The 115,343-nt window shown below is 58.2% G+C and carries 104 protein-coding genes and 2 pseudogenes (1 of these 106 running past the window's edge); 55 read left to right on the forward strand and 51 right to left on the reverse strand.

What is annotated here, in order from left to right; translation table 11 throughout:
* Positions 1-853: 853 nt before the first annotated feature.
* Positions 854-1,462 carry a hypothetical protein gene (locus B9Z42_RS11340; RefSeq protein WP_100133517.1) on the reverse strand — a complete coding sequence of 203 codons (609 nt, stop codon included), beginning with the start codon at positions 1,460-1,462 and terminating at the stop codon, positions 854-856.
* Between the two features lie 319 nt (positions 1,463-1,781).
* Complete coding sequence (locus B9Z42_RS16135) at positions 1,782-2,309, reverse strand: opacity family porin (protein WP_143474080.1); 528 nt, start codon at positions 2,307-2,309, stop codon at positions 1,782-1,784.
* A gap of 93 nt (positions 2,310-2,402) precedes the next feature.
* Between B9Z42_RS16135 and B9Z42_RS11345 the strand changes: the two genes are divergently transcribed.
* From B9Z42_RS11345 to B9Z42_RS11355, 3 genes and pseudogenes are all read left to right on the forward strand, one after another.
* Positions 2,403-2,666 carry a helix-turn-helix transcriptional regulator gene (locus tag B9Z42_RS11345; protein ID WP_100133518.1) on the forward strand — a complete coding sequence of 88 codons (264 nt, stop codon included), beginning with the start codon at positions 2,403-2,405 and terminating at the stop codon, positions 2,664-2,666.
* Positions 2,667-2,855: 189 nt separating this feature from the next.
* Positions 2,856-3,047: pseudogene (locus B9Z42_RS11350) on the forward strand (cyclic pyranopterin monophosphate synthase MoaC); the annotation flags it as partial.
* 50 nt (positions 3,048-3,097) lie between these two features.
* Positions 3,098-3,856, forward strand: a complete 759-nt coding sequence (locus tag B9Z42_RS11355; RefSeq protein WP_100133519.1) for a glycosyltransferase family 2 protein — start codon at positions 3,098-3,100, stop codon at positions 3,854-3,856.
* A 28-nt stretch (positions 3,857-3,884) separates the two neighbouring features.
* Here B9Z42_RS11355 and B9Z42_RS11360 read toward each other — a convergent pair whose 3' ends face one another.
* The 5 genes from B9Z42_RS11360 to sucC form a co-directional block, all read right to left on the reverse strand.
* Positions 3,885-5,639, reverse strand: coding sequence for a PglL family O-oligosaccharyltransferase (locus tag B9Z42_RS11360; protein ID WP_158235946.1), 1,755 nt, complete (start codon positions 5,637-5,639; stop codon positions 3,885-3,887).
* Positions 5,640-5,711: 72 nt separating this feature from the next.
* Positions 5,712-6,221, reverse strand: coding sequence for a pilin (locus B9Z42_RS11365; protein ID WP_100133521.1), 510 nt, complete (start codon positions 6,219-6,221; stop codon positions 5,712-5,714).
* A gap of 168 nt (positions 6,222-6,389) precedes the next feature.
* Complete coding sequence (locus B9Z42_RS11370) at positions 6,390-7,091, reverse strand: TerC family protein (RefSeq protein WP_100133522.1); 702 nt, start codon at positions 7,089-7,091, stop codon at positions 6,390-6,392.
* A 122-nt stretch (positions 7,092-7,213) separates the two neighbouring features.
* The gene (gene sucD, locus B9Z42_RS11375) at positions 7,214-8,110 is read right to left on the reverse strand and encodes a succinate--CoA ligase subunit alpha (RefSeq protein WP_100133523.1); all 897 of its coding nucleotides are present in this window, start codon (positions 8,108-8,110) and stop codon (positions 7,214-7,216) included.
* Between the two features lie 13 nt (positions 8,111-8,123).
* Positions 8,124-9,284 carry an ADP-forming succinate--CoA ligase subunit beta gene (gene sucC / locus B9Z42_RS11380; protein WP_100133524.1) on the reverse strand — a complete coding sequence of 387 codons (1,161 nt, stop codon included), beginning with the start codon at positions 9,282-9,284 and terminating at the stop codon, positions 8,124-8,126.
* Between the two features lie 139 nt (positions 9,285-9,423).
* Here sucC and argC point away from each other — a divergent pair, with 139 nt between their 5' ends.
* Positions 9,424-10,341, forward strand: a complete 918-nt coding sequence (gene argC / locus B9Z42_RS11385) for an N-acetyl-gamma-glutamyl-phosphate reductase (RefSeq protein WP_100133525.1) — start codon at positions 9,424-9,426, stop codon at positions 10,339-10,341.
* A gap of 64 nt (positions 10,342-10,405) precedes the next feature.
* On the opposite strand, the gene recX is transcribed toward argC, so the two are convergent.
* Positions 10,406-10,840: a recombination regulator RecX gene (recX, locus tag B9Z42_RS11390; protein WP_369806872.1), complete on the reverse strand. Its 435-nt coding sequence runs from the start codon at positions 10,838-10,840 to the stop codon at positions 10,406-10,408.
* Positions 10,841-10,932: 92 nt separating this feature from the next.
* Positions 10,933-12,054, reverse strand: a complete 1,122-nt coding sequence (gene recA / locus B9Z42_RS11395) for a recombinase RecA (RefSeq protein WP_100133526.1) — start codon at positions 12,052-12,054, stop codon at positions 10,933-10,935.
* Positions 12,055-12,194: 140 nt separating this feature from the next.
* Between recA and B9Z42_RS11400 the strand changes: the two genes are divergently transcribed.
* Genes B9Z42_RS11400 through B9Z42_RS11410 form a run of 3 tightly spaced genes read left to right on the forward strand, consistent with a single transcriptional unit; the run spans position 12,195 to position 14,890 of the window.
* Positions 12,195-12,704 carry a MarR family winged helix-turn-helix transcriptional regulator gene (locus B9Z42_RS11400; RefSeq protein ID WP_100133527.1) on the forward strand — a complete coding sequence of 170 codons (510 nt, stop codon included), beginning with the start codon at positions 12,195-12,197 and terminating at the stop codon, positions 12,702-12,704.
* A 36-nt stretch (positions 12,705-12,740) separates the two neighbouring features.
* Entirely contained in the window at positions 12,741-13,415 is a 675-nt protein-coding gene (locus B9Z42_RS11405; RefSeq protein ID WP_100133528.1) for a response regulator transcription factor, read from the forward strand.
* Positions 13,416-13,450: 35 nt separating this feature from the next.
* Entirely contained in the window at positions 13,451-14,890 is a 1,440-nt protein-coding gene (locus B9Z42_RS11410) for a sensor histidine kinase (protein WP_100133674.1), read from the forward strand.
* Here B9Z42_RS11410 and B9Z42_RS11415 read toward each other — a convergent pair.
* Both B9Z42_RS11415 and B9Z42_RS11420 read right to left on the reverse strand, forming a co-directional pair.
* Positions 14,887-15,543 carry a glutathione S-transferase family protein gene (locus tag B9Z42_RS11415; RefSeq protein ID WP_100133529.1) on the reverse strand — a complete coding sequence of 219 codons (657 nt, stop codon included), beginning with the start codon at positions 15,541-15,543 and terminating at the stop codon, positions 14,887-14,889. The genes B9Z42_RS11410 and B9Z42_RS11415 overlap by 4 nt on opposite strands.
* Entirely contained in the window at positions 15,540-16,688 is a 1,149-nt protein-coding gene (locus B9Z42_RS11420) for an ABC transporter ATP-binding protein (RefSeq protein ID WP_100133675.1), read from the reverse strand. Before B9Z42_RS11420 ends, B9Z42_RS11415 begins: the two co-directional genes overlap by 4 nt.
* Positions 16,689-16,736: 48 nt before the next feature.
* Here B9Z42_RS11420 and B9Z42_RS11425 point away from each other — a divergent pair, with 48 nt between their 5' ends.
* The 10 genes from B9Z42_RS11425 (at position 16,737) to ahpF (ending at position 27,225) form a co-directional block, all read left to right on the forward strand.
* Positions 16,737-18,380, forward strand: coding sequence for an iron ABC transporter permease (locus tag B9Z42_RS11425; RefSeq protein WP_100133530.1), 1,644 nt, complete (start codon positions 16,737-16,739; stop codon positions 18,378-18,380).
* A 111-nt stretch (positions 18,381-18,491) separates the two neighbouring features.
* On the forward strand, positions 18,492-19,562 hold the full coding sequence (locus B9Z42_RS11430; protein WP_100133531.1) for an extracellular solute-binding protein: 1,071 nt from the start codon (positions 18,492-18,494) through the stop codon (positions 19,560-19,562).
* A gap of 186 nt (positions 19,563-19,748) precedes the next feature.
* Entirely contained in the window at positions 19,749-22,013 is a 2,265-nt protein-coding gene (locus tag B9Z42_RS11435) for a TonB-dependent siderophore receptor (RefSeq protein WP_100133532.1), read from the forward strand.
* An 18-nt stretch (positions 22,014-22,031) separates the two neighbouring features.
* Positions 22,032-22,712 (forward strand): Fe2+-dependent dioxygenase, encoded by a 681-nt coding sequence (locus B9Z42_RS11440; RefSeq protein WP_100133533.1) that lies wholly within the window; start codon positions 22,032-22,034, stop codon positions 22,710-22,712.
* Entirely contained in the window at positions 22,712-23,431 is a 720-nt protein-coding gene (locus B9Z42_RS11445) for an energy transducer TonB (RefSeq protein WP_233203623.1), read from the forward strand. Before B9Z42_RS11440 ends, B9Z42_RS11445 begins: the two co-directional genes overlap by 1 nt.
* Before the next feature lie 15 nt (positions 23,432-23,446).
* A complete protein-coding gene (locus B9Z42_RS11450; protein ID WP_100133534.1) occupies positions 23,447-24,157 on the forward strand; it encodes a MotA/TolQ/ExbB proton channel family protein in 711 nt (236 codons plus the stop codon).
* 2 nt (positions 24,158-24,159) lie between these two features.
* Positions 24,160-24,567, forward strand: a complete 408-nt coding sequence (locus tag B9Z42_RS11455) for a biopolymer transporter ExbD (RefSeq protein WP_100133535.1) — start codon at positions 24,160-24,162, stop codon at positions 24,565-24,567.
* 18 nt (positions 24,568-24,585) lie between these two features.
* On the forward strand, positions 24,586-24,792 hold the full coding sequence (hemP, locus tag B9Z42_RS11460; protein WP_100133536.1) for a hemin uptake protein HemP: 207 nt from the start codon (positions 24,586-24,588) through the stop codon (positions 24,790-24,792).
* Positions 24,793-24,936: 144 nt separating this feature from the next.
* Positions 24,937-25,500, forward strand: coding sequence for an alkyl hydroperoxide reductase subunit C (ahpC, locus tag B9Z42_RS11465; RefSeq protein ID WP_100133537.1), 564 nt, complete (start codon positions 24,937-24,939; stop codon positions 25,498-25,500).
* 159 nt (positions 25,501-25,659) lie between these two features.
* A complete protein-coding gene (gene ahpF, locus B9Z42_RS11470) occupies positions 25,660-27,225 on the forward strand; it encodes an alkyl hydroperoxide reductase subunit F (RefSeq protein ID WP_100133538.1) in 1,566 nt (521 codons plus the stop codon).
* 50 nt (positions 27,226-27,275) lie between these two features.
* Here ahpF and B9Z42_RS11475 read toward each other — a convergent pair whose 3' ends face one another.
* The 6 genes from B9Z42_RS11475 to B9Z42_RS11500 form a co-directional block, all read right to left on the reverse strand.
* Positions 27,276-27,866 (reverse strand): DUF3501 family protein, encoded by a 591-nt coding sequence (locus tag B9Z42_RS11475; protein ID WP_100133539.1) that lies wholly within the window; start codon positions 27,864-27,866, stop codon positions 27,276-27,278.
* Positions 27,867-27,882: 16 nt separating this feature from the next.
* Positions 27,883-29,232: a (Fe-S)-binding protein gene (locus B9Z42_RS11480; protein ID WP_100133540.1), complete on the reverse strand. Its 1,350-nt coding sequence runs from the start codon at positions 29,230-29,232 to the stop codon at positions 27,883-27,885.
* Positions 29,233-29,320: 88 nt separating this feature from the next.
* Positions 29,321-29,743: a rubrerythrin family protein gene (locus B9Z42_RS11485; protein WP_100133541.1), complete on the reverse strand. Its 423-nt coding sequence runs from the start codon at positions 29,741-29,743 to the stop codon at positions 29,321-29,323.
* Positions 29,744-29,950: 207 nt separating this feature from the next.
* Complete coding sequence (locus B9Z42_RS11490) at positions 29,951-30,145, reverse strand: hypothetical protein (RefSeq protein WP_100133542.1); 195 nt, start codon at positions 30,143-30,145, stop codon at positions 29,951-29,953.
* Between the two features lie 28 nt (positions 30,146-30,173).
* Positions 30,174-31,028 carry a biotin--[acetyl-CoA-carboxylase] ligase gene (locus tag B9Z42_RS11495; protein ID WP_100133543.1) on the reverse strand — a complete coding sequence of 285 codons (855 nt, stop codon included), beginning with the start codon at positions 31,026-31,028 and terminating at the stop codon, positions 30,174-30,176.
* A 58-nt stretch (positions 31,029-31,086) separates the two neighbouring features.
* Positions 31,087-31,620, reverse strand: coding sequence for an SET domain-containing protein (locus tag B9Z42_RS11500; RefSeq protein WP_100133544.1), 534 nt, complete (start codon positions 31,618-31,620; stop codon positions 31,087-31,089).
* A gap of 114 nt (positions 31,621-31,734) precedes the next feature.
* Between B9Z42_RS11500 and B9Z42_RS11505 the strand changes: the two genes are divergently transcribed.
* Genes B9Z42_RS11505 through B9Z42_RS11525 form a run of 5 tightly spaced genes read left to right on the forward strand, consistent with a single transcriptional unit; the run spans position 31,735 to position 39,062 of the window.
* On the forward strand, positions 31,735-34,713 hold the full coding sequence (locus tag B9Z42_RS11505) for a DNA topoisomerase III (RefSeq protein WP_100133545.1): 2,979 nt from the start codon (positions 31,735-31,737) through the stop codon (positions 34,711-34,713).
* A 40-nt stretch (positions 34,714-34,753) separates the two neighbouring features.
* On the forward strand, positions 34,754-36,025 hold the full coding sequence (locus tag B9Z42_RS11510) for a homoserine O-acetyltransferase (RefSeq protein WP_100133546.1): 1,272 nt from the start codon (positions 34,754-34,756) through the stop codon (positions 36,023-36,025).
* Entirely contained in the window at positions 36,022-36,606 is a 585-nt protein-coding gene (metW, locus tag B9Z42_RS11515; protein WP_100133547.1) for a methionine biosynthesis protein MetW, read from the forward strand. The genes B9Z42_RS11510 and metW overlap by 4 nt, the downstream gene beginning before the upstream one ends.
* A gap of 25 nt (positions 36,607-36,631) precedes the next feature.
* Positions 36,632-37,606, forward strand: coding sequence for a tripartite tricarboxylate transporter substrate binding protein (locus tag B9Z42_RS11520; RefSeq protein WP_100133548.1), 975 nt, complete (start codon positions 36,632-36,634; stop codon positions 37,604-37,606).
* 7 nt (positions 37,607-37,613) lie between these two features.
* Entirely contained in the window at positions 37,614-39,062 is a 1,449-nt protein-coding gene (locus B9Z42_RS11525) for a M20 family metallopeptidase (protein WP_100133549.1), read from the forward strand.
* A gap of 19 nt (positions 39,063-39,081) precedes the next feature.
* On the opposite strand, the gene B9Z42_RS11530 is transcribed toward B9Z42_RS11525, so the two are convergent.
* The 3 genes from B9Z42_RS11530 to B9Z42_RS11540 are packed head-to-tail and all read right to left on the reverse strand — an operon-like array spanning position 39,082 to position 41,751.
* Positions 39,082-39,702 carry a LysE family translocator gene (locus B9Z42_RS11530; protein WP_100133550.1) on the reverse strand — a complete coding sequence of 207 codons (621 nt, stop codon included), beginning with the start codon at positions 39,700-39,702 and terminating at the stop codon, positions 39,082-39,084.
* Between the two features lie 19 nt (positions 39,703-39,721).
* Entirely contained in the window at positions 39,722-40,585 is an 864-nt protein-coding gene (locus B9Z42_RS11535) for a 16S rRNA (uracil(1498)-N(3))-methyltransferase (protein WP_100133551.1), read from the reverse strand.
* 2 nt (positions 40,586-40,587) lie between these two features.
* Complete coding sequence (locus tag B9Z42_RS11540; protein ID WP_100133552.1) at positions 40,588-41,751, reverse strand: aminoglycoside phosphotransferase family protein; 1,164 nt, start codon at positions 41,749-41,751, stop codon at positions 40,588-40,590.
* A gap of 94 nt (positions 41,752-41,845) precedes the next feature.
* Between B9Z42_RS11540 and B9Z42_RS11545 the strand changes: the two genes are divergently transcribed.
* From B9Z42_RS11545 to rsmA, 3 genes are read left to right on the forward strand one after another with little or no spacing between them, the layout of a single operon-like run.
* Entirely contained in the window at positions 41,846-44,314 is a 2,469-nt protein-coding gene (locus B9Z42_RS11545) for an LPS-assembly protein LptD (RefSeq protein ID WP_100133553.1), read from the forward strand.
* A gap of 7 nt (positions 44,315-44,321) precedes the next feature.
* Positions 44,322-45,662, forward strand: a complete 1,341-nt coding sequence (locus B9Z42_RS11550) for a peptidylprolyl isomerase (protein WP_100133677.1) — start codon at positions 44,322-44,324, stop codon at positions 45,660-45,662.
* A 22-nt stretch (positions 45,663-45,684) separates the two neighbouring features.
* Positions 45,685-46,443, forward strand: coding sequence for a 16S rRNA (adenine(1518)-N(6)/adenine(1519)-N(6))-dimethyltransferase RsmA (gene rsmA / locus B9Z42_RS11555; RefSeq protein ID WP_100133678.1), 759 nt, complete (start codon positions 45,685-45,687; stop codon positions 46,441-46,443).
* Between the two features lie 253 nt (positions 46,444-46,696).
* Here the strand turns inward: rsmA and B9Z42_RS11560 are convergent.
* The 5 genes and pseudogenes from B9Z42_RS11560 to B9Z42_RS11580 form a co-directional block, all read right to left on the reverse strand.
* Positions 46,697-47,086, reverse strand: a pseudogene (locus B9Z42_RS11560) (barstar family protein); the annotation flags it as partial.
* Positions 47,087-47,268: 182 nt separating this feature from the next.
* Positions 47,269-49,578 (reverse strand): NADP-dependent malic enzyme, encoded by a 2,310-nt coding sequence (locus tag B9Z42_RS11565; protein ID WP_100133555.1) that lies wholly within the window; start codon positions 49,576-49,578, stop codon positions 47,269-47,271.
* Between the two features lie 175 nt (positions 49,579-49,753).
* A complete protein-coding gene (locus B9Z42_RS11570) occupies positions 49,754-49,933 on the reverse strand; it encodes a rubredoxin (RefSeq protein ID WP_100133556.1) in 180 nt (59 codons plus the stop codon).
* A gap of 86 nt (positions 49,934-50,019) precedes the next feature.
* Positions 50,020-51,414, reverse strand: coding sequence for an aminopeptidase P N-terminal domain-containing protein (locus tag B9Z42_RS11575; RefSeq protein WP_100133557.1), 1,395 nt, complete (start codon positions 51,412-51,414; stop codon positions 50,020-50,022).
* Positions 51,415-51,427: 13 nt separating this feature from the next.
* Positions 51,428-52,225, reverse strand: coding sequence for a nucleotidyltransferase family protein (locus B9Z42_RS11580; RefSeq protein WP_255408005.1), 798 nt, complete (start codon positions 52,223-52,225; stop codon positions 51,428-51,430).
* Positions 52,226-52,436: 211 nt separating this feature from the next.
* Between B9Z42_RS11580 and tkt the strand changes: the two genes are divergently transcribed.
* Together tkt and gap are read left to right on the forward strand one after the other, a co-directional pair.
* The gene (tkt, locus tag B9Z42_RS11585) at positions 52,437-54,536 is read left to right on the forward strand and encodes a transketolase (protein WP_100133559.1); all 2,100 of its coding nucleotides are present in this window, start codon (positions 52,437-52,439) and stop codon (positions 54,534-54,536) included.
* A 35-nt stretch (positions 54,537-54,571) separates the two neighbouring features.
* Positions 54,572-55,570 carry a type I glyceraldehyde-3-phosphate dehydrogenase gene (gene gap / locus B9Z42_RS11590; protein ID WP_100133560.1) on the forward strand — a complete coding sequence of 333 codons (999 nt, stop codon included), beginning with the start codon at positions 54,572-54,574 and terminating at the stop codon, positions 55,568-55,570.
* Positions 55,571-55,647: 77 nt separating this feature from the next.
* On the opposite strand, the gene B9Z42_RS11595 is transcribed toward gap, so the two are convergent.
* On the reverse strand, positions 55,648-56,205 hold the full coding sequence (locus tag B9Z42_RS11595; RefSeq protein WP_100133679.1) for a TMEM165/GDT1 family protein: 558 nt from the start codon (positions 56,203-56,205) through the stop codon (positions 55,648-55,650).
* A 142-nt stretch (positions 56,206-56,347) separates the two neighbouring features.
* Here B9Z42_RS11595 and B9Z42_RS11600 point away from each other — a divergent pair, with 142 nt between their 5' ends.
* Positions 56,348-57,010, forward strand: a complete 663-nt coding sequence (locus tag B9Z42_RS11600; RefSeq protein ID WP_100133561.1) for an RraA family protein — start codon at positions 56,348-56,350, stop codon at positions 57,008-57,010.
* Between the two features lies 1 nt (position 57,011).
* Positions 57,012-57,986 carry a tripartite tricarboxylate transporter substrate binding protein gene (locus tag B9Z42_RS11605; protein ID WP_100133562.1) on the forward strand — a complete coding sequence of 325 codons (975 nt, stop codon included), beginning with the start codon at positions 57,012-57,014 and terminating at the stop codon, positions 57,984-57,986.
* A 55-nt stretch (positions 57,987-58,041) separates the two neighbouring features.
* On the opposite strand, the gene B9Z42_RS11610 is transcribed toward B9Z42_RS11605, so the two are convergent.
* The 3 genes from B9Z42_RS11610 to B9Z42_RS11620 are packed head-to-tail and all read right to left on the reverse strand — an operon-like array spanning position 58,042 to position 61,913.
* Positions 58,042-58,503 (reverse strand): MgtC/SapB family protein, encoded by a 462-nt coding sequence (locus B9Z42_RS11610; protein ID WP_233203625.1) that lies wholly within the window; start codon positions 58,501-58,503, stop codon positions 58,042-58,044.
* A gap of 19 nt (positions 58,504-58,522) precedes the next feature.
* Positions 58,523-60,676: a 3-hydroxyacyl-CoA dehydrogenase NAD-binding domain-containing protein gene (locus B9Z42_RS11615; protein WP_100133681.1), complete on the reverse strand. Its 2,154-nt coding sequence runs from the start codon at positions 60,674-60,676 to the stop codon at positions 58,523-58,525.
* A gap of 31 nt (positions 60,677-60,707) precedes the next feature.
* Positions 60,708-61,913: an acetyl-CoA C-acetyltransferase gene (locus tag B9Z42_RS11620; RefSeq protein WP_100133563.1), complete on the reverse strand. Its 1,206-nt coding sequence runs from the start codon at positions 61,911-61,913 to the stop codon at positions 60,708-60,710.
* A gap of 120 nt (positions 61,914-62,033) precedes the next feature.
* Here B9Z42_RS11620 and B9Z42_RS11625 point away from each other — a divergent pair, with 120 nt between their 5' ends.
* The 9 genes from B9Z42_RS11625 to B9Z42_RS11665 all read left to right on the forward strand — a co-directional run bounded on the left by B9Z42_RS11625 (position 62,034) and on the right by B9Z42_RS11665 (position 72,859).
* Positions 62,034-63,218, forward strand: a complete 1,185-nt coding sequence (locus B9Z42_RS11625; protein ID WP_100133564.1) for an acyl-CoA dehydrogenase family protein — start codon at positions 62,034-62,036, stop codon at positions 63,216-63,218.
* A gap of 143 nt (positions 63,219-63,361) precedes the next feature.
* Complete coding sequence (locus B9Z42_RS11630) at positions 63,362-64,069, forward strand: TetR/AcrR family transcriptional regulator (protein ID WP_100133682.1); 708 nt, start codon at positions 63,362-63,364, stop codon at positions 64,067-64,069.
* The gene (locus tag B9Z42_RS11635) at positions 64,066-64,959 is read left to right on the forward strand and encodes an SDR family oxidoreductase (protein ID WP_100133565.1); all 894 of its coding nucleotides are present in this window, start codon (positions 64,066-64,068) and stop codon (positions 64,957-64,959) included. The genes B9Z42_RS11630 and B9Z42_RS11635 overlap by 4 nt, the downstream gene beginning before the upstream one ends.
* Positions 64,956-66,566, forward strand: coding sequence for an acyl-CoA carboxylase subunit beta (locus B9Z42_RS11640; protein ID WP_100133566.1), 1,611 nt, complete (start codon positions 64,956-64,958; stop codon positions 66,564-66,566). Before B9Z42_RS11635 ends, B9Z42_RS11640 begins: the two co-directional genes overlap by 4 nt.
* Positions 66,508-67,716, forward strand: coding sequence for a DNA alkylation repair protein (locus B9Z42_RS11645; protein WP_158235947.1), 1,209 nt, complete (start codon positions 66,508-66,510; stop codon positions 67,714-67,716). Before B9Z42_RS11640 ends, B9Z42_RS11645 begins: the two co-directional genes overlap by 59 nt.
* A gap of 22 nt (positions 67,717-67,738) precedes the next feature.
* A complete protein-coding gene (locus B9Z42_RS11650) occupies positions 67,739-68,929 on the forward strand; it encodes an acyl-CoA dehydrogenase family protein (protein WP_100133568.1) in 1,191 nt (396 codons plus the stop codon).
* On the forward strand, positions 68,926-69,732 hold the full coding sequence (locus B9Z42_RS11655; RefSeq protein WP_100133569.1) for an enoyl-CoA hydratase/isomerase family protein: 807 nt from the start codon (positions 68,926-68,928) through the stop codon (positions 69,730-69,732). Before B9Z42_RS11650 ends, B9Z42_RS11655 begins: the two co-directional genes overlap by 4 nt.
* A complete protein-coding gene (locus B9Z42_RS11660) occupies positions 69,729-71,705 on the forward strand; it encodes a biotin carboxylase N-terminal domain-containing protein (protein ID WP_100133570.1) in 1,977 nt (658 codons plus the stop codon). Before B9Z42_RS11655 ends, B9Z42_RS11660 begins: the two co-directional genes overlap by 4 nt.
* Complete coding sequence (locus B9Z42_RS11665) at positions 71,702-72,859, forward strand: acyl-CoA dehydrogenase family protein (RefSeq protein ID WP_100133571.1); 1,158 nt, start codon at positions 71,702-71,704, stop codon at positions 72,857-72,859. Before B9Z42_RS11660 ends, B9Z42_RS11665 begins: the two co-directional genes overlap by 4 nt.
* On the opposite strand, the gene B9Z42_RS11670 is transcribed toward B9Z42_RS11665, so the two are convergent.
* The 7 genes from B9Z42_RS11670 to B9Z42_RS11700 are packed head-to-tail and all read right to left on the reverse strand — an operon-like array spanning position 72,860 to position 80,800.
* Positions 72,860-74,116, reverse strand: a complete 1,257-nt coding sequence (locus tag B9Z42_RS11670) for an MFS transporter (protein ID WP_100133683.1) — start codon at positions 74,114-74,116, stop codon at positions 72,860-72,862. It lies immediately after the preceding gene.
* Positions 74,117-74,140: 24 nt separating this feature from the next.
* Positions 74,141-75,307 (reverse strand): ABC transporter substrate-binding protein, encoded by a 1,167-nt coding sequence (locus B9Z42_RS11675; RefSeq protein ID WP_100133572.1) that lies wholly within the window; start codon positions 75,305-75,307, stop codon positions 74,141-74,143.
* Between the two features lie 36 nt (positions 75,308-75,343).
* Positions 75,344-77,200, reverse strand: coding sequence for a long-chain fatty acid--CoA ligase (locus tag B9Z42_RS11680; RefSeq protein WP_100133573.1), 1,857 nt, complete (start codon positions 77,198-77,200; stop codon positions 75,344-75,346).
* Positions 77,201-77,203: 3 nt separating this feature from the next.
* Positions 77,204-78,016, reverse strand: a complete 813-nt coding sequence (locus B9Z42_RS11685; protein WP_100133574.1) for an ABC transporter ATP-binding protein — start codon at positions 78,014-78,016, stop codon at positions 77,204-77,206.
* A complete protein-coding gene (locus tag B9Z42_RS11690) occupies positions 78,013-78,843 on the reverse strand; it encodes an ABC transporter ATP-binding protein (protein ID WP_100133575.1) in 831 nt (276 codons plus the stop codon). Before B9Z42_RS11690 ends, B9Z42_RS11685 begins: the two co-directional genes overlap by 4 nt.
* Positions 78,840-79,916: a branched-chain amino acid ABC transporter permease gene (locus B9Z42_RS11695; RefSeq protein ID WP_100133576.1), complete on the reverse strand. Its 1,077-nt coding sequence runs from the start codon at positions 79,914-79,916 to the stop codon at positions 78,840-78,842. Before B9Z42_RS11695 ends, B9Z42_RS11690 begins: the two co-directional genes overlap by 4 nt.
* A gap of 8 nt (positions 79,917-79,924) precedes the next feature.
* On the reverse strand, positions 79,925-80,800 hold the full coding sequence (locus B9Z42_RS11700; protein WP_100133684.1) for a branched-chain amino acid ABC transporter permease: 876 nt from the start codon (positions 80,798-80,800) through the stop codon (positions 79,925-79,927).
* A 168-nt stretch (positions 80,801-80,968) separates the two neighbouring features.
* Between B9Z42_RS11700 and B9Z42_RS11705 the strand changes: the two genes are divergently transcribed.
* From B9Z42_RS11705 to B9Z42_RS11720, 4 genes are all read left to right on the forward strand, one after another.
* Positions 80,969-82,360, forward strand: coding sequence for an acyclic terpene utilization AtuA family protein (locus B9Z42_RS11705; protein ID WP_100133577.1), 1,392 nt, complete (start codon positions 80,969-80,971; stop codon positions 82,358-82,360).
* Entirely contained in the window at positions 82,357-82,740 is a 384-nt protein-coding gene (locus tag B9Z42_RS11710; RefSeq protein WP_100133578.1) for a hypothetical protein, read from the forward strand. The genes B9Z42_RS11705 and B9Z42_RS11710 overlap by 4 nt, the downstream gene beginning before the upstream one ends.
* A 171-nt stretch (positions 82,741-82,911) precedes the next feature.
* Complete coding sequence (locus tag B9Z42_RS11715) at positions 82,912-84,114, forward strand: ammonium transporter (protein ID WP_100133579.1); 1,203 nt, start codon at positions 82,912-82,914, stop codon at positions 84,112-84,114.
* Positions 84,115-84,307: 193 nt separating this feature from the next.
* A complete protein-coding gene (locus B9Z42_RS11720) occupies positions 84,308-84,763 on the forward strand; it encodes an RNA-binding protein (RefSeq protein ID WP_100133580.1) in 456 nt (151 codons plus the stop codon).
* A gap of 61 nt (positions 84,764-84,824) precedes the next feature.
* Here the strand turns inward: B9Z42_RS11720 and lptC are convergent, their stop codons facing one another.
* The 9 genes from lptC to B9Z42_RS16280 all read right to left on the reverse strand — a co-directional run bounded on the left by lptC (position 84,825) and on the right by B9Z42_RS16280 (position 91,334).
* Positions 84,825-85,490, reverse strand: a complete 666-nt coding sequence (lptC, locus tag B9Z42_RS11725; RefSeq protein WP_233203626.1) for an LPS export ABC transporter periplasmic protein LptC — start codon at positions 85,488-85,490, stop codon at positions 84,825-84,827.
* Entirely contained in the window at positions 85,487-86,032 is a 546-nt protein-coding gene (locus B9Z42_RS11730; protein WP_100133581.1) for an HAD family hydrolase, read from the reverse strand. Before B9Z42_RS11730 ends, lptC begins: the two co-directional genes overlap by 4 nt.
* Entirely contained in the window at positions 86,032-87,036 is a 1,005-nt protein-coding gene (locus tag B9Z42_RS11735; RefSeq protein WP_100133582.1) for an SIS domain-containing protein, read from the reverse strand. The genes B9Z42_RS11730 and B9Z42_RS11735 overlap by 1 nt, the downstream gene beginning before the upstream one ends.
* Before the next feature lie 28 nt (positions 87,037-87,064).
* Positions 87,065-88,489, reverse strand: a complete 1,425-nt coding sequence (gene mnmE / locus B9Z42_RS11740) for a tRNA uridine-5-carboxymethylaminomethyl(34) synthesis GTPase MnmE (protein WP_100133583.1) — start codon at positions 88,487-88,489, stop codon at positions 87,065-87,067.
* Between the two features lie 87 nt (positions 88,490-88,576).
* Positions 88,577-90,289 (reverse strand): membrane protein insertase YidC, encoded by a 1,713-nt coding sequence (gene yidC / locus B9Z42_RS11745; RefSeq protein WP_100133584.1) that lies wholly within the window; start codon positions 90,287-90,289, stop codon positions 88,577-88,579.
* Positions 90,286-90,558, reverse strand: coding sequence for a membrane protein insertion efficiency factor YidD (gene yidD / locus B9Z42_RS11750; RefSeq protein WP_100133585.1), 273 nt, complete (start codon positions 90,556-90,558; stop codon positions 90,286-90,288). Before yidD ends, yidC begins: the two co-directional genes overlap by 4 nt.
* Positions 90,555-90,965 (reverse strand): ribonuclease P protein component, encoded by a 411-nt coding sequence (gene rnpA, locus B9Z42_RS11755; RefSeq protein WP_100133586.1) that lies wholly within the window; start codon positions 90,963-90,965, stop codon positions 90,555-90,557. The genes yidD and rnpA overlap by 4 nt, the downstream gene beginning before the upstream one ends.
* Positions 90,966-90,993: 28 nt before the next feature.
* Positions 90,994-91,128: a 50S ribosomal protein L34 gene (gene rpmH / locus B9Z42_RS11760; protein WP_005798102.1), complete on the reverse strand. Its 135-nt coding sequence runs from the start codon at positions 91,126-91,128 to the stop codon at positions 90,994-90,996.
* 50 nt (positions 91,129-91,178) lie between these two features.
* Complete coding sequence (locus B9Z42_RS16280; protein WP_158235948.1) at positions 91,179-91,334, reverse strand: hypothetical protein; 156 nt, start codon at positions 91,332-91,334, stop codon at positions 91,179-91,181.
* Here B9Z42_RS16280 and dnaA point away from each other — a divergent pair.
* From dnaA to gyrB, 3 genes are all read left to right on the forward strand, one after another.
* Positions 91,333-92,745 (forward strand): chromosomal replication initiator protein DnaA, encoded by a 1,413-nt coding sequence (dnaA, locus tag B9Z42_RS11765; RefSeq protein WP_100133587.1) that lies wholly within the window; start codon positions 91,333-91,335, stop codon positions 92,743-92,745. The genes B9Z42_RS16280 and dnaA overlap by 2 nt on opposite strands.
* A gap of 235 nt (positions 92,746-92,980) precedes the next feature.
* Positions 92,981-94,087 (forward strand): DNA polymerase III subunit beta, encoded by a 1,107-nt coding sequence (gene dnaN, locus B9Z42_RS11770; RefSeq protein WP_100133588.1) that lies wholly within the window; start codon positions 92,981-92,983, stop codon positions 94,085-94,087.
* A gap of 67 nt (positions 94,088-94,154) precedes the next feature.
* Positions 94,155-96,719, forward strand: coding sequence for a DNA topoisomerase (ATP-hydrolyzing) subunit B (gyrB, locus tag B9Z42_RS11775; protein WP_100133589.1), 2,565 nt, complete (start codon positions 94,155-94,157; stop codon positions 96,717-96,719).
* Here gyrB and B9Z42_RS11780 read toward each other — a convergent pair.
* From B9Z42_RS11780 to B9Z42_RS11790, 3 genes are all read right to left on the reverse strand, one after another.
* Positions 96,716-97,201: a Spy/CpxP family protein refolding chaperone gene (locus B9Z42_RS11780; RefSeq protein WP_100133590.1), complete on the reverse strand. Its 486-nt coding sequence runs from the start codon at positions 97,199-97,201 to the stop codon at positions 96,716-96,718. The genes gyrB and B9Z42_RS11780 overlap by 4 nt on opposite strands.
* Before the next feature lie 124 nt (positions 97,202-97,325).
* Positions 97,326-98,189, reverse strand: a complete 864-nt coding sequence (locus B9Z42_RS11785; protein ID WP_100133591.1) for a pirin family protein — start codon at positions 98,187-98,189, stop codon at positions 97,326-97,328.
* Complete coding sequence (locus B9Z42_RS11790) at positions 98,186-98,380, reverse strand: heavy-metal-associated domain-containing protein (protein ID WP_100133592.1); 195 nt, start codon at positions 98,378-98,380, stop codon at positions 98,186-98,188. Before B9Z42_RS11790 ends, B9Z42_RS11785 begins: the two co-directional genes overlap by 4 nt.
* A gap of 33 nt (positions 98,381-98,413) precedes the next feature.
* On the opposite strand from B9Z42_RS11790, the gene B9Z42_RS11795 reads away from it, so the two are divergent.
* Positions 98,414-100,699 (forward strand): cation-translocating P-type ATPase, encoded by a 2,286-nt coding sequence (locus B9Z42_RS11795; RefSeq protein ID WP_233203627.1) that lies wholly within the window; start codon positions 98,414-98,416, stop codon positions 100,697-100,699.
* Between the two features lie 53 nt (positions 100,700-100,752).
* Here B9Z42_RS11795 and B9Z42_RS11800 read toward each other — a convergent pair whose 3' ends face one another.
* Genes B9Z42_RS11800 through B9Z42_RS11810 form a run of 3 tightly spaced genes read right to left on the reverse strand, consistent with a single transcriptional unit; the run spans position 100,753 to position 106,451 of the window.
* Positions 100,753-103,833 (reverse strand): efflux RND transporter permease subunit, encoded by a 3,081-nt coding sequence (locus B9Z42_RS11800; protein WP_100133594.1) that lies wholly within the window; start codon positions 103,831-103,833, stop codon positions 100,753-100,755.
* Positions 103,830-105,092, reverse strand: a complete 1,263-nt coding sequence (locus B9Z42_RS11805; RefSeq protein ID WP_233203628.1) for an efflux RND transporter periplasmic adaptor subunit — start codon at positions 105,090-105,092, stop codon at positions 103,830-103,832. Before B9Z42_RS11805 ends, B9Z42_RS11800 begins: the two co-directional genes overlap by 4 nt.
* A gap of 9 nt (positions 105,093-105,101) precedes the next feature.
* Positions 105,102-106,451: a TolC family protein gene (locus B9Z42_RS11810; RefSeq protein ID WP_233203629.1), complete on the reverse strand. Its 1,350-nt coding sequence runs from the start codon at positions 106,449-106,451 to the stop codon at positions 105,102-105,104.
* A gap of 84 nt (positions 106,452-106,535) precedes the next feature.
* Between B9Z42_RS11810 and B9Z42_RS11815 the strand changes: the two genes are divergently transcribed.
* From B9Z42_RS11815 to B9Z42_RS11855, 9 genes are all read left to right on the forward strand, one after another.
* A complete protein-coding gene (locus B9Z42_RS11815) occupies positions 106,536-107,234 on the forward strand; it encodes a response regulator transcription factor (RefSeq protein ID WP_100133595.1) in 699 nt (232 codons plus the stop codon).
* Positions 107,221-108,630: a sensor histidine kinase gene (locus tag B9Z42_RS11820; protein ID WP_233203630.1), complete on the forward strand. Its 1,410-nt coding sequence runs from the start codon at positions 107,221-107,223 to the stop codon at positions 108,628-108,630. Before B9Z42_RS11815 ends, B9Z42_RS11820 begins: the two co-directional genes overlap by 14 nt.
* Before the next feature lie 61 nt (positions 108,631-108,691).
* Positions 108,692-110,749, forward strand: a complete 2,058-nt coding sequence (gene mnmG / locus B9Z42_RS11825) for a tRNA uridine-5-carboxymethylaminomethyl(34) synthesis enzyme MnmG (RefSeq protein ID WP_100133597.1) — start codon at positions 108,692-108,694, stop codon at positions 110,747-110,749.
* Between the two features lies 1 nt (position 110,750).
* Positions 110,751-111,416: a 16S rRNA (guanine(527)-N(7))-methyltransferase RsmG gene (gene rsmG, locus B9Z42_RS11830; protein ID WP_100133598.1), complete on the forward strand. Its 666-nt coding sequence runs from the start codon at positions 110,751-110,753 to the stop codon at positions 111,414-111,416.
* A gap of 30 nt (positions 111,417-111,446) precedes the next feature.
* The gene (locus B9Z42_RS11835) at positions 111,447-112,061 is read left to right on the forward strand and encodes a LysE family transporter (RefSeq protein ID WP_100133599.1); all 615 of its coding nucleotides are present in this window, start codon (positions 111,447-111,449) and stop codon (positions 112,059-112,061) included.
* A gap of 24 nt (positions 112,062-112,085) precedes the next feature.
* Entirely contained in the window at positions 112,086-112,883 is a 798-nt protein-coding gene (locus tag B9Z42_RS11840; RefSeq protein ID WP_100133600.1) for a ParA family protein, read from the forward strand.
* Between the two features lie 28 nt (positions 112,884-112,911).
* Complete coding sequence (locus tag B9Z42_RS11845) at positions 112,912-113,460, forward strand: alpha/beta hydrolase (protein ID WP_199172052.1); 549 nt, start codon at positions 112,912-112,914, stop codon at positions 113,458-113,460.
* Positions 113,450-114,367, forward strand: a complete 918-nt coding sequence (locus tag B9Z42_RS11850; RefSeq protein ID WP_100133602.1) for a ParB/RepB/Spo0J family partition protein — start codon at positions 113,450-113,452, stop codon at positions 114,365-114,367. Before B9Z42_RS11845 ends, B9Z42_RS11850 begins: the two co-directional genes overlap by 11 nt.
* 48 nt (positions 114,368-114,415) lie before the next feature.
* Positions 114,416-115,343, forward strand: partial view of a hybrid sensor histidine kinase/response regulator gene (locus B9Z42_RS11855; protein WP_158235949.1) — the 5' portion only. 800 nt of this gene lie beyond the right edge of the window; only the first 928 of its 1,728 coding nucleotides appear in the window; it begins with the start codon at positions 114,416-114,418; the stop codon falls past the right edge of the window.

The following is a 115,343-nucleotide window of genomic DNA, read 5'->3' on the forward strand; positions in this document are numbered from 1 at the left end:
CGCCAAGAAGTGGACGATGCCGGTGCAAAACTGGAAGCCCGTGCTGAACCGATTTACGATCCAGTTTGAGGGAAGGATGCCGACGAATTAACACTCGCTCCGTTTACACAAAATTCGGGACACCCTCCAAACCTATGAACTTATGCATCATCCCTGCAGACACGAGAGCTCTTCTTGATGAATTTCTAAAAGGTGCGTAAGCCGTAGGTTTTCGACTCTGGTTAATACATCTATTACTTATAAGACAACCCTCTGGAAACCCGCATGGTTAGTGGGTTTGTTGCTTTTACCTCCAAAAATTAACCCCATATTTGGAGTAAACTTTTAAATATTGCTGTTAAGTTGTTTATTTCAGTCCATTAGATTAATAGGTTTAAAAAATAAACCAACAGACCAAGCAGGCTAATACGTATAAGCGACCGCAGGACTAACTTCAGCAGAACTTATGAAAATTTACACAAACAAACAAGAAGGCAAAGAGATTGGTAAAGACGTACATGCTGACCGTTGTAAACATAGCTATCTAAAGAGTTGTGCCTCTGTCTTACTTGCCTAAAGGCCCTTCAGCCAGACCACATTTATGTGCATTATGCTGACAGATTAAGACTTAATTTATTGATGGATAGTGCTTATAACCATCGTAAAAACCAGCGTCGAAAACACCACAGAACGCTTCAACATAGGTTTTGTTGCCAAGACCACCAGTAACAATCGATGTGCTCTATGGGCCGTTTAAAGCGTCAGGAAGGTAATCGCTAGCGGCATCTCAATGCCATAAGACGTTTCAACATCCTTTTAGCTGTTTTGACTTTCACAGCCAATTACGCATGACCCAACTTACCTACTCGGAAGATTAAAAATACCTTAGCACGAAATTCTTTTCTAAATCAGGGAAAAACGTAGTTCTGTATTCTGATATTAATTTCTTGTATGTGTCTTTCATTGCTGCATCAGTTGCTGCCGAGCCTTTTACTGTTACCTTTTCATCTACTACATATGAATTAATAACCTTACCAGTTTGTTCTATTTCAAAACGGATACGTAAATTTAAACCAAATTCTCGGTCTGCTGCAACTGTGAGAAGACCGACAAACGGTAGTTTTTCTAATGTATCTAATACCCAATAAGAGTCTGCCTTTAGGATGGTTATGATTAAAACCTTATCCGAAGTTACGTCAATTTCGAAACTTTTATTTATAAAATTTGTCAAATCCTCTTCGACTGTTTCTTTTGTTTTTATCGCCGTGCCTATCCCGTTGTACGAAGTTGAGAATACGCCACTTGATTGAGCAGAAGAACTCTCTGACTTGTGCAGTATCTTATATGCGCTTATTCTTTTTCTCTCTTCTATTCTCAAGGGGTTTGTCTTATTGAATGATTCAGACAAATCAACTGTTCGAGGCCCTGCAGCACAACCAGTCAACAAAACAATTACCGCAAATAACACTGTAAATTTGTTCATATTCGGTTATTTCATTAGTACAAAACCATAGGGTTACATTTTCCCATTGGTACCAATTAATTCTCAATACCCTTTAGCGCGCAAGCAATCAGCCATGCACATTGCAGGCCCCATTATTCCGCCACGCGGGTCATAAAATCCACACGTCGCCTTACATTGGTGGTCTACTTCGAACGGAACCGGATTTCCATTTCGGTCTTTCATTGGCTGCATTGATGCGCAACCAGTTAAAGTCAGAGAAATTGTAAAAAGAAATAACCGAATAAAAGTTTTCATAAATTTTCCAAATTTACAAGTCAACGAAGGGACTCATAGGTAATCAAAATTGCTTGCCTATGCTGAGGTTTGCTCCACGAACGCTGTGGAATCCAATACCGAAAACCAAACCAGAAGATGTCTTTGCTTGAAGGCCAACTTCGCCACTTGCAACTACACCAGAAGAATCATTCTGGGTGTAAATCCAACCAGTTGAGTTTGAGCGTGCAAGTGTTTTCTTGTTATTTGTATAAAGTCCAAGACCGACGTACGGTTTTACAGTTTCGCTGGCATCAAAGAAGTACAAGGCATCAAAACCGAGGCTGTTATCGACGCGCTTTTCACCAAGTAACGTGTAATTTGTATGAGGAACTGGATAGTTCAGCACATCAGAGCTGCTGTATTCGGAGTTGAAAACACCACCCAACGCAAAACCCCAATTGCTTGTTCCTTTAAAGCCAATCGCAAGACTAGTTCCTCCACCCTCAGATTTCGGACCTTTACCGATTGCGACCCATGTGTCAGCATTGGCTGCTGTAGAAAAAGTAGTTAGAACGACGGCAAAAGAAGCGATGGTGTTTTTGAATTTCATGTCCGCAAGTTTATATGTAAATGTTATAAGTTTTGTAGGTTACCACAAATAGTCATATTTCGCATATTCTAGATGTGAATAGAGCATTCGAGCATGTCTCTATCCATTCACAGCTCTAGGCACGTACAGCTAAGAAATTGCCTAAAGCAGCTAAGGCTTGATGCAGGACTCACACAAGTTCAGCTAGCACACAAGATGAACCTAGAGCAATCCCAAATCTCTAAGCTGGAGCGAGCGGTTAAGTTTGTGGATGTATGGCTGTTCGTAGATTACGTTACAGCGTGTGGTTTTACTCCAGCGCATGCTATGGAGCTACTAACAACTCCGTTGGTGGAGCCCTACTCTGGTACTAGGTAGCAAGCTGTGCTGACTGGCACCTAGTCTTGATGGCTCTGAAAGCAAACGGCAAACACAGAATCAAGATTTCAAAATATCGTGCTGAAAGTGATAGCATCTACGGAAGGGTAGGAATGAACCTGCTCCAAATTGCTCCACTAACCTGCAGAAAATAGGGGTAAAGAGCAAAATCAAGTCGCATCAACCCACAGCGTGCACTGCACAGCCACGGTGGAAACCGTTGGACAAACCGGCGTCGAGATGGAAGCACTGACCGCTGTGCAAGTGGCGCTACTGACTATTTACGATATGTGCAAAGCGGTGGACCGCGGCATGACGATGACCGATGTGAAGCTGCTGGAGAAGCATGGGGGGAAGTCGGGGAGTTATGTGGCGGGGTGAATACCTAGCAACTTAACCCACCTCTTGGATTTTCAACAAGCCATCGCCATATGCCCACTCTCAGCATCATCATCGCCGCCAAAAACGAAGCGCACAACATTGGCGACTGCGTCAAATCCGCAGCATTCGCCGATGAAGTGATCGTTTTAGATTCAGGTAGTACAGACGGCACTGCCGAAGTCGCCACAAGCGCAGGCGCACAAGTGGTGGCCACCGATTGGCCCGGCTATGGGCCTCAACAATCTCGCGGGATTGGTTTGGCGACATCGGATTGGGTGTTGTCCCTAGATGCCGATGAACGTATCAGCCCAGCGCTTCAAGCTGAAATTTTGCAAGCCATTCAAGAGGCAAAAGCCGATGGCTTTCGTCTACCCCGACTGTCTAGCTTATGCGGGACGTTCATCCATCACGGGGGTTGGCGTCCCGACTACACCTTGCGGTTGGTCAAGCGTGAAAAAGCGGGTTTCACGCATCATTTTCTGCACGCACACATGACGGTCGATGGCACCAAAGCTGATTTAAATGAGAGTTTGATCCATTACAGCTACCGCGATTTAGACGATGTGTTGGAAAAGCTCAATCGATATGCCTCTGGCAATGCGAAAGACCTTGACGCGAAAGGGGTGCGCGGCAGTTTCAGCAAGGCGATCTCACACGGTATTTGGGCTTTTGTGCGTACATATATTTTTAGAGCCGGATTTCTGGATGGCCGTTACGGCTTCATGTTGGCGATCTACAACGCCGAGAGCACTTACTACAAGTACCTCAAGTTATTAGCGCTCCAGGAAGCGCGGGCATCCAAAGCTTAGGTGATGTGGTGAGAGCACTCATACGCTCTCATAACGCTGCTTTTCGACCGGCGTCAAGTTGATCCGTCAATTTCACAACGTCGTCGGTCAACCCCAACAACTTCGCACTGTCTATCGCCTTTTGTACCACCCGAGCTTCTGGTGAGTAATGCATCACGCGCAAAGCCAGCGCATAAGTATCGGCGGCATTCTCAGCCGTAAGAGTGCGGGTGGTGAGGTCGGCAAAGTCGGCTTGGTTGCGAAACAGCCACGACTGCTTGGCGTGGCCCATCGGGTTGTCGCGATACGGGGCATCGCGGGACGCGGCGGGTCGGTAGATTTGTGCCACGCGGTTGTAATCCCAGGCGGCATAGAGGCAGCCCAAAAAGAGAAGGCTGCACACGACCAGTGGCATGTTTTGCTGAAACTGTGTTGGCGGCGATGCAGCAGGCGCACCAACCATCGGCGGGTTGTTGTCATCAACCAAGTCGTCGTTCTCCACTTGACGTGACGGACAGGCCCACACCAAACCCAAACCCAAACCCACGGCCATTTGAAAGGGACCGTACCACAGGGGGTATTCCAACAAACTGTGCAGACCCACCACCAAGAGCACGCCCCAGCCCATCACACGCCATGCATTCGTCTCGCGCCAAGGTTGGCGACGAAAGACCCAAGCCAAGCCTAAGAGAACGGATAGGACCGCAAAAGGTAGCCCAAATTCGACGGCCACATGCAAGGGCAAGTCGTGCGCGTTGTCCAGCAAATCACAAAAACGGGCGCCTGAATAAACTGTCATGAAATGTGCCAAATCGGCCTCGCCCCAGCCCCACCCCAGCCACGGGCGTTGCAAGACCAAGTTGAACATGTTGGACCACAAGACACGCCGGCTCGCGCACATGCCGTAATCTTGGACTTGCCCCGCCACCCGCAAAATCATGCTGGCACCTTGGCTGCCGGTGATCTGCTGGGCCAACATAGGCATCCAAACAGACCACAAGGCCACCAAAAATGGCGCAGCCAATGCCATGCAAAACAACTGTGTTTGGCGCGGCTTCATGGCAGACATTGGCCGCCACGCCCACAACGCAGCCAGCAGGCCCACCAGAACCCACTGCACAGCGCCAGTGCGCGACAAAGAACATGCAACACCAGCCGCCAACACATTGAGCAACATCCAAGGCCATGCCATGCCCCAAAGGCTCTGTTGTGAAACGGTGGTCGCAGGACGCCCCGCCACCCACGCCAAAAGGGTCACCAAACCGATGCTGGTCAAACTGGCGTACTGGTTGCGTTGGCGCAAATTACCAAAGGCATCACCACGCATGGGTTGATTCACCCAAGGGGCCAAGTCACGCGACAAGTCGAGGTATTGCAAAACACCGAGCAAGCTGCTGACCGCCGCTGCGAGTAACCACGCAGCGACCACCCAAGGAAGCAATTCGTTGCTTTGCACAGCCACCCGCCGGCCAACAGCCGTCATCGCCCACACCGTGACCAGCGTGGCCAACAAACCCACCGTCAAAGCGGTATCAACCACCTCGGGCACTGATAGCACTGAGGCAAGCAGTGCAGCTAGCCACACACCGCCGGCCAATGCCCACCCGCGTGGTGAAGGCGTCGCAGACGTACTCGGCAAATCCACCACCAGCAACAACGCACATGCGCTCAACATCCAGCTCAACAACAGCGGAACAACCGCGGTTGATGGGGTGCTGGTGAAAGGGTTCAGCCACGGCAAAGTCAAGCTCAGCAACAGCAAGACATTGCGCGCAGTAGCGGCGCATTTTTCAAAGGAAGGCATGCGATGCATTTTCCTCTAGCCAACCACGAGACGATTTGCCAGCAGTACACGCGCGTGATGCGCGTGCCTGCATCACTTGCAGTCGCTGGGCGCGAACTTGGATTCCAAGGCGTCTGTGCCCACGGTGGTGTCCGCAAACTTGGTGGCGCCTTTGGCCAAGCATTTCCACTGAATCACGCCCTTGATCAACACACCCGTCGCGCTGGGCGTGGGCAAGGCAGACACTGTTTCACCCGACTTGGTGTAGGGCACCAGCACCAAGGTTCCACCGCCCGCAGCCTCAGTGGTGGTGATCGTGATAGCGCCGGTGTTGGCACTGATGTCGATTTTGCTCACACTTTTGGTGGCGCCGTCCCATGCGTAATCCGCCTTGTAGCCAGTGGTGGCATTGGCATTACCGCTGTTGGCCACGTCCAACACCGTGTTTTTAGCCGCGGACGCCAACCCCAAACCCTCACTCACACGGGCACGCACGGTGTAATCTTGGTAAGCGGGCAACGCCACAGAAGCCAAGATGCCGATGATGGCCACCACGATCATGAGCTCAATCAGGGTGAAGCCAAGTTGTCGTTTCGGGTGCATGGTGTTTATCCTAAAAATGAGAGGAATGCGACATCGCCTTGGATTCTAGGCAGCCGTTTTGCACCAAACGCACGGGTTCGAGTTCAAAAAAAAGCGAGCGGTGAAACTCACCGCTCGCTCTTGTTTCAAGGCAGAGGCCGACTGAAGGCCTACACCCGGTCGAAGCGTTTAAGCGTCCGTTGACTCTGAGTGAGCCTTGCGCGAGTCCATGTAACGGCCCCAGCCGATGACAAATGCAGCGCCTGCAGCTGCGCTGGCCATATGAAACCAAGGGTTGGCTGCAGAGAAGTCACGCAGCAACACGTCGCTGGCCACGGTCTCACCACCCACCCAGCCGATCAACGCCGCACCGGCCGTGATGATGACGGGGAAACGCTCCATCAATTTGATCATCATGGAACTGCCAAACACCACCAAAGGAATACTGATCGCCAAGCCGATGATCAACAGCACTTGGTCGCCTTTGGCTGCCGCTGCCACACCGATCACGTTGTCCAAACTCATCACCAGATCGGCAATCAAAATGGTGCGAACAGCCGTCATCATGCTGGAATTTTCTTTGGCTTCGCCTTCATGCTCGTCTTCACCAGCCAACAGCTGTGTACCAATCCAGAGCAACAAAATGCCACCAATGACCTGTAAACCTTGCAATTCAAGCAACCAAGCGGCCACGATGGTCAAACCAATGCGCAGGGCCACGGCAGCGCCGGAACCAATCATGATGGCTTGCTTTTGTTGGTGCGGGGGCAAACCACGCGCCGCCAAAGCGATCACCACGGCGTTATCGCCCGATAAAAGAATGTTGATCCAGATAATTTTCAGCAAACCCACCACAAATTCTGGGTTTTGAAAGCTTTGCAAAAAGTCCATAAGAGTTCCGTTTTTGTTTTGTAGAGGTATGACCCAAACTGAATGGGTATTTCAGGCAGCCGCAAATTGTAACGGGCCCGACAAAGCGGGCCCGTTGCTATGACTGCGGACGCAGCAATCGCTTACTTCAACTGTGCTTTGAGCAATTTGCCCAATTCAGAAGGGTTGCGTGTGACGATGAAGCCGCACTCTTCCATGATGGCCAACTTGGCATCTGCCGTGTCGGCGCCACCAGAAATCAAAGCACCTGCATGGCCCATGCGCTTGCCGGGAGGGGCAGTCACACCGGCGATGAAGCCCACAACGGGCTTCTTCATGTTGGCCTTGCACCACATGGCGGCTTCGGCTTCGTCTGGACCGCCGATTTCACCGATCATGATGACGGCGTCGGTGTCTGGATCGTCGTTGAAAGCTTGCATCACTTCGATGTGCTTCAAACCGTTGATCGGGTCGCCACCGATACCGACGGCGCTGGACTGGCCCAGACCCACTTCGGTCAACATCGCCACGGCTTCATAGGTCAAAGTGCCCGAACGGGACACCACGCCGATGCGGCCTTTGCGGTGGATGTGACCAGGCATGATGCCGATCTTGATTTCGTCAGGCGTGATCAAACCCGGGCAGTTGGGGCCGAGCAACAAGGTGCGCTTGCCGCCGGCGGCTTCTTTGGCTTTCATCTTGTTACGGACTTCAAGCATGTCACGGACGGGAATGCCTTCGGTGATACAGATGGCCATGTCGAGGTCGGCTTCAACGGCTTCCCAAATGGCTGCAGCTGCGCCTGCTGGGGGCACGTAGATCACCGAAACCGTCGCGCCAGTTTCTTTGGCAGCGTCTTTGACCGTCGAGAAAATTGGCACGCCGAAGATGGACTCTCCAGCTTTCTTGGGGTTTACGCCAGCCACAAAACAGTTTTTGCCGTTTGCGTATTCGATGCACTTTTCAGTGTGAAATTGGCCGGTTTTGCCGGTGATACCTTGGGTGATGACCTTGGTGTCTTTGTTGATGTAGATAGACATTTTTAATTCCTAATCACTTCACTGCCGCAACGATTTGCGTTGCGGCTTCGGCCATGGTGTCGGCGGAGATGATGGGCAGACCGGAGTCAGCCAACATTTTCTTGCCCAGCTCGTCGTTGGTGCCCTTCATGCGCACCACCAGTGGCACGGACAGGTTCACTGCACGGCAAGCGGTGATCACGCCAGTTGCGATGGTGTCGCACTTCATGATGCCGCCGAAGATGTTGACCAAAATGCCTTTGACATTTTTGTTCGCCAACATGATCTTGAAAGCTTCAGTGACTTTCTCGGCTGTCGCGCCGCCGCCCACGTCCAAGAAGTTGGCGGGCTCGCCGCCGAACAACTTGATGGTGTCCATGGTGGCCATGGCCAAGCCAGCACCGTTGACCAAGCAACCAATGTTGCCGTCCAAGGAGATGTAGGCCAAGTCAAACTTAGAAGCTTCCACTTCAGCAGGATCTTCTTCGTCCAAATCGCGGTAAGCCACGATTTCTGGGTGACGGAACAAAGCGTTGGCATCGAAGTTGAACTTCGCGTCCAAAGCCATCACGTTGCCTTTGCTGTCGCGGTTCAGTGGGTTGATTTCCACCAAAGAGGCGTCAGTTTCCATGTAGCACTGGTAGAGCTTCTTGAAGATGTCCACGGCTTGAGCGGTGGAGTCTGCAGGCATGCCGATGGCGTCTGCAATCTTCTTGGCTTGTGCATCGCCCAAACCGGTCAACGGGTCGATGAACTCGGTGATGATTTTTTCAGGGGTGCTGTGTGCCACTTCTTCGATGTCCATGCCGCCTTCGCTCGAAGCGATGAACGCGAGCTTTTGGCTGGCGCGGTCAGTGACGATGGACACGTAATATTCTTTGTTGATGTCGGCGCCGTCTTCGATGTAGAGGCGTCGCACTTTTTGACCTTCAGGGCCGGTCTGATGCGTCTTGAGCTGCATGCCCAAGATCTCTTCGGCCAAACGCTTGACGTCGTCGATGGTTTTAGCCACCTTCACGCCGCCGCCTTTACCGCGACCACCCGCGTGAATTTGGGCTTTCACGACCCAAACAGGTCCGCCCAATTTTTGAGCGGCTTCGACCGCTTCTTGAACCGTGAATGCTGGGATGCCGCGGGGTACTGGCACACCGAATTGACGCAAGATTTCCTTGCCTTGGTACTCGTGAATCTTCATGAGATCTCTCTTAAGAATCGATAGATTTATGTTAGGTCTAAGCCCTCAGAAATGTATCATGCTGCGGTGCGTCAACCTTCGGGCAGGCTTACGACCACCCTCAGATTTCCATTTCATTTCCATTTGACTTAGACAAACCATGGCCAAAGTTTTCATTGACGGCGAAGCCGGCACCACCGGACTGCAAATTCGCGACCGTTTGGCACACATGCCCAGCATCGAGGTGGTCAGCATTGACCCCGCGCTGCGCAAAGACCCACAAGCCAAACGCGACCTGATGGCGCAGGTGGACTTGGTGATCTTGTGCCTGCACGACGACGCAGCCCGCGAATCGGTGGCCATGATCAACAGCCTGTCGGGCAAGCAACCCAAAATCATCGACGCCTCCACCGCGCACCGCGTGGCCCCCGGCTGGGTGTATGGGTTTCCAGAATTGGCCGCTGGCCAGCGCGAGGCCGTGGCCCAAGCCCAACGCGTGGCCAATCCCGGTTGCTACGCCACCGGTGCCATAGCCTTGCTGCGCCCCTTGGTTCAAGCGGGTTTGATCCCTGTCGACTTCCCTGTCTCGCTACCCTCCGTCAGTGGTTACTCAGGCGGTGGCCGCACCATGATTGAAGACTACGAAGCGGGCAAAGCGCCCTTGTTTGAGGCCTACGCTTTAGGTTTGGAGCACAAGCACATTCCAGAAATCATGGCCAACACGGGCTTGACGCGTCGTCCGTTGTTTGTGCCCGCCGTGAGTAATTTCCGCCAAGGTATGTTGGTGCAATTGCCTCTGCACCTCGATTTGCTGCCCGGCCAACCCAAAGCCGCCGATTTGCATGACGCGTTGGCTGCGCATTACGGCAACCACCCAGACAGCTGGGTCAGCGTGCAACCCGCCACCGACAACGGCAAGCTCGACGCCACCGCGTTGAACGACACCAACAGATTAGAGATTCGCGTGTTCGCGAACGAAGCCCATCGCCATGCCGTGCTCATCGCACGTTTGGACAACTTGGGCAAAGGCGCCAGCGGGGCTGCGGTGCAAAACTTGCAGTTGATGCTGGGCGTTTAACGCAGCGCTTTGCATGGGCATCAGCGCTGCGTGCACATGCACCCACAGCGCTGACTTCTTGTTGCTAGAAGTCTTCTGCGCCCGCAACCACTTTGCGCACGACCTCAGGCGCAAAACCTCGGCTCACCAAAAAACGTATCTGCTTGGCGCGGGCTGCCTGATCTTCAGGCGGCTCGCCAAATTTCTTGCGCCAGACCTCACGCGCGCGCTCAAGCTCGGTGCTGCGCATCGCTTGCACAGCTTCGGAGATGGCCTCTGCAGGCAGCCCCTTGGCTTGCAACTCTTGACGCACCCGGGATGCACCGAGCTTGAGCTGGCGTCGGTTGACCACCGACTCCACCACCCGTTGTTCGTTGATGAAGTCTTTGGCCGCTAAAAAATCCAGCGCTTGCGCCAACTCGCCGGGCGTTTCTTCAAACGCTCTCAGCTTGCGCTCCAGTTCTTGGCGCGAGTGCTCACGCATGGACAGCAAGCGCAGCGCTCGCCCTTTGAGCGAAATTTGAAAACCTTTGGCCTTTTGGGCCTTGGGTTCCTCGCCGTCATCGGTTGCGAAGTCGCTGCTCACGGAACTACCTCTCGGACTGTGACGTCTTAAGCCACCACGCCATCGGCATCAGCGCCTTTGGCCTCTTTGGGTGCCTTCGCTGCCTTGGGGGCTTTTTCTTCTTTACCCGCTGGGGCGTCCACACCACCGGCCAGCAAAGGAATGCCCAACGAGTCGCGCACTTTGTTTTCGATCTCGAACGACAACTCGGGGTTCTCACGCAAGAACTCACGGGCGTTGTCGCGGCCTTGGCCGATCTTTTCGCCGTTGTAGGCATACCAAGCGCCCGACTTCTCGATCACCTTGGCGTTCACGCCCATGTCGATGATTTCGCCGTGGCGGCTGATGCCCTCACCAAACAAAATGTCGAACTCGGCGGTTTTGAACGGGGGCGCCACTTTGTTTTTCACCACTTTGACTTTGGTTTCGTTACCAATCGCCTCTTCACCCTTTTTGATGGTGCCGGTGCGACGGATGTCCAAACGCACCGAGGCGTAGAACTTGAGCGCGTTACCGCCCGTAGTGGTCTCAGGCGAACCAAACATCACGCCAATCTTCATACGAATTTGGTTGATGAAGATCACCGTGCAGTTGGTCTTCTTGATGGAAGCCGTCAATTTGCGCAGCGCTTGGCTCATCAAACGGGCTTGCAGGCCGGGCAATGAATCGCCCATGTCGCCTTCGAGTTCAGCCTTGGGGGTGAGGGCTGCCACCGAGTCGATCACAACCAAGTCAACTGCGCCGGAACGCACCAAGCTGTCAACCACTTCCAAAGCCTGTTCACCGGTATCAGGCTGGCTGATCAGCAACTCTTGCAAATTCACGCCAAGTTTTTGGGCGTATTGCGAATCCAAAGCGTGCTCGGCATCCACAAACGCGCAGGTGCCGCCTTGTTTTTGCATCTCGGCAATGACTTGCAAGGTGAGGGTGGTTTTGCCCGATGACTCCGGGCCGTAGATTTCAATCACGCGGCCGCGGGGCAAGCCGCCGACGCCCAAAGCGATGTCCAAACCCAGCGAGCCCGTGGACACCACTTGGATGTCGTCGATCACTTCGCCTTCGCCCAAGCGCATGATGGTGCCCTTGCCGAATTGTTTTTCAATCTGCGCCAAGGCGGCTTGCAGGGCTTTGGCTTTTTCGCTGTCGGGGGCTTGGGTTTTAGCGTTCATGAAAATCTCCGTTGAGGTGGCACATAAAGGGGTTGATCCAGCCACTGTTTACTTCAACAGCTGGATGCTTGACCAGTACTTTAACGCAAAGTCAAAACAGAAAAAGACTTTTTAAAGTCAGTTTGCCTTACTATATAGAAATGGCTATTCAACCCGCTTTTTCTCACCCCCAAGACTGGCGTCAAACCCACCTCGGCCGGCTGCTGGGCCACGCCATGCGGCGGTTCGACGCACGCGTGTTGCATTTGATGGCGAACAACGATGACGTGCCACTGGCCCTGTCCAACCTCGCCGCACGCGCGCAAGTGAGCGCCGCGCACATTCACATCACACGCCACTTGAGCTTGCAAGGCTCACGCTTGAGCGAGTTGGCGGTGAGTGCGGGCATGACCAAGCAGGCCATGGGCGACTTGGTGACACAGTGCGAGGCCTGGGGCTTGGTGCAGCGCACGCCCGACCCGCAAGATGCCCGCGCGCGGCGCATTGTGTTCACCGAAACAGGCTTGGTTTGGCTAAGTGCCTTTGAGCGCGCAGTCGCGCAGGCCGAAGTCGAGTTCCGGCAAGAGGTGGGGGGCGACGTGGCCACCGTGGTCAGCTTAGGGTTAGAGGCCTATGCAGGCGCGTACGCGGACCTAGAATCAACGGCCTAATTCCCCTAAAAATACGAACAAAGTTGGAGACACATCATGCGCATTTTGATCGCTGAAGACGACTTGGTCTTGGCCGATGGCCTGCTGCGAACCCTGCGCGCCTCAGGCGCTGCGGCTGACCATGTGGCCAGTGGCACCGAAGCGGATGCTGCCTTGATGACCACCGATGAGTTCGACCTGCTCATCTTGGACCTTGGCCTTCCCAAAATGCATGGCTTAGAGGTGCTCAAGCGTTTGCGCTCGCGTGGCTCTGCCATCCCCGTGTTGATCTTGACTGCTGCCGACGGTGTGGAAGAGCGCGTCAAAGGCTTGGACTACGGCGCGGACGACTACATGGCCAAGCCCTTTTCGTTGCAAGAGCTCGAAGCCCGCGTGCGCGCCCTCACACGTCGCGGCATGGGCGGCACCAGCTCGTCCATCAAGCACGGCCCGCTGATTTACGACCAAACCGGCCGTGTTGCCACCATCGACGGCAAGATGGTTGAGTTGTCGGCCCGCGAACTGGGTTTGCTCGAAGTGCTGTTGCAGCGCGCAGGCCGATTGGTCAGCAAAGACCAATTGGTCGAGCGCTTGTGCGAGTGGGGCGAAGAGGTGAGCAACAACGCCATTGAGGTGTACATCCATCGCCTGCGCAAGAAGATCGAGAAAGGCCCCATCCCCATCGCCACCGTGCGCGGCTTGGGCTATTGCCTCGAAAAAATCCCAGGCTAATCGCCCTACGAGTTCAACACGCCTAATTCGCCATGGTGAAGCTTTTTCAGCGCGAACAGCGCTCACTGTTTGGCGAAATTCTGGATTGGATGCTGACCCCGCTGCTGCTGCTGTGGCCGGTGAGCTTGGCCCTGACCTGGCTGGTGGCGCAAAACATCGCCGGTCGCCCCTTTGACCGCGGCCTGGAATACAACGTGCAGGCCTTGGCTCAGCTGGTCAAAAGCGACCAACAGCGCATGGTCTTCAACCTGCCACTGCCCGCCCGAGAAATTTTGCGGGCTGACGAAGCCGACTTGATTTACTACCAAGTGGTGGGCACCAAAGGTGAATTTATCAGTGGCGAACGCGACTTTCCCTTGCCCCCCGACGAGCTCAAACCCCTACCCGGCGAAGTGCTGTTGCGCGACGACGAAATGCGCGGTTCCGAAATTCGCGTGGCCTACACCTGGGTGAGCGTGGTCACACCCGGGGCCAAACCGGTGCTGGTGCAAGTGGGCGAAACGCTGGAAAAACGATCGGTGTTGGCCACCGAAATTATCAAAGGCGTGATGCTGCCGCAGTTCGTCATCTTGCCGCTGGCGGTGTTGCTGGTGTGGCTGGCTTTGGCCCGGGGCATTCAACCGCTGAACTTGTTGGAAGAGCGCATTCGCCTGCGCAAACCCGATGACTTGAGCCCGCTGGATGACCACTCGGTGCCCCTCGAAGTCGCGCCGCTGGTGGCCTCCATCAACGATTTGCTCACGCGGCTGAAAGAATCCATCGCCACCCAAAAGCGCTTTTTGGCCGATGCCGCGCACCAGCTCAAAACCCCGCTCGCTGGCTTGCGCATGCAGGCGGACTTAGCGCAACGCCAAGGGGCCAGCGCCGATGAATTAAAGCAATCGCTGAAGTTGATTGGCTTGGCCAGCGTGCGCGCCACGCACACGGTGAACCAGCTGCTGTCACTGGCCCGCGCCGAAAGCGGCAGCACCCACATTGCCCGCAGCCCCTGCAATTTGGTGACGCTGGTGAGCGACGTGATTCAAGACTCGCTGCCACGCGCCATGGACAAACACATCGACCTCGGCTACGAAGGCGTGGACGCGGCAAGCACGGGCGTGCGTGTCAACGGCAACGCCACGTTGCTCAAAGAATTGGTGCGCAACTTGGTCGACAACGCCATCAACTACACCCCGTCCACGGCTGAGCAACCCGGCGTCATCACCGTGCGTTTGCTAAGCGACCGCTTTGGCAAAGTCGCGGTGTTGCAGGTGGAAGATTCAGGCCCGGGCATTCCCCAAACCGAGCGTGATTTGGTGTTTCAGCCGTTTTACCGCGCCTTGGGCACGGGCGCGGAAGGCTCAGGCTTGGGCTTACCCATCGTGATGGAAATTGCGCACCAGCACGACGCTACGGTCGTGCTGGAAGACGCAGCACCAGGCAAACCCATGCCGGGTGCGCGCTTCACGGTGCGCTTTTCTAACGCCCTGCTTTAGGCCTTGAACAAATTCAGCTGCAAGCGCTCCCGCTCCATCACGCGCTGAACGGGCGGATGTGACGCCACTTGCTGCACAAACGCCCACAGGGCGGAGTAGCCCTCAGGGTTGATGCCAGACATGCTGCCCCAACGGGTCAAAGTCAGCGCATAGGCGTCAAGCGGACCGAACTGGGCACCTGACAACCACGCATCGCCATGCGCTTGGGCGTCGGTCACCAAGGTTTGCAACTCGACCAGGAGACCACGGTAGGTTTCCACCGCAAAGGCCTTGATGTCCGCCTGCACGTCGACTGACGCGCTAAATTTGTTGGGCAAGAACACATGCATGAACGTCGTGTGAACGGTGTTGTTCATCCATACAAACGCTTCGAGCGCTTTGGCACGCGCCAGACCAGCGGCGGGCAAGAAGCCCATCTGCGGAAACTTGCTGTCCAAATACATACAAATCGCCACGACCTGCGTGACGGCTTGCCCCTCGTCCACCAACACAGGCACTTGGCTGCGTGGGTTGATGGCCTTGTAGGCGGCGTCGTATTGCTCCCCCTTGTGCAGCTTGACCAGGGTCGGCTCATAGGCAGCGCCGCTGGCTTCCAGCATGCAATGCGGCACAAACGAACAAGCGCCAGGGGCAAAGTACAAAGTCAAGCTCATGGTCGCTCCATCAAACGAATAGGTTGGGTGGCGGACTTTTCAGCACAGGGCATGCTGCACAAGTCTTGGCCATTGATCTGGCAAATGCGGTTGAAGGTCACCACATGGTCCACCTCGGCACGAATGCCAATCCACTCGCCGACGGTATGGTCATGGTGGCTGGGCACATGGGCCATCACCGTTTCGCCAGTTTTCAAGCGCAGGGTGTACAAGAACTCTGACCCACGAAACGCTTTGCGAATGATTTCAGCCTTCACAGGGGCATGGTCGTCATGCACGATGTCATCGGCGCGCAACAACACATCACACTCGCCGGAAGCGAAGGTACAAGGCAAAGGGCACTCGGACACATCGGTGAGGTCACCCACCGCCGTGTGCACCACAACTTGGCCGTTTTCTTCACTCAAGGTGGCTGGCGTGAAAACGCCGTGGCCAATGAACTCCGCCACGAACCTTGTCGCAGGGCGGTGGTAAAGCGTGTAGGCGTCGTCCCATTGGTGCAAGCGCCCTTCGGACATCACGCCAATGACGTCGCCAATGGCAAAGGCTTCCATCTGGTCGTGGGTGACCAACAGGGCGGTGGTTTGTGCTTCTTTCAAAATGGCGCGCACTTCGAGCACCAAGCGCTCGCGCAGTTCGACATCCAAATTAGAAAAGGGCTCGTCCAGTAACAAAAGTTGAGGCTGCGGGGCCAAGGCCCGCGCCAGCGCGACACGCTGCTGCTGGCCTCCGGACAACTCGTGCGGAAAGCGAGTCGCACTGCTGGCCAAACCCACCAAAGCCAAGACCTCGCGCGCACGGGCTTCACGGGTTGCGCGGGATAAGTGGTGCAAGCCAAAGCTCACGTTGTCGTAGACCGACAAATGGGGGAACAGGGCGTAATCTTGAAACACCATGCCAATGCGTCGCGACTCCGGCGCCACATGCTGCGAGGTGCTGCTGACCACCTGTTGCGCGAGTTGGATTTCCCCTGCACTGACGTGTTCCAAACCCGCGACCGCCCGCAACAAGGTGGTTTTGCCGCATCCCGAGGGACCAATCAACACACCGATTTCACCCGCATGCAACGCAAAGGTGACCCCATCGACCGACGCACGCGCGCGATCTGGGTAACTCACCTGTAGTTGGGCAACATCTAAAAACATAAAACGCATTGTAGGGAAGGGCCTTCCAGCCCCTCCCTACAATCCCGCATGGCTTTTGATACACAAGGTTTTTTTCGCCGAACAGGAAGGGGGGCAGCACTGTTGCTGTTGCCGCTGCTGGCCTTGCTGCTGGCGTTGCCCGTGCTGACCGTGCTCGCCTCTTGGCTGCAATGGAATCCAGCCTCCGCGCAAATTTTGTTAGAAATGGCGCAAACCGTGCTGCCCGATTACGCCAGCACCACCTTGCTGCTGTGCGTGTTGGTCAGTGTGGGCGTCATCAGCATGGGCACGGTGTCGGCCGCTGCAGTGACCTTGTTTGACTTTCCCATGCGGCGCAGTTTGGAGTGGGCCTTGTTGCTGCCATTGGCCATGCCCGCCTATGTGGTGGCCTACGCTTACACCGACTTTTTGCAATTCAGCGGTCCGCTGCAAACGGGCATTCGTGCGACGTTTGGCTTGGAAGGCCGCGTGGTTCCTGAGGTGCGCAATGTCTGGGGTGCTGCGTGTGTGTTCACGCTTGCGCTCTACCCCTATGTGTATTTGCTGGCCCGCACCGCTTTGTCTGAACGTGCCAACCACTTGATGGAAGCGGCCCGTTTGCTCGGAGCCCCGCTGACGCGGCGCATCGTTCGGGTGGCACTTCCCTTGGCCAGACCCGCCATTGCTGCGGGCACCGCACTGGCCTTGATGGAAACCTTGGCAGACTTTGGCGTGTCCAGCTACTTTGGCATCCAAACCTTCACGGCTGGCATTTACAAGGCGTGGTTGGTGATGGACAACCGTATCGCCTCAGCCCAATTGGCCACCTTGCTGCTGATCGTTGTGGTCGTGCTCTTGGCGGCGGAACAACGGGCGCAATCGCGCTTGCGTTTTTCCAGCGCGCGTTCCGATCGGCAAAGCAGCGAATCGCAGCCCTTGCGGCTCAAAGGTTTCTCGGCTTTTATCGCCTGGGTTCTGTGTGTGATGCCTGTGCTTTGTGGCTTTGTGCTGCCCATTGTGTTCATGCTGCGCGCCTTGTGGCTGGGCACTGACGATGTGGCGCTGCCTTGGGCACGTTTTGCGCAATGGTCCATCACCAGTTTGTCGCTGGGTTTGTTCACCGCGCTGCTAGCCGTCGGGGCTGCTTTGTTGCTGGCTGCGCAAGCGCGCTTGCAACCCAATTGGCTCACGCGCCAAGCCCGCTGGGTGGTCAGCCTAGGCTACGCGGTGCCAGGTGCCGTTATTGTGGTGGGCTTGTTGCTGCCCACGGGTTGGGTGCAAGCCACGTGGCCCAATTCGGGCGTTGGGTTTTGGCTGACCGCGACCGTGCTGGGCTTGGTCTGGGCCTACTTGGTGCGCTTTGTCGCCGTGGCCTTGCAGTCGGTGCAAAGCGGCTACGCCCGTGTGCCCGCCAGTTTGGACGACAGCGCGCGCATGCTGGGTGTCTCAGGTTTAGCGCTGGTGCGCCGCGTGCATTGGCCTTTGCTGAAAAAACCCGTCGCAGCCGCCACCTTGTTGGTATTGGTAGACGTCATGAAAGAGCTGCCCGCCACCTTGGTGCTGCGCCCTTTCAACACGGACACCCTCGCCGTCATGGCCTACCAACTGGCCCGTGACGAACGCTTGGGGGAGGCTGCTTTGCCCTCATTGGCCCTGGTGCTGGTGGGCTTGCTGCCGGTGATTTTGTTAAGCAGAACCTTGCGCCGGTCGTGACCCCCGTGGGTCCTAGGCGCGCTGACACAAAGGTCTTTGGCTCAAGTTTATTGAGAACGATTCGCATTTGGTATAGACTTCATCCAAGTTTCTTTCTTGGAAGTTGACACCATGCCCCGCATTCTCACCACCTTGGCTTGCGCTTTGACCAGCGTGACGGCCGCCTTGATCACTGGCTTTTACGCACCTGCCGTTTCGGCTCAGACCTCGGTGCTCAACATTTACTCAGCCCGGCATTACCCAACCGACGAAGCGCTGTACAGCGACTTCACCAAAGCCACGGGCATACAGATCAACCGTGTGGACTCTGACGACGCCGGCATCGTGGCTCGCCTGAAAGCTGAAGGCAGCGCGTCCCCCGCCGACATCATTTTGTTGGTCGATGCCTCGCGCTTGTGGCGCGGTGAGGTCGATGGCTTGTTCCTCCCCATTCAATCCAAGGTGCTAGAGGCTGCCGTCCCTGCCGAGTTGCGCGCCAAGCCCGCAGACAACGGCGCAACGGCTTGGTTCGGCCTGTCCACACGCGCACGCGTGGTGGTGTACGACAAACTCAAAGTCAAACGGGAAGATGTTGACACCTACGAAGAGTTAGCCGACACCAAAAACAAAGGCAAGCTGTGCATCCGCTCTGGCTCGCATCCCTACAACCTGAGCTTGTTTGGCGCGATGACCGAACACCTCGGGCCTGCTGCCACGGAAATCTGGCTCAAAGGCATGGTCGACAACATGGCTCGCGCACCCAAGGGCGGTGACACCGACCAAATCAAAGCGGTGGCCAGCGGCGAGTGCGGCATTGCGGTGACCAACACCTATTACTTGGCGCGTTTGATGCGCTCGACCAACCCCGCCGACAAAGCGGTGGCCGAGCGTGTGGGCGTGGTGTTCCCCAACCAACAAAGCTGGGGCACCCATGTGAACGTGGCTGGTGGCGCAGTGGCGCGTTACGCCAAGAATCCAACCAACGCCGTGAAGTTTTTGGAATACCTCGTCAGTCCCGCAGCACAAAACCATTTTGCCAACGGCAACAACGAGTGGCCCGTGGTCAAAGGTCTGAAGCTAGACAACCCTGCCCTCCAAGCCATGACCGGCGGCAGCTTCAAGAGCGAGCTGGTGCCCATCAGCGCCGTGGGCATGAACCAAATCAAGGTGCAACAAATGTTGGACCGCGTGGGTTTCAAATAAGGCCATCGATGCGCGGCTGACACGGCGGCGCTCGACAAAACAGGCACACACCAGGCGCGCCTCGCGCCTGACTTTTTCGGCCAGCCAACAAACCCCGTGTTTGTCGCCCTCAGTGCAAGGGCGTGTAGCCAGCCTCTGATCACACCTGCCGAAATTTTTCGGCCACCTTCATCAGGAGCTTGTTCCATGGCGACCACCCGTTCGCGGCTCAACCGACGCCGCTTGTCTTTCTCTGCGCCTCGCACAGCACCCATGCAAGCTGCGCAGCCCTCCAAACTCTTGCCATTAGGCGCCATGTTGTTGGCGGCCAGTTTGGCAACGACTGCACATGCACAAGCTGAGAAAACGCTCAACACCGTCACCGTGCGCGAGAAGGCAGAAATGGCGGAAGGCAAAGACAGCCTGCGCGCCACCGAAACCAGCATCGGCAAAGGCAAACAGCAACTGCGCGACATTCCTCAGTCCATCACCGTGGTCACCGAAAAACAGCTGGATGACCGCAACCTCGACACCGTCAAAGACGCCCTCAAACAAACCGCAGGCATCACGTTTCAAGCGGCCGAAGGCGGCGAAGAAGACATTCGCTTGCGTGGCTTTGCACTGTCCACCACGGGCGATATTTTTGTGGATGGATTGCGCGACCCCGCGTTCTACGACCGCGACACCTTCAACCTCGACCGCGTGGAGCTCTTGCGCGGCTCGGCCTCGATGTTGTTTGGCCGCGGCTCCACGGGCGGTGCGGTCAACTTGGTCAACAAAGTGCCGCGCTTGATGGACGAGAACCAGATCGACATGACCGTGGGCAGCCACACCCACCGCCGCGTGGTGGGTGACTTCAACCAACAAACGGGCGAGAGCTCGGCCCTGCGCGTGAGCGCCATGAAGACCACCGCAGACAACAACGGCGCGGGCAGCAGCATTGACAAACAAGGCATCGCCGGCAGCTACCGTTGGGGAATTGGCGAGCGTGACGAATTCACCGCCAGCCTCTACCGTTTAGAAAACAACAACGGCATCAATTACGGCATGCCGTGGATCAAACCGACCAGCGCCAGCCCAGCCAGCACCACCACGCTATTACCCGTGAGCCCCACCAGCAATTACGGTATGGCCAGCGATTACAACAACGGCACTGCCACCTATGCCACCCTGGCACACACGCACCGCTTTGACGGCGACACCGAGCTGACCACCCGCGTGCGACAAGGCAGCTTCACCCGCGACCAACGCGCCAGCACCCTTCGCACCAGCGCTGCGTTGGACACATTTGGCACATCGTCCACGCTCACCCGCGGCACACAAAACAAAATTCAAGACCTGGGCACGCTGTACGTGCAAAGCGACCTCAGCAGCAAATTCACCGCCTGGGGTGTGAAGCATGAAGTGCTCAGCGGCGTGGACGTTGCGCGTGAACAAAAAACCGTCTATGCCGCGCGCACCACTGCACAAGGTTTAGGCGGCGTGGACTTGGTCAAACCCAACACCACCGTGGGTACGCCCGATGACGGCGCATGGGTCAACGAAGCGTCAAGGGCTTTGCGCGTCAACAACCAATACACCGCGACGGCTTGGGGCGTGTACGCGCAAGACTTGGTGCAAGTGGCACCGCACTGGAAGCTCTTGGGCGGCTTGCGCTACGACCGCCTCAAAGGCAACTACGACAGCTTTGCAGCTCCCGCCAACGGAGCCAACGCTGTAAACGGTGCCATGAGCCATTACCAAATGGAAGTGGGCGAGTGGAGCAAACGCGTAGGCGCATTGTTCCAACCCAGCGAGCGCGAGTCGTACCACTTCTCAGCCGCCACCTCGTTCAACACCTCGGGCGATGCTTACTCACTGGGCGCTGGCAACAAAGACGTACCGCCCGAGCAAAGCATTAACTTAGAGCTGGGCGCGAAGCTAGATTCCGCTGACAAAAACTTCAGCACGCGCTACGCCTTGTTTCAATCCACCAAACTGAACGAGCGCAACACCGACCCTTTGCAACCCGGCGTGACCGTGTTGTCGGGCCGTCGCCATGCGGCGGGTTTAGAAGCCGACATCACCGGCCGGCTGTCTCCGCGCTGGGACGTGTTTGGCTCCTTCATGTGGATGCCCGTGGCCAAAATTGATGTGGGCGGCCAAGGCGCCGAAGCGGCGGGCGCACGGCCATCACTCACCCCGCGTGTTAGCGCCACGCTGTGGAACACCTACCAAATCAACGGCCAATGGCGCGTGGGTGCAGGCCTGAATCACCGTGGTGCGCAAACGCCCAACCGCAACCCAGGCTGGGAAGCCCCCGCCTTCACCACCGCCGATGTGATGGCCGAGTACCGCGTCGACGAGAAACTGACCTTCAAGGGCAACGTGAGCAACCTCACCAACAAGCTCTACGCCGACCAGCTGTACAGCGGCCATTACGTGCCGGGTGCTGGGCGCTTGGTGCAGGTGACGGGCTCTTACAAGTTCTGAGTTTCAAAGGAAACAAACATGCTGCTGACCTTGCCCGATGTGTTGTCGCCCGAACAGCTGAACCAAGCCCGCGCTTGGCTCAAAGACGCGCCTTGGGAGCCCGGCCTCGGCACGGCGGGCCGGCAAGCGGCGATGGTGAAACACAACGAGCAATTGCCGCAGACCAGTGACGCCGCCGTCAACATTCGAGAGATGGTGCTCAAGGCACTCAACGCCAACCCCACCTTCTTTTCGGCCACGCTGCCAAAGAAGATTTACACGCCACGCATCAACCGCTACGCGGGCGACAGCAATTACTTTGGCAAACACATTGACGGCGCCATCCGCATGTTGAGCCACGAGAAGCGCGTGCGCACCGACATCTCGTGCACCGTGTTTTTGAGCGACCCCAACAGCTACGACGGCGGCGAGCTGACCATTGCCGACACCTATGGCGAGCAACGCATCAAGCTGCCTGCGGGCAGCATCGTCGTCTACCCCGGCACGAGCTTGCACGAGGTCAAACCCGTCACACGCGGCGAACGTTTGGCTTGCTTCTTTTGGATTGAAAGCTTGGTACGCAGCGACGAGCAACGCCGCTTGCTGTACGAGCTCGACATGAGCATCTTGAGCTTGCGCGACCAATATGGCGAACTGCCCGAGGCGGTGACACAAACCGGCCTGTATCACAACCTCTTGCGCATGTGGGCGGACACCTGATGCTGCCATTCACCTTCGCATCGGCGCATCCACGCGTGCCACGCACAACCCCCGTCGTGGTGCTGTGCGTGGTGGCTCTGCATGTGCTGGCCATCGGCGCTTTGTTGCTGTCGCCCAGCACAACGACGATTGATGCCCCTCAAAGCATCGCCATAGACATGGTGCTCGCCTCCGTGAGCAACTCGCCAAGTCGAGTGCCGCCAGTGGCCTCTGCCACGCAGACAGTTCAAAAAGCGTCGACCAAGACTGCGTCGACCCAGCCTCCCTCAACATCGGCAGTTGCTGCCGCCGCAGTTTCGCCTTCGCCCTCGCTTGCAAAAGCATCATCGTCACCACCAGTCACGCGCAACACAGAGGCACTCCCTGCAACTGCGCCCATCCATAGCAACGACGCGCCAACAGGCCGCTCGCCTCCTGCGCCCACCGGCGCACCCGCCTTCAGTCTGCCCAGCAGCGAAGCCCACGGTTTGAACAACCCTGCGCCCACTTACCCGCGCCAAAGCCGCCGCTTGAATGAGCAAGGGCAAGTCCTCATTCGGGTGTTTGTAGCGGCTGACGGCTCGCCGCAACAAGGCGAGGTCAAAACCAGCAGTGGTTTTGACCGCTTAGACCAAGAAGCCCTGCGCACCGTTTTGCGCTGGCGGTTTGTGCCAGGCCAACGCTTGGGCACGCCCGAGGCCATGTGGTTCAACGTCCCCGTTAATTTTGTTTTGGAATAACTTTTGGAAACTGTCATGGAAAACCAGCCCGGCATTTTGAATTTTTGGCAACAGGGTGACGTCATCACCCACATCGTGGCTTTGCTCTTAGTGGGCATGTCTGTGTTGTCGTGGGTCGTCATCGTCATGAAGGCGCTCGACATCGTGCGCCTGAAACGCATGGCGCAAAACGTCGAATCGTTTTGGCACAGCAGCAACTTGGACGAAGGCTTGGCCGCCTTGGATGGCACAGCCACCCACACCGCCAACACCAACCCGTTTTACAGCTTGGCACAACAAGGCCACGAAGCCTCAGCCCACCACCGCGCCACGCAAGAACAGCTGCACGACAGTTTGGACGTGAGCGACTGGGTCACGCGCAGCTTGCGCAACGCCATGGACGACTCGACCGCCCGCCTACAAGCCGGCTTGGCTGTGTTGGCCTCCATTGGTTCCACGGCACCCTTTGTCGGTTTGTTCGGCACGGTGTGGGGCATTTATCACGCGCTCATTGGCATTGGCGCTTCAGGTCAAGTCGGTATAGACCGTGTGGCGGGCCCCATTGGCGAAGCGCTCATCATGACGGCCCTGGGGCTGGTGGTCGCTGTTCCTGCGGTGTTGGGCTACAACGCCTTGGTACGCGGCAACAAGTTCATCTTGGGTCAACTCAACCGTTTCGCGCACGACTTACACGCCTTTTTGGTCACAGGTGCGCGTGTGGGCCAACGTGACCGAGCAGGCGTTTGAACATGACCTACCTACCCGAACACGCCGAAGACGAAGTGATGACAGAGATCAACATGACGCCCTTGATTGACGTGATGTTGGTGCTGTTGATTGTGTTCATCTTGGCTGTGCCCGCCATTCAAAGCGCCATTCCCTTGACACTGCCGCGTGCGAGCGCTGCAGCGACCCAACAGCCCGCAGAGCCGGTGCGCTTAGACATTGACGCACAAGGCCGCGCCTACTGGAACGGCCAAGCCGTGGCTGACGATGCGCTCAAAGCCCTGGCCCAACAGGCTGCCAGGCTTGACCCGCAACCGGTGGTACGCCTGAGCGGCGACCGCGCAGTGCCGTATGAGCGTGTGCTGCAAACGCTCAGCACCTTACAAGGCGCGGGCTTGGCCAAGGTCAACTTCATGGCGCAAAAGCCTTGATGCTTCTTGCGTGAAGTCATGAGCACTCGCCCCCCAACATCGGCCGCCAAAGCCACGTCATCGCAGCATGCGACGGTGCCTGCAATGGCTGTGGCGCCCGTTCCACCGCTGCGCGTTGACAGCTCCGTGCTGATGGGTGGCCAACGGGTTCTGGAGATCGTGCATTTGGGTGAGGTGTATCGCCTGCAAACCACACGTTTCGGGAAGTTGATTTTGACCAAGTGATGACAAGGAGGTGGCCTCACGCAAGGCTGTCTCAATCGGCCTCATTGAGACAAACAATCAGGGTTTTCACTTTTAGGGTTTACCATTCGTGTCAATGAGTTTGACTCATTCGATAGTTTTTAACAACCACCCAAAGGAAACCCTATGTCTTTGATCAACACCCAAGTTCAGCCTTTCAAAAACCAAGCCTTTCATAACGGCAAATTCATCGAAGTGACCGAAGCCACGCTCAAAGGCAAGTGGAACGTGTTCATCTTCATGCCAGCCGCTTTCACCTTCAACTGCCCCACAGAAATTGAAGACGCTGCTGACAACTACGCTGCTTTCCAAAAAGCCGGTGCTGAGGTGTACATCATCACCACTGACACCCACTTCTCGCACAAAGTGTGGCACGAGACTTCGCCAGCTGTAGGCAAAGCCAAGTTCCCATTGATCGGTGACCCCACACACAAGTTGACACGCGCTTTTGGCGTGCACATCGAAGAAGATGGCCTGGCTTTGCGCGGCACCTTCGTGATCAACCCAGAAGGCATGATCAAGACCATGGAAGTCCATTCCAACGAAATCGCCCGTGACGTGTCTGAGACATTGCGCAAGTTGACCGCCGCTCAGTACACCGCCGCCAACCCAGGCCAAGTTTGCCCAGCGAAGTGGAAAGAAGGCGCGAAGACTTTGGCGCCTTCGATCGACTTGGTCGGCAAGATCTAATTTTTTAGATCACACCCTGCGATGCAGGGCGTTGAGCGCAGCGCACATCCGCCACAAGTGGGCGTGCGCTGTACCCAGCGAACCCCCCCCCCTCATCACCCAGGTCAGCGTTTGCAAAGCGTGGCCTAGGGTTTGCGCACCCCAAAACCGGAGAAAACCATGCTCGACGACACACTCAAAGCCCAACTTCAACAGTACCTTGCCTTGTTACGCCAGCCCATCCGCTTGATCGCCTCACTCGACGACAGCGAAACAGGCAAAGACATGGGCGAGTTGCTTCAGACCATTGTTGGCCTGTCTGACAAAGTCACGCTCGACACTTCAGGCACGGATGCACGCAAGCCTTCATTCGCGGTTGTGCGTGAAAACGAAACCCAAGGCGTGCGCTTTGCAGGTTTGCCTTTGGGCCATGAGTTCACCTCTTTAGTGTTGGCCCTGTTGTGGACCGGCGGTCACCCACCCAAGGTGGAACAAGATGTGATCGACAGCATCAAGACCTTAGATGGCGACTTCAACTTTGAGGTCTACATGTCCCTCAGCTGCCACAACTGTCCCGACGTGGTGCAAGCGCTCTCGCTTATGGCCGTCGTCAACCCGAAGATCAAGACCGTGGTGATTGAAGGCGGTGCGTTCCAGAAGGAAGTGGAAGAGCGCCAAATCATGGCCGTGCCCATGGTCTTCTTGAATGGCCAAGTGTTTGGCTCTGGCCGTATGAGCGTGGAAGAAATCGTGGCCAAACTCGACACAGGCGCCGCTGCCCGCGACGCCGTGAAGATGAGCGAGAAAGCGCCTTACGACGTGTTGATTGTCGGCGGTGGCCCAGCCGGTGCAGCGGCTGCGGTGTATGCCGCTCGCAAAGGCATTCGCGTAGGCATTGCCGCTGAGCGCTTTGGCGGTCAGCTGAACGACACCATGTCGATTGAAAACTACATCTCGGTGCTCGAGACCAACGGCCCCAAACTCGCCGCCGACCTCGAAGCGCAAGTGCAGCACTACGGCGTAGACATCATGGCCATGCAACGCGCCAGCCAAATTGTGGCTGCGCCTGAAGCCGGTGGATTGACCGAGGTGCACTTAGAAAACGGCGGCGTGCTCAAAGCCAAGAGCGTCATCTTGTCCACGGGCGCACGTTGGCGCAATGTGAACGTGCCCGGCGAGGCCGAGTACAAAAACAAAGGCGTAGCCTACTGCCCCCACTGCGACGGCCCCTTGTTCAAAGGCAAGCGCGTGGCGGTGATTGGTGGCGGCAACTCAGGCGTGGAAGCCGCCATCGATTTGGCCGGTTTGGTTGAGCACGTCACCTTGATTGAATTTGCCGACCAACTCAAGGCCGATGCCGTGCTGGTCAACAAGCTGAAAAGCTTGCCCAACGTGACCATCCACGCCAACGCCCAAACCACCGAAATCACGGGCGAAGGCGGCAAGGTCAATGGCTTGAACTACAAAGACCGCGCCACGAATGAGGTGCATCATGTCGAACTCGCTGGCGTGTTTGTGCAAATTGGCTTGGTACCTAACACCGAGTTCTTGAAAGGCACCTTGGACTTGAGCAAATTTGGCGAAATCGAGATCGATGCCAAAGGCCACACCAGCATGCCTGGTGTGTTTGCAGCGGGTGACTGCACCACCATTCCGTTCAAGCAAATCATCATCGCCGCGGGTGAGGGCTCCAAGGCGGCCTTGTCAGCGTTTGATTACTTGATTCGCCAGCCTGTGTTGGCATAAATCCACGGTGGCAACTTGAAAGGGCAAGCGCGGTAGCGCTTGCCCTTTTTTTATTTCAAATCACCTGCCAAACTGGCCAGCGCATCAGGCGCCACCACCACATGGGCGGGGTAATGGGTGTGGTCGCAGCCAATTTTGAGGGCGGCGCCCGCTTTGACCGACGCACACATGGTGGGTGTCAGCTCAAAGCGCACAAAATGAACGGCTGAGGTTTTTTCGTCGTTCTCTCGGTCGAGGTCCTCATCGGCAATCGCATACACGCGGGCGTAGCCTTCGACCTCCACAAACATGCGGTCCTCAATGCCGATGAGTTTGGCCAACTCGCGCTTTCGCTCATGGATGTCGGTGTACTCCAACATCATGGTGGCCTTCCAATTGCGGCCATCGGGAACCAAGGGTGCGTAGGCCTCGATCTCTTGCAAGATGCCTTCTTCTTCAAAGACTTTCTCAATCCGCAGCATCTCCTGGATTTGATAGCGGATGGTGGTCTCGCTTTCGAACTGCAAATTGACGTGCTCGCCCAATTGAATGCTGCGCAGCTTGCGGTGCGCAATCACGTCGGGCTTGTGCAGTTTGCGCCACTTGGTGTAGGCCTCAAGCGACATGAGGCTGTCGGGTTTGATGTGTCCAGTGAGTTGCATGGTCAGTTGTCCAGTGTTACTTCAAGCCGTAGGCTTTGCGAACCAAAGTGAGGGGGTGGTTGAGTTCGGGGGCGCCCAAGTTGTTCACCTCAAAGCCCTGCGCGATGTGGTGACCGCCCAAGGGGCAGTCCGAACTGATGAAGTCGGGCTTGCTGCCATCTTTCATGGTGGCCATGGCCTTGAAAACGGGTTTGCCAATTTTCATGGCCATCTCGTGTGAGCCTTTTTTCACGCCGTAGGTGCCCGCATGGCCTGAGCAACGTTCGATGGTGTTGACTTCGGTACCCGGAATCATCTTGAGCATTTCTTCGGTTTTCTTGCCAATGTTTTGCACCCGACCGTGGCAAGGAATTTGGTAGCTGACATTGCCCAGTTGCTGAGGAAATTCTGTTTTTAACAAACCGTCGCGTTTGCGAGCCATGAAGTATTCAAACGGGTCCCACATGTGCGCTTTGACCAGCTGGGTATCCGCGCAATCGGGAAACATCAACGGAATTTCTTGTTTGAACATCAAAGCGCAGCTCGGTACCGCGGCCATGATGGCGTAGCCGTCTTTGGCGTACTGGGCCAACACAGGGATGTTGGCTTCTTTGGAGGCTTTCACCGAGTCCAGGTCGCCTAGCTCTAGCTTGGGCATGCCACAGCATTTTTCTTTGTCGACCAAGACATACGGAATGTCGTTGTGGTCCAAGATTTTCAGCAAGTCGTGGCCAATACCAGGCTCGTTGTAATTGATGTAACAAGTGGCATAGATGGCGACCTTGCCCGGTGTCTTTGCACCGTCCACAACTTGGACGGCCTGAGCATCTGGCGCCGTGCTGCGAAACTTTCGCGTGGCCAAAGCAGGCAACCAAGCGTGCTGGTCGACCCCGGCCACCGACTCCAACGCCTGGCGTGCCACCTTGGTTTTGTTCACCGCATTCACCGCTTGCACCACCACAGGAATGCCGGCCAATGAGCCGTGCACGTCGGTCGAGGCCAACATTTGCTCGGCCGTGCCCACTTCGCCCTTTTTGAACTTGATGGCTTTGGCGCGCAGCATGGTGTGTGGGAAATCAAGGTTCCACTCATGCGGCGGTGTGTAAGGGCACTTGGTCATGTAGCAGAGGTCGCACATGAAGCACTGGTCCACCACCTTCCAATAGTCTTGACGTTTCACGCCATCGACTTCCAAGGTGGGGCTCTCGTCGACCAAGTCGAACAAGGTGGGGAAAGAGGCACACAAACTCACGCAACGCCGGCAGCCATGACAAATGTCAAAAATGCGCTCTAACTCATCGAAGCATTTGTCTTCGTTGTAAAAGTCTGGATTTTTCCAGTCAAGCGGGTGGCGCGTGGGGGCTTGAAGGTTGCCTTCTGTGGCCATGGTGGTCTCCTTTTTTTGATTTCACAAACTGCCGTGAAGCCAGCAGTTTGTGAAATCGCTGTGCCCCAAAGCACAGCGAAAGGCGGATTTAGTCCACCAACTCGGTCAACGCTTTTTGGTAGCGGTTGGCGTGTGAACGCTCGGCCTTGGCCAAGGTTTCAAACCAATCTGCCACTTCGTCGAAGCCTTCTTCACGGGCTGTTTTGGCCATGCCTGGGTACATGTCGGTGTACTCGTGGGTTTCGCCGGCGACAGCGGATGCCAAGTTTTGACGGGTTGAACCGATGGGCATGCCTGTTGCGGGGTCACCGGCTTGTTCGAGGAACTCGAGGTGGCCGTGGGCGTGTCCCGTTTCGCCTTCAGCGGTGGAACGGAACAACGCGGCGACGTCGTTTTGACCTTCAATGTCTGCCTTGTTTGCGAAATACAAATAACGACGGTTGGCTTGAGATTCGCCTGCGAAGGCATCTTTCAGGCATTGTTCCGTGCGCGAGCCTTTGAGTGCTGCCATGGTGTTGTCTCCTACGGGTTGAACAAATGCTTTGACCGATTTGTCAAAGACAACGGAATGTTGACAGGCATTTTTGGCAGCATCAAATTGTTTAATTCAATGCCATTGATTGAGTAACCCTATCTATAAAGGGTTAACACTAGGTAAATTCAATTCATCCATGGCCTCAACCAGGCCCTAGACAAGCGCCAGCCAAGCCGTGCTGCGCTATTTGTTGTCTGGCTTTGTGGTCTTCACCACCAACAGATCTGGGGCGATTTGGTTTTCTAGCCGGCTCGGCTCTTGAACGGGTTTGGGGCCTAAGCCCAATAAGCGCAAACCACCGTTGTCCCACAACCCTAACAAGAGGTTGAGGCCGACCAGCACGACAGCCACGTTGCGGAACCAAAATTTCGATCGCATCAAACCACCTGTGTTTGTTGAATGGGCGCTAAGCCGGTCGCACGCTCAACTCGGCACTGCTGATGGCCTCCAGGCCTTGGGCGGTGTCCACCAGCATCGCCCCCGTGGCGTCGACGCCTCTGGCTACGCCGTGACGGCCATCGCTCAAAGTGACAGTCACGTTGCGCAGCGCATCGCGGGCGTTGAAGGCGTTTTGCAATGGCGCAAACCCCGAGCGCTCAAACGCCAGCACCGTGGCCAGCAAGGGCGCTGCCACCTTCATCAAGGCTTCGGCTGCGGTGATGCCACCTTGTAGGTCTTGCAGGCCCAAAGGCGCGGTCGACAAGCCTTCGGCCATAGGCGGTGCGATGTTGATGCCGACCCCCACCACGCAATAACGGGTTTGGACGGGTGACGCACCCCAGGCCGCGTGCGGCGCAGACTGCGCGCTCGCCGGTCCCGTCGCCACCGCGGTTTCAATCAAGATGCCGGCCAACTTGCCCCAACCCTGGGGCGTGCCCGGGCGGGCCACCCACAAATCGTTGGGCCACTTCAAGCGCACACCCAAGTCGCCTTGCGGGTCCAAGCTGCGGGCCAAAGACAAGCCCACCGCCAACGACAAGCCCGACCAATCGTGGGGCGCCAAAGGCAGGCCCAGTGAAAAGGTCAGGGCGCTGCCCGCTTCGCCGTGCCAAGCACGCCCCAAGCGGCCACGACCCGCGGTCTGAGCTTCGGCCACCAACAGCACGGGGTCAGTTTGCCCCGCACGGGCACGGCGCATGAGCTCGGTGTTGGTGGAGTCGATCTCGGGCAGCACCTCCACCGTCAGACCTGGCAAGAGGGCCACTAGGGCCAGCCACAGGTCCTCAGCAGGCCAAATCAGGGGCGTGGTGGGCTTGGGCATGCGAGCTTGGGTGTGAAAGACGTCAGCGGCTGAAAAACAAAGCGCTAGCGCTGCGCACTCAGCGCTTTTTGACTGAGCGGGCCTTGGGTGTCTTCGCGGCCTTGGGCGGCGCGGACAGCTCAGCCGACGACGCCAGCAAAGTGCCACGGCACTTCTTAGCGCCGCACCAGCAGGGGTACTCGGCTTTGAGTTTGTCGGTCAACGGCTCGTCAACCACCAAGCCGTAGTCGTAATTGAGCTCTTCGCCGGCCAAGATGTTTCGTTTAGCTTTGATGAAGATGCGGCCATTCACCTCGTCGGGCTCGCAATTGGGCTTGCACGAGTGGTTGATCCAGCGCGAGGAGTTGCCGCCGTACTTGGCGTCAATCACATGGCCTTCGTCGATGTGAAAGTAAAACGTGTGATGCGGGTCTTGCGGATCATGCGGGTGGCGACGCAGCGCTTCTGGCCAGCTGATGATCTCGCCCACATATTCAATGATGGTTTCGCCTTGCGCAAAGTCAGAGACAGCAAACACGCCCTTGCCGTGCACGCCAGAACGGCGAGTTTGAATACGTCGACCGGAAATGGGGGCAGGGGCTTTTGTGGACACGGATTTTTTTCTGTTAACTTAAATACATACGCATGTGTGCGTGTGCGCCCGTGGGCGCGCGTGCGCACGCGAGAGACGCAAATTGTAGTGGTGAGTTTTCTAAGGAACTTTGAAATGAGCAAAACCCTCGTGATCGCCGAAAAACCTTCGGTCGCGCAAGACATCGTGCGCGCACTCACGCCTGTGGCGGGGAAGTTCGAAAAACACGACGACCACTTTGAGAGCGACACCTATGTGGTGTCCAGCGCGGTGGGCCACTTGGTGGAAATCCAAGCGCCCGAAGAGTTCGACGTCAAACGCGGCAAGTGGAGCTTTGCCAACTTGCCCGTCATTCCGCCGTACTTCGATCTGAAGCCCGTCGAGAAAACCAAAACCCGTTTGAACGCCGTCGTGAAGCTGGCCAAACGCAAAGACGTGACAGCCCTCATCAACGCCTGTGACGCGGGCCGCGAAGGTGAGCTGATCTTCCGCTTGATCGAGCAATACGCCGGTGGCAAAAAGCCCCTCGACAAACCGGTGAAGCGCCTGTGGTTGCAGTCCATGACACCCCAAGCCATTCGCGATGGCTTCGACTCCCTGCGCAGCGAAAAACAAATGCAAGGCCTGGCCGATGCGGCACGCAGCCGCTCCGAGGCCGACTGGCTGGTGGGCATCAACGGCACGCGCGCCTTGACCGCGTTCAACTCACGCGAAGGCGGTTTCTTCTTGACCACCGTGGGCCGTGTGCAAACGCCCACACTGTCGGTGGTGGTGGAGCGCGAAGAACAAATTCGCAAGTTCATCAGCCGTGACTTCTGGGAAATTCACGCGTCCTTCAAAGTGGAAGCCGGCAGCTACCCCGCCAAGTGGTTCAACCCCGAGCACAAAAAAGACGCCGAAGACGCCGAGAAAAAACACGACCGCGTGTGGAGCGAAGCCGAGGCCTTCGCCATTGCCGATGCCGTGCGCCACCAACTCGCCACCGTCACCGAAGAAAGCAAACCCACCACCAAAGCCAGCCCCGGTTTGTTTGACTTGACCTCGCTGCAACGCGAAGCCAACGGCCGCTTTGGCTTCTCCGCCAAAACCACCTTGGCCTTGGCGCAAAGCTTGTACGAGCGCCACAAAGCGCTGACCTATCCACGTACCGATTCACGCCATTTGCCTGAAGACTACGTGCCCGTGGTCAAGCAAACCTTTGAGATGCTCGCTGACAGCGGCATGAAGCACTTGGCGCCCCACGCCTTGGTGGGCTTGAACAACAACTATGTGCGCAAGCTGCCACGCGTGTTTGACAACAAAAAGGTCAGTGATCACTTCGCCATCATCCCGACCTTGCAAGCGCCCAGCGGTTTGTCTGACGCCGAGCAAAAGCTGTACGACATGGTGGTGCGCCGCTTCTTGGCCGTGTTCTTCCCCAGCGCTGAATACATGGTGACCACGCGCATCAGCACCGTCAAAGCCGCAGGCAAAGACCAAAACTTCCGCACCGAAGGCAAAGTGTTGGTCAACGCCGGTTGGATGGCCGTGTACGGCAAAGACGCCGCGCAAGAAGCCACCGACAACGAAGAAGACGGCAAGACCCTCGTGGCCTTGAAAGCAGGCGAGTCGGCCAAGAACGAACTGGCCGATGCCAAAGGCCTCAAAACCCGCCCACCCGCACGCTACAGCGAAGCCACCTTGCTTGGCGCGATGGAAGGCGCAGGCAAGTTGGTGGAAGACGACGAGTTCCGCGAAGCCATGCAAGAAAAAGGCTTGGGCACACCCGCCACGCGCGCGTCCATCATTGAAGGCTTGATCAACGAAAAGTATTTGCTGCGCGATGGCCGCGAAATGCTGCCCACCGCCAAAGCGTTTCAGCTGTTCACCCTGCTGCGCGGCCTCGGCGTGGAAGAGCTGTCCAAGCCCGAACTCACCGGCGGCTGGGAATACAAACTTTCGCAGATGGAGCAAGGCCAATTGAGCCGCGAAGCCTTCATGCGCGAGATCGCCGAGATGACGCAGCACATCGTCAAGAAGGCCAAAGAGTTCGACCGCGACACCATCCCCGGTGACTACGCCACCCTCAAAACACCGTGCCCCAAATGCGGCGGCGTGGTGAAAGAGAACTACCGCCGCTACGCCTGCGTAGGCCAAGACGGCGCGGTGTCTGAATCGGGCGACCACGGCACAGGCTGCGGCTTCTCGATCAGCAAAATTCCGGGTGGCCGCACTTTTGATGCCGCCGAAGTCGAGCAGTTTTTGACTGACAAAAAGATTGGCCCCTTGGAAGGCTTCCGCTCCAAAGCGGGCTGGCCATTTACCGCCGAAATTGCCCTGAAGTACAGCGAAGAAGACCAAAACTGGAAACTCGAATTTGACTTTGGCGATGACAAAAACGGCGACTCCGGCGAGATCGTCGAGTTTGGCGATGCTCCTTCACTGGGCAACTGCCCCAAGTGCGGCAGCCCCGTGCATGACCACGGCAGCAACTACGTGTGCAGCAAAGCCGTGCCCACACATGCACAGGCCACACCGAGTTGCGACTTCAAGAGCGGCAAAATCATCTTGCAACAACCCGTCGCGGCCGAGCAAATGCAAAAGCTGCTGGCAGAGGGAAAGACCGACTTGCTCGACAAGTTTGTGTCCATGCGCACACGCCGTGCCTTCAAAGCGTTTTTGCAATGGGACGCCGAAGCGGGCAAGGTCAACTTCGCCTTCGAGCCGCGCACCAGCAAGTACCCACCCAAAGGCGGCAAGACGCCGACCACCAACGCGCTGATCAAAGCTGCTGGCAAAACAGCGCCTGCCAAAACCACCAAGGCCTCCAAAGCGACGAAAACCAAAGCGGAAAAGCCAGCCAAAGTGGCCAAAGAAAAAGCACCACGCAAAGTCACCGCAGGCTACCTGCCCAGCGCCGACCTCGCCGCCGTGATTGGCAACGAGGCCGTGGCCCGCACCGAAGTGATCAAAAAGCTGTGGGACTACATCAAGGCCAATGGCTTGCAAGACGCCACCAACAAACGCGCCATCAACGCCGATGCGAAACTCAAACCTGTGTTTGGCAAAGATCAAGTGACCATGTTTGAGCTGGCGGGCATCGCGGGCAAACACCTGCGGCCCGTGGGTGAGTAATTCAGGCGAACGATTTTGGTGAACCAACAAGAGTGAACGCATGACTTTGAATGCAAAACCTAAGCACGCACCGCTGATCGCCACCTCTCAGGCCATGCACTTCGCACAAGTGCTGCCCCTGCAAAGTGGCGCCAGCCTGCGCGACTACACCTTGGCTTTTGAGACCTACGGCAGCTTAAACGCCGACCGCTCCAACGCCGTGCTGGTGTGCCACGCCCTCAACGCCTCGCACCATGTGGCAGGCGTCTACGAAGGCCAAGCCAAAAGCGAAGGCTGGTGGGACAACATGATTGGCCCCGGCAAGCCCGTGGACACCAACCACTTCTTTGTGATTGGCGTCAACAACCTCGGCTCTTGTTTTGGCTCCACCGGCCCCATGCACACCAACCCCGACACAGGCAAGGTCTACGGCGCCGACTTCCCCGTGGTGACGGTGGAAGACTGGGTCAACGCCCAGGCCTTGTTGCTCGACCGTTTGGGCATCCAGCAACTCGCCGCTGTTTTGGGCGGCAGCTTGGGCGGCATGCAAGCGCTCAGCTGGACGCTGCAACACCCCGAGCGCGTGCGTCACGCCGTGGTGGTGGCCAGTGCGCCCAACCTCACCGCCGAGAACATCGCGTTCAACGAGGTCGCGCGTCGCGCCATCGTGACCGACCCCGACTTTCATGGCGGCCATTTCTACCAACATGGCGTGGTGCCGCAACGCGGTTTGCGCATTGCGCGCATGGTGGGTCACATCACGTACCTCAGCGACGATGTGATGAACGAGAAGTTTGGTCGCAAATTGCGGCCCGCATCCGTGGCGCAAGCTGCTGGGCTAGCGCTTGGTGTTTCAACGTCCGATGGCGACACACGCGACTATCTGTACACCACCCAAGACGTGGAGTTTCAAATCGAAAGCTACCTGCGCTACCAAGGCGACAAGTTCAGCGAGTACTTTGACGCCAACACCTACTTGCTCATCACCCGCGCCCTTGACTACTTCGATCCCGCACGCACCTACGGTGGCAATTTGTCGGCGGCGTTTGCCCGCACGGCGGCCAAGTTCTTGCTGGTCAGCTTCACCACCGATTGGCGCTTCTCCCCCGAACGCAGCCGCGAGATGGTGCAAGCCTTGCTCGACAACCAACGCGATGTGAGCTACGCCGAAATCGACGCTCCCCACGGCCACGATGCTTTCTTGCTCGACGACGCCCGCTACATGAACGTGATGCGCGCTTACTTTGCGCGCATCAGCAGCGAGTTGACCTCGGGCAACGCTAGCCATAGCGCTCAGCCTGCCTTGGCTGCCCACACCGGAGGTGCCGCATGACCCACGACAACTTGCTGGCCATCGCCGCACTGGTGCCCCACGGCAGCCGCGTGCTCGACCTCGGCTGCGGCGACGGCGCTTTGCTGGCCCACCTGCAACAACACAAAGCTTGCACCGGTTACGGCGTGGAGCTGGACGACAGCAACGTGCTTGCCTGCGTGCAACGCGGCGTGAACGTGTTGCAGCTCAACCTCGACAAAGGGCTGCGCGTGTTTGGCGATCAGTCGTTTGACGTGGTGCTGCAAATCGACACCTTGCAACATTTGCGCAACGCCGAAACCATGCTGCGCGAAACCGCGCGCGTGGGTCGCACAGGCATCGTCGCCTTCCCCAATTTTGCGCACTGGCCCAACCGCCTGAGCATTCTGCAAGGCCGCATGCCCGTGACCAAACGCTTGCCCTACCAGTGGTACGACACGCCCAACATCCGCGTGGGCACGTTTGCAGACTTCGCAGACTTAGCGCACAAGAACAAGCTCCAAGTGCTGGATCAATTTGGTCTGCAAGATGGCCAAGAAGTCCGCCTGTGGCCCAACACATTCGCCAGTACGGCTGTTTTTAAATTTCAGCGCAACGCCTGACACCTCAACAACACGGAGAAAAACCATGCAACGCAGACATTGGCTACAACAAGCCGCCATCGGCCTCTTGCCCCTGACCCTTTCGAGCCAGAGCGCTTGGGCGCAAGCATGGCCCACACGACCGATTCGTTTGGTGGTGCCGTTCCCTCCTGGTGGCTTGATCGACAACATGGCGCGCCTCATCGGCCCCCGCTTGTCGCAAGAGTTGGGACAGCCCGTGGTGATTGACAACAAGCCCGGTGCAGGCGGCAACTTAGGCGCAGGCGAAGCCGCACGCGCCAGCGCCGATGGCTACACCTTGTTGATGGCCTCGCCGCCCTTGACCATTAACCCCGCGCTGTACAAAAAACTCCCCTACCAACCCGAGCAAATCGCCCCCTTGGGTTTGCTGGGTCGCGTGCCCAATGTGTTGATGGTCAACCCGGCATCGGGCATTCAATCGGTGGCTGAACTCAGTGCACGCATCAAAGCGCGCCCAGGTCAACTCAACTACGCCTCCAACGGTCAAGGCACGTCGCTGCATCTGAGTGCCGAGCTGTACAAAAGCAAGAATGGCCTCTTCGTCACCCACATTCCCTACCGCGGTGCCGCAGCAGCCATGACCGCACTGATGGCCAACGAGGTCGACATGATGTTCGACAACTTGCCCTCCGCACTCGGACAAATTCAAGCCGGCAAACTCAAAGCCTTGGCTGTCACCACCCCACAACGCAGCAGCGTCTTGCCGCAGGTGCCCACCATGGCGGAGGCCGGCATTACCGGTTACCAAGTCAGCGCTTGGTTTGGTCTGGCCGCACCGGCTGGTTTACCTGCCGCGGTACAAACGCGCATTGAACAGGCTTTAGAGCGTATTGCCAAACAACCCGAGGTCATGGCCGCCTTGCAAAAGCAAGGCGCTGAGCCGAGCTGGCTGGACGGCAAAGGGCTGGCCGGCTTCATGCAAGCGGACACCGCGCAATGGAAAACCGTCGCCGATTACGCGCGCATTTCTTTAGATTGAACACGCCATGAACGCCCCCGTCAGCCACGAACTGCTCGCCCATGTGTCCCAAGCATGGGACAACGACATCGTCGCGCAGCTCACCGACTACATCGCCATTCCCGCCAAATCACCCGCGTTTGACGCCGACTGGGCGCAGCACGGCCACATCGACATCGTGGTGCAACGCGCCGCCGATTGGGTGTTGGCGCAAAAGGTGGCGGGGCTGTCGCTGGAGGTGATCCGCTTACCCGGCCGCACGCCCGTGCTGTTCTTTGAAGTCGCCGCCACGCGGCCCAGCGATGCACAAAGCGAAACGGTGCTGATGTACGGCCACCTCGACAAGCAACCCGAGTTCAGCGGATGGCGCAATGACCTCGGCCCTTGGACGCCCAAGTTCGAAGACGGCAAGCTCTACGGCCGCGGCGGGGCGGACGACGGCTATGCCATCTACGCCAGCATCGCGGCCCTCCAAGCCCTGAAAGCGCAAAACACACCGCACCCGCGCATCGTGGGGTTGATTGAGACCTGCGAAGAATCAGGCTCTTACGACTTGATGCCCTACGTCGACGCTTTGCGCACGCGCTTAGGCAACGTCGGCTTGGTGATGTGCCTCGACAGCGGCGCGGGCAACTACGACCAACTGTGGCTCACCACCAGCTTGCGCGGCATGGCCAGTGGCGTGCTGAAGGTGGAAGTGCTCAGCGAGGGCGTGCATTCAGGCGACGCCTCGGGCGTGGTGCCGTCGAGTTTTCGCATCATGCGCCAAGTACTAGACCGCTTGGAAGACAGCGCCACAGGCCGCTTGTTGCCCGCGCAGTTTCACGTTGAAGTGCCAGCTGACCGCTTGCGCCAAGCGCAGGCCACCGCGGCTTTGCTGGGTGACGAGCTGTACAAACGCTTTCCGTGGGCCCACCACGATTGCGGCGGTGCCAACTTGGTCACCTTGCCCATGACACAAGACCCGCTGCAAGCCCTGTTGCAGCGCACCTGGGCCCCCACGCTGAGCGTGACCGGCGCTGAGGGCCTGCCGGCCTTCAAAGACGCGGGCAACGTGCTGCGCCCCTCCACGGCCTTCAAGCTCAGCCTGCGTTTACCGCCGCTGGTCGATGCCGCGCAAGCGGTGCAAGACCTCAAAGCCTTGCTCGAAGACAACGCCCCTTACCAAGCGAACGTGACCTTTCACGCCCAAGGCTCGGCCAACGGCTGGAACGCGCCCACTTCCGCGCCATGGTTTGAACAAGCACTTGACGCCGCCAGCTTGGCCCACTTTGGCGCACCTTGCGCCACGATTGGCCAAGGCGGCACCATCCCGCTGATGAACATGCTGAGCCAAGGCTTCCCGAAAGCGCAAATGATGGTGTGTGGCGTGCTCGGCCCCAAGAGCAACGCGCATGGACCGAACGAGTTTTTGCATGTGCCGTTTGCCAAGAAGCTCACCGCCGCAGTGGCGCAAGTGATCGCGGCGATGCCTTAAACCGCGCTACTTTGAACAATCAACGCGTGAACAAACCAGCGACCATCGAGGCCACCAGCAGCAGCGCCATACTCCCGTTAAAGATCCGGCGATACAGCGTGACTTGCAAATAGTGGCCCAGACGCGCCCCCATCACCGCCCAAACCGCCACACTGGGAAAATTGACCAAGCTAAACAGCAACGCAGCAGCAGCGATCAATCCCAGGTTGGCTTGCTGGGGCAAGTAGTTGCTGAAGAACCCCAGCGTCATCACCCACGCTTTCGGGTTGACCCACTGAAACGCCGCCGCGCCCCAAAAGCCCAAGGGCTTGGCGCTGGCGACTGAGCCGAGGGTTGCATCACCCGGCACTGCAGGGGGCCCACTTCGGACGATGCCCCAAGCCAAATAAAGCAAGTAAGCCATGCCCAGCACTTGCATGGCTTGGTAGATGGCGGGCACACGCATGAACAGCTCACCCAGCCCCAAACCCACCGCCATCAACATGATGAAGTGCCCGCACGAAATGCCCAATATATGAGGCAAGGTGGCGCGGGTGCCGAAGTTTGCACCAGACGCCAACAGCATCATGTTGTTAGGCCCGGGCGTGACCGATGTCACAAAAGCAAATACGGCCATGGATAACCAAACTTCAGCGTGCATGGGCGACTTTTTGCTTTTGTTAAGTCAAGGTGAGCAAAGCCAACGCACTGAGCGCCGCGGTCTCAGCACGCAACACGCGGTTGCCCAAGCTCACCGCCGCAAAGCCTTTGGCGCGCGCCGCTGCGTCTTCCGCATCGTTCAAGCCGCCTTCGGGTCCGTTGAGCAACACCCAAGTTGTTGGCGTGGACGAGGCCGGCGTATCGGCCAGCGTTGCCAATGCCGTAGCGTTTCCATGCGTTGCCTCCGCAACTTGCTGCGCTTGCACCGGCGCTTGCATGATCCCTTGCAAAAGCATGTTCAACGGCTGCGTGCTGGCGTGCAGCGACAACACAGCGTGCTCGGTGGCGTCGCCGCCCTGCGCAGCTTCGCTTGGTGCCGTCGTCGTTTGTTGTGCGCCAACCGTTTGACGCGCCAGCCACGTTTCCAAACGCTCGGGCAAGTCGATCACCGGGACGCGGTTGCGGCCACATTGCTCGCACGCGCTGGCCGCAACAGCCTGCCAATGGGCTTGTTTTTTCTCGGCGCGTTCGCCGGTCAATCGAATCACGCTGCGTTCGGTCATCAATGGGGTGATGCGGTACACGCCAAGTTCGGTGGCTTTTTCGACCAACCAGTCCATGCGCTCGTTGGCGGGCATGCCGACGGCCAAGTGCACGCGCTGGGCGGCCTCTCGCTCCACCGCCAAGTGCTCACGCACGACCACGCGCACGTCGCTGCGACCCATGTGTTCGACCTCGGCGATGAACTCGCCGCCCTCGCCGTTGAACAAGGTCAGCGTGTGGCCGGGTTGCATGCGCAGCACTTGCACATGGCGGGCGGCGGTGGCGGGCAAGTCCAGCACCAAACCGATGGACAAGGGCAGGGGGCAGTGAAAACGCGCCATGTTTAAACCTTGCGACCCGGGGTGAGGCGCGGGAAGGCCAAGCTGATGGCGGGCTCGGTGCCCTCGACCTTGTCGATCAAACGCAGTAGGGGCGTGAGCTCGCTGTAACGACTGGCCGTGGAGCGGATGTAGTGGATGAAACGCGGGGCATCGGCCAAGTACTTGGGCTTGCCATCGCGCAAGGTGAGGCGGGCGAAGATGCCAGCGACTTTGAGGTGGCGCTGTAGCCCCATCCATTCCACAGCACGGAAGAACTCACCGAAGTCTTGCGACCAACCATCGTGGTCCATCAGGCCCACTTTGCGAGCGCGTTCCCAGTAGCGGATGGTGATGTCGAGCACAAAGTCTTCGTCCCAGGTCAAAAAGGCGTCCCGCATCAGGCTGGCAATGTCGTAGGTGACGGGGCCGTAGACGGCGTCTTGGAAGTCCAACACGCCTAGGCGTGTTTCCACGGCTTCGCCTAAGCGTTGCTCCGCAGAGTCACGCGGCATCATCAAGTTGCGGGGCATGAAGTCGCGGTGCACGTACACGCTGGGCGCGGCCAAGTTGCGCTGCACGATGGTCTCAAAAGTTTTGCCGAGCATGTCGCGCTGGGTGCTGTCGAGCTGCAGCTGGCGGTGCTGGGTCAAGTACCAATCAGGGAACAACGACAACTCGCGCTTCAACAACGCGTCGTCGTATGCTGGCAGTACGCCGGGGCGGCTGCTTTGTTGCAAAGCCAGCAACGCATCGAGCGCACGCATGTACAGCGCGTGGTTGGCTTGGGGGTGGTCACGGTCGATGACGTCCATCATGGTTTGATGGCCAATGTCGTCGAGCAACATGAAGCCTTGGGGCTCGTCCCAGGCCAAGATGCGGGGCACGTGCAAGCCGGCGTCTTGCATCAAGCGGGCAATGCGCACAAAGGGCTCGCAGTTTTCTTTGTCGGGCGGTGCGTCCATGATGACGCACGACGCTGCCGCAGAACCCGGCGCTAAATCGACCCGAAAGTAGCGCCTGAAACTGGCATCGGCCGACGCGGCACGCACGGTGGCGGGCAGCACGCCGTGGGCCTGCGCAAGGGGCTGGAGCCACTGATGAAACGCCGCCGCACGTTCGGGCTGAGCCCATTCAATGGCGGGGTAAGAGGGGGTGCCCGAAGGCTGGGAGTTAGGCTGAGTGCTCATGGATAATCTAAATTCTACAAATCAGCCTAGGCCGGCCCATTTTTGGGCGCGTCTTGACCTCGTGCTGTGCTCTTTTTAAGGTTGTCCTGCGTTCATGTTGCTGCCCGATTTTCCTCGCCGTGCGTGTGCCTTGTCTTGGCTGGCGTTGGGCTTGCTGAGCAACGGCGCTGTTTTGGCGCAAGGGCAGAGCGCAGAGCAAGCCTTGAGCGCACCGCCTTTGGCGCTGCGCCCCAGCAGTTTGTTGCAAGAAAAAATCAGCGACGACACGCGCCAGCAACTCCCCTCGTTTTTGCAAAGCGACAACTTGAGCGGCCGCACCGATGTGCAATCGGTGCTCGAAGGCCATGTTGTTTTTCGCCGTGGCGATTTGCTGCTCAAAGCCGACCGCCTTGAATACGACCAAATCGATGACTTGGCCAAAGCACGCGGCCATGTCTACATCAACCGTGCGGGCAATGTCTACCAAGGCCCTGCGCTCGATTTGCATTTGGATGCCTTTGAGGGCTTTTTCACGCAACCCAGTTATCAGTTGCTGAAGAACAAAGCCCACGGCAAAGCTGAGCGCATCGACTTCATCGACAGCGCCAACACCGTGCTCCACAAAGCCGACTTCACCACCTGCCAACGCAAGCCCGGCCCAAGTTGGATGCCAGATTGGTTTTTCAAAGCCGACAAAATCACCTTAGACACCGACCGCAACGTCGGTGTGGCCGAAGGCGCATCACTGCGCTTCAAAGGGGTGCCCATCTTGCCCGTGCCATCCGTGGAATTTCCACTCAGCGAGGAGCGCAAATCAGGCTTGCTGCCTCCCACCATTGGCGTGGACAACATTGGTGGTTTGGAATACACGCAACCCTATTACGTCAACCTCGCGCCCAACCGCGACGTGACCTTCTTTCCGACCTACTGGAGCAAGCGCGGTCTGAACTTCGGCACCGAGTTTCGCTACCTCGAAAGCCTCGCGCCTCAACCCGTCTTCCAAGGCCAATTGCGCTTGGACTACATGGAGAAAGACATGTTGCGCGAGTCCCGCCGCTGGGCCATGCAATACAGCCACACGGGCATTCTCAACCCCAGCTACGCAGGCGGGCAACTGGGTTTGAACGTGAAGCTGAACCGCGTGAGCGACGACGACTATTGGAAAGATTTTTCATTGCTGGGCAACTCGGGTATTCAGCGCTTGCTCAACAACGACGCCAATCTGAACTGGACCGACGGCACCTACAGCACCGGCATGCGCGTGCAGCGCTGGCAAACGCTGCAAGACTTGGCGAGCACCGGCAACCGCATCACACCTCCGTTTGACCGCGCCCCGCAGTTCACCGCTCGGATGCAACGTCACAGCCTAGGTGGCTTTGACTTCAGCGTGGACGGCGACTTGACGCGCTTTGAATCGATCCGTGACATCGACTGCACAGCCGCTGCAGGTAAAACCTCCTACAAAGAATGCGCCCCGAACGCCAACCGTGCCGTATCGTGGGTGCAACTGAGTCGCCCGTTCCTCTTGCCGTCGGGTTACTTCACACCCAAGGTGCAGGTGCACGGGCGCAGCTATCAGTTTGATGGTGGCTTGCCCAACACCGCGTTTTACGGCGCACGCCAAGGCCAAACCGGTGCCAGCGTGACCGTGCCCACTTTCAGCCTCGACAGCAGCGTGGCCTTTGAGCGCAACAGCCGCTGGCTGGACCGCGCGTGGGTGCAGACCTTGGAGCCGCGTGCGTTTTACGTCTACACGCCTTACCGCGAACAAAACTACCTGCCCAACTACGACTCGGGCGGCAATGCCTTCAACTTCGCCAGCATCTTCACCGAGAACGCTTTTGGTGGGCATGACCGCATCTCTGACAGCAAGCTGTTGACACTGGGCGTGACTTCGCGGTTGCTCGACCCCGAAACCGGTGCCGAAGGCGCACGCTTTGGCGTGGCCCAGCGCCTGCGTATGCAAGAGCAACGCGTCACCTTGCCTGACGACCCCACGGCCAAAGCCGGTATCAGCGAAATTTTGGCCGGCGCCTCGGTCAACCTCAACCGCGCTTGGGCTTTGGACTCCGCCGTTCAGTACAACCAAAAAACCAACAACATGCTGCGCCGCATGGTGGCGGGGCGTTACAACCCAGGTTCCTACCGCGTCATCAATGCTGCCATCCGCACCCAGAACGATGAAAACGGCGAACCGCTGTCCAAACAGGTTGACGTGGGCTGGCAATGGCCCCTGCACGACCTGTGGGGTGGCGCTGACGATGGCAGCACCGAAGGCCGTGGTTTGGGGGAAGGCCGCTGGTACAGCGTGGCCCGCTTGAACTACAACCCGATGGACAAACGGTTGGTGGAGTCCATCCTTGGCTTCGAATACGATGCAGGCTGCTGGATCAGCCGCGTAGTAGCCGAGCGTTTGCAAGTGGCCGACGGTTTGGCCCGCCAACGCTTGCTGTTCCAACTTGAATTTGTGGGCTTCTCGCGCATTGGCACCAACGCCATGGGCTCGCTGCGCACCAATGTGCCGCGCTACCAACCGTTGCGCCAGCCCTCCATGACCCCTAGCCGTTTCGGCAATTACGATTGATGTGACCATGTCCACTTACTTTCAGCGCACAGCGCTTTGCTCTTGCTTGCTGTTGACCTTGCTGACGCTCGCGCCCCTGGGTGCGCAAGCGCAAAGCCCACGCGCTGCCTCACCAGGCGGCAACTTCATCGTGGCGCTGGTGGACAGCGCACCGATCACCAACCTCGACGTACAGCGACGCGCCAGCCAGTTGCGCAAACAACTGAACGCCCAAGGTCGCAGCGCCAGCGCGCCAGCCCCCACAAACGCCAGCCTGTTGCGTGAAGCACTGGAGCGTTTGATCGATGAAAAAGCGCAGCTGCAATTTGCCAAAGATACCGGCGTCGACGTCGATGCCGCCGCCATCGACCAAGCCGAGCAGCGCTTGGCGGCACAAAGCCAAATCAGCGTTGAGGCTTTGCGCAACAAAGCCCAAGTCGAAGGCACCTCAGCCACGCAATTGCGTCAAGACTTGCGTGAGCAACTCATCTTGCAACGTTTGGCCGAGCGCAATGTGCCAGCACGCATCAAGGTCAGTGATGTTGAAATTGCGCAAGCCTTGCAAGAGCGCCAAACCCAAAGCGCCAACACCAACCCCAACATCGAGTTAGGCCACATTTTGATTGCGGTGCCAGAAGCTGCCAGCGGCTCCCAAGTGGCCGTCCTGCAAGCCAAAGCCGACGCGGCGCTGGCCCGCCTGAAAAAGGGTGAGAGCTTTGCCACTGTGGCCAAAGAAGTGTCGGACAGCACCGAGCGCGACAACGGCGGCCTGATGGGTTTGCGCCCCGCCGACCGTTACCCCTCCTTATTTGTCGACGCGACCGACAAACTCGCCGTGGGCGAACTCAGCAACGTGGTGCGATCAGGCGCGGGCTTTCATCTCTTGAAGCTGGTCAGCAAACAAGCCAACAACGTCGCCACGATCACCGAAACCCGGGCGCGTCACATCTTGTTGCGCCTGAGCAGCCAACTCAGCCCCGCCGCTGCGCGCGCGCAATTGACCGCCTACAAGGGCCAAATTGAAACGGGCAAAGCAGACTTTGCCAAACTCGCCCAAGATCACTCGCAAGACGCCAGCGGCCCCAACGGCGGTGATTTAGGCTGGGTCGCGCCAGGCATGTTTGTGCCCGAGTTTGAAGCGGTGATGAACGCGCTGAAGATTGGCGAAATCGCTGACCCTATGGTGTCGCGTTTTGGTGTGCATTTGATTCAGGTGCTTGCGCGCCGAGAAGCGCCCATCACCGAACGCGAATTGCGTGAGTTGGTACGCAACAAATTGCGCGACGGCAAATACGACGAGACTTACCAAATTTGGGCACAAGAACTGCGCGGCCGTGCCTACGTCGAATACCGCGACGCGCCGCAGTAAAACATCAAGCCAAAAGCACACTTTGAAACACATCGCCCGCAAACGCTTCGGCCAGCATTTTTTAACCGACGGCGCCATCATTGAAAGCATCATCGATGCGATCGCACCGCAAGCCGGTGAGCCCATGGTCGAAATCGGTCCCGGCTTGGCCGCCATGACCCAACCCTTGGTAGAGCGCCTGGGCCACCTACACGTCATCGAGCTGGACCGCGACTTGGCCGCTCGCCTGCGCGAACACCCGCACTTGAGCGTGATCGAGTCTGACGTTCTACGCGTGGACTTCACCCAACTGGCTGCCGAGCTCAAAAGCCCGAAGCTGCGCGTGGTGGGCAACCTGCCCTACAACATCTCGTCGCCCATCCTGTTTCATTTGCTCGAACACGTGGCGGTGGTGAAAGACCAGCACTTCATGCTGCAAAAAGAGGTGATTGACCGCATGGTCGCCAAGCCCAGCACCAGTGACTACAGCCGACTGAGCGTCATGCTGCAATGGCGCTACGACATGGAAAACGTGTTGTTTGTACCGCCCGAGTCGTTTGACCCACCGCCGCGCGTGGACAGCGCGGTGGTGCGCATGGTGCCACTGACCGAACCGCCACTGATCAATGTCAAGTTGATGGAAGAGATGGTCAAAACGGCTTTTAGCCAACGCCGCAAGCTGTTGCGCCACACCTTGGGCCGCTGGCTAGAGGGCCGTAACTTTGCAGGTCAGTTTGATGTACAACGCCGTGCCGAAGAGGTGCCGGTTGCTGAATACGTGGCGCTGGTGCAAAGCCTTTGACAAATAAAAAACCCGCCTGCAATCACTGCGGCGGGTTTTTTGTTTCTCAGCACACCGGTTCAAATGAACCGCAAACCGTGTTTTATGCGGTGGCGGCTTGCCAGTAACCCGCATTGAAGGGGCTGCTCATGCGCAAGGCCATGGGCGAGACGTCCACGAGTTTGTCAGTGGGCATTTTTTCACCATCTTCCAACACATCCAGACCGTCAAGGGCGACACCGCCTTTGTCGACCGACGGAGCGCGTGCCACCGAGAACGAATAGAAGCAGCGGAAAGGCACTTTGCGGTCCGACCAGAAGTCAGACGCTTCGCGGAAGATGTCCAACAGCTGCTCGCGGGCTTCTTTGTCAAACTTGGCATGAGCAGGAATGTGCTCCAACACCACGATGAAACCAGGCTGGGTGCCCGACTTGTGCAGCACGTCAGTCAAGCCATCCGACAAGGCGTCGAAGTTTTTGCTGGCTTGTGGTGCAAAGCTGAACTCTTTGGCGATCAAATCCAAAATGTCTTGTTTGCTTTGAGTTTGGGCCAGATTGGCATACAAGAAATGATGACCCATGGCTTGCGCAGCCTCTTGCAACTGGGGCACGCGGAAAGCGCGGATCGACTGAACGATGTTGGTTTTGACAGTAAGCATTGGCATGTCTATCGCCGTTTCTTGTAACTAGGTAAATTTTGAAGCAGCTCTTCGGGTAAACCCGAAAAAAGAGAAGCGCAAGTGTTACAGAATCGCTACAAAAAAGCAAGGGCTCGCCCAAATCTGAGCGAGCCCTGAGGGTTATTACTTAAATTCAGTAAATTTAGGGTAGGGAAACCCGAATCACCTCATCGCACAGCGCTGGCATCCGCCACGGTCAAGGCGGTCATGTTGACGATACGACGCACCGTGGTGCTCGCGGTCAAGATGTGCACCGGCTTGGCCGCACCTAACAGCACGGGGCCAATCGCAATATTGCCGCCCGCTGCTGTTTTGAGCAGGTTGTAAGCAATATTGGCGGCGTCCAAGTTAGGCAACACCAACAAATTGGCATCGCCAATCAAGGTGGTGTCCGCCATTTGTGCTTCGCGGGCATGGCCATCGAGCGCCACGTCACCGTGCATTTCGCCATCAATTTCAAGCCAAGGCGCTTTTTTCTGCACCAAGGCCAAGGTTTCGCGCATTTTGATGGCGGATGGTTGATCGCTGCTGCCAAAGTTAGAGTGCGACAACAATGCGGCTTTAGGCTGGATGCCAAAGCGGCGCATTTCCTCAGCCGCCATGACCGTGATTTCGGCCAATTGCTCGGCGGTCGGGTCGTAGTTGATGTGTGTGTCGACCAAAAAGACTTGGCGATCGGGCAACAACAAGCCATTCATCGCGGCATAGGTGCTCACGCCTTGGCGGTTACCAATGACCTCATGCACGTATTTCAAATGGGTCAGTGGCGTGCTCCACGTGCCGCAAATCAGGCCGTCAACCTCGCCTTTGTGCAACATCATGGTGCCAATGAGCGACAAACGGCGGCGCATGTCGATTTTGGCCAACTGCTCGGTGACGCCTTTGCGGCAAGTCATCTTGTAATAGGTTTGCCAAAAATCACGGTAGCGGTGGTCTTGCTCCACATTGACCACCTGGTAGTCCACACCCTCTTTGAGGCGCAAGCCGAAGCTTTCAATGCGCTGGGCAATGACGGCAGGGCGACCGATCAAGGTGGGCTTGGCCAAGCCTTCGTCCACCACGATTTGCACGGCGCGCAAGACGCGTTCTTCTTCGCCCTCGGCGTAGCACACGCGCTTTTTGCTGGCACGCTTGGCCGCCGCATAAATGGGCTTCATGATGGAACCAGATGCATACACAAAGCCTTGCAGCTTCTCAATGTAGGCGTCCATGTCTTGAATCGGGCGCGTGGCCACACCGCTGGCTGCAGCGGCTTTGGCCACAGCAGGCGCGATCTTCATCATCAAGCGTGGGTCAAACGGCTTGGGGATGAGGTACTCAGGGCCAAAGGCCAAGGTCTCGCCCGCATAGGCTGCGGCCACCACTTCGCTTTGCTCGGCTTGCGCCAATTCAGCGATGGCGTAAACCGCCGCAATTTCCATCTCGTCGGTGATAGTGGAAGCGCCCGCATCTAACGCACCGCGGAAGATGTAGGGGAAGCACAAGACGTTGTTCACTTGGTTGTGATAGTCGCTGCGACCCGTGGCAATGATCGCGTCGTCGCGCACGGCCTTCACTTCTTCAGGCGTGATTTCTGGGTTGGGGTTGGCCAAGGCCATGATGATGGGCTTAGCGGCCATCTTCTTGACCATGTCAGGCTTCAACACGCCGCCTGCGGACAGGCCCAAGAAAACATCCGCGCCTTCGATGATGTCGCTCAAGGTGCGTGCATCGGTCTTCTGGGCGAACTGAATCTTGTCTTCGTCCATCAACTCGGTGCGGCCTTCATAGACCACGCCCGCCAAATCGGTGACGTAAATATTGCTGCGAGGCATGCCCATTTTCAGCAACAAGCCCAAACAGGCCAAAGCCGCAGCACCAGCGCCTGAAGTGACGAGCTTGACGGTTTTGATGTCTTTGCCAGCAACCTTGAGGCCGTTGATGATGGCAGCGCCCACCGTGATGGCCGTGCCATGCTGGTCGTCGTGGAAGACTGGGATTTTCATGCGCTCGCGCAATTTGCGCTCGACGTAAAAACAATCGGGCGCTTTGATGTCTTCGAGGTTGATGCCACCAAAAGTGGGCTCCAACGAGGCAATGATGTCGACCAGCTTGTCGAGGTTTTTCTCGTCAATTTCCAAGTCAAACACGTCAATGCCGGCAAACTTCTTGAACAAAACGGCCTTGCCCTCCATCACGGGCTTAGACGCCAAGGGGCCAATGTCACCCAATCCCAACACGGCTGTGCCGTTGGTGATGACGGCCACCAAGTTGCCACGGCTGGTGTACTTGAACGCATTGTTGGGATCTTTGACGATCTCTTCGCACGGTGCCGCGACGCCGGGCGAATAGGCCAAAGCCAAGTCATGCTGGTTGACCAGCTGCTTGGTAGCGTGGATCGCTAGTTTTCCGGGGGTGGGGAACTCGTGGTATTCGAGGGCAGCGCGGCGCAGCTCAGCTCGGGCTTCTGCGCTGTTGTGGGAAGGGGTTGGGCTCAATGAAATCTCCTAATAGTGCAAAGGGTTGTTGCCTCTGTCGTGAAGCAACAACCCCGAGCTGGTCATTTCATTTTAGGCCTGAGGTCCACCTCACTCATACGGGGATGTGCTTACGCAAGTGACGACGCTTTTTACTTATTCACAAAAGTGAACTGCGCGGTCACCCCTACGGGCCTTAAAAATCGACCAATTCAAAATCGTTTTTGGCGACACCGCACTCGGGGCAAGCCCAGTCCGCAGGCACATCAGCCCAAATGGTGCCTGCGGCAATGCCCTCTTCAGGGCGGCCTTCGGCCTCGTCGTACACAAAACCGCAAACAATGCAGACATAGGTTTTGAAAGTAGAAGTGCTCATGCTGTGCTTTCTTTGAATCTTGAAGGGATTAAATTGAATTTTTTTGGTGCTTTGAGAGCCCTTTTAGAACCTTGGCTCTCGGCCGCTCAACCCCGCATCAACGCCTCAATCTCATCCGCCACCACGGGCACACCGCGTGTGATGAGTTCGCAGCCGCCCTCGGTGACGATGGCGTCGTCTTCGATGCGAATGCCGATGTTCCAAAACGCTTCGGGCACATCGTCAGCAGGGCGCACATAAAGGCCGGGTTCGATGGTAAGAACCATGCCTGGACGCAAGATGCGGCTGGGGCGGTTGACGATGGTTTCGCCCGACAACGGGTCTTTGCGCGTGCTGGCTTCGTTCGCCGCAACACGCTCCACATAGCTGCCGCAGTCGTGCACATCCATCCCCAACCAATGGCTGGTGCGGTGCATGTAAAACGGGAAGTAGGCGCGCTTTTCAATCACGTCTTGCGCATTGCCATGTTTGGCTTTGCTCAGTAAACCGAGGTCTAACAAGCCTTGCGCCAGCACTTGCACAGTGGCCTCGTGCGGGTCGGTGAAACGTGCGCCTGCGCGGGTGGCGGCCACGGCCGCGTCTTGGCTAGCCAGCACCAAGTTGTAGAGGTCACGTTGCGGACCGCTGAAGATGCCGTTGGCGGGGAAGGTGCGGGTGATGTCGGAGGCGTAGCTGTCTAGCTCACAACCCGCGTCAATCAACACCAACTCGCCGCTGCGCACAGGCGCTGCGTCGGCGCGGTAATGCAGCACGCACGCATTCGCGCCAGCCGCGACGATGGAGGTGTAAGCCGGAAACTGCGAGCCATGCATGCGGAACTCGTGCAGCAACTCGGCGTCCAAGTGGTACTCGCGCACATCTTGGCCCGCACGCAACATGCGCGCACTGGTTTGCATGGCGCGAATGTGGGCTTGGGCGCTGATGGCGCTGGCACGTCGCATGATGGCTTGCTCATGCGCGTCTTTGATGAGGCGCATCTCGTCCAACGGGCCGCACACATCGCGCTGCATGGCAGGGCAGGCCACGCCAAAACGCACGCGCGCGCGCACGGCATTGAGCCAACCGTCCACCCGCGTTTCCAAGCCCTTGTGGGTGGCAAACGGGTACCAAACCGTGTGTTGGTTTTCCAGCAACTTGGGCAACAGCGTGTCGAGGTCGGCCACAGACTGCGCGGTATTCACGCCCAACGCGTCCACCGCGGCATCGGGGCCCAAGCGGTAACCATCCCAAATTTCGCGTTCCAAATCTTTGGGTTGGCAAAACACGGTGCTGCGACCTGTGGCATCTATGACTAACCACGCGTTGGGTTCGGTGAAGCCCGTCAAGTAATAGAAGTAGCTGTCGTGGCGATACGGAAAGTCGCTATCGCGGTTGCGCGCATGCTCGGGCGCCGTCGGGATGATGGCCACGCCACCCTCGCCCAACTGGGCAGCCAAATGGGCGCGGCGGGCGGCGTACAAAGAAACAGAGGCTTGGGTCATGGATAGCTCGGTCTTAAAAATGGATCGCATTGAGTTCGGCCAGACGTTCAGGCGTGCCCACGTCGGTCCAAGCACCGTTGTACAAGGATGCACTCACACAGCTATTGTCCATAGCCATGCGGAGCATCGGTGCCAGAGGGGCTTTAACGCCTTCGGGGTTGCCCGCCGCAATGTCGCACCACGCAGCTTCAAAGAAGGCGCGTTTGTAAAGCGCGATGGTGCTGAAGGTGTAGCGCGGTACTTCATGCGCAGCAGGGGCGGCCAGCTTGGGCAAATTCAAAGCCAAGCCCTCAGCCGACACACCAAAGTCTCCGCCCACGTTGTGCGCAGGGTTTGGCACCAGCCAAAGATGCGCCAATTGCGGGCTGGCTTTGAAACGCTCAAACGCTTGTGAAGAAAACTCAAATTCAGGCGCAAACACATCGCCCGCAGCCACCCAAAACACCTCGTCCAACTGGGGCAGGGCGCGCACGATGCCGCCTGCGGTTTCAAGCGCGCCACCAAAGTCCACGCCTTCGTGGGAGTAACGCAAATGCAACGGAGCGAAACCGGGCGTGGCCAGCACATCACCAAAATGCTGCGGTATTTGTGCGCCCAGCCAATCGGTGTTGATGTGCAACTGCTGCACACCACCGCGTTGCAAACCTTCCATGGCCCATTGCATCAAGGGCTTGCCGCGCACTTCGAGCATGGGTTTGGGCTGCACGTCGGTCAAAGGGCGCATGCGTTCGCCGCGTCCTGCAGCCAGCAAAAAAGCGGTGGCCTTGCGGAACTCAGATACGTCTGCGCAGAGCGGCGTGGCAAGGGAAATGCCGAGAGAAGTGGGGCTAGAAGTCGTGTTCACAACCGCAGTGTAACGAGCGGGTTTTGCGCCAAACCGCACCAAACAACACCGCACCAGCAAAGCCTCAACTCGCAAAACAGCCCCATCCTGCGCGACAAAGAACCGGTCGGTCAGGCTGGGGTAGGGCGGCTCGCTAAAATGTTGGTTTTCCCTTATTACCCCACCGGAGTCGCCTGACATGGCAAACACCCAACAAATGGCCAGCGCCATCCGCGCCTTGGCAATGGACGCTGTACAACAAGCCAACTCAGGACACCCCGGCGCGCCCATGGGCATGGCCGACATGGCTGTCGCTTTGTGGGGCGACCACCTGCGTCACAACCCCAAGAACCCCCATTGGTTGAACCGCGACCGCTTTGTGCTGTCCAACGGCCACGGCTCGATGTTGATTTACGCCTTGTTGCACCTCACCGGCTACGACTTGCCGATGAGCGAGTTGAAAAACTTCCGCGTGTTGCACAGCAAAACCGCCGGTCACCCCGAAGTGGGCGTGACGCCTGGCGTCGAAACAACGACTGGCCCCTTGGGCCAAGGCATCACCAACGCGGTGGGCATGGCGCTGGCTGAAAAGCTGTTGGCCTCTGAGTTCAACCGCGAAGGTCACGACATCGTCGACCACCACACTTACGCCTTCATGGGCGACGGTTGCTTGATGGAAGGCATCAGCCACGAAGCCTGCTCATTGGCCGGCGCGTGGAAGCTGAACAAACTCATCGCTTTGTACGACGACAACGGCATCTCGATTGACGGCCAAGTAGCCCCCTGGTTTGCCGACAACACACCCGAGCGCTTCAAAGCCTACGGCTGGCAAGTCATTGGCCCCATCGACGGCCACGACGCCGCCGTGGTCAGCCAAGCCATTGCCACCGCCAAACTGAGCGCTGACAAGCCCACCTTGATCGTGTGCAAAACCAGCATCGGCAAAGGCAGCCCCAACCGCGCTGACACGGCCAAGGCCCACGGCGAGCCCTTGGGCGCCGACGAAATTGCCTTGACCCGCGCCGCCATCGGCTGGAACCACGGCCCGTTTGAAATGCCCAAAGAGGTGTACGCCGATTGGAACGCCGCGACACGAGGCAAAGCCCAAGAAGCCGAGTGGAAAACCGCTTTCGCCGCCTACAAAGCCGCGCACCCCGCCTTGGCCAAAGAACTGCTGCGCCGCATGGCCGGCGAGTTGCCCAAGAACTTTGCACAAACCGTGGTCGACACCGTCATCGGTGCCCACACCAAAGCCGAAACCGTGGCCAGCCGCAAGGCCAGCCAATTGGCCTTGGAAGCTTTCACCGCCGCCTTGCCCGAGCTCTTGGGTGGCAGCGCCGACTTGACCGGCTCTAACCTGACCAACACCAAATCCACCCCCAACCTGCGCTTTGACTTGGCAGGCAACGTGGTGAAGAACGAAGCCGGCGTGGGTGGCCGTCACATCAACTACGGCGTGCGCGAATTCGGCATGGCCGCCATCATGAACGGCGTGGCTTTGCACGGCGGCTTCATCCCTTACGGCGGCACGTTCCTGACCTTCAGCGACTACTCACGCAACGCCATCCGCATGGCCGCGCTGATGAAGCAACGCATCATCCATGTGTTCACCCACGACTCCATCGGTTTGGGCGAAGACGGCCCCACGCACCAGTCCATCGAGCACGCAGCCTCGCTGCGCTTGATCCCTAACCTCGACGTGTGGCGTCCCGCTGACACGGCCGAAACCGCTGTGGCTTGGGCCGTGGCTTTGCAAAACAAAAACAAGCCCACCGCGTTGTTGTTGAGCCGCCAAAACTTGCCTTACCTGCCTAAAGGTGACGCGCATGGTGATGCGCGGGGCGACGTCGTGGCCACCAAAGCCACCGAAGCCGCTGGCGACATCTCGGGCTTGGACGCCATCAACAAAGGCGCTTACGTGCTGGCCGAACCCTCGGAAGTGGGCCTCAAGAAGAAGGCGCAAGCCGTCATCTTGGCCACGGGCTCAGAAGTGCAATTGGCCATGAAGGCACAAGCCTTGTTGGCCGAGCAAAAGATTGCCGTGCGCGTGGTGTCTGTGCCCAGCACCACCACCTTCGACCGCCAAAGCGTGGCCTACAAAGCCGCCGTGCTGCCCGCAGGCGTGCCCCGCATTGCAGTAGAAATGGGCTCCACCGACGGCTGGTGGAAATACGGCGTGTCGGCCGTGGTCGGCATCGACACCTACGGTGAGTCGGCCCCTGCGCCCGTGTTGTTCAAACACTTCGGCTTCACCCCTGAGAATGTGGCGGAAACGGTGCAAGCCGTGTTGGCCAAATAAAGCATTTGATTTTTTAACTTTAGAAGGGTAATTCCATGACTATCAAGATCGGTATCAACGGCTTTGGCCGTATCGGACGTATGGTGTTTCGCGCTGCCGTGCAAAACTTCCAAGACATCGAAGTGGTTGGCATCAACGACTTGTTGGAGCCCGACTACTTGGCGTACATGCTCAAGTACGACAGCGTGCACGGCCGCTTCCAAGGCGAGGTCTCTGTGGACAACGGCGCCTTGGTCGTCAACGGCAAGAAAATTCGCCTGACCCAAGAGCGCGACCCATCGGCCCTGAAGTGGGACGAGATTGGCGCTGACATCGTGATCGAAGCCACCGGCCTGTTCCTCGACAAACCCACCGCTGAAAAACACTTGGCCGCTGGTGCCAAGAAAGTGTTGTTGTCAGCACCGTCCAAAGACGACACACCCATGTTCGTGTTTGGTGTGAACCACACCACGTACGCTGGCCAAACCATCGTGTCCAATGCCTCGTGCACCACCAACTGCTTGGCACCCGTGGCCAAAGTGTTGAACGACAAATGGGGCATCAAGCGCGGTTTGATGACCACCGTGCACGCTGCCACCGCCACACAAAAAACCGTGGACGGTCCTTCTAACAAAGATTGGCGCGGCGGCCGTGGCATCTTGGAAAACATCATCCCTTCCAGCACCGGCGCTGCCAAAGCGGTAGGCGTGGTGATTCCTGAGTTGAACAAGAAGCTGACCGGCATGTCGTTCCGCGTGCCCACCAGCGACGTGTCTGTCGTTGACTTGACCGTTGAGCTCAACAAAGAAGCCTCTTACGCCGAAATCTGCGCTGAAATGAAAGCCCAGAGCCAAGGCGCTTTGAAAGGCGTGTTGGGTTACACCGAAGACAAAGTGGTCGCCTCCGACTTCCGTGGCGAGCCATGCACCAGCGTGTTTGACGCTGACGCTGGCCTGGCCTTGGACAGCACCTTCGTCAAGATCGTCAGCTGGTACGACAACGAGTGGGGCTACTCGAACAAGTGCTTGGAAATGGTGCGCGTCATCGCCAAGTAAGAGGCCTCTGCACTGAGCACCTTGTGTGCTCAGCGGCCCAAAGAACAACGCCAGTGCTGTCAAGCGCTGGCGTTTTTTTATGCCAGCAGCACCAGCACGCCCAGCACCACAAACACCAACGCGCTGATGCGGTGCACCCACTTGAGCGGAATCAGCCGCGTGATGCGCTCGCCAAACCACACCACCGGCGCATTGGCCAGCATCATGCCCAGCGTGGTGCCGGCCACCACCCATAACCAGGCTTGGTATTCGGCGGCCAACATGACCGTGGCAATTTGCGTTTTGTCGCCCATCTCTGCCAGAAAAAAGGCCACGAGCGTGGTGCCAAACACGCCGAATCTGGGAGCGATGGCTGTGTCGTCTTCGTCCAGCTTGTCGGGCACCAACATCCAAGCTGCCATGGCCAAGAACGACAGACCCAAGCCCCATCGCAAATAGCTAGGCGGCACCAGCTGCGTTAACCAGGCACCCAAACTGCCGGCCAGCGCATGGTTCGCCAAGGTCGCCGCGAAGATGCCCCACACGATGGGCCAAGGCTTGCGAAATCGCGCCGCCAGGACCAAGGCCAAGAGTTGTGTTTTGTCGCCCATTTCGGCGAGGGCGACGATGCCCGTCGAGATCAAAAAAGCTTCCAACATTCATCCCAAAATAACAAGACGCCCGACTCAGGCGGTGCCCATCCAAATGATCGACAACCCTAGGCGACTCACTCAGTTTAAGTGACCCCATTTGTGCGTTAGATTAGCCCAGCTTGCCCTTCACACACAGGATCTCACCATGTCCCACGGAATTGAAATTCACCCCCGCCACGAAGCCTTCGCAGAGGGCGTTCGCGCCTTGAGCGGTTTGCCCTCCTCGGTCATCAGCGACGTCATGGGCCGCTTGGTGGGCACCACCGGTCTGCACCCCGTCAACCGCTCCGCCGTCAGCGTGTGCGGCAACGCCTTCACCGTGCAAGTGCGCGCCGGTGACAACTTGCTCATCCACAAAGCCTTGGACATGCTGATGCCCGGCGACGTGTTGGTGGTCGACGGCGAGGGCGATGTGTCGCGTGCCTTGGTCGGCGAAATCATGATGACCTCAGCCCGCAAACACGGCGCGGTGGCGTTTGTGATCGACGGGGCGGTGCGTGATGTTGATGCGTTTGAAACCCATCAATTTCCCTGCTGGTCGCGCGGCGTGAATTTGCGCGGCCCCTACAAAGACGGCCCGGGCAGCATCAACATCAGTGTCAATGTAGGCGGCATGACTGTGAACCCCGGCGACATCATCGTCGGCGACGCCGATGGCTTGGTCGCCGTCTCGCCTGCGCAAGCGCTAGAAATCGCGCGTTTGTCCCATGACAAAGTGGCGCACGAACAAGCCATGATTGCCGAGATTCTCAATGGCACGTATTCATCGGCTTGGGTCGATGCTTCTTTGAAAGCGAAAGGTTTTTAACATGTCACACGCACCACGTTCCATCAATCGCCGCAACGCCTTAGTTGCCGCCGCCCTTTGTGCCTTGTCGGGCGTGTCTTGGGCCGCCTACCCCGACAAACCCATCAAAATCTTGGTGCCTTGGGCCGCAGGGGGTGCCACCGATCAAATTGCGCGCATGCTGGCCCAACCCCTGTCACAGGCCTTGGGCGTGCCCGTGGTGGTGGACAACAAAGGCGGCGCAGGGGGTGTCATTGGCACCCAATCATTTGTGAAAGAAAAGGCCGATGGCTACACGCTGCTCTTGGCCACCAGCTCCACCAATGCCGCCGCGCCGCATTTGTACAGCAAGCTCGGGTTTGACCCCGCAGCTGACTTTTCACCCGTGGTTGCGCTGTGTGAAATTCCCAACGTCATGGTAGTGCCAGCCAAGTCGCCTTGGAACAGCCTCAAAGACATCGTGGGGGCCGCCAAACAAGCGCCCGGCAAGTTCACCTACGGCTCAGCAGGCATTGGCGGTTCACAGCATTTGGCAGGCGCGCAATTCAAAACCGCAGCAGGCATCGACCTGCAGCATGTGCCCTACAAAGGCAGCGGCCCTGCCGCCCAAGACCTGATTGCGGGCCACCTCGACCTGATGATCGACACCGGCTCGCTGGGCAGCATTCGCGGCGGCTTGCTCAAACCCCTCGCCGTGGCGTCGAGCAAACGCTTGACGGCCCTGCCCCAAGTGCCCACCTTCAACGAAGCCGGTACGCCCATGCTGGCCTCGGCTTGGTACGGCGTGATGTTGCCCGCACGCGCGCCCGCCGAAGTGGTGGAGCGCTTGAACACCGAACTCAACAAACTGCTGAAACAACCCGACATTCGCCAACGCCTCAGCGACATGGGTGCTGAAGTCATGGGTGGCACGTCCAACGAATTTGCCAAGTTCACGCTGTCTGAAATCAAACGCTACGAAAGTATCGTCAAAGACTCGGGCGCGCCCAAAGAGTAAACCTCTCCGCTGCGAGCCGCCGCGTAACAGGGGCGGCATCGCAAGCGGTGTTCACTCAGGCATCGACGTCGTTCTTTTTGTCCTTTACGTGCCTAAAGAACAACTTTTTTGCCAGCTGCTCCAGCGGCCCGCCCAACACCAAAATCAACAACATGGCCGCCAACGCGCAGGCGCCCACCTCGTAAAACCCAGCGCCAAACGTCGCCCCCAAAATCGCGCACGCCCACAGGCTGGCTGCGGTGGTCAAACCGTGGATGTTGTGCGAATGGTCATTGCGCACGATGACACCCGCGCCCAAAAACCCAATACCCGTGATCAAGCCTTGCAACACACGGCTCACCGCTTGCGCATCAAACCCGGGAAAGCCCGCAATCAGCAACATCACCAGCGCCGACCCTAAGGCCACCAGCGAATGCGTGCGCACCCCAGCCGATTTGTGGTGTATCCAGCGGTTCATGCCCAGCACGATGCCCGAGAGCAACGCCAAGCCCAGCTTGATTGAAATTTCAGTGATCACACGCAGTCCTTCACCGTCTTCAATACACCGGCTGATGCTGCTTCAAGCTCGCCATTACCGCATCGGTGAGCGCAAAGCCCGAGCCGTACAACGCCGCGAGTTCGCTGCAGCGTTTGGCAAACAGATCCACACCTTGGGCATAGATGAATTGCAGCGCGCCTCCCGTCCAAGCCGGAAAGCCGATGCCGAAGATCGAGCCGATGTTGCCGTCGTGCACCGAGGTCAGCACACCTTCTTGCAGGCAACGGGCGGTCTCCACGGCTTGGCGGTACAGCAAGCGATCTTTGATGTCTTGCAGGCTGTAGGCCACGTCGGCTTTTTCAAAGCGGGTTTTGAGTTCGGGCCACAGCACTTTTTTCTGGCCCGCGGGGTAGTCGTAAAAACCACCCCCTGCGGCGCGGCCGGGACGCTTGAGTTCTTTCACCATGCGCTCGACAAACAGCTCACCGGGCGTGGCGATGTGCACCTTGCCTTCTTTGGCAAAGTCTTCGCGGGTTTGGTCCAGCACATGCACCGACAGCGACAGCGCCGTTTCATCCAGCACCGCCAGCGGGCCCACCGGCATGCCCACTTGCATGGCCAAGTTCTCAATCACGGGGGCAGGGATGCCCTCGCCCAACATGGCCGCGCCTTCCATCACAAAGGTGCCAAAGGTGCGGCTGGTGTAGAAGCCACGCGAGTCGTTCACCACGATCGGCAGCTTGCCCAGCGCCTGCACGTAGTCGTACGCACGGGCAATGGTCTCGTCATCGGTCTGTGCACCGCGAATGATCTCCACCAGTTTCATCTTGTCGACGGGGCTGAAGAAGTGGATGCCGACAAATTTATTCGCGTTGGCGCTGGCCGTGGCCAGGCCGCTGATGGGCAAGGTCGAAGTGTTGCTGGCAAAGAAACCGCCCTCGACCAGCATGGGCTCGGCCTCTTGCGTGACGCGGGCTTTGAGTTCACGGTTTTCAAACACGGCTTCGATGATCAGGTCACAGCCCTTCAGGTCTGCGGCACTGGCCGTGGGCTGGATCAGTGACAACAAGGCCGCTTGTTTGTCGGCAGACATGCTGCCTTTGTCCACGCGTTTTTGGGTGAGCTTGTGGCTGTAGGCCTTGCCTTTTTCAGCGGCCTCGGCGCTCACATCTTTCAGCACGGTGGCGATGCCTCGGCTGGCTTGCGAGTAAGCGATGCCCGAACCCATCATGCCCGCACCCAAAATGCCCACCTTTTGTGGCTTGTAGCGCGGCACATCTTTGGGGCGGCTTTGACCGCCCTTGATGCTGTTCATGTTGAAGAAGAAGGTGTTGATCATGTTGCGCGCCACTTGGCTGGTCAACAAACCCGCGAGGTGGCGGGTCTCGATGCGCATGGCCGTGTCAAAGTCCACCATCGCGCCTTCGACCATGGCCGCCAAAGCGGCTTCAGGGGCAGGGTACAAGCCGCGTGTTTTTTGTTTGAGCACGGCTGGAGCCACGCTCAACATGCCCGCGATCTTGGGGTTGCTCGGCGTGCCACCGGGCATCTTGTAGTCCTTGCGGTCCCAGACATGCTGGGCTGCTTCGGGCTGGCCTTGGGATGCGGCGATGTAGGCCAGCGCGCGCTCACGCAATTGCGCGTCGTTGTCCACCAACTCATGCACCAAGCCCAGCTTGACCGCTTCGTCGGGGCCAAACAGTTTGCTCTCCAACACATAGGGCTGCGCGGCCAGCAGGCCCAAGACACGGGTCATCTTGGTGATGCCACCCGCACCAGGAATCAGACCCAGCGTGATTTCGGGCAAGCCCAATTGGGTTTTCGGGTTGCGCGTGGCAATGCGGTGATGCCCCACCAACGCCACTTCCCAACCACCGCCTAGGGCCGAACCATTGAGGCAAGTGACCACGGGCACGCCTTGTGTTTCAAGCGTGCGAAAGCATTGTTTGATGCGCTGAATTTCAGCAAAAACACGCGGCCCGTCTGTGGCCTGCGAGCGCATCACGCCCTTGAGGTCAGCGCCGGCAAAGAAGGTGGTCTTGGCCGAAGCCAAAACGATGCCTTTCAGGCCTGCCTTGTCTTTCAGCACTTGCTCGGTCGCTTGCGCAAAGTCTTCTTGCCATTGCAGGCACATGGTGTTGACCGGTGAGCCCTGCTCGTCAAAGGTGAGGGTGGCAATGCCGTCGGCCAGTTCGTAGCGCAGTGTTTTCAAAATGATGTTGCTCATGGTGTTCTTTCCCCAATCAAACGCGTTCAACGATGGTGGCAATGCCCATGCCGCCGCCCACACACAAAGTGGCCAAGCCGTAGCGCAACTTGCGGCGGTGCAGCTCATCAATCAAGATGCCAATGATCATCGCGCCCGTGGCCCCCAGCGGGTGGCCCATGGCAATCGCGCCGCCGTTCACGTTCACCTTGTCGTGCGGCACATGCATCTCTTGCATGAACTTCATGGGCACGGCGGCAAAGGCTTCGTTGATCTCGAACAAATCAATTTGGTCAATCGTCAGGCCCGCCTTGGCCAGCGCCTTACGCGCAGCCGGCATCGGGCCAGTCAGCATGATGGTCGGGTCAGCGCCCGACAAAGCCACCGACACGATGCGGGCGCGTGGGGTCAAACCATGGGTTTTTCCTGCGGCTTCCGAGCCGATCAACACAGCCGCTGCGCCGTCCACGATGCCTGATGAGTTGCCTGCGTGGTGCACATGGTGGATGCGTTCGACTTGCGGGTAACGCTGCAAAGCCACCGCGTCAAAGCCCATGGCACCGAGTTGTTCAAACGAGGCTTTCAGGCCACCCAGTGTTTCCACCGTGGTGCTGGGCTTGATGAATTCGTCTTGCGCCAAGATGACCTGGCCCAGCTTGTCTTTGACCGGCACCACCGAGCCATCGAAATAGCCCGCTGCACGCGCGGCAGTAGCGCGCTTTTGCGACTCGACCGCAAAGGCGTCGACATCGTGGCGCGTGAAGCCGCTCATGGTGGCGATCAGGTCAGCGCCAATGCCTTGCGGCACGAACAGCGTGGCGCTGTTGGTCTCGGGGTCTTGCGCCCAAGCACCGCCGTCGGAGCCAATCGGCACGCGGCTCATGCTCTCTAGGCCACCGGCCACGACCAGCTCTTCCCAGCCGCTGCGCACCTTCATGGCGGCCATGTTGACGGCTTCTAAACCCGAAGCGCAAAAACGGTTGAGCTGCACGCCCGAACAGCGCCAGTCCCAACCGGCAGCCAGTGCCGCGACTTTGGGGATGACCGAGCCCTGCTCGCCAATGGGCGAGACCACGCCCATGACCACATCGTCCACCGCAGCGGTGTCGAATTGGTTGCGGCTTTGCAGCTCGCGCAGCACACCCGACAACAAGCTGATGGGCTTGACCTCGTGCAGGCTGCCGTCTTTTTTGCCTTTGCCACGCGGTGTGCGTATGGCGTCATAAACAAATGCTTCGCTCATGAATGTCTCCTGAATGTCATCAAGGGTTAGACCCTGTGTTGCGGGAATTTCGAATCAGTATACTTTTTACAAAGCAAACGCTCTGTATAAATAAACCCTAGTTTTTTGCAAGGAACCGTCATGATTGAACGCACGCTTTTCACGCCTGACCACGAAGCTTTTCGCGACAGCTTTCGCCGCTTCATGGATAAAGAAATCGCCCCCCACCACGAGGCCTGGGAAGAACAAGGCTATGTCGACCGCGCCGTGTGGGACAAAGCCGGTGACAACGGCTTTTTGTGCATGACTCTGCCCGAGGCCTACGGCGGCTCGGATGCAGACAAGCTGTATTCGGTGGTGCAGATGGAGGAGTTGTCTCGCGCAGGTTTCACCGGCATCGGCTACGGCCTGCACAGCGAGATCGTCGCCCCTTACATCCTGCATTACGGCACCGAAGCGCAAAAGCAAAAGTACCTGCCCAAGCTGGCCAGCGGGGAGATGGTGGGTGCGATTGCCATGAGCGAGCCGGCTGCGGGCTCGGACCTGCAGGGCGTGAAAACCACGGCCATATGGCAAGCAGGCCCCTCCGGTAGCGAAGCCGACGGCCACTATGTGATCAACGGCAGCAAGACCTTCATCACCAACGGCTGGCACGCCGACTTGGTCATTCTGGTGGCCAAGACCGACCCGGCCGCCGGAGCCAAGGGCACCAGCCTGTTTTTGATCGAGAGCGGCACACCCGGCTTTGAAAAAGGCAAGCGCTTGAAAAAGCTGGGCCTCAAAGCCCAAGACACGTCCGAGCTGTTTTTTGACAACGTCAAGGTCAGTGCCGACCAGCTGCTGGGCGGCACCGCCATGCAGGGCAAGGGCTTCATTTGCCTGATGGAGCAATTGCCTTGGGAGCGCCTGCAAATCGCGATTGGCGGCATTGCCGCAGCGCAAGCGGCCATCGACTGGACGGTGCAATACGTGAAAGACCGCAAGGTGTTTGGCCAGGCCGTGGGCAACTACCAAAACACCCGCTACACCCTGGCCGAGTTGCAGACCGAAGTGCAAGTGGCCCGTGTGTTTGTGGACAAATGCAGCGAACTGCTGCTGCAAGACAAACTCGACACCGCGACGGCCAGCATGGCCAAGTACTGGTGCTCGGATTTGCAGTGCAAAGTGATGGACGAATGTGTGCAGCTGCACGGCGGATACGGCTACATGTGGGAATACCCCATCACCCGCGCCTATGCCGACGCCCGCGTGCAACGCATCTACGGCGGCACCAACGAGATCATGAAAGAAGTGATCTCGCGCAGCATGGGTTTGGCGGGGCGCTGAAGCGCGGACACCGTGTCACACCCCTCAGCTGTCACCCGGGGCTTGACCCACGGTCCATCCTCATCTGTCACCCCGGGCTTGACCCGGGGTCCATCCCCTTTCACGCATGGATGCCGGATCAAGTCCGGCATGACATCTCAAAAATGATCAGCTCCCCCACCCTCATTGAACCCAAACGCGCACGCGGTCGCCCCCGCAAGACCGAAGGCGAGCGCGACGACGGCAACCGCCGCCAGGCGCTGATCTCGGCGGCGGCGCAACTGTTTCACCGCAAAGGTTACGACGCCACCAGCACCCGAGAAATCGCAGCGCTGGTGGGCATGCAGCCGGGCTCGCCGTTTTATCACTTCGGCAACAAACAAGACCTGTTGCTGGCCGTGATGGTCGAGGGCATGAAGCAAGCCAGCCAACGGCAAACTGCCGCTTGTGCTGACCTGCCGGATGACCTGCCCCCACGCGAACAACTGCGCGCCCTGATCCGCAACCAGTTCGATGTGCTGCTGGGGCCTGACAGCGATTTCATCCCGGTGATGCTGTACGAATGGCGGTCCCTCAACGGCGAGCAGCGCCAGACCATCACGCAGATCAAGGATGGGTACGAAGCCGCGTGGACGCCCGTGTTGCAAGCGCTGCATGTCAGTGGGCAGTTGCAGGCCCCGGTGCAGCTGGCGCGCTTGATGATTTTTGGCGCGCTCAACTGGGCGGTGCAGTGGTACCAATCGCCAACTCAAACACCTGTCAAACGTTCAGCCAAAGCAGCAACCCAAACAACACCTAAAAGCCCCGCTCGCGCATCGCTGGACGATTTGACCGATGCCGCTCTGGCCTTGTTTTTGAGAGACCCCACATGACAACAACCACACCCTACCGTTCGGTCTTTTCCCCCGGCCTGCTGAGCGGGCAAGTGATTCTGGTCACCGGCGGCGGCTCGGGCATTGGCCGCTGCACCGCACACGAGCTGGCCAGCCTGGGCGCGCATGTGGTGCTGGTGGGCCGCAACCCCGACAAACTGACCGCCACCGCGCAAGAGATCACCGGTGACGGTGGGCAAGCCACTTGGCACAGCTGCGACATCCGGCGCGAAGACGATGTGAAAGCCATGGTCGCGCAGGTGGTGCAGCAGCACGGGCGCATTCATGGCTTGGTCAACAACGCGGGCGGGCAATACATCTCGCCCCTGGCCAAGACCAGCGCCAAAGGCTGGCAAGCGGTCATTGACACCAACCTCACGGGTGGCTTTTTGGTGGCGCGTGAGTGCTTCAACCAAAGCATGCAACAGCACGGCGGCGCGGTGGTCAACATCGTGGCAGACATGTGGGGCTCGATGCCGGGCATGGGCCACAGCGGCGCAGCGCGGGCAGGCATGGTCAGCTTCACCGAAACCGCTGCACTCGAATGGGCGGCTCAAGGTGTGCGCGTCAACGCCGTGGCCCCGGGCTACATCGCCAGCAGCGGCATGGACCACTACCCGCCCGAGGCTGGGCCCATGCTGCGCGAGATGCGCAACACGGTGCCACAAGGCCGCTTTGGCACCGAAGCTGAAACGTCCGCCGCCATTGTGTTTTTGTTGTCACCCGCTGCCAGCTTCGTCAGCGGCACAGTGCTGCGTGTGGACGGTGCCCGCCCGCAAATGCGCATGGGCTGGCAGCAAGGTGTGGCCCAAGCCGATGTGCAAACACGCGATGCGGTCAAACCCTTTAACGGCTTTCACCGCGCCGTGACCCCCAAGGTATTCCAATGAATTTCGAATCCACCTGGAACCCGCACAACCCCGTGGCCCAGCAGCGGCGCGAAGCCGCACTGGCCCGCTTGGCGCAATGGCAAGCCTTGCAAGACCGCGCGGCGCTTGCCTCGGCCCAATCCAAACCCGTGTTCGACAAGCGTGGCCAGTTGCTGCCGCGTGAACGCGTGGCCTTGCTGCTCGATCCGGGTGCGCCCTTCTTGCCCCTGTGTGCGCTGGCAGGCTTCATGCAGGACACACCCGACCCGGCCAAGTCGGTGCCCGGCGGCGGCATGATCGCGGGCATTGGCTTCATCAGTGGCGTGCGCTGCATGGTGGTGGCCAGCGACTCGGGCATCGAAGCCGGAGCCATTCAGGCGCGGGGCCTGGAAAAGATTTTGCGCGTGCAAGAGTTGGCATTCGAAAACAAACTGCCCTTTGTGCACCTGGTCGAAAGCGCCGGGGCCAACCTGATGCAGTACAAGGTCGAAGGTTTTGTGTTGGGCGGCAGTCTGTTTCGCAACCTCGCCCGCTTGTCAGCGGCGGGCTTGCCGGTGCTCACGGTGCAACACGGCTCGGGCACGGCGGGCGGAGCGTACATGCCGGGCTTGAGTGACACGGTGATCATGGTGCGCGGCAGGTCACGCGCGTTTCTGGCCGGGCCGCCTTTGCTCAAAGCCGCCACGGGCGAAGTGGCCACCGAAGAAGAACTGGGCGGGGCCGAGATGCACACCAGCGTGTCGGGCCTGGGTGAATACCTGTGCGAAGACGACCGCCACGCGCTGGGCACGGCACGCGATGTGGTGGCGCGCTGGGACTGGCCAGCACACAAGACACAGCGAGAGGCCAAACCCCCGCGCTTTGACGCCGAAGAATTGCTGGGCCTGATGCCCGCCCACCACCGCGAACCCATCGACATGCGCGAAGTGATCTTGCGGCTGGTGGACGATTCAGATTTTCTGGAATTCAAACCCCTGTTTGGCGCGGCCACGGTGTGTGCCCAAGCACGCATCGGCGGCCATGCGGTCGGCATCATCAGCAACAACGGGCCGATTGATGTGGCCGGGGCCAACAAGGCCACACACTTCATCCAGTGGATGTGCCAGCTGGGCCACCCCATCATTTACTTGCAAAACACCACCGGCTACATGGTGGGCAAAGACAGCGAGCAAGGCGGCATGATCAAACACGGCTCCAAAATGATCCAGGCCGTGACCAACGCCACCGTGCCGCAGATCACCATCCAGTGCGGGGCTTCTTTTGGTGCGGGCAACTACGGCATGTGTGGGCGGGGCTATGCGCCGCGCTTTTTGTTCAGCTGGCCAGGCGCCAAGACAGCCGTGATGGGCGGCGAGCAAGCGGCCCGCACCATGCAGATCGTGGCCGAGGCCGGCATGGCCCGCAAAGGCATCACGCCCGACCCAGACAAGATGCAAGCCCAGTTCGACAAGATCGTGGCCCTGTTTGAAGCGCAGGCCGATGCCTTCTACACCAGCGGCCTGGTGCTGGACGACGGCGTGATCGACCCGCGCGACACCCGCAGCGTGCTCAGCTTTTGCCTGGACACCTGTGCCGATAGTGCAGCACGCCAACCCCGCGCCAGCACGTTTGGCGTGGCCCGCATGTGAAGGCCCAGACATGGCCACCGATTTGAAACACATGCTCCCGCTGGACGCGGCCCACCAGTTGGGTGAGCAACTCGCAGCGGCGGGGGCTTCGGTGCATCGGGGCCAATGGCAAAAGGCCATGGGGGCCGACTTTGAAGCCTTGGGCCTGATGGACCGTGGCCGCCGCCTGGCCAAAGTGATGGCGACATGTTTGCCGCCTGACTTTGCGCAAGCCGCCCCTTTGTTGGTGCAGGCCATGGGTCGTCCTATGGGGCTCGACAAACACGGTGAGCCCACCGCCAGTGGCGATGTGCCCAGCAGCTTCTTTTATCTGCCGCACAGCATGTACATCGCCAGCCATGGCCTGCAGCATCTGCCCGAGGCCCTGCACGCCCAACACGCGCTGACCCAACGCTTCACGGCTGAATTTAGCCTGCGGCCGTTTTTGCAGCAGCACACCCAGGCCACTTTGGCTCATCTGTCGCTGTGGGCGCAAGACGACAACGCACATGTGCGCCGCGCCGTGAGTGAAGCCACACGGCCCCGCTTGCCCTGGGCCGCACGCTTGCCGGACTTTGTGCGCGACCCGTCTCCGGTGCTGCCTTTGTTGGCCCGCTTGCGTGACGACCCCTCGGCCTATGTGCGCCGCTCGGTGGCCAACCACCTGAACGACATCGGCAAAGACCACCCCGAGCTGCTCACCAGATTGGCCCGCCAATGGCTGGACGATGCGCCGGTGCCTGCCTCGCGGCAGGCCTTGCTGCGCCATGCCCTGCGTACCGCCATCAAGCGCGGTGATGCGCAGGCGTTGGCCTTGTTCGGCCACGGGCAAGTGAGCCCCTTGCAGGTTCACAGCGCGAGCATCAGTCCCTCAACAGCCCGCATTGGCGAGAGCGTGACTTTGCGCTGCCAATTGCACAACCCCACGGCACAGGCGGCCAGCGCTCTGGCCGATTGGCGCGTGTTTTACGTCAAGGCCAACGGCACGCTAAGCCCCAAGGTGTTCAAAGGCAGCACCGTGCAGATTGATGCTCACGGCCATGGCGTGCTCGAAAAAACACTGTCGCTGCGCCAAATGAGCACCCGCACCCACCACCCGGGCCGCCACACCGTCGAGATCGTCCTCAATGGACAAGCGCACAGCATTGGCCACTTCGATCTGCACCCCTGAACCCACCCCACGGAGACACACCATGCAATACACCCACGAACACCGCGAGATCCAGAACACGCTCAAGCGTTTTATCGAAGCCGAGATCAACCCCCATGTGGACGAGTGGGAGGCGGCCGAGATTTTTCCGGCGCATGAGGTCTTCAAAAAGATGGGCAACTTGGGCCTGCTGGGCCTGACCAAGCCTGAGGCTTACGGCGGTGCGGGGCTGGACTATTCATACAGCATGGCCATGGCCGAAGCGCTGGGCCACATCGACTGCGGCGGCATCCCCATGGCCATTGGTGTGCAAACCGACATGGCCACGCCCGCCTTGGCACGCTTTGGCAGTGATGAATTGCGCGCACAATTTTTGGCCCCGGCCATTGCGGGCGACATGGTGGGCTGCATTGGCGTGAGCGAGCCGGGTGCGGGCAGCGATGTGGCGGGCATCAAAACCGTAGCCCGCAAGGACGGTGACGACTACGTCATCAGCGGTCAGAAGATGTGGATCACCAACAGCTTGCAAGCCGACTGGATGTGCATGCTGGTCAACACGGGTGAAGGTCAGAGCGGAGCGGGCAACAATCCGCATAAAAACAAAAGTCTCGTCATGGTGCCCATGCGCGAGAACGGCAAGCTGCTGCCCGGCATCGAGGTGGGCAAAAAGATCAAAAAAATCGGCATGAACAGCAGCGACACCGGCCTGATTTATTTTGACGAAGTGCGGGTGCCGCAACGCTACCGCATCGGCGCCGAGGGCCAAGGCTTTATCTACCAGATGCAACAGTTCCAAGAAGAGCGCCTGTGGTGTGCGGCCAGCACGCTGCAGTCGTTGACCAACTGCATCCAGTGGACGGTGGAATGGGCGCAAGAGCGCAAGTTGTTTGGATCAACTCTGGCCGACCAGCAATGGGTGCAGTTCAAGTTGGCCGAGCTCAAGGCCGATGTGGAGTGCCTGCGCGCCCTGACTTACCAGGCCTGCGAACACTACATCGCGGGCGAAGACGTGACCGAGTGGGCCACCATGGCCAAGCTCAAAGCAGGACGCCTGAACCGCACCGTGCCCGACACCTGCCTTCAGTTTTGGGGCGGCATGGGTTTCACCTGGGAGAACAAGGTCTCGCGCATGTACCGCGATGGCCGCTTGGCCTCGATTGGCGGCGGGGCCGACGAGGTCATGCTGGGCATCCTGGCCAAGATGATGGGCATTGCCAAGCGGCCCCAAAAATGAGCCAGGCTTTATTGATCGAGCGCCAGGGCGCAGTCGAGACCTGGACCCTGAACGACCCAGCCACACGCAACGCCTTGAGCGATGCGGTGGTGGACAGCTTGCTGCAAGCCTGCACGCGGGTTGCTGCGGACTCCACACTGCGCATCGTGGTGCTGACCGGCGCAGGCGGTGCCTTTTGCGCGGGCGGCAGTTTGGGCGGCTTTGCCAGCCTGATCGGCCAGCCCTTGCAGGAAGGGCAAACCGACCCACTGCTGGCCATGAACCGCGGATTCGGTGACCTGTTGCATGCCCTCTCTGCCCTGCCCCAGTTGCTGGTGTGCCGGGTCGATGGCGCGGCCATGGGCGGCGGCTTTGGCCTGGTGTGCTGCGCCGACCATGTGGTGGCCACAGCGCGTTCGGTACTGGGCACGCCCGAAGTCACGCTGGGCTTGCCGCCTGCGCAGATTGCGCCATTCGTATGGCAGCGCCTGGGCGAGAGTGCAGCGCGTCAATGTCTGTTGCAAGGTCTGAGTTACAACGCGGCCCAAGCGCTGCAAGTGGGCTTGGTCAATGAAGTGGTCGAGCAGAACAGCGACGAAGCTTGGCAAGCCATTTTGCAGCGCCTCATGCGTGCAGCACCCGGCGCGGTGTCCAGCACCAAACAACTGCTGCGGCAGCTGCGTGGCCCGGTGCCTGATTTGCGCGATGCCGCTGCACAAGCTTTTGCGCAAGGCTTGCGCAGCGCCGAAGCCGCGCAAGGTCTGGCCGCGTTTGCACGCAAACAGCCTGCGCCCTGGACTTTGAGCCAAGAGAAACAACCATGAGCAGCAACCTCCCCACCCGCGTCACCCGCCTGCTGATTGCCAATCGGGGCGAGATCGCCCGCCGCGTGATCCGCACTGCCCGCCACATGGGCATCCAGACGGTGGCCGTTTATTCAGACGCCGACCGCGAGGCGCTGCATGTGCACGAAGCCGACACCGCCGTCGCTTTGGGCGGCACGCTGTCCGCTGACTCGTATTTGCGCGTCGACAAACTGCTGGCAGCAGCAAAGGCCACCGGGGCCGATGCGGTACACCCGGGTTATGGTTTTTTGAGCGAGAACGCCGAATTCGCCCAGGCCGTGATCGACGCGGGCCTGACCTGGGTCGGGCCGCCTCCTGAAGCCATCCGCGCACTGGGCAGCAAGTCGGCCGCCAAAGCACTGGCCCTTCAGCACGGCGTGCCCTGCCTGCCGGGCTACTTTGGCGCGGACCAAAGCGATGCCACCTTCACTGCACAAGCTGAGCAGTTTGGCCTGCCGCTGATGGTGAAAGCCGTGGCCGGGGGCGGCGGGCGCGGCATGCGCTTGGTGACCGACATGGCCCAACTATTGCCCGCCTTGCACAGCGCACGTTCGGAAGCCCTGGCCGGTTTTGGCAACGGCGATTTGCTGATGGAGCGCGCCTTGCTGCGCCCCCGACACATCGAGGTGCAGATCATGGCCGACACACAAGGCCACTGCATTCACCTGGGTGAGCGCGACTGCTCGGTGCAGCGACGACACCAAAAAATTATCGAAGAATCGCCCAGCCCGGCGGTGACGCCCGCGCTGCGCGAGCAGCTCGGGCAAGCGGCCATCGCACTGGCCCAATCGGCGGGCTATGTGGGCGCGGGCACGGTCGAGTTTTTGCTGGATGAAGCCCAGGCCGACAAACCTTTCTATTTGATGGAGATGAACACCCGCTTGCAGGTGGAACACCCCGTCACCGAAATGCTCACGAGACTTGACTTGGTGGAGTGGCAACTGCGCATCGCACGCGGTGAAGCTCTGCCGCTGGCGCAAGCCGATGTGCAGCTGCAAGGCCATGCCATCGAAGTGCGCTTGTGCGCCGAAGACGAACACTTCACCCCGCAGACTGGCACGGTGCAAGCCTTTGCAGCGCCTGAGGGCTTGCGCTTTGACCATGCGCTGCATGTGGGTGCGGTGGTCACGCCGCACTACGATTCGATGCTGGGCAAGCTGATCGCCCACGCGCCCACACGCCGCGAAGCGATCGATCGCCTATGCGCAGGCCTGCACCAAACCACGCTGCTGGGCTTGCCGACCAACCGGGCGTTTTTGGCCGCTTGTTTGCAACACCCCACGTTTACAGCAGGCGAGGCTCTGATTCCGTTTTTGGCCGAACAAGCCGACATGGTGCGCAAACGCCTGCAAACCCATGGCGACGCACGCACCGTGGCCGTGCTGGCTGTGCTCTACGCAATCCAAGCGCCCGCAGCCGCGATGCCCAGCCCGTTCATGCGACCCGTGCGCATGGGCCTGGGTGAAGAGGTCTTGGCGCTGAGTTTGCAGGAGCTGGGGCAAGGGCAAGTGCGCGTCCAAATGGGCGACACCACACACGAGGCCCGCATGCACCGCAGCGGCGATCTGCTGCACATCACGCTGAACGGCCGCCTCTGGCAAGCCCGCGCTGTAGCCTGCACGGGTGCGGTCCAGCGCTGGCATGTGCAACTGCAAGGCCCCGAATGCGTGGAGCTGTGGCTCACCGACCAGAGCCACAACCCGCCCAGCACAGGTGCCAGCGCACAAGCCGCGCAGTCGCTGCGCGCGCCCTTCAACGGCAAGCTGATCGCGCTGCATGTGCAAGAAGGTCAACAGGTCAAGCAAGGCGAAGCCGTGCTGGTCATCGAGTCGATGAAGCTCGAACACATTTTGTGCGCACCACGCGATGCGGTGGTGCACAGCCTCTCGGCCAGCGTGGGCCAACAAGTCGCACCCGGCCAGGTGCTGGTGCAATGGAGGGACGCCACATGAACACCGCTGATTTCACAACAGAAGATTTGCAAAGCCTGCAAACCACGGTGGAGCGCTTTGCCAAACAGGCCGTAGCCCCGGATGTGCCCGCGTGGGAAGAAGCAGGTCAATTCGACCGCAGCCTCTACAAGCAAGCCGCCGATCTGGGCCTGCTGGGCCTGGGCTACCCCGAGCATTTGGGCGGCACGCCAGCCCCTTGGCGCGCACGCAACCTGCTGTCGCAAACCCTGGCGCGATACGGCGGCAGCGGTGGCGTGATGGCCAGCCTGTTTTCACTCAACATCGGCCTGCCGCCGGTCATGACGCACGGCAGTGCCGAGCTGCAGGCCGAAGTGGTGCCACCCGTTTTGCGCGGCGAGCGCATCGCGGCGCTGGCCATCACCGAGCCTGGTGGCGGCTCGGACGTGGCCGGCTTGCGCACCACCGCACGCACAGACGGTGCGGACTACGTGATCGACGGCGAAAAAGTCTTCATCACCTCAGGCCTGCGCGCCGACTGGATCACGCTGGCGGTGCGCACCAACCCGGCCAGCAAGGGCGCCAGCGGCATCTCCATGGTCGTGGTGCCCGGTGACACGCCCGGCATTTCGCGCACGCGCTTGCACAAGATGGGCTGGCACAGCTCGGACACTGCGCAGCTGCGTTTTGACGGCGTGCGGGTGCCCCAACGTTACCGTCTGGGCGACGAAGGTGCGGGCTTCAAGATGATCATGGGCAACTTCAATGGCGAGCGCCTGGCCATGTCGGCCATGGCACTGGGTTTTGCTGAGGCTTGTTTTGACGAAGCGCTGGACTGGACACGCCAGCGCCAGACCTTTGGCGCAGCTTTGATCGAGCGGCAGGCGATTCGCCACAAACTGATGGACATGCAGATGCGCATCTCGTCCACCCAGGCTTGGGTAGACGCGGTCACCCAGCAAGCCGATGCAGGTCAGACCGGTGCCGAGTGGGTGGCCCAGGTGTGTCTGCTGAAAAACCACGCCACCCAAACCATGCAGTTTTGCGCCGATGCCGCGGTGCAACTGCTGGGCGGCATGGGCTACATGCGCGGCACCGTGAGCGAGCGGGTTTACCGCGAAGTGAAAGTGATGATGATCGGCGGCGGGGCCGAAGAGATCATGAAAGAGTTGGCCGCGAAGCAGTTAGGAATTTGATCAGGCCGACGACGCAGGGGATGCACTGGCTTCACTCGCCTGACGCCGCACCCGCCAGAACAACCAGCCCGCGATGGACAAGTTCAGCAAATTCCAAGCAATGCCATTGAGAAAAGCGGCCTTGTAGCTACCCGTCACATCAAACACCCAACCGGACAACCAACCGCCCAACGCCATGCCCACCAGCGTGGCCATGATGACCGCGCCCACCCGGGCACCGGCTTCGTTTGGATCAAAGTGCTCACGGACGATGATGGCGTAAGAGGGCACGATGCCGCCCTGAAACAACCCGAACATGGCCGAGATCACATACAAGGGCACCATGCCGTCAAAGGGCAAAAACAGCAACAACGCCACCCCTTGCAAGGCCGAACCAAGCAACAAGGTGCGAATGCCCCCAATACGGTCGCAAATCACGCCCGACACAAGACGACTGACGATGCCGCATGCCAGCATCAGAGACAGCATTTGCGCGCCGCGCGCGGCACCAAAACCCAGATCGCTGCAATAGGCCACGATGTGCACCTGCGGCATGGACATGGCCACGCAGCAAGCCACGCCAGCCACGCACAGCAGGAACTGGGCAAGTGCGGGGCGCAGGCCAAACGGGCGACTGCGATCCACCTCGCTAGCCACATTTCCCGCAGGGGCCAGCGACACCAGCGGTGGACGTTGGCGCATGCGCAACGACAAAATCAGCATCCCCAAACCACAGACCAGCCCCATCAGCACATAAGTCTGGCGCCAACCGATGGTCTCGATGCCATGCTGCACGATAGGAGGCCAAAGGGCACCCGCGATGTAATTGCCACTGGCACAAATCGCGACGGCAATGCCGCGCCGACGGTTCCACCACAACGCGGTGTCGGCCAACAGAGGCGCAAACGTCGACGAGCTACCAATCAAGCCCAACAAGCCATGCGCCAAACCAAAGGCCCAAATGCTGTCGGAAGATCCCGCCCAAAAAAAGCCGCCGCACACCGCAGCCGCACCGACCCACAGCACGGGCATCAACCCATGGCGATCGGCCAAACGCCCAGTCCAGAGACCGCCCACACCCAGACACACCATCATCAGTGTGTAGGGCAAAGACGCATCGGCCCGGCCAATGCCGAATTCGGCTTGGACAGCAGGCAACACGACAGAAACCACGTACATGCTGCTGTTGCCCAGCACGACCAGGCCCAACGTGACCAGCAGCCGCCAAGCCGCCTCACGGGAATCGATGAGCGACGGATCGGCGGGAGAGGTGTTCATCATGCAGCACGCACGCTGCGCGACTTACTTGGCTTTTGGATAGTCAGATACAACTTTCCAGCGACCGTCTTGAATCTGAGACATGCGCGAAATGTTGCTGCCCAGACGCTTGGTGGCACTGAAGGTCATTTCAGGACTGCCGAACATGTCAGAGGGCAACTTCATGGTGTCCATGGCTTTGATGAACGTTTCGGTGGTCAGATTGGCACCGGCTTTTTCCGCCGCACGCAGGTAGGCGTCCACCGCGTTGTAGCCATACACCGAGAACACGGTGGGGTCTTCGTTGAACTTGGTTTTGTACTTGTTGGCCCAGAAACGGATGTTCTGTGCGGCTTCGTCCAAATAAGGGTGCTGCACTGTCATGGTGGCGTAAAAGCCGTTCATGGGAGCGCCGCCGAGCTTGTGGATCAAGTCGGTGTAGGACGCACTAGAGCCGATGAACGTGGGGTTGAAGCCCAAGCGACGCGCTGTGGCAACGCCACCAATGGTTTCACGGATGATGGTGCCCATGACCACAAAATCGCAATTGGAAGACGCCAGTTTTTGCATTTGCGAGGAGAAGTCGGTCGCGCCACGTTTGTAGGTGGTGACTTCGGCGAACTGCAAACCCGCGTCTTTCAGGCCCGCTTCAGCACCGCGGAACACTTCCAAACCGAACTCGTCGTCTTGGTACATGGCGCAAATTTGCTTGGCGCCCTTTTCCTTGATCAGGATTGGCACGGATTGACGCATCTGGTCAAAGTAGGTGGCCGCAAACGAATACTTGAGCTTGTGGAAAGGCTCATACATTTCACGCGCAGCCGTCACGGGAAAGAAATTGACCACGTTCTTTTGGAACTGCACAGGCATGGCCGCCATGTTTTGCGCTGTACCAATGTGGGCGACCATCGCAAAAATCTTGTCTTGGTTGACCAACTTCTGGGCTGCCAGCACCGCACGGCGAGGGTCGTAACCGGAGTCTTCGACCAGCAGCTTGACCTTGCGGCCACCGACGCCATCTTGTTCGTTGGCTTCATCGACGCGCAGCATCATGCCCAAGCGCACTTGCTTGCCAAAACCCGCCAGCGGTCCCGACAAATCTTGAATCGACCCGATCACAAGTTCGTTTTTGGTCACGCCTTGCGTTTGGGCCATCGCCGCACCGGCGGTGAAGGCCATCGCGGCTGCGATCAGACTGAGTTTGATTTTCATGGGTTTGTCTCCTGTTGAAAGTGAAAGGTGAATCGGTCAGCGGTACATCGCTTCAATTTGCGACGCGTACTTTTGTTGAACCAGTTTGCGCTTGAGCTTCATGGTGGGGGTTAACTCTTCGTCTTCGGCGGTGAGTTGCGTCTCCAGCAGCCAGAATTTCTTAATCTGCTCGACACGCGCAAATTTCTTATTCACCCGCTCAAGCTCGTTTTGAATCAGGTCCTGCACCTCCGCCGAGCGGGTCAAGCTGGCGTAGTTGGAGAACGGCACGTCGTTGTCTTGCGCAAATTTTTCAACGTTTTCTTGGTCAATCATGACGATCACCGTGAGGTAGGCCCGTTTGTCGCCAATCACCACCGCATCGGTGATGTAGGGCGAGAATTTCAATTCGTTTTCCAACTCGCTCGGGGTGATGTTTTTGCCGCCTGCTGTAATGATGATGTCTTTCATGCGGTCGGTGATGCGGAAAAACCCTTCCTCATCGACCACGCCCACATCGCCGGTGTGCAGCCAGCCGTCGGCATCAATCGTTTCAGCGGTTTTTTCGGGCAGGTTCAGATAACCCATGAAGACGTTGGTGCCGCGCACCAAAATTTCACCGGTCAATGGGTCGAGCCGTACCTCGTTGAAATCGGCAGCCGGGCCGATTGAGCCGGGCTTGATGTGATCGGCTGGCACACCGGTGGCGGCACCACAGGTTTCGGTCATGCCCCAAACTTCCAGCATGGGCAGGCCCAACGCCAAATACCAACGCACCAGATCGGGCGAAATAGGCGCTGCGCCCGTCACCAGAAATCGAGCACGGTGAATGCCGATCATCTTGCGTACGTTGTTGAGCGCCAGCCAGCGCGCCACATGAAAGCGCAGTTTCAAATGGGCGGGTACAGGCTTGCGCGCCAGCACCAACTCAGCCACTTGCTGACCCACACCAATGGCCCAGCCATACACCGACTGCTGAAAGCCACCGGCTTCCTTGAGCGCAATCATGACGCCGGAATAAAACTTCTCCCACACGCGCGGCACACCGGTGAATACGGTGGGCGCAATCTCGCGCACGTTTTCGGGCACGGTTTCAGGGTTCTCGACAAAGTTCAATTTGGCGCCGGTGTAGAGCGAAAAATACTCGCCGCCCATGCGCTCAGCAATGTGACACAGCGGCAAGAAACACATGCATTCATCGCGCTCGTCGCGGGCAATCAGCGTGTTGTAGCCGCGCACGCTGTGGACCAGCCCACGGTGGTTGTGCATCGCCCCCTTGGGCTTGCCAGTGGTGCCCGAGGTGTAGACCAAAATGGCCAAGTCTTGCGGTTGGCAGGCCCGTGTGCTCTGAGCCAGCAGGTCGGGATGGGCCTTCAGGTGCTCACGGCCTAAGGCGCGCAAGTCATCGAGGCTGATGACCTGTGGATCATGGAACTCGCGCAGCCCGTCCATGTCGAACACCACGATCTTTTTGAGCAAGGGCAATCTCTCGCGCACGGCCAGCGCTTTGTCCAGCTGCTCGTCGTCTTCCACAAACAAGAAAGACGTGCCCGAGTCTTCACTCAGGTAGTGCACCTGATCGGCCGCATCGGTGGGGTAAATGCCGTTGGACACACCGCCTGCGCTCAGAACGGCCAAGTCACACAAGACCCATTCGATGTTGGTGTTCGACAAAATGGAGGCGGTGTGCTGGGCCTCAAAACCCAGTGACATCAAGCCGTGGCCAATTTCGCGCACCGCCTCAGCCGTTTTGTTCCAGGTCCAGCTACGCCAGATGCCCAGCTCTTTTTGGCGCATCCACACGTTGGGTCCGCGAACGGCTACAGCGTTCCAGAAAATGGCGGGAATGGTCTCGCCCGCCATGACGATGTTTTTATTGGGCTGGATGCCCGAGGCGTCCCAGAGGTTGCTCATCTCTTATCTCCAGGTTTTCTTCTTTTTCCAGCGGCGATCGGCACGCACGCCCTCTTCCTTGAGACCCAAATAGAACTCCTTGATGTCGTCCTTTTCACGCAAGCGGGCACAGGTGTCTTCCATCACGATGCGGCCGTTTTCCAACACATAACCGTAATCAGAGGCATTGAGCGCCATGTTGGCGTTTTGCTCCACCAGCAAGAGGGTGGTGCCGCGTTCGCGGTTGATGCGCACGACGATCTCGAAAATTTCTTTGGTCAACTTGGGACTCAGGCCTAAGCTGGGCTCGTCGAGCAAGATCAGATCGGGGTTGGCCATGAGGGCGCGGCTGATCGCCAACATTTGTTGCTGGCCGCCAGAGAGCAAGCCCGCGTCTTGTGCGGCACGCTCGCGCAAAATCGGGAAGTAGTTGAACACCGCCTCCATGTCGCGCGCCACGCCATCGCGGTCGTTGCGGGTGTAGGCGCCCATCAACAAGTTGTCGCGGATCGACAGCAGCGGGAACACCTCGCGGCCTTCGGGCACATGCATCAGACCGCGCTGCACAATGTGGGCGGGGTCCATGGCGGTGATGTTTTGGCCTTTGAATTCGACCGATCCCTTGCGCGGATCAATGATGCCGCTGATGGTTTTGAGGATGGTGGTTTTGCCAGCCCCGTTGGATCCGAGCACAGTGGCGATCTCGCCTTTTTTGACCTGCAAGCTCACGCCACGGATGGCCTTGATTGGGCCGTAGGCGCTTTCCACGTTGAGCAACTTCAAGACGATGTCTTCATGGCCAGCGTTGTGGCCGACCTCATTCACGACGTGATTCATGCGGCCTCCGCTTTGTCGTTTTCGCGGCGCAAGCTGGACACATCGTCCACCGTGCCCAAATAGGCCTCAATGACACCGGCATCGCTTTGCACCTGGGCAGGCGTGCCGGTGGCCAGTTCTTGGCCTTGGCTCATGGCCAACACGCGGTCGGACACTTTGGACACCAAGCCCATGTCGTGCTCAACCATCAGCACCGTGATGCCCAGCTCATGCTGGATGTCGGAAATCCAAAACGCCATGTCGTCGGTTTCTTCCACGTTCAAACCCGATGAGGGCTCGTCAAGCAACAGCAGCTTAGGCTCGGTGCACAAGGCACGAGCCAGCTCGACCACTTTGCGCACGCCGTAAGGCAAGCCCGCCACCATCGAGTCGCGATGGTGTTGCAAATCAAGGAAGTCAATCACTTCTTCGACTTTTTCACGCGCCTCGATCTCGGCGGCGCGGGTTTGGGCACTGAAAAACATCTCGCGCCACACACCGGTTTTGCGGTGCGTATGACGACCAATCAGCAGGTTTTGCAGCACGGTGGCGTGCTCGAACAGCTCGATGTTCTGAAACGTGCGGGCGATGCCCAGGCCGGCGATGTTGTGCGGCGGCTGATCGGTCAGACGCAATGTGCCAATCGGACCGGCATAGTCGATCACACCGGTGGTCGGGGTATAGATGCGACTGATCAGGTTGAACACCGTTGTTTTGCCCGCGCCATTGGGGCCAATCAGGGTGAAGACTTCGCCGCGCTTGACGTCGAAGCTGACGTTGTTGACGGCCAGTACACCGCCAAATCGCACGCTCAGGTTCTGAGCAGAAAGGAGGATGTCGTCGTTCATTTGAGGCGGTCCGACTTTTGGAAGGATTTTTGGCGCTTGAACAGGCCACGGCGGTAAAACGGGAACAGCTGGAACCAGGTGCGCACCTTCAGCCAGCGGCCATACAAGCCCATGGGCTCGAACAGCACAAAAGCAATCAACACCATGCCATAGACCGTGCCTTGCAAGCCCGTGGCACCACCGATAGCGGCGGGTAAAAAGTCTTTGCCCATGGCGATGAGTTGGGGCATGACGATCAAAAAGATCGCACCCAAAAACGCACCGTGCACCGAACCCAAACCGCCAATGACCACCATCAACAACAAGTCAATCGACTGAATGATGCTGAATTGGTCGGGCGAGAGAAACTGAATTTTGTGCGCATACAAAGCGCCACCAATCCCCGCCAACGCCGCCGACAAGGCAAATGACAAGGTCTTGTAGCGGGCCAAATGAATGCCCATGCTTTGCGCCGAAATTTCGGAATCACGGATGGCCACAAAAGCCCGTCCGGTGGACGAGCGCAGCAAGTTGAGAATGCCCAACGTGGCCAACACCGTCACCACCAGGCACAGGAAATAAAACGACTCGGTGCTCTCCAAGGTCCAGCCCATCAACGCGGGCGGGCTGACGCTCAGGCCCGCATTACCGCCCGTCATGTGCTCCCACCGGGCAATGCCCTCTTCGACGATGAAGCCAAACGACAAGGTGGCCATGCCCAGATAAATGCCTTTGACGCGCAAGGCAGGCAAACCGACGACGACACCCGCCATCGCTGAGAACAAGCCTGCACACAACAGTGCCAACGGAAAAGGTACACCCGCATTCACCATCACTGCTTCGGTATAGGCGCCCACACCCAAAAAGGCCGCATGCCCCATGGAGAACAATCCGGTGAAGCCCGCCAGCAGCATCAGCCCAAGGCCCACGACGGCGTAGATCAGCACAAACGTCAATTGGGCCAGCCAGTATTCGGCCAGCACCCAGGGCGCGGCCACCAAAAACAGCGCCAACAAGCTGTACCAAAACACATGGCCGCCGTGCTTGGCCAGCGTGATGTCTTGGTTGTATTCGGTTTTGAAAATAAATCGCATGCTCGGCCTCAGACTTTCTTGCGCAGTTTTTCGCCGAACAAGCCATTGGGCTTGAGCACCAGCATGAGCAAGACCACGATGTAAGGCGCAATGTCTTTCACGCCCTCAGGCAGGTAAAAACCAGCCAGCGACTCGACGATGCCAATCACCAGACCACCCACGATGGCACCCGGCAAACTGCCAAACCCCCCCACGACCGCCGCCGGAAAAGCCTTCAGGCCAATAAAACCCATGTTGGCGTGAACAAACGTGATGGGCGCCAACAGCAAGCCCGCGACCGCAGCCACGCCCGCTGCCAAACCCCAAACCAGACCGTTGAGACTTTGCACCGGAATGCCCATGTAATAAGCCGCCAACTGGTTCTGCGACGAAGCCTGCATGGCAATGCCCAGTTTGCTGTACTTGAACATGGCAAACAACCCCAAACACAACACGGCGGTGAATGCGATGACCACCAGTTGCTCGGCAGCCACCACCAGCGCACCCATTTGCAAAACCTGCCCGGCATAGGGCACGGGCATGGTGTGTGTGTCGGTGCCCACATTGGGGATCATGGTGATCAGGCCACGCAGCAAATAGCCCACGCCAATGGTGAGCATCACGATGGAGAAAGCAGGCTGGCCCAAGATGGGGCGAATGACCAGGCGCTCCAGCACTACGCCGAACACCCCCATGGCCACGATGGCCGCGGGCACAGACACCCAAAACGGAAAGCCCAGCCATGTCATGGCGGCCAAGCCCGCGAAGGCGCCGACCATCATCAGATCGCCTTGGGCAAAGCTCACCGTTTCAGTGGCCTTGTAGATCAGCACAAAACCCAAGGCGATGAGTCCGTAAATACAGCCTTGGGCCACACCGCTGATCAGCAGTTGCAGCAATTGCACACGTGTCTCCTTCTTTGTTTTTTTATCGTTCAGCGCCAGCTGCTTTGGAGCCGGTGGTTGACACCTCAGCCATTTGCGAACGGTCGTGCTATTTTGGGTGTCTTTCGCGGGACTCAACCTAGGGGTTGACCCGATCCACCGTCACGCAGGTGGCATCAAGATGGCGGCATGACAGCATCCATACGCATTGGTTCAGGACTGGGCTTTTACGGCGACAACTGGGAGCCCGTGGTCGCCAGCATCGAGCGCGGCAATGTGCAGTACATCGCCAGCGACCACTTGGCCGAACTGACTTTGGCCATCTTGCAAAAAGACCGCCAACGAGACCCGACGTTGGGCTACGCGCGAGACGTGGTGCCCATGCTCATGCGCCTGTGGCCCTTGATGCAGGCACGCGGCGTGAAGTTCGTCTGCAACGCGGGCGGCTTGAACCCCATGGGTGCAGCACAGGCTGTGCGCGCCGCTTTGGCAGGCCAAAGCTGGCAGCCGCGCATAGCGGTGGTGTCTGGCGACGATGTGCTGCCCCTGTTGCACGAGGCGCAAGCTGAGTTTGATCACATGATGAATGGCACGCCCGTGAGCAACGTGCGCGAGCGCTTGGTGTTTGGCAACGCTTACCTAGGCGCACAACCCATCGTCGATGCACTCGCGCAAGGGGCAGACATTGTGATCACCGGACGTGTGGCCGATGCGGCCTTGTTCCTCGGTCCTTTGGTGCATGAATTGGGCTGGAAGCTCGGCAACGCGAACACACCTGAGGACTTCAACCGCTTGGCCCAAGGCCTGACCGTGGGGCATTTGCTGGAATGCTCGGGGCAGGGCAGTGGCGGTAATTTTGGTGACCAAGGGCACTGGCAAAGCATTCCTGACCTCGGCCACATCGGCTACCCGATTGCCGAAGTTTTTGCCGACGGCACGGCCGTCATCACCAAAGCGCCAGACACCGGTGGGCTGGTGAACTTTGACACCGTGCGCCAACAATTGCTCTACGAGGTGCACAACCCACATGCGTATTTTTCGCCGGATGTGGTGCTCGACATGGGGCAGATTCAGCTACACGACGAAGGCCACCACCGTGTGCGCGTGACCGGCGCACAAGGCCGCCCACCCACCGACCAACTCAAGGTAGTGGCAGGCTTCAAAGACGGCTTCAAGGCCGACATCACCTGGGGCTTTTCATGGCCCGATGCATGGGACAAAGTGCAAACGGCCGAGCGCATCATCCGCGAGCAACTGCGCGAAAGAAAAATCCCCTTTGACGAGTTGTTTGTGGAATACCCCGGGCTCAATTCAGCGCATGGCGTATTGGCACCTTTACCGCCACCCGCTGAGCTCAATGAACACAACGAGATCTGGGTGCGCATGGTGCTGCGCACGAGCAGCAAAGCGGCCGCCGACGGGTTTGGTCGCCTTTTTCCGTGGATGGCCTTGAGCGGGCCCGCCTACACCTGCGGCTTTCAGGGTTTGAACAACACCAGCGAACTCCTGGGCATCTGGCCCACCTTGATTTCGCGACAGCGCGTTCAAGCACGCGTTGAGATGCTGGAGGTGCAGGGATGAACACGACACGACGCATACCGCTGGTGCAACTGGCCCACGCCCGCAGCGGCGACAAAGCCGACTGGGTGGACTTCGGCCTGTTTGCGTGGAACGAAGCGGGCTACCGCATCATCGAACGCGAAGTCACCGCCGCCACCGTAAAGGCCCATTTCGCCCCTTGGCTTGACGGCCATGTTGACCTCTGGCTGCTGCCCAATATTCTGGCCATCAAACTGGTCTTGCACGGTGCCTTGCAAGGCGGTGGCGCACGCAACCTGCGTTTGGACAACCTCGGCAAAGCCATGGGTGCTGCGCTATTGCGCATGGAAATCGAAGTCAGCGCCGACGAGCTTGCGCAAGCGCAACAGAGCCCCAGAATGGGCAGCTGGCCAAAGGCGTGAAGTTCAACGCCATCTCTGGATAGTCGGCCACAGCTTTAGTACCTAGGCAGAGCATCCCCAATTTGTGGCAACCATCTTTGCTTTGGTGCATTTTTTGCTTTTATCCGGTGCGTCACCCATTTACGGGTGAAAAATGCACCAAAAAAGAACATCAACGACAAGGAAAGAGTTATGGACGCACACAAACAGGGCGCAGATGCTTTGTTCATTCTGCTAGGCGCAATCATGGTGCTGGCCATGCACGCCGGTTTTGCATTTTTAGAGCTAGGCACGGTTCGCAAGAAAAACCAAGTGAACGCACTGGTAAAAATCTTGGTGGACTTTTGCGTGTCCACCGTGGCTTATTTTGTGGTGGGCTATGGCGTGGCGTATGGCGCGAGTTTCATGGTGGGCGCTGAATCGCTGGCCGACAAAAACGGCTACGAGCTGGTGAAGTTTTTCTTCCTGCTGACATTTGCCGCTGCCATTCCGGCCATTATTTCGGGCGGTATTGCGGAGCGTGCCAAGTTTTGGCCTCAATTGATTGCGACCGGCGTGATTGTGGGTTTTGTGTATCCCTTCTTTGAGGGCATTGCTTGGAACCAGCACTTTGGCTTTCAAGCATGGCTCAAAGAATTGACCGGCGACGAGTTTCATGACTTCGCAGGCTCGGTGGTGGTGCACGCCGTGGGCGGCTGGATTGCGTTGCCCGCTGTGCTGCTGCTAGGTGCACGCAGCAACCGTTACCGCAAAGACGGTGCGATTTCAGCGCACCCACCTTCGAGCATTCCGTTCCTCGCGTTGGGCGCCTGGATTTTGATCGTGGGCTGGTTTGGCTTCAACGTAATGAGCGCACAAACTCTGGACAAGATTTCGGGTTTGGTGGCCGTTAACTCGCTGATGGCGATGGTGGGCGGCACGCTGGTGGCGTTGCTACTGGGCAAGAACGACCCAGGCTTTGTGCACAACGGCCCTTTGGCTGGCTTGGTGGCGGTGTGTGCGGGCTCTGACTTGATGCACCCCATGGGCGCGTTGGTAGTGGGCGGCGTGGCCGGTGCCATTTTTGTGGTGATGTTCACGCTCACGCAAAACAAGTGGCGCATTGACGATGTGTTGGGCGTTTGGCCACTGCACGGCTTGTGCGGTACGTGGGGCGGCATTGCAGCGGGCATTTTTGGCTCACAGTCGCTGGGCGGCTTGGGCGGTGTGAATTTAACGGCGCAACTGGCAGGCACGGCACTGGGTGTGGTGTGGGCGTTGCTGGGCGGATTTGTGGTCTACGGCGTGCTGAAAATGACGCTGGGATTGCGCATGAGCCAAGAAGAAGAATTTGAAGGCGCTGACTTGTCGATCCACAAGATCAGTGCGTCGCCAGACCGCGAATCGAGCTGGTAAGCCGCATGAATTGTGGTTTTTCCGCGAATTATTCGTGCGAATACTGGAAAACGCTTGGTTTTATGGGGTGCTTGTGCCCCATAATGGCCTTCGCCATGTTGATACCTGAGTTTTAACGTGGTGTATTTGGTGATCGGTCAGTTTCGGTTCGGGACTCCATCGCTTTGTTTTTGTGTTTTAAGGAGTCCCTTCCATGGGCAATAAATTGTACGTCGGCAACCTGCCGTATTCGGTTCGCGACAGCGACCTCGAGCAGTCATTTGGACAGTTCGGTACTGTGACTAGCGCTAAAGTCATGATGGAGCGCGATACAGGTCGTTCTAAAGGTTTTGGCTTTGTCGAAATGGGCAGCGATGCCGAAGCTTTGGCAGCTGTCGAAGGCATGAACGGCGCACCTTTGGGTGGTCGTAGCCTCGTGGTGAACGAAGCCCGTCCGATGGAGGCACGTCCTCCTCGCACTGGCGGCGGTGGCTACGGTGGTGGCGGCGGCGGTGGCGGCTACGGTGGTGGCGGTCGCGAAGGCGGCGGTGGCGGCGGCGGTTTCCGTAGCCCCTACGGCGGCGGCGGTGCTGGCGGCGGCGGTGGCCGTAGTGGTGGCGGCGGCGGCGGTGGTCGCGGCGGCTTTGGCGGCGGTGGCAACAGCTACTGATCTGCTTCACTGCACATCAAAAAGGCTCCCTCGGGAGCCTTTTTTTATGCCGCAGTTTCTTTTAAGGTTTGGGCTGAACGGCTTTTGCAGAAGGAGGCGTCAAGGTGCCACGCACACGCCCCTTCAACTCCAGCACGCGGTCCAAGTTGTCGTACACCATGCTGTCTGCTGTGAATCGGTCGCCATTGCCGCGCACCATTTCGACTGGCAAGTGCGAGCGCACGTTTTCGGTGTTGGCGAAGATGTGTAAAAAGTCGCTGCGCAGTTCGGTGCGAGGCAAGGTGACACCTTGAGAGGTTTGCAGCGCTTCGCGGATGACCTGGGCTTTTTTGAAAAGCTGCGCCTCAGAACCATCTGCGTTGATGACGCCGCGTTCAGCTTGAGAAATAGTCAAGCGGCCATCTGACCCGTAAGCACGAATATGCGGGTGGTCAATCTCTAGTGTGTCGGTGTCTGGGTAATGCCGGCCTTCTACCCCTAAGATTTCACTCTTGAGTTTGCCGTCAGCACCAAAGACGCGCACCGAAAAGTCGCGCATGAAGTAGTCGGGTACGTGGCGGGGGGCTGCCTCTAATTCGACCTCGGCCAGTAGAGGCGTGTTGCGTACCAACCAGTAGGTGGACATGGCCATGAGCCCCATTAAAAAGATGGGAAAGTAAACCGCAAGGCGGTCCCATGTTTGACGCAAACGCATCCACAGGGAGCAAGACATGGGCACTTGGCTCATGCGAGGTAGGCCTTCAGCAACTCGGCGTAGCGTCCCGACGCGACCAACAGCACATCACAAAACTCACGCGCAGCCCCATGACCGCCCTCGCGTTGGGTGACGTAATGCGCGATGGCTTTGACTTCAATATGGGCATTGCTGGGGGCGCAAGCAAAAGCGGCGCGCTGCATGACGGGCAGGTCAGGCCAATCGTCACCAATGTGGGCGGCTTGCGACCAGTCAAACCCCAGTTGCGTCAAGATTTCTTGCGCTGCGGGAACTTTGTCTTCGGTGCCGTAGCGCACATGCTCGATGCCCAAGGCTTTGAGCCGCGCACGCAAAGGCGCACTGTCACGCCCGGTGATCACGGCAGGGGTAATGCCTGCTTTTTGCAGCATCTTTAAGCCGTGACCGTCTAAAGTGGAAAAGCGCTTGAGGGTTTCGCCGCTGTCGGTGAAGTACAAACCGCCATCGGTGAGCACGCCGTCCACGTCAAAGAAGGCAACGCGCACGCCTTGGGCGCGCAGCAACAGAGAAGGGTCGATGTTGAGGGCGGGTGTCATCAAATCACCTTCGCACGCATCAAGTCATTGGTGTTCAGAGCCCCGCAAAGTAGCCCTTGCGCATCGACCACCAGCACGCTGGTGATGCGGTGCAACTCCATCAACTCCGCCGCTTCTGCGGCCAACGCTGTCGCTCGAACGGTGCGTGGCTGGACGTGCATGACTTGCTCCGCGGTGAGCTGACGCATGTCCGTGCCTTTTTCAATCAGGCGGCGCAAATCGCCGTCGGTGAACACGCCCAAGACCGTGCCTTGTGCGTCCACGATGGCTGAGGCACCCAAGCCTTTGGCGCTCATCTCTCGCATCAGTTCGCTGAAGGTGGCGGTTGGCAAGACCTGCGGCACGTTGTCGCCGCTGCGCATCACGTCGCTGACGTGTGTCAGCAAGCGTCGACCCAAAGAACCACCAGGGTGTGAGCGCGCAAAGTCTTCGGCTCGGAATCCGCGTGCATCGAGCAAGGCCACAGCAAGGGCATCACCCAAAGCCATTTGTGCGGTGGTGCTGGCAGTGGGGGCCAAATTCAGCGGGCAAGCTTCTTTGGCCACCGCACTGTCGAGCACGATGTCGGCATGCTTGGCGAGGGTCGATTGCGCGCCGCCGGTGATGGCGACCAAGGGCACGCCTTGGCGTTTGAGCACGGGCAAGATGGCAGCAAGTTCGTCGCTCTCGCCGCTGTTAGAAATGGCGATCACCAAGTCGCCGTCTTTGACCATGCCCAGGTCGCCGTGGCTGGCTTCGGCGGGGTGCACAAACATGGCGGGTGTGCCGGTAGACGCCAAGGTGGCGGTGATTTTGCGTCCCACATGGCCACTTTTGCCCATGCCCATGACGACCACACGGCCGCTGACTTTGAGAATGGCACGCACGGCCAACACAAAGCTGGGGGACAAACGGTCGCGCAAGTCGCGCACAGCGTTGGCCTCAATCTCCAGCGTGTCGTGAGCCAGTTGCAGAATGCGTTGGTCGTCCACGGGCGCGTTGGTGGTAGCGTGAGTTTGGGTCATGGCTTGATTTTATCGGTCAGGTGCCGTTTTACTTGCCGATGCAAAAGCTAGAAAAGATCACGCCCAGTAAATCGTCCGACGAGAACTCACCGGTGATGGTGTTGAGCGCGTTTTGACTCAAACGCAGTTCTTCAGCCAACAAATCTAAGGCTGGAACTTTGGCTAACAAACAGGCGTTGGCTCGGTGCAAATGTGTGTCGACTTCACGTAGCGCTTGGACATGACGTTCACGCGCCATGTAAAGCCCCTCGGCGCTGCCGCCTTGCCAGCCCACCACGTTCAGCAACTGCTCGCGCAAAGCCGGTAAACCCTCACCTGTTTTGGCGGACAGGCGCAGCGTGAGACGTGTGGCGTCAGAAGGCACCGCACCCTCGCTGGCATCGGCCTTGTTCCACACATGCAACACAGGCACATGCGCGGCCACGGTTTGCTGCAAAGTCGCTTCGATGTCAGCGTCCGCACCCTTGTATGTTTCGTCACTTTGACGCGTGAGGTCGTGCAAAAACAAAACGGCATCCGCTCGGCCAATTTGGTCCCACGCGCGTGCGATGCCGATGCGCTCCACTTCGTCCACGTCGGGGTGGTCGCGCAGTCCGGCGGTGTCGATGACGTGCAGGGGCACGCCTTCGATTTGAATGGTTTGTTGCACGACGTCACGCGTGGTGCCCGCAATGGGCGTGACGATGGCAAGCTCTGCGCCCGCCAAAGCATTGAGCAAGGAGCTTTTACCGGCGTTGGGTTGACCCGCAATCACCACGCGAATGCCCTCGCGCAGCAACGCGCCTTGACGGGTTTGTTGCGTCACACGCAAGAGGTTGGCTTGCAGGCGATCGAGCTGTCCTTGGGCATCGGCTTGCTTTAAAAAGTCGATGTCTTCTTCGGGAAAGTCCAGCGTGGCCTCGACCAACATGCGCAGGTGAATCAAGGCATCACGCAGTTGATGAATTTCGGTGGAAAACTCACCGGCGAGCGATCGGCTGGCACTGCGCGCCGCCGCTTCGGTGCTGGCGTCGATCAAGTCGGCAACGGCTTCAGCTTGGGCCAAGTCGAGCTTGTGATTCAAAAAGGCGCGCTGGGTGAATTCACCGGGTTGTGCCAAACGCAGGCCGCGCAACAAAGGGCGCTGCTCGGCGTCCCGTTGTGCGGCGACGTCTAAACAACGTGCGAGCAAGAGTTGAAGCACCACGGGCCCACCATGGGCTTGAAGTTCTAGCACGTCTTCACCGGTGTAGCTGTTGGGGCCGGGGAAGTGCAAGGCCAATACATGGTCAATGGGTGTGCCATTGACATCGGCAATGGGCAGGTATGTGGCTTCACGCGGCTTGAGGCTGCGGCCACACAAGGCCTGCACCAGCGGGCTCAAGCCTTTGCCACTGAGCCGCACGATGCCGACCGCACCTCGACCGGGCGCTGTGGCAATGGCAATGATGGAGGCGTCGTGTTGTGAAAGCATGGGTGGATTGTCCAGAAAAAAACCCGCCACCCTTTCGGACGGCGGGTTTTCAAAGGCTTGAAAGCACAGAAGCTTTCAAACTTTGTTTTAGAACTTAGGCATGTTGAATTGCGGTGGCACACCCATGCTCGTGTTGATGAACCACTGCTGGGCAATGGACAGCACGTTGTTGGTGATCCAGTACAGCACCAAACCTGCGGGGAAGAAGAAGAACATCACGCTGAAGGCCAGCGGCATGATCCACATCAACTTGGCTTGCATGGGATCTGGCGGCGCGGGGTTCAACGCGGTTTGCAACAGCGTGGTCAACGTCATCACCAAGGGCAAGATGAAGAAAGGATCGGGCGCAGCCAAGTCATGAATCCAACCCACCCAAGGTGCGTTGCGCATTTCAACGGTGGACAAGAGCACCCAGTACAAAGCGATGAACACAGGAATCTGAATCGCGATGGGCAAGCATCCACCCATGGGGTTGACCTTTTCTTCGCGGTAGATTTTCATCATCTCCATTTGCATTTGCTGGGGGTTATCTTTCAGGCGCTCGCGCATTTCCATGATGCGTGGGTTGACGGCCTTCATCTTGGCCATGCTCTTGTAGGCATGGGCATTCAAGCCGTAAAAACCAATTTTGAGCAGCAACACCAAGGCGACGATGGACCAACCCCAGTTGCCTATGATTTTGTGAATTTGGTCAAGCAACCAATACAAAGGCTTGGCCATGATGGTGAGCCAACCGTAGTCTTTGACCAATTCAAAGCCTGGGTAAAGGGCTTCGAGTTTGTTCTCTTCTTGTGGGCCAGCGTAGAAAGTAGCAGCCACGCTTTTGGATTCGCCGGGTTTGATGGCGTCCAACGGCGCAATCAAAGTGGCGCGGTAACAGCAATCGGCCGTAGAAGAACCGATGTCCACCGCGTCCATCGAAATGTCACGCTTCAAGCCATCAGGCAAGATCCAAGCGCTGACAAAGTAATGCTGAACCATGGCAATGTAGCCATTGGTCGATTGCTTTTCGATGTCGATTTTTTTCTTTTTGATGTCGGTAAATTCCGCTTTTTGATACTTCTTGGCGTCGGTATACACCGCTGGGCCTGTGAAGGTGGAATAAAACGCCGACTCACCCACGGGCTTATTGCCATCGCGCACCAATTGGAAATACAACTGGGGTGACACCTCTTGGGCGCTGGTGTTGACGATGTCGTGTTTGACCGCCATGTCGTAAGCACCGCGTTTGAGCGTGTAGGTTTTGACCAATTTCACACCGCCCTGTGAGGCAGACTCGAACGTGATGGTCAGTGTTTGGGCGTCGGCTTGCAGTTTGCGTGCACCGGGCAAAACTTTCATCACGCTTTTGTGGTTGGGCATGGCATCGCCTGGGACGCTTGCAATCAAACCGGTTTGAGCCATGTAGACGCGTTCTTTGCTGTCATCCAACAACACCACGTTACGGCCAGGGTTCAACACATCTGCTTGGGCCAAGAACTCGACACGCGACAAGGTACCGCCTTCTGTATCAAACGTGAGTTTGAGCACATCGGTTTCGACCTCAACCATCTCTCTGGATGTCGATGATTTGACTTCGCTGACAGGAACCATGCCGGGTTTCGCGGGAACAGCCGCTGGAATGCCTGCGGCTTGGGGCACGTCAGACGCGGGCTTTGTGGCAGCCGCCACTTGTGCTTGCTGTGCAGGTGTTGGGAAGAAGGTGGCTTTTTGGCCATTAAAGACCTGCCATTGGTCCCACAACAGGACCATGGAAAAACCAAAAATCACCCACAAAATGGTGCGGCGAATGTCGTTCATGAAGAGTTCTTTCCGGAGTTGGAAGATGTCGAAGAAGTCAAAAATGCAAGCGATGTCTGCGGAACAGGATCATGTCCGCCCACGCACCATGGGTGACAACGACCCAAACGGCGTAACGTCAAATAACTGCCGTGCGCTGCGCCATGTTGTGACAAAGCTTCTATCGCATAGACCGAGCAAGTGGGCTCAAACCGACATGCTGAACCGAGCCAAGGACTGAGTAACAGTCGATAGGCTCGAACGCATCGGATGAGGAACATTTGCATCATGGCGAAATAGCTTTGCCAAACAACTGTGTCAGTTCTTCGCGAACTGCAATTTTCAAAGCGTCGGATGACGCGCTGATGAATTTTTGGGTGTCAAACGTAGTTCGCAAGCGCACCACATAAGGTGTTGGCCTCAATTGGGCTGCAAACTCTTGCGACACGCTGTGGATCTGACGCCGGATCAAATTGCGCGTGACCGCGCGTTTGGCCCATCGCTTGGGCGTCAAGGCACCCAACATCAAAACATCGAGCGAAAACAGGGCCGGAGTTTTTTCAAACTCTGGCCCTGCCAAATTTGTCTGCGTGGGACGCCACTGATGCAACACAAAGTGCGGCGTTCGAGCCACACTGCCTGCTGCCATGACAGCCTGAAACTCCGTCCACTGCGTCAGACGTTCCACGGCGCTCACGTCGCGGGCCTGTTCAGTGGCTGGAGAATTAGACAGCCAAACGCTTGCGGCCTTTGGCGCGACGTGCGTTGATGACAGCACGGCCGCCACGTGTTTTCATGCGGACCAAGAAGCCGTGTGTACGGGCGCGGCGTGTTTTAGAAGGCTGGTAAGTGCGTTTCATGATGATTCCAAATATCTAGACCCTGTAGATCAGGGAAACCCAAGATTATCTCAAATTTTTAAGCACCCCTGAATTTTCTTGATAGAAGGCCAGAACTCAGCAAGTTTGAAGGCCGAAAAATTTTTACCGTGACCTGTGGATAAAAGTTTGATAAAGTGCGTTTCCGCGGGAATTTTTACCCAGCTATCCACAGAAAAATAATTCATGATTCAGGGTATTCCTTCCTCTGCCAACAACGACCCGTCATCAGGAATGGGCGATGGTTTATGGCAAAGCTGTGTCGACCAGCTCGCACAAGAACTACCAGAACAGCAGTTCAACACATGGATCAAACCCCTGCAAGCCACTGTTGCTGAAAATTTCAGCAAAGTGGTTATTTTGGTGGGCAATCGCTTCAAATTGGATTGGGTGCGCGCACAGTACGCCAACCGCATTGCCGCGCTATTGCATCAGCTTTATGGACAACCGATTCAAGTTGAGTTGGCCATCACGCCCAAAGAAGCACCCGTGAAAACACGCGTTGTCTCGTACACGCAAGAGTTGGAATCGTTGCCAGAGAGCTTTGTCGGCATTGAAGAAGCAGCGCCCTCAGGCCCACGCACACGCCTCAACACCGCACTCACCTTTGACAGCTTGGTCGAAGGTACCGCCAACCGCATGGCCCGTGCAGCCGCACTGCATGTGGCCACCATGCCCGGCCAGTTGTACAACCCCTTGTTCATTTACGGCGGCGTTGGCTTGGGCAAGACCCATTTGATGCACGCTGTGGGCAACAAAATGTTGGCTGAGCGCCCAGACGCCAAAGTTTTATACATCCATGCGGAGCAATTTGTGTCGGACGTGGTGAAAGCCTACCAGCGCAAAACCTTTGACGAGTTCAAAGAGCGTTATCACTCCCTAGATTTGCTGCTGATTGACGACGTTCAGTTTTTTGCCAACAAAGAACGCACACAAGAAGAGTTTTTCAATGCGTTTGAGGCCTTGCTGGCTAAAAAGTCACACATTGTGATGACCAGCGACACCTATCCCAAAGGTTTGACCGATATTCACGAGCGTTTGGTTTCGCGCTTTGACGCAGGCTTGACGGTTGCGATTGAACCACCCGAGCTAGAAATGCGTGTGGCTATTTTGATCACCAAAGCACGCAACGAAGGCACGGAGATGCCCGAAGAAGTGGCATTTTTCGTTGCTAAAAACGTGCGTTCGAACGTGCGTGAGCTCGAAGGTGCCCTGCGCAAGATCTTGGCTTATTCGCGTTTTAACCAAAAAGAAATCTCGATTCAGCTCGCTCGCGATGCGCTGCGAGACTTGTTGTCTATCCAAAACCGTCAAATCTCTGTCGAGAACATTCAAAAGACGGTGGCTGATTACTACAAGATCAAAGTCGCAGACATGTACTCCAAAAAGCGGCCTGCCTCGATTGCCAGACCTCGCCAGATTGCGATGTACTTAGCCAAAGAGCTGACTCAAAAAAGTTTGCCAGAAATTGGTGAATTGTTTGGCGGACGTGATCACACCACCGTGTTGCATGCCGTTCGCAAAATCACGGCAGAACGGCAACAACTCACCGAACTTAACCAACAACTCCATGTGCTCGAACAGACACTTAAAGGCTAAATCTTCAATGTCGCATAACCCTGTGGATAGTTTTTGAACAACACCCCAGTTATCCACAGACTAAAGCACCATCACAAAGTTATCCAGTTTTGAGAGACAGCACAGAAGCAAGCTTGCCAACACCCTTCAAAGTGATCCAAGTGCTTGAAAAAAAAGAGGAAAATGCTGTTTTCCACAGAAACCTGCTGTGCTTATCTACTACTACTACTTTAAATAAAGAAAACAAGAGGAAGAGATGATCGTTCTGAAAGCTACGCAAGACAAAGTTTTGGCCGTATTGCAATCTGTCGCTGGCATCGTTGAACGACGCCACACACTGCCCATCTTGGCTAACGTACTGATTCGCAAAACGGGCAGTTCTTTGCAACTGACGACCAGCGATTTGGAAATCCAAATCCGCACAACAGCAGAACTCGATGGAGACCTAGGTAACTTCACCACCACGGTGGGTGCACGCAAGTTGATCGACATCTTGCGAACCATGCCTTCTGATCAAACGGTGAGTTTGGAATCGAGCCAAAGTAAATTGATTTTGAAAGGCGGAAAAAGCCGCTTCACCTTGCAAAGCTTGCCTGCAGAAGACTTTCCTCTGGTGCAAGAAGCAGCCAACTTTGGTCCTGCATTCAGCGTGCCTCAGAAGACTTTGAAAGAGTTGTTAAACCAAGTCTCTTTCTCCATGGCTGTTCACGACATCCGTTATTACCTCAACGGCATCTTGTTTGTGGCCGAAGGCAAACAACTGAGCTTGGTGGCCACAGACGGTCATCGCTTGGCATTTGCTTCTGCCATGTTGGACGTGGAAGTGCCACGCCAAGAAGTCATCTTGCCGCGCAAGACAGTGTTGGAAATGCAACGCCTGTTGAGCGACAAAGAAGGTGCCATTGACATGCAGTTCGCCAACAACCAAGCCAAGTTCACGTTCGAAGGCATGGAGTTCGTCACCAAGTTGGTCGAAGGCAAGTTTCCCGATTACAACCGTGTGATTCCTAAGAACCACAAAAACACCATCACCATGGGTCGCACAGCATTGCTGGCAACCTTGCAGCGCACGGCCATCTTGACCAGCGACAAGTTCAAAGGCGTTCGCTTGAACTTGGAGCCCGGTGTCTTGCGTGTGGCATCTAGCAATGCGGAGCAAGAAGAGGCCGTGGACGAGCTCGAAATCGACTACGGCGGTGATGCCATCGAAATTGGTTTCAATGTGACCTATTTGATCGACGCCTTGACCAATATGGACCAAGACATGGTTCAAGTGGACTTGGCCGATTCGAACAGTTCTGCGCTCATCACAATTCCTGGTAACGACACGTTCAAGTACGTGGTGATGCCAATGCGCATCTAAGCGCCACTGATTATTTTTTTCCCGACAGAATTCGCAGTGCCTTGTGCACTGCGCACGAATATTTGCTATGACCGAACCTACTCAAATTCCTGAAACTCCCATCACACCTCCAGCCGGTGAAGGCTATGGCGAAGGATCGATCCAGATTCTTGAAGGACTTGAGGCCGTTCGTAAGCGCCCAGGTATGTACATTGGCGATACGTCCGATGGTTCAGGCTTGCACCACTTGGTGTTTGAGGTGGTCGACAACTCGATTGACGAAGCCTTGGCAGGTCATTGCGATGACATCGTGGTCACCATCCACAGCGATAACTCCATCAGCGTGACTGACAACGGTCGCGGCATTCCCACCGGTGTGAAGATGGACGACAAGCACGAGCCAAAACGCAGCGCTGCTGAAATCGCCTTGACCGAGTTGCATGCTGGCGGCAAGTTCAACCAAAACAGCTACAAGGTGTCGGGTGGTTTGCATGGCGTGGGTGTGTCTTGCGTGAACGCACTGTCGAAATCTTTGCGTTTGGTGGTACGTCGCGAAGGCAAAGTGCACACCTTGGAGTTTTCCAAAGGCTTTGTGCAAAACCGCATCATTGAGGTGGTGAACGGCGTAGAAGTTTCACCCATGCGCGTGACGGGTGAAACTGAGAAGCGCGGCACAGAAGTTCACTTCTTGCCAGACACCGAAATCTTCACCCAAAACACAGATTTCCATTACGAAATCTTGAGCAAGCGTTTGCGCGAACTGAGCTTCTTGAACAACGGTGTGCGCATTCGTTTGATGGACGAACGCACCGGCAAAGAAGACGACTTTTCGGGTGCGGGTGGCGTTAAAGGTTTTGTGGACTTCATCAACTCTGGCAAAAAAGTGTTGCATCCCAACGCTTTTTATTCAGAAGGTGAACGTCCTTCCGAAACGTATGGCGGTATTCCCGGCACCAGCATTGGCGTAGAAGTGTCCATGCAGTGGAACGATGGTTACAACGAGAACGTGCTGTGTTTCACCAACAACATTCCGCAACGTGACGGCGGTACCCATTTGACGGGCTTGCGCGCGGCTATGACACGCGTGATTAACAAATACATCGAAGAACACGAGTTCGCTAAAAAAGCCAAAGTCGAAGTGACGGGCGACGACATGCGTGAAGGCTTGTGCTGCGTGTTGTCGGTGAAAGTGCCTGAACCCAAGTTCAGCAGCCAGACCAAAGACAAACTGGTGTCCAGCGAAGTGCGTGCGCCTGTGGAAGACATCGTGGCCAAAGCTTTGAGCGATTACCTCCAAGAACGTCCCAACGATGCCAAGATCATTTGCGGCAAGATCGTGGAAGCAGCACGCGCCCGTGAAGCGGCTCGTAAAGCCCGCGAGATGACACGCCGTAAAGGTGTGCTCGATGGCATGGGCTTGCCGGGTAAGTTGGCTGATTGCCAAGAAAAAGACCCAGCGCTGTGCGAAATCTACATCGTCGAGGGTGACTCCGCCGGTGGTTCCGCCAAGCAAGGCCGTGACCGTAAATTCCAAGCGATTCTGCCTTTGCGCGGCAAGATTTTGAACGTTGAAAAAGCGCGTTACGAGAAGCTGTTGACCAGCAACGAAATCTTGACGCTCATCACGGCCTTGGGCACCGGCATTGGCAAAGCCAGTGCCGAGTCTGGCAAGTCAGCGACCGATGACTTCAACGTCGACAAGCTGCGTTACCACCGCATCATCATCATGACTGACGCGGACGTGGACGGTGCGCACATCCGCACGCTGCTGCTCACGTTCTTCTATCGTCAAATGCCAGAGTTGGTCGAGCGCGGTCACATCTACATTGCGCAACCACCGCTTTACAAAGTCAAAGCTGGCAAAGAAGAGCTTTACTTGAAAGATGCGTCGGCACTCGACGGTTTCTTGCTGCGTATTGCTTTGAAAGAAGCCAGCATCACCACCGGTGGCGCGAACGCACAAACCTTGAGTGGCGACACCTTGGCTGAGTTGGCGCGTAAGCACCAGTTGGCTGAAGCTGTCATTGCACGTTTGAGTGGTTTCATGGACGCAGAAGCTCTGCGCGCTATCGCCGATGGTGTGTCGGTCAACCTCGACACGGTGGCCGATGCCCAAGCGTCTGCTGAAGCGATGCAAGCCAAGTTGCGCGAATTGGGCAGTGGCTCAGAAGCGTCGGGTGAGTTTGACGTGCGCACTGACAAACCGATTTTGCGCATCAGTCGCAGCCATCATGGCAACGTCAAGAGCAGCATCATCACGCAAGACTTTGTGCATGGTGCCGACTACGCCGCCTTGGCCGAAGCTGCACAAACCTTCCGCGGTTTGTTGAGCGAAGGCTCACGCGTGCAGCGTGGTGAAGGTGAGCGCGCCAAAGAAGAAAAAGTCAGCGACTTCCGTCAAGCCATGAAGTGGTTGATTGGCCAGGCCGAAAACGCCACGGCACGTCAACGCTACAAGGGCTTGGGCGAGATGAACCCTGCGCAGTTGTGGGAAACCACGATGGACCCCACCGTGCGTCGTTTGCTGCGTGTGCAAATCGACGATGCGATCGAAGCCGACCGCGTGTTCACCATGCTGATGGGTGACGAGGTGGAGCCCCGTCGTCACTTCATTGAAAACAACGCCTTGCGCGCTGCCAACATCGACATTTAATCGCGCTTACCCTTCCAGCGTGTTTGCTCTGGGAGTGTTTCAGCGTCAAACACTTTCTGTTGTTCGACGCTGAGTTGGTTGTAGAAGGTTCGCGTCGCTTCCGTGCGTTGCTTGATATGGGCTTGCATCGCCGCCAAATTGGCTTCATGCACCACACCCATTTTTTCCATGCGCTCAGGTGTGCTCAATTTGGCCAACACCTCACGTTCGATCTGTTGTCCAAGTGGTTTTGCAGGTACTTTCATACCTTCTACAAACGACCTCCACGCCGGTTCTTGCACTTCTGTCAGATGCAGCTTAGCTTTCAGTTCAACCTGACGTTTTTCCCAATGCTTCACCAGGCGCTCATGCATGCGGCCTTCGTTGTGGTGCATGCCCATTTCACCCATCATCGGTTGGGCTTGTGCGGACACCGCAGTCGCTAAGCCTGCACTAGCCAACAAAACGGAGAGTGCCAAACGGGATGTGTTCAAACGGTTCATAAAAGTTCCTTGAAGTCAAAAGCGAGATGCCTCTGTCAAGTTCTGACTGTGAACCGTCTATGCGCCGCGTCTGTGCGCTAAGCAACAACTGACGTCAAGTTGTGTGATGTGCGAATTACGTTGTTCAGTCCATCAAGCCCGCACGAAAATCGTCCACAGCTTGCACCAGTTCTTCGCGCGTGTTCATCACAAATGGGCCGTATTGCGCAATGGGTTCGCCCAAAGGTTGTCCGGCGATCAAAATCGCCCGCGTGTTGGCTTGTGCACGCAACACCACCCCGTTGCCTTCGTTGCGCAACACAGCCATGCGCTGCACCGGGACGGTGGTCGCTTGATGGCCTTGCACCACCTCTAAGCTGCCTCGGTAGACATAGATGAAAGCGTTGTGTGTGGCGGGCAGGGTTTGCTCAAAGACGGTGTCGTTTGCATGAGGAAACTGCACGTCCAAATAAACAGGGTGGGTGTGTTCGCGCTGCACCGCACCATCCACGCCATGTGAGGCACCGGCGATCACGCGCACCAACACGCCGTTGCCGGTGGTGACTTCAGGAATGTCGTCGCTTTGAATGTCACGGTAGCCAGGCGCACACAGTTTGTTTTGGCTCGGCAAGTTCAACCAAAGCTGAAACCCTTCCATCGCACCTTCTTCTTGCTCTGGCATTTCGCTGTGGGTCAGGCCACGGCCAGCGGTCATCCATTGCACGCCACCGTTTTGTAGCAGTCCTTCGTTGCCTGCGCTGTCCTTGTGACGCATGCGCCCTGCGATCATGTAGGTCACGGTCTCGAACCCGCGGTGGGGGTGGTTGGGGAAACCGGCAATGTACTCGTCGGGCTTGTCGCTGCCAAAGGCGTCGAGCATCAAGAAGGGGTCGAGCCGAGTTTGTAAGTCATGGGTCAACACGCGGGTCAATCGCACGCCCGCGCCGTCTTGTGTGTCTTGACCTTGCACCAAGCGTTCGACACCGCGGCTCTGTGTGACCGCACTCATGCGACGACGTAGCCTTCTTCGGCAATCACATGGGCCACGGTTTCGCGCGCTTGTTCGGTCTGCACCACCACTGTGTCGTGGCTTCGGTCGATCTGAACTTGTGCCTGTGTATCCAAACGCAACACCGCTTTTTTGATCGCCATTTCGCAATGCCCGCAGGTCATGCCATGAACTTGAAATGTGTGTTCCATAAGTCGCTCCTCATAAAGATGTAACCTTAACGCATGAATGAATTGTCTTGCGATATCGGTATTGGAGGCATGACCTGCGCTTCGTGTGTCTCACGCGTGGAGCGCGCCATCGCCAAAGTGCCGGGGGTGCAATCGGTCAGTGTCAACCTGGCCACGGAGTCAGCGCGCGTGACGTGGGCCGAGTCGGCTACTCGTAGCCGTGATGCGCCAAGTTCGGATGCAGGCATGGCCCCAGATACCCAAATTCAACAAGCACTCCTGCGTCGTGCCGTGCGTGATGCAGGCTACGAGCCCCTTGCAGCGGAGCATTTAGAGCTGTCTCCAGCGGGTGCATGGGCAGGTTTCGCGCCTGTGGCCATCGGCTTGCTGCTCAGCGCGCCCTTGGTCTTGCCCATGTTGGGTGATGCTTTGGGCCAGCACTGGATGCTGCCCGCGTTGTGGCAATTTTTGCTGGCCACGCCTGTGCAATTCATCCTCGGTGCACGCTTTTACAAAGCCGGTTGGCATGCCTTGCTGGCGGGCAGTGGGAACATGGATTTGTTGGTCGCTTTGGGCACATCCGCAGGCTGGGCCTTGTCGGTTTGGCTGTGGCTCAGCGCGCCCGCAGGGGCGATGGTGCATTTGTATTTTGAAGGTTCAGCCGTGGTGATCACGCTGGTGCTGTTGGGCAAATGGTTGGAAGCACGCGCCAAACGCCAAACCACCGATGCCATTCGCGCGCTGCACGCCTTGCGCCCTGCCCGCGCACGCGTGATTGGCTTAGATGGTGAAATGGAGATTCCCATCGACGAACTGTTGGTGGCTGACCGCGTGGTGGTGTTGCCGGGTGAGCGCTTTGCGGCAGATGGCGTGGTGTTGGAAGGTCAAACGCAGGTCGATGAATCGATGTTGACGGGCGAGCCTTTGCCCGTGTCCAAAACGGTCAACGGCGTGGTCACCGGTGGCAGCATCAATGGCGACGGGCGCGTGGTGGTCAAAGTCACGGCGACGGGCACAGCCACCGTGCTGGCCAACATCATCCGTTGGGTGGAAGACGCCCAAGCGGCCAAGGCGCCCATTCAGCGTTTGGTAGACCAAGTGTCTGCGGTCTTCGTGCCGGTGGTGTTGGTGTTGGCCGTGTGCACCTTGGGCGGCTGGTGGTGGACGGGGCACAGCGTGGAGGTGTCGTTGATCCATGCGGTGGCGGTGCTGGTCATCGCCTGCCCCTGTGCCCTGGGTTTGGCCACGCCTGCGGCCATCATGGCGGGCACCGGTGTGGCGGCGAAATTCGGCATTCTGATCAAAGATGCTCAAGCGTTAGAGATTGCGCACCGCGTGGACACGGTGGCCTTTGACAAAACGGGAACGCTCACGATTGGACAGCCACGCTTGCTTTCTCTTTCGGTGGTCGATGAACTTCAACCCGGCGACTCTTTCAATGCGGCTTGGTTGGCTCTCACCGCCAGCCTGCAAAGTGGCAGCGAACATCCCTTGGCGCACGCCGTGGTGCAAGCGGCCAAAGCCCAAGTGTTGAGCCTGACATCGCCCACCGATGTGCGTGCCGTGCCCGGCTTTGGCAGCGAGGGCACCGTCGGAGGTCGGGCCTTGTTGTTAGGCAGCCTGCGCTGGATGGACGTGTTGCAGGTCCCAGAAGGTCCCTGGCGAGCGCAAGCGGCCGTATTGCAAGCGGCGGGCGCCTCTGTATCGGTTTTGGTCGAACGCGCGCCACAGGGCCTCCTAGCCCGTGCCGTGCTGGCTTTTGGTGACGAACCCAAGCCGGGTGTGCAAGTGGCCTTGGCCCAACTGCGCGAGCGTGGTTTGCGTTTGGTCATGATTTCTGGCGACAACGCGGGCGCAGCGCAAGCCATGGCCGCCCGTTTGGGCCTGCGTCCTGACGAAGTGCATGCCAACGTCATGCCCGGCGACAAGGCTGCGTTGGTGCGTCAACTTCAACAAAACGACGACGGCCCTCCGCATGTGGTGGCTTTTGTGGGCGATGGCATCAACGACGCGCCAGCCTTGGCCGCCGCCGATGTGGGCCTCGCCATGGCCAATGTGAGTGTGCATGGCCAAGGCGGTGGCACGGATGTGGCCATGAACGCCGCAGGCATCACGCTGATGCGCGGTGATGTGGCGTTGGTGGCCGGTGCGCTTGACATTTCGGCGCGCACCGTCGCCAAGATTCGGGAAAACCTGTTTTGGGCCTTTGCCTACAACGCGGCAGGCATTCCGCTGGCTGCCATGGGTTACCTGAGCCCTGTGGTGGCGGCTGCGGCCATGGCGCTGAGCTCGGTCAGCGTCATGACCAATGCCTTGTTGCTCAAGCGGTGGAAGCCTTAAAGCAAAAAGCTACAGCAGGGCTGCTGTGGCTTTTTGCATCGTGTTGAAGCGGTTTAGGCTTCTTTGGGCGCATGCAAGGGCTTGTTCGAGAACCAAGCCACATACAGCGCAGGCAACACCACCAAAGTCAGCAGTGTCGCGGTAAACAAGCCGCCGATCACGACAATCGCCAAGGGTCGTTGAGTTTCAGAGCCAATGTCGTGGCTCAGCGCCATGGGCAGCAAGCCCAAAGCCGCCAGCATAGCGGTCATCAAGACCGTGCGCAAACGTTGCAACGCGCCCTCTTTGACAGCGTCAATCACGGTGTAGCCCGCGTTGCGCAGTTGTTGAAAGACCGACAGCATCACCACCCCGTTGAGCACCGCTTGCCCCGACAGCGCAATGAAGCCAATCGCCGCCGATACCGACAGAGGAATGCTGAACATCCACAGCGCCACAAAGCCGCCAATCAGCGCTAAGGGCACGTTGATCAAAATCAGCCCGGCGGTTTTGAACGAGCCAAATGCGTCGAACAGCAGCACAAAAATCAACAGCAGCGAGATGGGCACCACCACGCCCAAGCGTTGCATGGCGCGCTCTTGGTTCTCGAATTCGCCGGACCAGGTGACGGCGTAGTTGTCGGCCACTTTCACATTTTTCTCGACGCGTGCCTTCATGTCTGCCACGACCGATCCCATGTCGCGACCTTTGACAAAGATGCCAATCGCCATCGTGCGACGTCCTGCTTCGCGGGCGATGTTCATCGCGCCACTGCCTTGGCGAATGGTGGCTACGTTTTCTAGCGTGGCGTAGCCGCCGCCGGGCAGTGCAATAGGTGTGGTTGCCAAGTTGGCGACAGTGCGTCTGTCGCCAGACAAGCGCAGCACCACGGTGAACTTGCGTTCGCCTTCCCAAATTTGGGTGGTGGCGCGTCCGGCCAATGCCGATTCGATCACGTCCTGAATGTCACCCACGTTGAGGCCCAAACGCGCCGCGCGGTCACGGTCGATGTCGACAATGAGTTGAGGCACCTCGCCCAAGCGGTCAATCTCAGCGCGTTGCACACCCACAACGTGCTTGAACTCGCGTTGCATGGCTTCGGTGGTGCGGCGCAGTTCGCCCAAATCATCCCCCGAAACCTTGACCACGATTTGGCCCTTGATCTGCGAAATCGATTCCAGCACGTTGTCGCGAATCGGCATCGAGAACGCAGGGTCGACGCCGGGGATGATGGCCAGTTTTTGGTCCATCTCTTCAATCAGCAAATCACGCGTCATGCCTTTGCGCCATTCCTCGACGGGCTTCACATCCACAAACACCTCCGCCATGCTGAGGGTTTTTGGGTCGGTGCCATCTTCGGGCTGACCAGCTTTAGAAACGACGGTGCGTACTTCAGGAATGGTCATCAGTTGCAAGCGCGCCTTGCGCAGCACCTTGGCGGCTTCTTCCTGCGAGACGCTGGCGGGCATGTCCCAGTTGACCCAGAACGTGCCTTCGTTGAGTTCCGGCAAAAACTCCGAGCCTAAATGCGCCGCTGCTACGACGGACAAGGCAAAACCACTCAAGGCAATCGCCACCACTTGGCGCGGTTTGTCGATGGCCCAGCTTAGCACTGGCTCGTAAACGCGCTTGGCCCAAGACACTAAGCCGTTGTCGCCGTGTGGAATGCCTTTGCGCAGCATCCAGTAGGAGAGCAAAGGCACGAGCGTGAGTGAGAAGATCAAGGCGCCAATCAGCGCCGTTGTCACTGACAACGCCATAGGCTGAAAGATGCGGCCCTCATGGCGTTGCAACGCAAAAATAGGGATGTGCGCCGCAATGATGATGAGCATCGAAAACACGGTGGGGCGGCCGACCTCGCTCGCAGCGTTGGTGATGAGGGCGCGCCGCTCCTTTTCGTTCATGCCTTCACCGCGTTGCGCCAAGCGGTGCATGATGTTTTCCACCACGATGACCGCACCGTCGACGATGATGCCGAAGTCCATGGCGCCCAAGCTCAGCAAGTTGGCAGGCACACCCAAAATTTTCAGGCCCAAAAAAGTCGACAGTAAGGCAAGTGGGATGACGATCACCACTGCCAATGAGGCACGCATGTTTGACAAAAACAGATACAGCACTAGCGACACCAGCAGCGCGCCTTCGACCAAATTTTTGAAAACCGTGGTGAGGGTTTTGTCCATCAGCCAAGTGCGGTCGTAAAACGGGACGATTTGCACGCCTTTTGGCAACACGCGTTTGTTGAGGTCGTCAATTTTTTCTTTCACGCCCTTCAACACCACGCTGGGGTTTTCACCTTTGCGCATGATGATGATGCCCGTCACCACATCGTCATCCATGTCTTGGCCCACGGTGCCTAAGCGTGGTACAGCGCCTATGGCGACACGGGCTACATCGCGCACCAGCACGGGGGTGTTTCCACGTGAAGTCACGACGATGGTGCCAATGTCATCCGCCGAGTGCAGCAAACCGATACCGCGAATGGCGAACTGTTGCGCGCCCTGTGCCACGTAGCTGCCGCCCGCGTTGGCATTGCCTCGGCCCAAGGCCTCTTGCAGGTCTTGCAAGGTGAGTTTGAAGGCGCGCAGTTTTTGTAAATCAGGCTGTACTTCGTATTGTTTGATGAAGCCGCCCATGCCCACCACGTCGGCCACGCCCGGGATCTGGCGCAAGGTGCGTTCTACGGTCCAGTCTTGGATCGTTCGTAAGTCGGTGGAGGTTTTGCCGTCGCCTTTGAGGCGGTAACGCATGACTTCACCCACGGGGGTGGCGTTGGGCATCACGTTGGCTTGAACGCCGGGCGGCAAGTCCACGCCGCTCAGTCGTTCGTTGACTTGTTGACGCGCTAAGTTGACTTCTGCTTTGTCATCGTAGGTGACCACGGTAAAGGACAAACCAAACTGTGTGTGCGAAAACACGCGAATCGAGTTCGGTAGTCCGGAGAGGGCAACCTCGATGGGCAAAGACACTTCTTTTTCGACCTCTTCGGCGGCGCGTCCTGGGTAGAGCGCGATCACCGTCACTTGCGTGTCGGTGACGTCGGGAAAGGCTTCGACAGACAGGTTTTTAAAGGCGAATACGCCCGCCATCACAAAGAGCAAGGTGCCCAGCAGGATGAACAGCGGCTGGTTCAGCGCGTAGTGAATCAGGCGCTTCATTTTTTCTCTGCCGTGGTGGGCGCCGGCGCTTGTTGGCCCGGTGCGGGCGTTTGCTGCATGGCGTGGTCTTGCGCGTTGCGGAACTCACGGGCTAACAACAAGCCGTTCTCTTTGACCACCAAATCGCCGGCTTGCAAGCCTTGCACGACCAACACCTCTTGCAGGCCTTCGTAGCCCAGTTTGACTTGACGGGGCTCAAACACGCCCGGTTCGGTTTGCACATAGGCCCATTGTTCGGTGCCACGCAGCTGCACTGCGCTGGCGGGCACCAACACGCCGGCCGCCAGCTTGCGTTCAATTCGGGCGGTGCCCAGCATTTCGGCTTTGAGTTGGCGTTGGGCGTTGTCGATCACGGCCCGAACTTTGATGGTGCGTGTGGTGCTGTCAATGAAGTCGCCCGTGGCGGCGATCTTGGCTTGGAAGTTTTGACCAGGGAAGTTGGGCAGGCTCAAGCTGATGCTGGTGCCCGGCTTGAGCGAGGCCACATCAGACTCGTGCGCGTCAATTTGCACCCACAACACGCTGGGGTCGCTCACCACAAAGAGGGCGGGGTTGCCGGGGCCGCTTTGGTCGGGGCGCACTTCTTGGCCCGCGCTCAAGTTGCGCTCCACCACCACACCGCGCACGCTCGATGCCAATCCCAGTTGTTGATTCACGCCGGTGCTTGCGCCGTAGAGGCTGGTACGGGCTTGTGCGCGTGCCACTTCGGCTTGGGCGCGTGCAGCCTCCGCTTCGGCGAGCTCGAGGTCTTTGCGCGACACGATGCCGGCTTCAAACAGTTCTCGTTGGCGGACCAGGTTGCGCTCGGTCATTCGCGCATCGACTTGGGCTTTGGCGGTGTCGGCTTGGGCCGCGCCAAACTCGGGCGATGCCAAGGTGGCCAGCACTTGACCCACTTGCACGCTTTGGCCAATGTCGGCTTTGAGCTGCGCCACGCGCCCTGCAAACGCGGGGTAGATGCGTTGGGTGCGCTCTTCGTTCCACACCAAACGCGCGGGCAACTCAATGGTCACGCTTTGTGCGGCCACGGCAGGTGCTGTGCCCAGCAAGGCGATTTGTGGGTGACCGGCGGGAAAGCGCAGCTGTTGACCTTGCACGATGGGTTGAGGCGTGGCGGCGGCGTGTGGCGCCTCTTGTCCGCTCAGGCTGTAACCCAAGACCAATAAGGCGATCACGGCGGCGATGGCGCTGTAGCGTTTGGTCGGGGTGTTCAGGAAAGAGGTGTTTGTGTCGCTCATGGCGTTTTTGTGTTCAGACATGGTGTTCTTTTAGCGGCTGATGTTGGCGGTACGCAGGTCCCAGACCACGCTGGATTTGGCAAAGTCGGTGCGCGCAAGGGTTGCTTCAATCAAGGTATTGCGCAGCGTGCGCCGCGCGTCGATCAAGTCGGTGAGTGATGAAGCGCCTTTGGTGTAAGCCACCTCGGCTTGTTCGGCCACGCGGCGTGCGCGGGGCATGATGTCTTGGGCGTACAAGGTTTCACGTTGCACCGCGGTGCGCAACTCTTCGAGCAAACGTTGCAATTCAGCGCGTGCGTCTTGTTTGGTTTTTTCGGCGACGTCTTGGGCTTGGGTGAGCTGTGCTTGAGCGCGGCCAATTTCACCTTCAAAGCCGTAGCCCCATTGCAGCGGCACCGAAAAGCGCAGCTCTAAGCTGCGGCGTGACACGCGGGGGTCGTGGTCCAAGCTGCTGCCGACGGTGACATCGGCTTTCTTTTGTGACATGGCGAGGTCGAGGCTGGCTTGCGCGGCTGCGACCCGCTCCAGCGCCGCTTTGACATCGGGGCGTTGCTCGACCCATGTTTCGGGGATGTTGCTGCTCAATGGGGCGGTTGGCAATGCGGGCCAATCGGCGGCGATGTGCCACCGTGTGAGGTCAACGCGTAAGGCGGTCAGTTGACCGAGCAGCAAAAGGGCGCGTTGTTGGTCGAGCTGCGCGCTGTGGGCATCGGCTTGGGCGCGTTGGGCCTCGATTTCGAGGCGTGCGGTGTCTTGTGCCGACAAGTCTCCAGCCTTCAAGCGCAGGCCTGCACTTTTGGCCAGCATCAAGGCGCTGTTGGCGAGCGCGTGCATTTCGCGGTTGCGTTCTCGTGCGGCCAGCAAATCAAAGTAGGCCGACGCGGCACCGGCCTGTTGCACCTGCACCATGTCTTGCAGGTCTGCTTGTGCGGCATTGGCCAAACGACCCGCGCTTTGGGTGCGCAAGGCGCGTTTGCTGCCGCGTTCCCAGGTCCAGTCAATGCCGCCTGATTTGTCGATGTTTTTTTGCCCAAAAGGACCGGGGCCGATGCCTTGGTTGCCGTTCACGCCGCTGTCTAAATACATCTGGCTGGTTTTGGCGTTGAAGATGGGAAAGGGCGCGCGGTCGGCGGCCAGCACGTCGGCTTTGGCGGCTTCAGCGGCTTGGCGCGTGATGGCGACGTCGAAGTTGTTGCGGGCTGCTTCTAAGACGCGGGTCAGGCCCAAGGTTTCTGTGTGCGTTTGTGCCATGGCTTGGCCTTGGCTCAAGCTCAAGGCGGTGACGATGACGGCGGTCCATGTCGCAGCCACGGCGGTGCGCAACGAGTGGTGGGATGCTGCCCGTAAACGGCTTAGGCGTAGGTTATGTCGTATGCTCATCCCCACTTTATCGTCGATGCTGCCTGACCAGTTCCTGACCACGCAGCCCAACCCTGTCGCCCTAAATCCTGTCTTTTTAAACGCGTGCGAATTTTGCTCATTGAAGATGATGCCGTCTTGCAAACGGTGATGCTGCGCAGCTTGAGCGATGCGGGTCATCGTGTGGACGCTGCCAGCCACCTCGAAGAGGCCGCGCATTTTTGGCAGGTCCAGAGCTATGACGCTGTGCTGTTGGACTTGAATTTGCCCTTAAACGGCCAAGCCCATGCCGCCCAAGGCAGCGGTTTGCAATTGCTGCGCAACGCGCGTGCCCGCGGCGACCGCACCCCCGTGCTGGTGTTAACAGCACGCAATCGCACCGACGAGCGCATTGCTGGTTTGGATGCAGGTGCCGACGATTACTTGGGCAAGCCCTTTGATTTAGAAGAGGTGGAGGCACGTCTGCGTGCCTTAGGTCGGCGCGCACAGGGCGCCGACGATGTGGCGCGTGTCGGTCGCTTGGTGCTGCACCGCAAAAATCGCCGCATCTTGCTGGATGAGGACGACTTGGCCTTGCCCGCACGCGAGTTCGAAGTGTTGTGGGAGCTGATGACGCCGCCGGGTCGGGCCGTCAGCAAGCGCATCTTGTCCGATAAGTTGTCGAGCTTTGACGAGTCTTTGGGTGACAACGCGCTGGAGGCGTTCATTTCGCGGTTGCGCAAAAAATTGGCAGACAGCGGTGCCACCATTCGGACCTTGCGCGGCATTGGTTATGTGTTGGAGGCGCCGCGTGACCCCGCCTGATCGTCTGCGTCTTAAGCCGTCCTTGCGCAACCGGTTGTTGCGCCATGTGTTGCTGCCATTGGCGTTGACGTGGTTGATGGGTTCGGCTTTGGTGGTGGGGGTGGCCTCGTACTTCATGCAGCAGGCCTATGACCGCGCTCTGCTAGACGATGCTTACTTGGTGGCCAGCCATGTGCGCCGTTCGGCTGATGTGGACTTGGGTGGCTTGGCGTTGAGTTTGTCGGCGCAAGAGATGAGCACGGTGCTTTTTGACCAAAGTGAGTCCTTGTTTTTTGCGGTGTTGCGCCCCGACGGCTCGATGTTGGCGGGGCATGCGGGTTTGCGCCCGGCTTCTTTGAGCAGCACGGCGACGCCTCAATTTAGCACTTTAGATTACCAAAATAACAAGCTTCGTGGCGTGACCATTCACCGTCAGCAGCCCGCTGATTTTTATGTGGTCATGGCGCAAACCACCGCCAGTCGCGACCGCTTGTTGCAGCGTTTGCTGGTGTTCTCAATCGCACCGTTGGTGCTGTTGTTGATGGGTTTGGCTGCTTGGTTGCAACGTGCCATTGAGACCGACTTGGTCCCCTTGGCCGATTTAGAGCAGGCTTTGGGGCAGCGTGATGCCCGTGACCTCACGCCTGTGCCCGTGTCTGGCAGCACGCGCGACGTGCAGCGTTTGGGGCAGGCGATCAACGCCCTGTTGGGGCGCATTGCTTTCAGCGTGCGGGCGCAGCGCGAGTTCTCTGGCAACGTGGCGCATGAGTTGCGCACGCCCTTGGCAGGCATTCGTGCCTTGGCTGATTACGGCTTGCGCCACCCCGATCCGAAGGTGTGGCGCGAACAGTTGGCGGGCATTGCCCAAAGCCAAGCCCGAGCCAGCCATTTGGTAGACCAATTGTTGGCGCTGGCCTTGGCGGATGAGTCGCATCAGAGTTTGGTGCAACAGCCGGTTTTTTTAGATGTCTTGGTGCGTGAGGCCGTGTTGCGCTTTTTGCCCCGCGCTGATGCTGCTCACGTTGATTTGGGCGCGCGTGGTGTTGAGAGCCCCGTGCAGGTGATGGGCAATGCTGCGTTGATCGAGGGTGTGCTGAATAACCTGTTGGACAACGCTTTGCGCTACGGTCGCGCCGAGGTGGGTGAGAGCCACATCACCGTGTCGGTGGTGCAAGCGCCGCAAGCGGTGGTGCTGTCGGTGAGCGACAACGGGTTGGGTGTGTCTCAGGCCCAACTCACGCAACTGTCGCGTCGCTGGGTGCAGGGCTCTGCGGGTGAGGCCTTGAAAGAAGGTTCGGGTTTGGGCTTGGCCATCGTCAGCGAATATGTGCGTTTGTTAGGCGCGCGCGTGACGATGCACAACGATAGCCCCCATGGCCTGCGCGTGACGGTCACGTTTGAAACCCCCTCCTTGTAAAATTGCGTTCTGCTAGGCAGGGCGGCGCACAGCCCCTGCATCCCCCCAAAGGTTGGTTTTTATGTTGTACCCCGAAGAATTTGATGTCATCGTTGTTGGCGGAGGCCATGCCGGCACAGAAGCCGCGCTTGCGTCTGCGCGCATGGGCGCGAAAACATTGCTGCTGTCACACAACATCGAGACCTTGGGGCAGATGAGTTGCAACCCCTCGATTGGTGGCATTGGCAAAGGGCACTTGGTGAAAGAGGTGGACGCTTTGGGCGGCGCGATGGCCTTGGCCACCGATGAGAGCGGTATTCAGTTCCGCATCTTGAACAGCTCCAAAGGGCCAGCTGTGCGTGCGACCCGCGCCCAAGCCGACCGCATTTTGTACAAAGCGGCCGTTCGTCGCATGTTGGAGAACCAACCGAACTTGTGGCTGTTTCAGCAAGCCGTGGACGACTTGATGGTGGAGGGTGACCGCGTGGTCGGCGCCTGCACGCAAGCGGGTATTCGCTTTCGCAGCCGCACCGTGGTGCTGACTGCTGGCACATTTTTGGATGGAAAGATCCATGTGGGCTTGAATAACTACGCCGGTGGCCGTGCGGGTGACCCGCCGGCGCTCAGTTTGTCGGCGCGTCTCAAAGAGTTGAAACTGCCACAAGGCCGCCTGAAAACCGGCACGCCCCCGCGCATCGATGGGCGCACGATTGACTTCAGCCAATGCACCGAGCAACCCGGTGACGGCGTGGCGAACCAAACCACCACCGGCGCGCCGTCTGCGGGCGTGTTGGGCGAGGTGCCGGTGTTCAGCTACATGGGTCGCGCGTCCATGCACCCGCAGCACATGCCGTGCTGGATCACCCACACGAACGAGCGCACCCACGACATCATTCGCTCCGGCTTTGACCGCAGCCCCATGTTCACCGGCAAGATTGAGGGCGTGGGGCCACGCTATTGCCCCAGCGTGGAAGACAAGATCAACCGCTTTGCGGACAAAGACAGCCACCAAATTTTCTTGGAGCCTGAAGGTCTGACTACCCATGAGTACTACCCCAACGGCATCAGCACCAGCTTGCCGTTTGACATTCAGTACGACTTGGTGCGCTCTATGAAAGGCTTGGAAAACGCCCACATCATTCGCCCCGGCTACGCCATTGAGTACGACTACTTTGACCCGCGCGAGTTGAAGCGCTCGTTCGAGAGTCGCGCCATCGCCGGTTTGTTCTTTGCCGGACAGATCAACGGCACCACGGGTTACGAAGAGGCGGCGGCACAAGGTTTGTTCGCAGGCATCAACGCAGCACTCCAGTGCCGCAGCTTGGCCGGTGCAGCCAATGACTTTGGTGGCGCATGGATGCCTGGTCGCGATCAAGCCTATTTGGGCGTGATGGTGGATGACCTGACGACCAAGGGCGTGACCGAGCCGTACCGCATGTTCACCAGCCGTGCCGAGTTCCGCTTGCAGTTGCGTGAAGACAATGCCGATATGCGCTTGACCGAAGTGGGCCGACAAATGGGCTTGGTCGACGACGCACGCTGGGACGCGTTCAGCCGCAAGCGCGATGCTGTTTCACGTGAAACAGAACGACTCAAGTCTACTTGGGTGAATCCCCGCAACTTGTCTGCCGCCGAGTCTGAGCGGGTGATGGGCAAGGCCATTGAGCACGAATACAGTCTGGCTGATTTGTTGCGCCGCCCGGATGTGAGCTACCAGGGCTTGATGTCGTTGGACGCAGGCAAATATCAAAACGCCGAGTTGGTCGAAGGCATGGCAGGCGGCGACGTTTCACGTGAAACAACGCGTGCTGTGATTGAGCAGGTGGAGATTGCCGCCAAGTACTCGGGCTACATCGACCGCCAGCGCGACGAGGTGCAGCGCGCTGCCCAATACGAAAATTTGATCCTGCCTGAATCCTTGGACTACGAGCAAGTCACCGCCTTGTCGATTGAGGTGCGTCAGCGCCTGACCCGTTTCCGTCCTGAGACTTTGGGGCAAGCCTCACGCTTGTCGGGCATCACGCCTGCGGCCATCTCGTTGTTGCTGATCCACCTCAAGCGTTCGCGCGTGAAGGGGTTTGCGGCAGAGGCGGGCGCCGATGCGGCGACCTCTGCACAAGCCGCCTCCGAGGCCAACTGAGATGCATCCTTTGAGAGACAAGTTGCGTGTGGGTTTGCAAGACTTGGGCTTGCTGGTGGACGATGAGCGTCAAGCCCAATTGCTGGCCTACATGGATTTGATTGCCAAGTGGACCAAGGTTTACAACCTCACGGCAGTGCGCGATGCCGACGAAATGCTCACCCACCACTTGCTCGACAGCTTGGCGGTGATCGCGCCCTTGCGTCGTGAGTTGGCTAAGCTGGACCTTGCTGAACAACCATCGACATCATCCACTTTTCGCTTGCTAGACGTGGGTGCAGGCGCAGGCTTGCCCGGCGTGGTCATTGCCATCACGTGTCCAGACGTGCAAGTGACCTGCGTGGACACCGTGGCCAAGAAAGCGGCGTTTGTTCAGCAAGTGGCCGCTACCTTGCGCTTGCCTAACCTCAAAGGTTTGCACGCACGGGTGGAGTCTTTGACGCAACCGTTCGATGTGGTGTGTTCGCGTGCTTTCGCTTCCTTGGTGGACTTCACCACTTGGTCTAAGTCTGCTTTGGCACCCCATGGCGTGTGGATGGCGATGAAGGGCAAGCACCCTGAGCAAGAGATGGCGGCTTTGCCCGAAGGCATCGAAGTGTTTCACGTGGAACAACTTCTCGTGCCTGGTTTGGATGCGGACCGCTGCATCGTCTGGTTGCGGGGTTAAACTGCCCCCTCTTCTGCTTTTGAGGTTTCCATGTTCGGTATTGCCGACTACGGCGCTTTCGTCGTTGCCATCATTGTTTTTTTAGCGATCCCGGGGCCTGGCAATTTGGCCTTGGTGACCGCAACAGCCAAAGGTGGTCTGCGTGGCGGCATGGCTGCTACCTTGGGCGTGATAGCGGGTGATCAAGTTCTGCTCTGGTCTGCTGTTGCAGGCGTGGCCGCCGTGCTGGTGGCGAGCCCTTCGGTGTTCTCGGTCGTGCAGTGGGTGGGTGCTGCGTATTTGGCGGGGCTTGGTTTTTCGTTGTGGAAAGCCAAAATTGGTGATGCCCCCGTGCTTAACATGACCCCGCACCATTACTTTCGCCAAGCACTGTTTATCACGGTGTTGAACCCCAAAGCGATTGTGTTTTACATGGCGTTTTTTCCGCTGTTTGTGACACCCGCTATTCATCAAGGTTGGCTCACATTCGCTGTGATGGCCGCAACCATCGCCACATTGACCTTGGGTTATGGTTTGGTGGCTGTTTTGTTGGCGTATTTTCTGGCAGCGCGTGTGCGCGCCAATCCGCTCATTGGGCTGATGCTGAACAAAATCGCGGGCGTGCTGTTGATGGGTTTTGGCCTCAAGCTGGCTTTCTTCAATTAATTTCTCCTTTCACGAAAGCCCTTCATGGCCAAAATTTTCTGTGTTGCCAATCAAAAAGGTGGTGTCGGCAAGACCACCACCACGGTCAATTTGGCGGCGGGCTTGGCCAGCGTGGGGCAGCGTGTGTTGATGGTCGACTTGGACCCGCAGGGCAACGCCACCATGGGCTCGGGTGTGGACAAGCGTCAATTGGAATTGACGGTCTACGATGTCTTGCTCGAATCAGCCAGCATCGTCGAAGCTCGCGTGCGCAGCAACTGGGGCGACGAAGGTGCGCGCGCCAAAGCCGCTACCTACGATGTGCTCGGTGCCAACCGCGACTTGGCCGGTGCCGAAGTCGAAATGGTCGATTTGGAGCGTCGAGAAAATCGCCTCAAGCAGGCGCTGGCCAGCGTCAAAGATGAATACGACTTTGTGCTCATCGATTGCCCACCCTCGTTGTCCATGCTCACCCTGAATGGTTTGTGCAGCGCGCACGGCGTGATCGTGCCCATGCAGTGTGAGTACTTCGCGCTCGAAGGCCTGACCGATTTGGTCAACACCATCAAGCAAGTGCACGCCAACCTGAACCGCGATTTGAAGATCATTGGGCTGTTGCGCGTCATGTTCGACCCGCGCATCACCCTGCAACAACAAGTCAGCGACCAGCTGCGCGACCACTTTGGCGACAAAGTGTTCAACGCCGTCATCCCGCGCAATGTGCGTTTGGCCGAAGCCCCGAGCTATGGCTTGCCCGGCGTGGTGTTTGACCCGTCCGCCAAAGGCAGCCAAGCCTTTGTGGAGTTCGCGCAAGAGATGGTGGAACGTGTCAAAAAGCTTTAACCACACAGGCGCATCGAAGGCCTCCGTGATGCCGCAAGTGCTGTTGTTGCCCGGCTGGCACAACAGCGGGCCCGCGCATTGGCAAAGTCTGTGGCAAGCCGAATATGGCTACGTCCGCGTCGAGCAGCACAGCTGGGATCGGCCCTTGCGCGGTGACTGGCTGTCGCAGCTCGAAGAGGCCGTTTTGCAGTACCCAGAGAGCGTGTTGGTGGCGCACAGCCTAGGCTGCATTCAAGTGGCGGCATGGGCAGCGCATTCGCGCAATACCGACCGTGTGAAGGGCGCATTGTTGGTGGCCCCGTGTGACGCAGAGCGGCCCGAAATGCAAAACATCTTGCACAGCTGGCACCCGATCGTGCGCGAGCGCATGCCGTTCCCCAGCATCGTCGTCACCAGCCGCAACGACCCGTATTGCAGCTTCATGCGGGCCAGTGCGCTGGCTCACGCGTGGGGCTCGTCCATGGTCGATGGCGGCATGGGCGGCCACCTCAACGCCGACTCGCGCCTTGGCAACTGGCCCCAAGGCCACGCCCTGTTACAACAATTACTCGAAAAAGAAGTTACCCATGGTCACTAAAAAACCCAAAGGCCTAGGCCGCGGCCTCGAAGCTTTGCTCGGCCCTAAAGTGGACGATGCCGCCGCCGCCGTGGCAGCCGCCAACGATGGCTTGCCCACCACCTTGTTGTTGACCGACATGGTGCCTGGCATGTACCAGCCGCGTACACGCATGGACGAGGGCGCTTTGTACGAGTTGGCTGAGAGCATCAAAGCCCAAGGCATCATGCAGCCGATTTTGGTGCGTCAGTTGGTGGATGGGCCCAACGCGGGCAAGTACGAAATCATCGCCGGTGAGCGTCGCAGCCGCGCTGCCAAACTGGCCGGTTTAGACCGCGTGCCTGTGCTGGTGCGCGACGTGCCCAACGAGGCCGCCGCCGCCATGGCGCTGATTGAAAACATCCAGCGCGAAGACCTTAACCCGCTGGAAGAAGCCCAAGGCTTGCAGCGCCTCATCAAAGAGTTTGGCCTCACGCACGAGCAAGCCGCGCAAGCCGTAGGCCGCTCGCGCAGTGCCGCCAGCAACCTGTTGCGCCTCATCAACTTGGCCGAGCCTGTGCAAGGCATGTTGATGGCCGGTGACATTGACATGGGCCACGCCCGTGCCTTGTTGTCCCTAGACCGCGCCACGCAGATCACGGCGGCCAATCAGATCAGCGCCAAAAACATGTCGGTGCGTGAAGCCGAGAGCTTGGTCAAAAAACTCAGCGCCGAATTCAACTTGGTGCCCCAAAAACCGAAGAAAGAAAAGTCGCGTGATTTGAAGCGCGTCGAAGAAGAACTGTCGGACTTGCTGATGGCTCAGGTGGAGGTGCGCATCAAGAAACGTGTGAAACGCCACGGTCGCATTGAAGAAATGGGCGAGTTGGCCATCCAGTTTGGTTCGCTGGAAGAACTCAATGGGCTGATCGACAAACTGCGCAGCTAAAACGTTGGTCATCAAACGTCCATGCTGTCTCGGTTGAAAAATTGGTTAATGTTGGGTGCCCGATTTGATGGCACCACGACTGAGCGCAGGCGATGGCTGTTCATCATCATGCTGTGGCTGACCGTTTTTTACAACTTTAGTTTTTTCTTTGTCAATAACCCAGGCTATGACCCGCTCATCCACTTTTGGGGTGGCGTTTTCTATGTGTGCCTGTTTGTTGCGTTGCGTTTGGGGCTGACGTATGCGTTGAGTGTGAACGTGGGCATTTTGATGGCCATTTTTTTGGTGGACTATGTGGCCATCTATACCGGCGGCATCAATTCGCCAGCCATGGTTTGGACCACCGTGGTGGTGTTGCCCGCCATTTTGTTGTTAGGCCGACAGTCAGCGTTGTTTTGGTTAGTGGGCGTACTGGTGAGCAACGGGTTCGTGTTGTTGGGCACCTTGGGCGGCTATTTCAATCCCAATGCCGACATCAGCAACAGCGCCTTGCTCTGGGCTTTGTTGACCAAGTTGGCTGTGGTGGCCACGGCCATGCTGATTGGTTATTTTTCTGAGCGCATGCACCACCTGCAAGTCACGGAGATTGACCGCAGCAACGCCGATCTTGAAGTCACGCACCAAGCCTTGATCCGCGCTCAAGCCCACAAAGACGAATTCATTGCCTCGGTGGGGCACGAGTTGCGCACGCCGATGAATGCCATCTTGGGCCTCAACGGCATTTTGCGAACCGAGTTGAGCGACCGTCCGGAGGACACCGAGGTGGTCGACCACATTCGTCGCTCGACAGAACAGCTGTTGCATGTGGTGAACGATATTTTGGATTTTTCACAACTCCAAGCGGGCTTGTTGACTTTGCGCCACGACGACTTTGCAGTGGCCGACGTGGTGCAAGCGGTGATGGCCGTGTACCGCCCTAAAGCGCAGGCCAAAGGCCTGCAACTTCATGCGGACACCCGCATGGTCGATACCTTGT

The sequence above is a fragment of the Limnohabitans sp. B9-3 genome (assembly GCF_002778325.1).
Taxonomy (GTDB): domain Bacteria; phylum Pseudomonadota; class Gammaproteobacteria; order Burkholderiales; family Burkholderiaceae_C; genus Limnohabitans; species Limnohabitans kasalickyi.

Excerpts from the sequence above, each read along its gene's own strand:
- B9Z42_RS11340 (WP_100133517.1), bottom strand. The coding sequence starts at position 1,462 with ATGAACAAATTTACAGTGTTATTTGCGGTAATTGTTTTGTTGACTGGT.
- B9Z42_RS16135 (WP_143474080.1), bottom strand. The coding sequence starts at position 2,309 with ATGAAATTCAAAAACACCATCGCTTCTTTTGCCGTCGTTCTAACTACT.
- B9Z42_RS11345 (WP_100133518.1), top strand. The coding sequence starts at position 2,403 with ATGTCTCTATCCATTCACAGCTCTAGGCACGTACAGCTAAGAAATTGC.
- B9Z42_RS11355 (WP_100133519.1), top strand. The coding sequence starts at position 3,098 with ATGCCCACTCTCAGCATCATCATCGCCGCCAAAAACGAAGCGCACAAC.
- B9Z42_RS11360 (WP_158235946.1), bottom strand. The coding sequence starts at position 5,639 with ATGCCTTCCTTTGAAAAATGCGCCGCTACTGCGCGCAATGTCTTGCTG.
- B9Z42_RS11365 (WP_100133521.1), bottom strand. The coding sequence starts at position 6,221 with ATGCACCCGAAACGACAACTTGGCTTCACCCTGATTGAGCTCATGATC.
- B9Z42_RS11370 (WP_100133522.1), bottom strand. The coding sequence starts at position 7,091 with ATGGACTTTTTGCAAAGCTTTCAAAACCCAGAATTTGTGGTGGGTTTG.
- sucD (WP_100133523.1), bottom strand. The coding sequence starts at position 8,110 with ATGTCTATCTACATCAACAAAGACACCAAGGTCATCACCCAAGGTATC.
- sucC (WP_100133524.1), bottom strand. The coding sequence starts at position 9,284 with ATGAAGATTCACGAGTACCAAGGCAAGGAAATCTTGCGTCAATTCGGT.
- argC (WP_100133525.1), top strand. The coding sequence starts at position 9,424 with ATGGCCAAAGTTTTCATTGACGGCGAAGCCGGCACCACCGGACTGCAA.
- recA (WP_100133526.1), bottom strand. The coding sequence starts at position 12,054 with ATGAACGCTAAAACCCAAGCCCCCGACAGCGAAAAAGCCAAAGCCCTG.
- B9Z42_RS11400 (WP_100133527.1), top strand. The coding sequence starts at position 12,195 with ATGGCTATTCAACCCGCTTTTTCTCACCCCCAAGACTGGCGTCAAACC.
- B9Z42_RS11405 (WP_100133528.1), top strand. The coding sequence starts at position 12,741 with ATGCGCATTTTGATCGCTGAAGACGACTTGGTCTTGGCCGATGGCCTG.
- B9Z42_RS11415 (WP_100133529.1), bottom strand. The coding sequence starts at position 15,543 with ATGAGCTTGACTTTGTACTTTGCCCCTGGCGCTTGTTCGTTTGTGCCG.
- B9Z42_RS11420 (WP_100133675.1), bottom strand. The coding sequence starts at position 16,688 with ATGTTTTTAGATGTTGCCCAACTACAGGTGAGTTACCCAGATCGCGCG.
- B9Z42_RS11425 (WP_100133530.1), top strand. The coding sequence starts at position 16,737 with ATGGCTTTTGATACACAAGGTTTTTTTCGCCGAACAGGAAGGGGGGCA.
- B9Z42_RS11430 (WP_100133531.1), top strand. The coding sequence starts at position 18,492 with ATGCCCCGCATTCTCACCACCTTGGCTTGCGCTTTGACCAGCGTGACG.
- B9Z42_RS11435 (WP_100133532.1), top strand. The coding sequence starts at position 19,749 with ATGGCGACCACCCGTTCGCGGCTCAACCGACGCCGCTTGTCTTTCTCT.
- B9Z42_RS11440 (WP_100133533.1), top strand. The coding sequence starts at position 22,032 with ATGCTGCTGACCTTGCCCGATGTGTTGTCGCCCGAACAGCTGAACCAA.
- B9Z42_RS11445 (WP_233203623.1), top strand. The coding sequence starts at position 22,712 with ATGCTGCCATTCACCTTCGCATCGGCGCATCCACGCGTGCCACGCACA.
- B9Z42_RS11450 (WP_100133534.1), top strand. The coding sequence starts at position 23,447 with ATGGAAAACCAGCCCGGCATTTTGAATTTTTGGCAACAGGGTGACGTC.
- B9Z42_RS11455 (WP_100133535.1), top strand. The coding sequence starts at position 24,160 with ATGACCTACCTACCCGAACACGCCGAAGACGAAGTGATGACAGAGATC.
- hemP (WP_100133536.1), top strand. The coding sequence starts at position 24,586 with ATGAGCACTCGCCCCCCAACATCGGCCGCCAAAGCCACGTCATCGCAG.
- ahpC (WP_100133537.1), top strand. The coding sequence starts at position 24,937 with ATGTCTTTGATCAACACCCAAGTTCAGCCTTTCAAAAACCAAGCCTTT.
- ahpF (WP_100133538.1), top strand. The coding sequence starts at position 25,660 with ATGCTCGACGACACACTCAAAGCCCAACTTCAACAGTACCTTGCCTTG.
- B9Z42_RS11475 (WP_100133539.1), bottom strand. The coding sequence starts at position 27,866 with ATGCAACTCACTGGACACATCAAACCCGACAGCCTCATGTCGCTTGAG.
- B9Z42_RS11480 (WP_100133540.1), bottom strand. The coding sequence starts at position 29,232 with ATGGCCACAGAAGGCAACCTTCAAGCCCCCACGCGCCACCCGCTTGAC.
- B9Z42_RS11485 (WP_100133541.1), bottom strand. The coding sequence starts at position 29,743 with ATGGCAGCACTCAAAGGCTCGCGCACGGAACAATGCCTGAAAGATGCC.
- B9Z42_RS11490 (WP_100133542.1), bottom strand. The coding sequence starts at position 30,145 with ATGCGATCGAAATTTTGGTTCCGCAACGTGGCTGTCGTGCTGGTCGGC.
- B9Z42_RS11495 (WP_100133543.1), bottom strand. The coding sequence starts at position 31,028 with ATGCCCAAGCCCACCACGCCCCTGATTTGGCCTGCTGAGGACCTGTGG.
- B9Z42_RS11505 (WP_100133545.1), top strand. The coding sequence starts at position 31,735 with ATGAGCAAAACCCTCGTGATCGCCGAAAAACCTTCGGTCGCGCAAGAC.
- B9Z42_RS11510 (WP_100133546.1), top strand. The coding sequence starts at position 34,754 with ATGACTTTGAATGCAAAACCTAAGCACGCACCGCTGATCGCCACCTCT.
- metW (WP_100133547.1), top strand. The coding sequence starts at position 36,022 with ATGACCCACGACAACTTGCTGGCCATCGCCGCACTGGTGCCCCACGGC.
- B9Z42_RS11520 (WP_100133548.1), top strand. The coding sequence starts at position 36,632 with ATGCAACGCAGACATTGGCTACAACAAGCCGCCATCGGCCTCTTGCCC.
- B9Z42_RS11525 (WP_100133549.1), top strand. The coding sequence starts at position 37,614 with ATGAACGCCCCCGTCAGCCACGAACTGCTCGCCCATGTGTCCCAAGCA.
- B9Z42_RS11530 (WP_100133550.1), bottom strand. The coding sequence starts at position 39,702 with ATGCACGCTGAAGTTTGGTTATCCATGGCCGTATTTGCTTTTGTGACA.
- B9Z42_RS11535 (WP_100133551.1), bottom strand. The coding sequence starts at position 40,585 with ATGGCGCGTTTTCACTGCCCCCTGCCCTTGTCCATCGGTTTGGTGCTG.
- B9Z42_RS11540 (WP_100133552.1), bottom strand. The coding sequence starts at position 41,751 with ATGAGCACTCAGCCTAACTCCCAGCCTTCGGGCACCCCCTCTTACCCC.
- B9Z42_RS11545 (WP_100133553.1), top strand. The coding sequence starts at position 41,846 with ATGTTGCTGCCCGATTTTCCTCGCCGTGCGTGTGCCTTGTCTTGGCTG.
- B9Z42_RS11550 (WP_100133677.1), top strand. The coding sequence starts at position 44,322 with ATGTCCACTTACTTTCAGCGCACAGCGCTTTGCTCTTGCTTGCTGTTG.
- B9Z42_RS11570 (WP_100133556.1), bottom strand. The coding sequence starts at position 49,933 with ATGAGCACTTCTACTTTCAAAACCTATGTCTGCATTGTTTGCGGTTTT.
- B9Z42_RS11575 (WP_100133557.1), bottom strand. The coding sequence starts at position 51,414 with ATGACCCAAGCCTCTGTTTCTTTGTACGCCGCCCGCCGCGCCCATTTG.
- tkt (WP_100133559.1), top strand. The coding sequence starts at position 52,437 with ATGGCAAACACCCAACAAATGGCCAGCGCCATCCGCGCCTTGGCAATG.
- gap (WP_100133560.1), top strand. The coding sequence starts at position 54,572 with ATGACTATCAAGATCGGTATCAACGGCTTTGGCCGTATCGGACGTATG.
- B9Z42_RS11600 (WP_100133561.1), top strand. The coding sequence starts at position 56,348 with ATGTCCCACGGAATTGAAATTCACCCCCGCCACGAAGCCTTCGCAGAG.
- B9Z42_RS11605 (WP_100133562.1), top strand. The coding sequence starts at position 57,012 with ATGTCACACGCACCACGTTCCATCAATCGCCGCAACGCCTTAGTTGCC.
- B9Z42_RS11620 (WP_100133563.1), bottom strand. The coding sequence starts at position 61,913 with ATGAGCGAAGCATTTGTTTATGACGCCATACGCACACCGCGTGGCAAA.
- B9Z42_RS11625 (WP_100133564.1), top strand. The coding sequence starts at position 62,034 with ATGATTGAACGCACGCTTTTCACGCCTGACCACGAAGCTTTTCGCGAC.
- B9Z42_RS11630 (WP_100133682.1), top strand. The coding sequence starts at position 63,362 with ATGATCAGCTCCCCCACCCTCATTGAACCCAAACGCGCACGCGGTCGC.
- B9Z42_RS11635 (WP_100133565.1), top strand. The coding sequence starts at position 64,066 with ATGACAACAACCACACCCTACCGTTCGGTCTTTTCCCCCGGCCTGCTG.
- B9Z42_RS11640 (WP_100133566.1), top strand. The coding sequence starts at position 64,956 with ATGAATTTCGAATCCACCTGGAACCCGCACAACCCCGTGGCCCAGCAG.
- B9Z42_RS11650 (WP_100133568.1), top strand. The coding sequence starts at position 67,739 with ATGCAATACACCCACGAACACCGCGAGATCCAGAACACGCTCAAGCGT.
- B9Z42_RS11655 (WP_100133569.1), top strand. The coding sequence starts at position 68,926 with ATGAGCCAGGCTTTATTGATCGAGCGCCAGGGCGCAGTCGAGACCTGG.
- B9Z42_RS11660 (WP_100133570.1), top strand. The coding sequence starts at position 69,729 with ATGAGCAGCAACCTCCCCACCCGCGTCACCCGCCTGCTGATTGCCAAT.
- B9Z42_RS11665 (WP_100133571.1), top strand. The coding sequence starts at position 71,702 with ATGAACACCGCTGATTTCACAACAGAAGATTTGCAAAGCCTGCAAACC.
- B9Z42_RS11670 (WP_100133683.1), bottom strand. The coding sequence starts at position 74,116 with ATGAACACCTCTCCCGCCGATCCGTCGCTCATCGATTCCCGTGAGGCG.
- B9Z42_RS11675 (WP_100133572.1), bottom strand. The coding sequence starts at position 75,307 with ATGAAAATCAAACTCAGTCTGATCGCAGCCGCGATGGCCTTCACCGCC.
- B9Z42_RS11680 (WP_100133573.1), bottom strand. The coding sequence starts at position 77,200 with ATGAGCAACCTCTGGGACGCCTCGGGCATCCAGCCCAATAAAAACATC.
- B9Z42_RS11685 (WP_100133574.1), bottom strand. The coding sequence starts at position 78,016 with ATGAATCACGTCGTGAATGAGGTCGGCCACAACGCTGGCCATGAAGAC.
- B9Z42_RS11690 (WP_100133575.1), bottom strand. The coding sequence starts at position 78,843 with ATGAACGACGACATCCTCCTTTCTGCTCAGAACCTGAGCGTGCGATTT.
- B9Z42_RS11695 (WP_100133576.1), bottom strand. The coding sequence starts at position 79,916 with ATGCGATTTATTTTCAAAACCGAATACAACCAAGACATCACGCTGGCC.
- B9Z42_RS11705 (WP_100133577.1), top strand. The coding sequence starts at position 80,969 with ATGACAGCATCCATACGCATTGGTTCAGGACTGGGCTTTTACGGCGAC.
- B9Z42_RS11710 (WP_100133578.1), top strand. The coding sequence starts at position 82,357 with ATGAACACGACACGACGCATACCGCTGGTGCAACTGGCCCACGCCCGC.
- B9Z42_RS11715 (WP_100133579.1), top strand. The coding sequence starts at position 82,912 with ATGGACGCACACAAACAGGGCGCAGATGCTTTGTTCATTCTGCTAGGC.
- B9Z42_RS11720 (WP_100133580.1), top strand. The coding sequence starts at position 84,308 with ATGGGCAATAAATTGTACGTCGGCAACCTGCCGTATTCGGTTCGCGAC.
- lptC (WP_233203626.1), bottom strand. The coding sequence starts at position 85,490 with ATGAGCCAAGTGCCCATGTCTTGCTCCCTGTGGATGCGTTTGCGTCAA.
- B9Z42_RS11730 (WP_100133581.1), bottom strand. The coding sequence starts at position 86,032 with ATGACACCCGCCCTCAACATCGACCCTTCTCTGTTGCTGCGCGCCCAA.
- B9Z42_RS11735 (WP_100133582.1), bottom strand. The coding sequence starts at position 87,036 with ATGACCCAAACTCACGCTACCACCAACGCGCCCGTGGACGACCAACGC.
- mnmE (WP_100133583.1), bottom strand. The coding sequence starts at position 88,489 with ATGCTTTCACAACACGACGCCTCCATCATTGCCATTGCCACAGCGCCC.
- yidC (WP_100133584.1), bottom strand. The coding sequence starts at position 90,289 with ATGAACGACATTCGCCGCACCATTTTGTGGGTGATTTTTGGTTTTTCC.
- yidD (WP_100133585.1), bottom strand. The coding sequence starts at position 90,558 with ATGATGCAAATGTTCCTCATCCGATGCGTTCGAGCCTATCGACTGTTA.
- rpmH (WP_005798102.1), bottom strand. The coding sequence starts at position 91,128 with ATGAAACGCACTTACCAGCCTTCTAAAACACGCCGCGCCCGTACACAC.
- dnaA (WP_100133587.1), top strand. The coding sequence starts at position 91,333 with ATGATTCAGGGTATTCCTTCCTCTGCCAACAACGACCCGTCATCAGGA.
- B9Z42_RS16280 (WP_158235948.1), bottom strand. The coding sequence starts at position 91,334 with ATGAATTATTTTTCTGTGGATAGCTGGGTAAAAATTCCCGCGGAAACG.
- dnaN (WP_100133588.1), top strand. The coding sequence starts at position 92,981 with ATGATCGTTCTGAAAGCTACGCAAGACAAAGTTTTGGCCGTATTGCAA.
- gyrB (WP_100133589.1), top strand. The coding sequence starts at position 94,155 with ATGACCGAACCTACTCAAATTCCTGAAACTCCCATCACACCTCCAGCC.
- B9Z42_RS11780 (WP_100133590.1), bottom strand. The coding sequence starts at position 97,201 with ATGAACCGTTTGAACACATCCCGTTTGGCACTCTCCGTTTTGTTGGCT.
- B9Z42_RS11785 (WP_100133591.1), bottom strand. The coding sequence starts at position 98,189 with ATGAGTGCGGTCACACAGAGCCGCGGTGTCGAACGCTTGGTGCAAGGT.
- B9Z42_RS11790 (WP_100133592.1), bottom strand. The coding sequence starts at position 98,380 with ATGGAACACACATTTCAAGTTCATGGCATGACCTGCGGGCATTGCGAA.
- B9Z42_RS11795 (WP_233203627.1), top strand. The coding sequence starts at position 98,414 with ATGAATGAATTGTCTTGCGATATCGGTATTGGAGGCATGACCTGCGCT.
- B9Z42_RS11800 (WP_100133594.1), bottom strand. The coding sequence starts at position 103,833 with ATGAAGCGCCTGATTCACTACGCGCTGAACCAGCCGCTGTTCATCCTG.
- B9Z42_RS11805 (WP_233203628.1), bottom strand. The coding sequence starts at position 105,092 with ATGTCTGAACACAAAAACGCCATGAGCGACACAAACACCTCTTTCCTG.
- B9Z42_RS11810 (WP_233203629.1), bottom strand. The coding sequence starts at position 106,451 with ATGAGCATACGACATAACCTACGCCTAAGCCGTTTACGGGCAGCATCC.
- mnmG (WP_100133597.1), top strand. The coding sequence starts at position 108,692 with ATGTTGTACCCCGAAGAATTTGATGTCATCGTTGTTGGCGGAGGCCAT.
- rsmG (WP_100133598.1), top strand. The coding sequence starts at position 110,751 with ATGCATCCTTTGAGAGACAAGTTGCGTGTGGGTTTGCAAGACTTGGGC.
- B9Z42_RS11835 (WP_100133599.1), top strand. The coding sequence starts at position 111,447 with ATGTTCGGTATTGCCGACTACGGCGCTTTCGTCGTTGCCATCATTGTT.
- B9Z42_RS11840 (WP_100133600.1), top strand. The coding sequence starts at position 112,086 with ATGGCCAAAATTTTCTGTGTTGCCAATCAAAAAGGTGGTGTCGGCAAG.
- B9Z42_RS11845 (WP_199172052.1), top strand. The coding sequence starts at position 112,912 with ATGCCGCAAGTGCTGTTGTTGCCCGGCTGGCACAACAGCGGGCCCGCG.
- B9Z42_RS11850 (WP_100133602.1), top strand. The coding sequence starts at position 113,450 with ATGGTCACTAAAAAACCCAAAGGCCTAGGCCGCGGCCTCGAAGCTTTG.